Here is a 109848-nt window from a genome sequence, read left to right as displayed (position 1 = left end):
CCCGAGCGGCCCGTGTTCGCCGCGCTCAAGCTGGCGCAGCAGGACAGCGGGCCGGTGCACATCGCGGCCGACATCGGCTGCCACGCCTTCGGCACCTTCGAGCCCTTCTCGATGGGCCACTCGATCCTCGGCTACGGCATGAGCCTCGCGAGCCGTGCGGGCGTGTCGCCGATGATGCAGCGGCGGGCGCTGTCGATCATGGGCGACGGCGGCTTTTGGCACAACGGCCTCCTGACCGGCGTGCAGAGCGCGCTCTTCAATGGCGACGACGCGGTGCTCCTGATCTTCAAGAACGGCTACACCTCGGCCACCGGCACGCAGGACATCATCTCCACGCCCGACGATGAAATGAAAGAGCATGCGGTCGACAAGCAGCAGAGCCTGGTCGACAAGAACCAGACCATCGAGTCGACCTTGAAGGGCCTGGGCGTGCAGTGGCTGCGCACCGTCCACACCTACCGCGTCGACAAGATGCGCAAGACGCTCAACGATGCCTTCACGAGCGACTTCAACGGCCTCAAGGTGATCATCGCCGAGGGCGAATGCCAGCTCGAGCGGCAGCGCCGCATCAAGCCCTGGATCGCCAGCCTGCTCAAGAAAGGCGAGCGCGTGGTGCGCGTGAAGTACGGCGTCGACGAGGACGTGTGCAACGGCGACCATGCCTGCATCCGGCTCTCGGGCTGCCCCACGCTCACCATCAAGGACAACCCCGATCCGCTCAAGGTCGACCCGGTGGCGGTGGTGATCGACGGCTGCGTCGGCTGCGGCCTGTGCGGCGAGAACGCGCATGCCGCCACGCTGTGCCCGAGCTTCTACCGGGCCGAGGTCGTGCAGAACCCGAGGTGGCACGAGCGGCTGCTGCATTCCGTGCGCGGTGCGGTGGTGCGCGCGCTTCAACCCGCTTGACATGACCCACCCCCAGGCTCGCCCACTTCGTGTGGCTCTCGCACCCCCTTGCAGGGGGCAACACCAGCGGCCCGGCGAAGCCGGTTCCGCGGTGTTCCTCGAATGAGCTCTTTCGACCTCTTGTCTTTATTTCGTTCATGAACCGCACCCAACCGATCACCCTGCTCGTCTGCGCCCTCGGCGGGGAAGGCGGCGGCGTGCTGACCGAATGGCTGGTCGACACGGCCCGCCATGCCGGCTATGCCGCGCAGAGCACGTCGATTCCCGGCGTCGCGCAGCGCACCGGCGCCACCACCTACTACATCGAGGTGTTTCCCGTGCCGCTGGCCGAGCTCGGCGGGCGCCGGCCGGTATTCAGCCTGAGCCCGGTGCCGGGGGCGCTCGATGCCATCGTCTCCTCGGAGCTGCTGGAGACCACGCGCCAGATCGGCAACGGCATGAGCGCGCCGCAGCGCACGCTGGTCATCACCTCCTCCGGCCGCACGCTGACCACGGCCGAGCGCATGCAGCCCGGCGACGGGCGCGCCGATGCCCAGCGGTTGCTCGACGTCGTCAAGGCCTTCAGCCGGGAGCACCACGTGTTCGACATGGGCACGGTGGCGCGCGACGCCGGCACGGTGGTCAGCGCGGTAATGCTCGGCGCGATCGCAGGCAGCGGGCTGTTTCCGTTCCCGCGCGAGGCCTATGAGCAGGTGGTGCGCGGCGGCGACACCAGCGCACCCGAGAAGCTCAGCAAGATGGCCGCCGCCAGCCTGCGCGGTTTCGCCAAAGCCTTCGACACCGTGGGCACGCCGCGTGCGCAGGCCGCGCTGGTGACACGGCTGCTGTCGAGCCAGGGCGACGAAGCGCCGGTACAGCCCACGCTGAGCGCAGAGATGGCGCGGGCCTTTCCGCCGCCGACGCACGACATGCTCGCACTCGGCCATGCGCGGCTCGTCGACTACCAGGACGAAACCTATGCGGCGCTCTATCTCGAGCGGCTGCAGCAGGCGCTGGCCGCCGAGCGCGCATCCGACCCGGCCGGCGCCCATGGCTTCGCGGTCACGCGCGAGATGGCGCGCTGGCTTGCGCTGTGGATGGCCTTCGACGACATCGTGCGCGTGGCCGAGCTCAAGAGCCGCGCCAGCCGCGCGCAGCGCGTGCGCAACGAGGTGAAGGCCGCGGACGACGACATCGTCAGGGTGTACGACCACTTCAAGCCCGGCGCGCCCGAGTTCGCGGCGCTGCTGCCGGCTTCGCTGGCGCACCGCGTCACCGCCTGGGACCGGCGCAGGAAGACGCCCTTCGCGCTGCCGCTCAAGGTCGGCAGCCACTCGGTCGCCGGCATGGCCTCTCTGCGCGTGCTGGCCTCGCTGCGCTGGCTGCGCAAGCGCGGCAGCCGCTTCGCCGAGGAGCAGGCGCTGATCGAGCGCTGGCTGGCCGCCGTCGTGCAGGGCACCCGCGCCGACTGGCGCCTGGGCCACGAGCTCGCGCTCTGCGGACGGCTCATCAAGGGCTACGGCAGCACCAACGAGCGCGGCAAGCGCAACCTGCTGCACGTGATCGACCACCTGGCCGTGGCGCCGCTGCCCGACGGCTCGCCGGCCGCGCGCGCGGCAGCGATCGCCGCCGCGCGCGAAGCCGCCTTGGCCGACGAAGCCGGCACCGCGCTCGATGCCACGCTGATGCGCCACGGCGCACCGCCGAGGCCGGTGATCGCGCAGCCGATCCGCTGGATGAAGCGCCCGCCGGCGGCGACCCCCTGATCAACATGAGGAGACAAACGATGACGACATCCAGACCCCGGCGCGCCCTGCTCGCCCTGCTCCTGGCCGCTGCCGCCGCGGCGCCCGCGGCCTACGCACAGGGCAGCGCCTGGCCTTCGAAGCCGATCAAGGTGGTCGTGAACTTCCCGCCAGGCGGCGCGGCCGACCAGATCGCGCGCGCGGTATCGCTGCCGCTGCAAGAGGCGCTCGGGCAGCCGGTGCTGATCGAGAACCGCGGCGGCGCCAACGGCAACATCGGCGGCGAGGTCGCGGCGCGGGCGGCGCCCGACGGCTACACGCTGCTCATGAGCTCGGGCGGCATGGTGTCGGTCAATCCGCACATCTATCCGAAGATGGCCTTCGATCCCGCCAAGGACCTGATGCCGGTGGCCGCGGCCGCGCGCGTGCTGGTGTTCCTGGTGACCAAGCCCTCGCTGCCGCCTGCGAACATCAAGGACTTCATCGCCTACGTGAAGGAGCGCCCCGGCAAGCTCTCCTACGGCTCGCCCGGCACCGGCAGTTCGCCGCACCTGGCCGGCGAGATGTTCAAGAGCCAGGCCGGCCTGTATGCGGTCCATGTACCTTACCGCGGCGCGGCGCCGGCGCTTCAGGATCTGCTGGCCGGCCAGCTCGACTACTACTTCGACCCGGGCATCGGGCTGCCCCAGGTGCGCGCCGGCAAGCTGCGCCTGCTGGCGGTGGGCAGCCCCAAGCGCTCGCCGCTGTTTCCCGATGTGCCGACGCTGGACGAAGCCGGCCTCAAGGGTTTCGATGCCGACACGGTGTTCGGCTTCTACGCGCCGGCCCGAACCCCGCCCGAGATCGTGACCCGGCTCAATCTAGAAATCAACCGCATCCTCGCGATGCCGGCGGTGAAGGAGCGCATCGCCAGCCTGGGCGGCGAAGCCCTGCCCGGCACGCCGGCCGCTTTCCAGGAGCGCATCGCTGCGGACTCGGCGCGTTTCGCCGCCATCATCCGCGAGCGCAAGATCCTCGCGGACTAAGCGTCAGATCACCTATCGTTCACTGCATGAGCAAGCAAGTCATCTACACCGTTCGCGTCGAATTCGGGGATTGCGATCCGGCCGGCATCGTCTGGTTTCCCAACTTCTTCCGCTGGATCGACGCGGCCTCGCGCCACTTCTTTGCCGAGCGCGGCGTGCCGCGCTGGGAAGAGACGGCGCAGACCCTCGGCGTCATCGGCACGCCGCTGGTCGATACCCACACGCGCTTCGTCAAGAGCGCGAGCTATGGCGACACGCTGTCGATCGCGGTGGCCATTCCCGAGTGGCGCGACAAGAGCTTCCTGCAGACCTACCGCATGAAGCGCGGCGAAGACCTGATCCTCGAATGCGAAGAGGTGCGCATCTTCGCCGCCAAGCGCGAAGGCGGTGGCATCCGCGCGGTGCCGATCCCGCCGGAAATCCGGCGGCTCTGCGAGTAGCCTCTTCTCAAGGGAAAAGCACGCGCGAATCGCCGCTCATCCAGACGTTGCGGATGCGCATGTGCGTGATGCGCCAGCCTGCAGCCTCGCGGCGCAGCTTCGTTTCGTAGATGTTCTTCAGCAGCAGGTGGCGGCTGTGGTCGCCCTTGGGAAGATGCTGCGCTTCTACCAGCGCGAAGAGCTCCGCCGTGCCGCTCTCGAGGCGCACGCGCGGGTTGGTGACCGTGTGCGTGGTGTCGAGCCTGGCGACGTTGGGAACGATGGTTTCGACGATCTGGCGCTTGCCCTTGAAGACCGGCACTTCCACGCCGAGCCGCGCGGCGGGCTGCACGAAGTCGAGCTCCGCATCCTCCGCAAACGCCGAGGCAAACAAGGCTTCGTCGGCCAGATCCTGTCCGGCGGCAAAGCGGTACAGGGCATCGATGACGTCCACGCGCTCGGCAAGGTTGGTTTCGGCGCTCATGAATCAATCTCCAGGCTTGAGTAAATTGAGCGCCCAGCTTCCCTGAAACTCGATCGAAACGTCGGCTGGTATCCGAATGGCAACCAACTCTTCTTCCCTCGCCTACCCCGAGCCCTACTGCGCAGGCGAGTCCTGCGAATTCGAAGTGGCGCGCACGGTCGCGCTCATCGCCGGCCGCTGGGCCGTGCCGATCATGGAGTCGCTCTATTTCGCCGGCGAGCCGGTGCGTTTCCGCGCGCTGCAAAGGCGCCTCGGCTCGATCTCGCAGAAGGAGCTGACACGGCAGCTGACGCTGTTCGTCCACCATGCCGTGGTGAGCCGGCGGGAGCACGAGGGCTCGCGCGCCGGCATCGAATACGCGCTCACGGCGCGCGGCCTGGCGCTGCTCAAGCAGATGGATGCGCTCGGCCGCTGGGCCAAGCGCATGGACCCTGCGTAGTGCTTTCGTGCCAATCGGATTCATCGTTTCGGCCATTCGCTGCCGCGGAGTTGCCGCCTAGACTGCATACGAATACCCGACAACGCAGGGCTCGGCGCCGCGGCAGCCAATCGCCCGGGCGAAGCGAGGGAATTCGTCCGTTCATAAGATCGGCATCCGCCCCCCAGATCTGCGCACTTCGCCTAACTTTGATTCCCATGTCCGAGATTGATTTGACTGCGCAAACAGCAGCGGTTCGCAGTGTTCTTGCCACCCATGGAATTCGCCGTGCGCTGGCGCTGCTCAATGACAGGACGCAGTACCGGTACACGGCCATCTACAAGTTGAGCGGCAATGCGTTGCGGGCAGAGCACGTCTTCGATCGCTCCTCCGAATACCGCACCTGGTTGAAGGCAGTTCCCCTGGACAAGAGCTTTTGCCAACACGCGATCGAGCAAGGCGAATTCACGACCACCCACGTCTCCAAGGACAAGTCCTTGATGAGCTACCGCCCCTATGTCGGCCTTGTCGAGTCCTACTACGGGCGGTTGCTGACACGCGGTTCCGGGACGCCCTACGGCACCTTCATCCATTTCGATCTGGAGCCTCGCAGCATCGACGCGCGGGAGGTCTCGTTTCTCAAGCAGGTGACGCCGCTGTTCCTCGATTACCTGGAGTGAGTCAGGCGCGGACGGATCCGCACCGAGCCGGTTGGCGAATCAAAGCGGCCCGCGTGCCCAAGGCCCCCAGATCGCGAACGTGATGCCGGGCGATTGCACGTTCACGAACAGCACCTTGCCCGCCGGATCGAAGCAGGCCCCGCAGAACTCGCTGCTGCGGTAGTCGCCGGGCGCGACCGTCTTGCCGGCCGAAGCGATCTGGTCGGCACCGAGCTTCACGTTGTGGCGCGCGAACACGAAGCTGGCGCCGTCGGAGGTCAGTCCTACCAGGCGCTCGATGCGTCCCTGGCCTTGGTCGTCGACGCCGCCGCCGTCCTCGCAAAGCAGCACGCCGCCGCGCGGGCTGATCGTGATGTTGTCGGGGTTGTTGGCAGCCACCGCGTCGAGCGACACGAAGACTGCCTTGAGCATGCCGGTGGCCAAGTCGTACTCCCACACCGCGCCTTCGCCATTGCCGCCAGCGCCCGCGGCATTCACGCCGGTCGCGGTGTCGACGATGAACAGCTTGCCGTCGTGATGCCAGATGCCTTCGCCGCGCGCCATGCGCAAGCCGCCTTTCGCCCAGCCCTGCGCGAACGGGCCGGCCACCGACGTGCTGCCCACAAAACCGGGCAGCGCAATCGAGGCCGGGTTCGCATCGGGATCGGCGATGTCCACCCATTCGAGGCTGTGCGTGTCACCGGCCGAGGCGACATTGAGGTCGGCGTTGGCCTTGCCGGCCACCTTGGCCATCTGCAGCTTGCCGCCCGCTTCGTAGCTGCCCGGGCGGCCGCTCGCATCGTTGGGCATGAAACGATAGAAGCCCGACTTGTTGCGGCTGTCCTCGGTGAGGTAGGCGAAGCGCGTCTTCGGGTCGACGGCGACGGCCTCGTGGCTGAACCGGCCCATCGCGACAATCGGCTTGCCGGTCGTCTCGGCCGCGTTGGCGCGCACCTCGAACACGTAGCCGTGCTTCTTGCCGCCTTGCGACTCGAGATTGCTGCCGGTTTCTTCGCAGGTGAGCCAGGTGCCCCAGGGCGTGGGGCCGCCGGCGCAGTTGGTGAGGGTGCCGCCCAGGCTGGCCTCCATGCCGAGCCACTGGCGGCCCTTGAAGCGCAGGTTGGTGGTTCCGCCGCCGGCAAAGCGGCCGTTCACGCTGCTCGAGGCGGTGTCGTACATTGCCGGCGCCCGGATCAGGCTCGTCGACTGGCCGCGCTCGTGGTTGCGCACCAGCACCACGTCGACGCTGCTGCCGCGGCCGTACGAGGCGATCACCGCCATACCGTCGTGGTTGCTCGGGCAGGGCTGGCCGTCGTTCATCTGGTCACCGGTCCAGCCGTAGGAACGGTAGGCGAAGCCTTCAGGCAGTTGCAGCAGCGGCAGGCCGGTGGCCTCGTCGAGCGCCGGCGCGACTGGACCGTACGGGCTCGCGACGAGGCCGGTACTGCCAGTGGCGGCGTTGGCGTTTCGAGCCTGCAGCGCCTGCATGGTGCCGATGAAAGAGAGGGCGGCAACCGAGGTCGAGCCGCGCAGAAAGCCGCGGCGGGAATTTAGCGACATGAGAACTCCTGGGGGTGTGGGGTTCCCGCATTGGAGAGTGCCGCGGTGTCAGCGCCGTTACAGCGGCTGTCGCGAGTGCAATCAGGCAACTGAAGCGGCACCGGGCACCTGGCTATGCGGTATGCGGATGGCGCGCAGCGTCCATGTGACGAGCACCTCGGCGTGGCGCAGGATCGAGAATCGTCGGGCGTCGCGGAGCTGCTCATTTCATGTTCCCGCCCGGCGGCGCCGGCATCAGCCCAAGAACATAGCGCAGCTCGCTCACGCGCGCGCCGCCGATCGCGAATTCGCGCATCGATGCCGGCTCCGGTGCGAAGCCCGCGGCGGCATAGAAGCGCCGGGCGCGCTCGTTGCCGGCCAGCACCCACAGGCTGACCGAGTTGCAGGCCTGCGTACGAATGTGCTCCAGCGCAGCGAGCCACAGCGTGCGGCCGATGCCCTGCGACCAGGAGGAAGGCGCCAGGTAGAGCGCCCAGATCTCGGCAGCGCCGGGCGCCGCGTCCTTGTCCCGCGAAGGACCGAAGGCGACGAAGCCCGTCACCCGGCCGTCGGCCATGGCCACGAGCAGTTTCGGCACGCCCTTGACCACGGCCTCGCGCCACCCGGCCTCGCGCCCGTCGATCGAGAGCGCCGACAGGTATTCGGCAGCAAGCAGTCCGGCGTAGGCCTGCCAGGAAAGAACATGGACCTCGGCGATCTCGCGGCAGTGCGCCAGGGCAGCTGGCTCGATGGTCGCAGGGCGGATGGAGTTCATGGGCCCATTGTGCGGGCCCGGATTCCCGTTAGGCGCCGCTCTGCATCGCCTGATTGACGCGCTGGAGTTCCTGCGCGAGCCGCATGGCCTCCGCGCGCGCGGAGCGGACGCCGCGCTGCAGCAGGAAGAACTGCTTGGCATAGGCGTCCGTCAGGCGCGTCCACTGTTCGAAGGTCGCGTCCATGCGGGCCGAAGATTGATTCAAGACGGGCTCCCTTGCCATTGTTGGGTTCTCACCGGGTTGCGGATCTGGCCGTGATTCCAACAGATGAACGTGTAAGGAACATGACGCGCCGGAACACCTAGGGCCTGTTAACGCTATTTGCGGGGTCGCGAAGGCCTGCCAGGGCGGGCCAATCAAGGCGCGCGACGCCGTGCGTGCGTCGGCACGCACAAGGAGCGCAACGCCGAGTGGCGCGCCCTGGCAGGCCTTCCCTGCGGGTTGCCCAGCCAAGGGGCCGTCTGCGGCGTTGCCCGCGCTTGCAAGGCGCAAGCCTTGCTGCGCACGGGCGCCTTGCATCCAGCCCCTTGGCTGGGCAACGCGATCCCCGCAAATAGCGTTAACAGGCCCTAGAGGGTCGATCCGATCGCGAGCGCTGCCCTCACGAAGGTGCCGATGCTCGCCAGCCGGGCGCCGGTCTCGAGCGCTTGCGCCGCGCCGGATTTCGACTTGTCGCCGCTCATCAGGTCCTTGATGCGCTTCTTGCCGAGCGAATCGCCCAGCCTCTGGATCACCGGCTTCACCAAGGGACGCACCTTGTCCATCTCGGTCGTCTTGAAATCGGTCTGGCTCTGTTCGTAGACGTTGTCGAGGACCAGGAGAAAGGACTCCAGGCCGATGACGACGGTCTCGTAGGCCGCCGAGTACGTGGCCGTGCGCTCCACCTGGCGCAGGCGCACCTGGAAGTATCGGAACAACGCGGGGTTGCCGAAATGAAAGCGGATCTGGCCTCGTTCGACGCTCTCGAGCTCGTAGCTGGTGCGGGCCAGAAGCACGAGTATGTCGCTCCATGCTGCGCCCTCGCTGAGGTTCCCGTGCTTGATCAGCCCTGTCTCGTAGAGCGATTTGGCCCTGGACTCCTTGAGCATCATCGCCTGGGCGACCTTGTATGCGTCGAAGACGCCGCCGAGCGCATGCTTGACGTACAGATAGACGATCAATGCATCGAGGTCGGTCTTGGACAGGCCGCCCAATCCGCGCGTGTCGACATAGGCATCGAGAAATGCCGCCAGGAACTCCTCGCGGTGCTGCTTGGGTATGTGTTCGATGATGGTTTCGTCGGGCATGGATAGGTCGGGCTCTCTTTTGCAGGCGCGCCGTATTGTTGACCAGCCAGGCTCGACGAAAGCACCCGAACGAAAAAGCCCCGGCCGTTTCCAGTCGGGGCGAAAAGGTCGGTGGTCGACCTTGGAGAAAGGTATACGGCTTAGGCTTTTCAACCGAGCCCAAGTTCCCGAACTCTCGCGCTCCAAGCCAACGCCGGCGCGCCACTACAACTTCTCCGGCACCGTTTGGTGCGCGCGGCCTACTTTCTATGGCGGACGCGGATGACGATCCTTGCCTCTGTTGCATCGCACATTGCCACTCGAACAACGAGGGACATGCAATGGCAGAGTATCAAGACCAGCTGCGGGCTTCGGGCGCTCCAGCACTCGAGGCGGAAGGCGCAGCCATCCGGGCGGGAAGTGGCGTCTCTTGGGCGGCCATCTTCGCCGGGGCCTTGGGAGCCGCGGCGCTGTCGCTGATTCTCGTGCTGCTCGGAACAGGACTCGGACTCTCGTCCATCTCGCCATGGACGGAGCGCGGTGCCTCTGCGACAAGGATCGGAGTTGCCACCATCTTGTGGATCACCTTCACGCAGGTTGCGGCTTCCGGCGTGGGCGGCTACCTGGCTGGGCGCCTGCGGACCAAATGGGCAGGCGTGCACACGGACGAGGTGTACTTCAGAGACACGGCGCACGGCTTCCTGGCTTGGTCACTGGCCACGCTGGTGACCGCGGCGGCGCTGACGTCGACGCTCGGCGTCATCCTGGGTGTCGGCGCGCAGGCGGGTGCCTCCATGGTGGGTAGCGCCACGACGGCCGCTGGTGCGGCGGGCGTGGCCGGCGCGACAGTCTCGGAGCCAGTTGCGGAAGACGCCTCTCCATCGGGCCCGATGAGCTACTTCGTCGATTCGCTTTTCCGCCGGGACGCCGGCGCGGCGACAAGTCCCGCAACGGCGCCTGCGGCTGCCGCTCCCCAGTCCACGCCGGCACAGGCGGAAGTGACGCGCATCTTCCTGAATGGCATTCGCACCGGCGCTCTTCCGCCCGAAGATGTTCGATACCTGGGCCAGGCTGTCGCACAGCGCACCGGCTTGAGCCAGCAGGATGCCGAGAAGCGAGTCACCGAGACCTACGCACGTGCCAAGGCAACGCTCGACCAGGCTCAGGAGAAGGCCAGGGCCGCGGCAGACGCAGCCCGCAAGGCATCTGCGTACGGCTCGCTGTGGCTCTTCATCTCGCTACTCATCGGCGCGTTCGTTGCCAGCTATTCGGCGACCTATGGCGGGCGCCAGCGCGATCTCTGAAACGACCTTCTCCGGAGGATTCAATGCCCGCGATCCTGCTCTGGCTCCTTGGAGTCCCCATTCCGATCATCATCCTGCTTGCATTGCTGTTCTGAGCAGCTGTAGGTGCGCACTGTCATGCCCCGCAGCCCGCCGCCTTCACTCCGACAGGCGCATGGGCGCTGGAGGCCTTCGAGCGACGGGTACAACTTTAGCCTTCCCATAGACCTGAAGGAGACATGCCATGACTGCTCGAAAGGACACCCGTGTGCCCGGTGACAAGGCAGATTCGGATTCAGCGACCGGCGTTGGCGCCGTCGTCGGTGGCGCTGCCGGTGGTGTGGCCGGCGGCGCGGCCGCAGGCGCGGCAGTTGGAGGGATGACCGGTCCCGTGGGCGCTGCCGTAGGCGCCGCAGTCGGCGCCGCGGCGGGAGCCCTGGCCGGCCGGAGCATCAAGGCCGATCCAGCCGTCGAGGATGCCTACTGGCGAGACAACTACACCGGGCGCTCCTACGTGGCGGCGGGGTCGAGCTACGACGACTATGCCCCGGCCTACCGCTATGGGGTCGACGCCTATTCCCGCTACCCGAATCGCAAGTTCGACGACGTCGAGCCGGAGTTGAGCCGCGATTGGGGCACGGCCCGTGGACGCTCTTCGCTGGAGTGGGATCGCGCCAGGCACGCGACGCGTGATGCCTGGCAACGCCTCAGCGACACGGTGGAACGCGCCGTTCCCGGCGACTCGGACCGCGACGGCCGCTGAGCGTCGAGGCAGGTCTGCCGCCATTCTCCGCGAGGGACGGGCCTCAGCCCAACGGGGCTGGTGGCTCCGAGGGCTGGGGCGGCGGCCCTGGCGGCGGCGCCTCCTCGCGCAGCACCGCGTTGATTTCGGCGCCGAAGATCAGTGTGGTCGCGCTGATGTACAGGAACACCAGCGTCGCGACCACGCCCGCGAAGCTGCCGTACAGCAACGCCAGTTTTCCGGCGGTACGAAGCGCATACGACAAACTGGCAGCAGCCGCTACCCACAGCGCCGCCCCCACCAAAGCGCCCGGCACTACGGTGTACAGCCGCTGGCGAATATCGGGCAGCCAGCCGTACAGCAGCGCGTACAAGGTCGTCAGCGTCACAAAGGCCAAGCCGTAGCGCACGCTGTTGCGCATCCAGAGCGCCTCTCGCCCCACACCTACATTGGTCTCCAGCAGCCGCCACAGGTACGGCATGATGATCACCGAGCTGAATGCAGCCAGGATACCGGCGCCCACGATCGCCGTGAACAGCGTGACCTTGATGCGCGCCTTCCAGAACGGGAGGCCGCGCTCGATGCCGTACGAGCGGTTGAGCGCCGTGCGCACCGCCTGTATGCCGGACGAGGCTGTCCACAGGGTAGTCAGCACGCCGATGGTCAGCAGCGCCTGGCTGCGCTGAGCCAGCACTTGGTCGATGACCGGCTGCATCGCGTCGCGCACCACCTGCGGCGCATAGTCCAATACGCGGCTGGCCAGCGCCGCAGCGTCGCCGGGCTGCCCGACGAAGCCGGCGGCGGCGGACAGCAGGATCAACAGCGGAAACATTGCCAGCACCGACGAGAACGCCATGCTGCCGGCTTGATTGGCGCTCTGGTGCAGCACGTAGTTGCGGATGGCCAGAAGGACGACGCGCAGGCCTGGCGCGGTCATCGCGGCGTGCCGCACGCGGCGCCAGGCGTTGTTCAGGCTGCTCATGGGCGGCGAGATGACGGAAAAGCGCGATCAGTTCACGACGGCGGATGGACCGGCGGAGCCGAACGATCTGCCGTTGACAGCAGCGCGGCGCTGCGCCCCTTGGCCCTGACGATGTCGAGCCAGTCGTCGATCTCGATCCTGCTGACAATGAAGATCAGCACCACGGACGCCGTGTTGAAACTGCCAGTCCCATGTTGCCGTCGCCCATCAGGTAGGAGGCCCGCCGGCGCGGCGCTGATGCAGACCATGGTGGCCGCCGTCATGCCGGTGTAGTGCATTGCGCACACGGCCACGCCCATCACCGCGGCCGCGATGAACTGGTGCGCCAGCTCCGTGAGGTTGAAGGCCAGCCATAGCGCCGTCGCTGCCGCGCCGATGGCGATCGCTACCGAGGCGGCCACGATGACCAGGTCGAAATTCATGCTGGCGCGCATATTCATGGCGAACATGCCGATGTAGTGCATCGCGCACACGCCGACACCTGCCACCAGGCTGCCGGCCAGCCAGCCGCCGCGGGTAAAGCGCTTGCCGCCGGCCAGGTACAGGGCGATGCCGGACATGACGATCGCGGCGACGAGCGACAAGGCAGTCAGCGGCACGTCGTAGGCGATCGATACCGGCAGCCTGTAGGCCGCCATACCGATGAAGTGCATCGACCAGATGCCGATACCACCCATCGACACCGCGCCGCAGGCCAGCATGGACAGGTCGAGCGTGCCGTCCCTGCGCACCATCTTGTGGGCGCACAGCAGGGCCAGCAGCGAGCCGAAGAAGGAGATCACATACGAGAGCGCGATGGTTCCGGAGTCGTAGCGCGGAGACAGCAGTTGGCCGACGATGGGATCCATGGCGTTCCTTTACAGGGGCGGTGACACCGGGTGCCAGTTGGAGCGAACTGGATGTGATCGTACGGTTGAGTGCTTGGATGCGTATGTACTCCGGGGCGAGCTCTCGCTGGAAACGTGCGATTTTGGGCCCATTCCGGGATGCAGACGACCTTCTGCCCGTTCTCAACGAGGCATCCAATGCGCCGTGAACCTGGCGAGGACTGCACCAATTGCCAAGCCGACGCCATCTGCGAAGAGATCGCCGATCTCCGCATAGCGGTTGGGCGTAAACGACTGCAGCACCTCGATCAGCCCCCCATACGCAAGCAACCCGGCGAGGGCTATGGCAGTGCGCCCGGGCCACGACCAGTGCGAGAGGAACGCCAGCGCCATGAAGCCCAGCGCGTGATTGCTCTTGTCCCAGCCTGTGGTGGGCATGCTGGACGACGGCGGCATCAGAGAGAACACCAGGATCGCCAGCATGCACGAGGCAAGCGCCCAACGCCATGGCGCTACGCGCATGCAACCCTCGGGTAGGCAACGTCAGACGCGCTGGGAAACGATTTCAACGATGTCTCCGTTCGTCGGGGTCGCACTCTCATGGTAGATGTCATACAGATACTGCGAGAGCTCTTCATGGCTGATGTCGGACGGAATCGCAAGCTCGGCCTTCCGTCGTTTCCCGTCCGCCCCCAGCAGGTAGCAATTCCATCGGTCGCCGGCTCTTTCAATGGCCATGATTCGGCCGAACACCTTGAAAACGTACCGCATAGTCGTTTCCTCACCGCAACTAGCGTCGGCCTAGGCGCTGGGCCGGCAGGCTGCGCGCACGATGCGCTCGGTGGGATTGGGCTCGACGTCGCGAAACAGCATGGGACGCGGCTGGCCGGCATAGTCCACGGCCTTGTGCGGCGCGCCCTGCCACAGGGGCTGCAGGTAGTAGGTCGCGTACAGGTAGGTGGCCTTGCCGGCACGGCAATCGAAGATGACCCGCGACTCGTAGGAGCGGTAGGGCACGCCGTCCCAGTTGATCCGCGGCTCCGACCGGCTCACGCGCACGTTCATGGTCTTGAAGTTGCCCGCGGCCTTGATCGCCACCGGGTCGACCTGAACCGTGTTGACGGAAGCATCGTCCGGACTCCCGGTCACCGTGAACCAGTCGGTGGCAGCCTGGGCCTGCACGGCGGCAGCAGCCAGGGCGAGCAGCACGAACCACCTTCTCACACCAAAATCCTTTGCTGTCGATGACAGCAACGATTCTAGGGGCGCGGCACGGGCAGCGTGAGATCAGCCATCACTGGTCTCGGGAAGCTTCGCGATCACCTTGATCTCGAACTGGAAGCCATAGAGCCAGGTCACGCCGACGCCAGTCAGCGTCGGGTGCGGCGCGTTGCCCCAATACTCCGGCACCACCTTCCAGATCGTCTCGAACCTCGATTCGGGGTCAACGATGAAGACGGTGACGTCGATCACATCGTCGAACGTGCAGCCCGCAGCCAACAGGATCGCCTTGAGGTTGTCGAAAGCGAGCCGGACCTGCGCCTCCAGGTCGGGCTCGGGCGAGCCGTCCTCGCGGCTGCCAACCTGCCCTGAAACGAACAGGAAGCCATTCGACCGGATCGCCGGCGAATAGCGATTCCTTTCGTAGAGCGCCTGGCGCCCGGGCGGAAAAACGACGTCACGCTGAGTCATGGATTGCCTTATTGAATGGGCCGAAGCCGACCCCGTGATAGCGATGAAGGGACTCTAGGGATCCGTGCCTTCCGGATAAACAGGCAAGGCCAATAATCACAATTTGCCGATTCCAAACAATCTTCGAACCAGCTGGAGCAGCGATGGACCGTTTCGATGCGATGCAGGCTTTTGCTCGCGTAGTGGAAGCACGCAGCTTCACCAAGGCGGCCGAGACGCTTCATATGAACAAGACCAGCGTGACGCAACTGGTGCAGCAGCTGGAAGCGCGCCTGCGCGTCAAGCTGCTGAACCGCACCACGCGCAAGGTCAACGTCACGGCCGACGGCGCGGCCTACTACGATCGCGTGGTGCGCCTGCTGGCCGATATGGACGATGCCGAGACCAGCCTGTCCGGCGCCTCGGCGTCGCCCAGGGGCCGCCTGCGAGTGGATGTGCCCAGCCCGCTGGCCCGCATGATTCTGGTGCCGGCGTTGCCCGCATTCCACGCGCGCTATCCCGACATCCAGCTCGACATGGGCGTGAGCGATCGCATGGTCGACCTGATCGGCGAGAACGTGGACTGCGTCGTGCGCGGCGGCGAACTCACCGACCAGTCGCTGATGGCACGCCGAGTGGGCGACCTGCAGCTCGGGGTCTGCGCGGCGCCGAGCTACCTGGAACGCGCCGGCACGCCCTCGCACCCGCGGGAGCTGGAAGACACGCATCACCGCATCGTGGGCTTCCTGTGGTCACGCAGCGGCAAGCCCTTTCCGTACGCCATGCACCGCGACCGCGAGAGCATCGAAGTACAAGGCCGCTACGTGTTCGCCGTCGACGACGGCAATGCCTATCTCGCGGCCGGCCTGGCCGGCCTGGGCGTGCTTTGGCTGCCGGACTACATGTCGAAGGCGCACCTGGTGCGCGGCGAGCTGGTGCCCCTGTTCGAGGGCTGGCGCTTCGATCCGATGCCGTTGTACGTGGCGTTTCCGCCGAACCGGCATGTCAGCACCAAGCTGCGCGTGTTCATCGATTGGGTCGCCGAGCTGATGGCGCAACACGCGCCTGTACGCAACGGCGCCCGGGTCAGAAGCAATCGCGCATTTACAGCAGAATGCAAGCAACTAAGCGACACGTAGCCTTTCCGCCGGAGCCACCTTGCCATCTAAAGTCTTTCGCTTTGCCCTATCGGCTTCCGCAGCTGCGCTCGGAGGCATCGCAGCCTACTGGGCCCTTCTTGCGACGCGCCAAGGGCACATCCTGTTCGACGCTCGCAAGCACCCCGTCGTTCACCTGTCCGAGGACTTTTCCACCTACTCTCACACCGTGCCGGGAGGGATGGTCCGCGGCTATGTCTACCACCCCCAGGGCGAGGACGCGCTGCACGACCTGTTCATCTATTTCGCGGGCCGAGGGGAGGACGTTCGCGCCACTGCCAAGGTGCTGCACTGGCTTCCGGAAGGCTTCGGATTCGCCGCGGTCAACTATCGGGGTGTCGCCGACTCGCAGGGGCATCCCTCCGAGATCGCCTCCGTCGAGGACGCGAGAGAGTTCGCCAATCACTTGCGCCGGGCCTTCCCGCGCGCGCGTCTGCACGTCGTCGGTCGCAGCCTGGGGACGGGCGTGGCCATACAACTCGTGGCGCGGCAGGATTTCGCAAGCCTGCAGCTGGTCACGCCCTACGACTCGATGCTGGAGGTGGCGAAGAAGCGCTTCCCGCTCGTTCCCCTTTCCCTGTTGCTGCGGCACCAGTTCAACTCGCTGGCGCACTGCAAGGAGGTCGCAGCGAAAACCCAGGTCCTGCTGGCCGAGCGCGACGACATCGTGCTGCCGGCGCGCTCGGAGAAGCTCATCGCGGCCTGGCCGACGCCGATCAGCGTGCAAACCATCGCCGGCTCAGACCATCGCGGCATCATGGCCCTCGAAGCGACCTGGCTCCATCTCATCGACTTCGCGCTGACAGCAGTCCTCCCCGAGCCGAAGGCAGCGTAAGGGAGTTCAGAAGCTGTAGCGCAGCAGCCGCCCGAGCCTGCCCAGCGGCGGAATCCAGGCGAATACCCGCACCGCCATCCGCGCCCGCCACGACATCCGGGCGACCTGCCGCGGGTCGTAGCCGTTCGGGTCATAGGCCGTCAGCTCGGTCAGCAGTTTCATCTTCGGGATGCGGCGTTCGAGCTCGTGCGGATCGTCGATGCTCCAACGCAGGATTGCGCCGGTGGCTCGCACCGACCGGTGGTACCGCACGAGCTGCAGGCCGAGCCGGCTGAAGCTGTCGAAGGCCACATGGCCGCCCGGAAAATGCCGCGTGAGCCGCGCGAGGAGTTGCGGCACCGCATCCTCGGCGAGGTACATGAAAAGCCCCTCGGCGACGATCATCGCCGGACGGTACGAGGGCACCGAGGCGAGCCAGCCGGGCTCGGTCACCGACGCACCGATCATGGCGTAGCCCTCGCGCTCCGGATAGAGGCGCCGGCGCAGCGCGATGACCTCCGGATAGTCGACATCGATCCACCGTACGCTGGGTGGCGGATCGACGCGGAACACGCGGCTGTCCAGGCCGCAGCCCAGATGCAGCACGGTCGCTCTCGGATACTTCGCGATGAATTCGCGGGTCCAGCCGTCCAGAATGTAGGCGCGCATCGCGAGCCCGATCATGTCGTCGCGGCCGACGTGCAGTTTCGAGAAGTCGTAGTCGATGCGGCTCATCGCCTCGGCGGCGAAGTGGTCGTGCAGCAGCGAATCGGGCAGGCGGCTCTCCTCGCCCTTGGCGTAGAGGGTGATGAGGAGGGTTTCCTTCTCCCGGCTCAGTGCGACCTTCTCCGGTTCCGGCTGGGCGCGGGGGACAGCGGCCACGGGTGTCTCCTGAAAGAGTGCAATACCGCGCCTATTTTGCAGCCATCGCCTCGATTTCGAGCTTCCAGCGGGGATCGAGCAGTTGGGAGCAGACCACCGTCAAAGACACCCGATGATCGCCCAGGTATTTGACGCGCAGGCGCACGTTCGCCTCGTCGAATTCGGGCGCGGCCAGGTAGGTGCGCACGGAGACCAGGTCGCGGTAATCCATGCCGGCCGATCGCAGGATGGTCCCCATGTGGGTCCAGATCAGATCGCCCTGCTGCTCGAAGGACTCTGGCATGGTGATGCCGTCGGCGAGGTAGCCGTTGAGCCCGCTGATGACCAGCAGGCGCGAGTCGCCCCTGCTCTCCGTGGCATGGCTGTAGCAGCGATAGGGCGGGAACACGCCCTCCGGGTTGTGCTGGATCACCGTCATCGGGATACGTCCTTTCCATTCAACAGATCGACATAGGCGCCCTCGATCAGCTGCGACGCGTCGACCGAGAGCAGCGCCATGATGCGCCGCGCCTCTTGCGCACCCTCTTCTCCACTTTGACTGTCTTCGAGCACGACCTCGAGCTCCAGAAAATCGCCGAGGCCTTGCACGCGGTCCAGATGGATGCGGGTTTGCCCGGCGAGGAAGAGCGTGCGCTGCTTGACCACCCTGCCAGCCTGGCCGTAGGCCAGGCTCAGGGACTCGCGCAGGATGTCGGGTGCCGCGATCGGCGTGCGCAGGTAGAAGGATTCCTTCGGGCCCGCGAGGTCGGCGCGCCGGTAGTAGATCAGCTCGCCGTTTCCCGCGGCAAAGGTACGCAGCTTGAGCCGGCCCGTGTTGCAGAGGAAGAAGGTGTCGTCCTGCCGGATGGCGACGGGCCCTTCGTCGGCGATGGCCGCGGCCATCGGAACAAGACGCTCGACGCTCGGGATGCGCGCCTTGATTTCGATGTTTCTTGCCATGCGGCGAGCTTAGCGCCGATGGAAAAAACGCTCCCCGCGGCAGTGAAAGATCATTCGCTGAGCATTCGGGTCGCGCCCTTGACCAATGCGTCGTGCAACTCCTGCGTGACGCGTGACGAAGTCAGCACCACCAGCGGCACCATGATCCGTTCTCGCAGCGGTCTGGGCTGCACGCCCGCATAGCGATGCAGCGCAAAAGGCGCGGGTAGGCAGGTGCAGCCGCGGCCGGTGCCGATCTGCGCGAAGACGTGCAGCGGATCGGGTGCCGGCGCCTCCACCTTGGGACGAAAGCCATGCGCTGCGTACTGGCGCGTGAATTCGTCGTACATGCGCGTGTTGACGCTGCGGCTGAAGCGGAAGAACGGCGCCAGGGACTGCAGGTCACGCACCGCGATGCGCCGCTGGCGCGCGAGCGCCGAGGTCGCCGGAACGAAGGCCACGAGCGGCACCTGGTCGACCAGGTCGCCGCGCAGGCGGTACATCGAAGCCGGCCAGAGCACGATGGCGGCATCCAGCTCGTTGCGCCGTAGCGCCGAGGCCGCGGCGATCGTGGTCGTCGTCTGCACGTCGATCCCGCTCGCATGCCCCGCCTCCACCAGGCTGCGCTCCATCGCAGACAGCCGGCGCAAATGGACCCAGTTCAGCACCCCCAGGCGAAGGCGCGGCAGCTTGTTCGCGGCCTGGGCCACGTGCTCGAGCGCGGCGTCGAAGCTGTGCATCAGTTCGGCGAAGCTGCGCATCGCCAGTTCGCCGGCGCTGGTCAGGCGCACGCCGTGCGTGTCGCGCTCGAGCAGCCGCACGCCCAGCTCGGCCTCCAGCTCCGCGACCTGCCGCGACAGCGGCGGCTGCGTGATGGCCAGGCGCTCGGCGGCGCGCCTGAAGTTGCGCTCTTCGGCGACGGCCAGGAAGTAGCGGATCTGGCGGACGGTGACGGGTCTGGTCATCCAAAAAAGGTATCACAAAAAACGCAATTCCAATGCCGGCCAGCGCTCCCTACAGTCGCGGCCGCAACAAGCCGTTGCGCCCGCCGGCCGCCTGCAGATGCGAGCCGGCCGCCTCTTTGCACCTCAACGATGACATCCAAGAAACGCCGTCTTCCCGCGCCTTCCTCCTCCCCTTCCCTGGCCCTTTCCCCCGGTCGCCGCAGCTTCCTCGGCCGCGCATCCACCGCCGCGCTATGGCTCGGCGCGCCCTCGCTTCTCGTCGGTTGCGGTGGCGGCGGTGGAGGCGGAGACGCGTACGGACCGGCCTATGGACAAGACACTGGATCAGGCAGCGAACTCGCGTCCTCAAGCCGCTTTGCCAGTATCCGCGCCGTGGAGGCCGCGTGCGCCGATCTCGAATCGCGCAAGCTCGAGCCGATCGCCTACCTCACCGAGCTGACGGCGATCATGGCGAAGGACCGAAACTACGCGGAGACCGGCATCGACGAAAGCTCGCTGACGGCCTGGGGCACCTTCGTCGATGGCCGCGTGCACATGGTCACGCACAACTTCAAGCCCACCGGCACTTCGGCGCCGACCGCCGAAACCAAGGAGAGCCAGAACCAGAAGACGGCCGGAGTGCTGGCCGCCAAGCCGCCGGAGCTGCCCAGCTCGCGCAAGGCGCGGTTGATGCACTCCTTCTTCACGCCTTTCGACGGCCAACCTGCCATCGCGGAGATGTCCGGCTGGCTCAGGTCCCACGACTACGCGCTGCAGCCGGGCGTCGAAGGCGATGCGCACATCACCACGCTGCGCCAGATCAAAGGGGACGGCTTCTTCTACATCAACACCCATGGCGGCGTGAAGCGCACCCGCTATCAGGACGACAGCACACCGCAGATGTACTCCATCCAGTCGTCCACGCTGATCGACACGGCACTGGAGGCCCAGCCCGAGTTCAAGGCCGACCTCGCCGCCTTCCGCCTGACCTACTTCACGGCGTACAACGGCCTCGCCACGGTGGACAGCAAGGGCGAGGAAGTCGCCTTGAAAGATACGCGCTACGGCATCACCGCCAACTTCGTCGATACCTACTGGGAATTCGCGCAGGACAGCGTCGTCATCATCAATGCCTGCAACAGCGCCAACAGCGCCGACAACAGGTGGGTGATCGACTTCCTACTCGCCTGCCACCGCAAAGGCGCAGGCTTGTACCTGGGCTGGACGGAGATCTGCTCGCCGCCGGCCGCCTTCGACATACCCAAGTACAGCGTCGACCGGATGCTGGGCGCTAACCTCTTCAAGCCGCAGACGCCGAAGCAGCGCGCCTTCACGGGCGAAGAAGTGATCGCCCATATGCAGAGCAAGAACCTCAACCACGACACCGGCACGAAGGTCGGCGCGTACTTCATCGCCAGGCCCAATCCGCGCAGCGCGGTCAGCCACATCCTCTCGCCGTCCATCCACCATGTCGAGGTCGACGAACTGAACGACCAGATCAACCTCATCGGCGCTTTCGGCCGCACGCAGGGCAAGGTCTTCGTCAACGGGTCGGAGCGCCAGGTGACGCGCTGGGAACACGAGCTCATCGTGTGCGACCTGCCGCGCGTGGGCACGGGCTCGCACGGGCCGGTCTGGGTGGAGCTGGGCGCCGACCACAGCAACCGGCGCACCATCAGCCAATGGAACATGCGCATCGACACGCACTGGTTCAGGCAGAACTACCCGGGCCTGGCGGTCGACGGGCCGATACGCACCCGATGGCGCGCCGACGTGGGACCGGTGCGCGACACCTGCGGCGAGGAAGTGAAGCGGCCGGTGCGCTACGCCATCGGCACCTACGAATCCTTCATGGAGCTCGCGGCGGGCGGCTCCTTCCCCGTGCCGCCGGACTGCACCATCACCTGGAGCGGCCAGGCCAGCTTCGCCTCGCAGGTGAAGCTGATGCAGGAGCCCGGCGCCGGCGACCGCGTGATCTTCACGTACCTGCGGATCGACACCGACACGAAGCTCGGCGCCATGGGCCTGGCACTGGGCGCGAATGCCGGCCCGTTCGTAGAGCACGGCTGCAGGTCCACCGAGCCGTTCGCCTCGGGGCTGGGCCTGCTGGACGGCCCGCAGGATTTCGAGGTCATGGGCGCGGCGGCGACGATCCCCCTGCCGGCAAAAAAGATCGCGCTCAGCAGCGATCTCTCCATCCTCGGCGACGGCCACCTGGACGACAGCCTGCGCCTGCAATGGAACACGGCGCCGATCGAGTCGCCCCCTGCCGATGCCGAGCTAATCTGATCTGATCCGGCGCGGCACTGCGCCGGCGTCAGGAGATCAGGCCGTGCTCCTGGAGCACCTTCTTCTCGTCGCCGGTCACGTAGCCGAAGATCTTCGGCTCCTTGTCTTCGACGCGCACGAAGTAGCTGTTGGCGAAATCGATGCGCACCTCCTCGCCGTCCTTCTTCGTGTAGCGCGAATCCCAGCCGACCTTGGCGATGAAATGGAGATCGTCGCCCAGCGGAATGATCTCGACCCCGGTCACCGTCATCGATCGCGTGCCGATCTTCCGGTAGAACTCGAAGCCGTGCGGGATCGCCCATCGGAAGGCCAGGCCGTTCTTGCCGCCGCGCACGCCATCGGGGCCGGCGGCGACGAAGAAGCGGGCAAAGCAGTCGACCAGCCCCTGGATGTCGACCACCGGAGGGTCCTTCAGCGTGTCGTTGAAACGCTGTTCGTAGGCCTTGAAGAAAGACCGGATCCGCTCTTCCTTGTCGCTCATGGCAACTCCTGCTGCTGCACACGCGTGCAAGCTAGCGCAATGCTCGCTGGGCACGATCAGGAATGCACGCGGATCGGCATGGGCTCACTCCTACAGTTCAGTCCGCCTTGATGTCCGCCGCCTTGATCACCTTCGACCACAGGACCAGTTCCTGGTCGACGAACTTGCCGAGCGCCGGCGGGTCCATGTAGACCGCGAAGGCGCCCTGGTCGTCGACCTTCTTGCGGAAGCCCTCGCTCTCCACGATCTTGCGGATCTCGGCGCTGAGCTTGGCGACGATCTCCGGTGGCGTCTTCGCCGGCGCGAAGACCGCGAACCACGACTCCACTTCGTAGCCGGGGAAGCCCGCCTCGGCCGAGGTCGGCACGTTGGGCATCGACGCGTGCCGCTTGCTGCCGGTATAGGCCAGCGCCTTGAGCTTGCCGCTCGCGATGTGGCCGATGACCGAAGGCGGCGTGGTGATGAACATGTCGACGTTGCCCGCGATCAGGTCGTTGATCGCCGGGCCCGAGCCCTTGTAGGGCACGTGGGTCATCGGCTGCCTGGCCTGGCGCGACAGCAGTTCGCCCGCGATGTGCTGGATCGAGCCGTTGCCGGACGACGCGTAGTTGAGCCCGCCGTCGCCCTTCTTCTTTCCGTACTCGACCAGTTCCTTCATCGAGTTCACCGGCAGCTTGCCGCTGACGGCCACCACGTGCGGGGCGCGCATCACCAGCGCGACCGGCACGAAGTCCTTGGTCGGGCTCCACTTGATCTGCTGGAACAGCGCCGGATTGCCGACGTGGTAGCCGGAATACTGCATCAGGAGCGTGTAGCCGTCGGGCGCGGCGCGGGCCACGGCCTCGGTGCCGATGTTGCCGCTGGCGCCCGGCTTGTTGTCGACGACCACCGGCTGGCCGAGCGCGCGCTGCAGCGGGTCCGCGACCATGCGCGCCATGATGTCGGTGGAGCCGGCCGGCGCAGTGGGCACGATGAAGGTGATCGGCTTCGAGGGAAAGGTGTCGGCGTGCGACGCGGCGGCGGCCAGCGCAAGGCAGGCTGCGAGAAGGCAGCGAACGGGTTTCATGTGTGTCTCCTGTCGTGTGTGAAAAGCTGTCGTGGCGCTCGGCCCTTCAGGGCGCGAGCTCCGAGATCTCGATGAGATTCAGGTCGGGGTCGCGCATGTAGACCGAGCGGATGCGCGAGGTGGCGCCGGTGCGCATGACCGGCCCTTCGATGATCGGCACCTGCTTCTGCTTCAGGCGCGCGATGACCTCGTCGAGCGGCACGGCGGCGATGAAGCACAGGTCCAGCGCGCCCGGCATCGGCATCTGCGCCTTGGGCTCGAACTCATGGCCCTTCCGGTGCAGGTTGATCTTCTGGTTGCCGAAGCGAAAGGCCTTGCGGCCGTCGCCGAAGGTCTCGAGCGACATGCCCAGCACCTCGACATAGAAGCGCACGCAGGCTTCCTCGTCTGCGGTGGTGAGCACCAGGTGGTCGAGATGGTCGATCATGCTTGCTCCTTTTCTTTGCGCGCCTTCGCGCGGGCGACGATGTCGTCGAAGTCCGCCGGCGGTGCGTGCCGCGTCAAGCGATGGCCGGCGCGCGATACCTGGCTCGGGAGCTCGTGCTGCACCAGCGCTTCGAGCTGCGCGGCGGCGCCGATCAGGCCTTCGAGATCGATGCCGGCGTCGTAGCCCATGCACTGCAGCATGTGGACCACGTCTTCGGTCGCGACATTGCCGGTCGCGCCCGGCGCATAGGGGCAGCCGCCGATGCCGCCGAGCGACATGTCGAGGCGGCGGATGCCGGCCTCGACCGCGGCGACGGTGTTGACGAGGCCCATGCCGCGCGTGTTGTGGAAGTGGGCGGTGAAGTCCAGCGCCGGATGGCGCTCGAGCGCCGCCGCGCAGACCGCCTGCACCTGGGTGGGATAGGCCATGCCGGTGGTGTCGCACAAGGTGATGCCGCGCACATCGAGGGCCGCGAAGCGTTCGATCCAGGCCAGCACGGCGGCCGGCGGCACCTCGCCTTCCATCGGGCAGCCGAACACGCAGGACAGCGACACATTGACCGGCACCGCGGCCTGCCGCGCCAGCGCAATCACTTCGGACAACTGCGAGAAGGACTGCTCGCACGTCATGCGCAGGTTGGCGAGGTTGTGGCTTTCGCCGGCCGACATGACGACGTTGAATTCATCGACGCGGCTGTCGAGCGCACGCTCTGCGCCGCGCAGGTTGGGCACCAGCGCGGTGTAGACCACGCCGGGCCGGCGCGCGATGCGCATCATCACTTCCTCGCCGTCGCGCAGTGCGGGAATGGCCTTGGGCGAAGTGAAGGAAGTGACCTCGATCTTCGCGTAGCCGAGGCCGCTGAGCCGATCGACCAGCGCGATCTTCTCTTCGGTGGGAATGAAGCGGCCCTCCATCTGGAAGCCGTCGCGCGTGGCGACCTCGTTGACGAGGATGCGCGTGCCGTTGCCGGTGTTCATGTTGTCTCCGCTCCTTCAGCGTGAACGCGCTGGCCAGCCGCCCGAGCGCAGGTCGTCGTCGTGTTCGCCGAGCCGCGGCGCAGGGTGCGCGATGCGGCCCGGCGTGGCGCTGAGCTTGGGCACCACGCCCGGCACCTTGAGCGTGCGGCCGTCGGAGGTGGGGGCCTCGACGATCATCTCGCGCGCCAGGTACTGCGGATCGGTCGCGATGTCGGCCACCGAGTAGATGCGCCCGACCGGCACGCCGGCCGCATCGAGCGCAGCCAGCGCCTCGTCGCGGCTGCGCTGGAGGGTCCAGGCCTCGATCGCGGCATCGAGCGACTCGGCGTGCTGCACGCGGCCGTCGTTGTGGCGCAGCGCCGGGTCTTCCTCGAGGTCCGGGCGGCCGATGGCGCGCATCAGGCGGCGGAAGATGCTGTCGCCGTTGCCGGCTACCAGCACGTAGTGGCCGTCGTTGCAGCGGTAGGCGTTGGTCGGCGCGATGCCGGGCAGCGCGCTGCCGGCGCGTTCGCGCACGGCACCGAAGGCGTCGTACTCGGGCAGCAGGCTTTCCATCACGTTGAACACCGACTCGTAGAGCGCCACGTCGATGAACTGGCCTTCGCCGCCGTGCGCCGTGCGGTGGTGCAGCGCGGTCAGCACGCCGATCACGCCGTGCAGCGCCGCGAGCGTGTCGCCGAGCGAGATGCCCACTCGCACCGGCACGCGCCCCGGCTCTCCGCTCAGGTAGCGCAGCCCGCCCATCGATTCGCCGAGTACGCCGAAGCCGGGCTTGTCGCGGTAGGGGCCGGTCTGGCCGTAGCCAGAGATGCGCAGCATGATGAGGCGGGGGTTGAGCGCATGCAGCTGCTCCCAGCCGAGGCCCCAGGCTTCCAGCGTGCCGGGCTTGAAGTTCTCGATCAGCACGTCGGCTTCGAGCGCGAGCGCGCGGGCCGCTTCCTGCCCTTCAACGCTCCGCAGGTCCAGGCACACCGATCGCTTGTTGCGCGACTGCACCTCCCACCACACCGAGCTGCCGTCGCGCAGCATGCGCCATTTGCGCAGCGGATCGCCGACATCGGCCGGCTCGACCTTGATCACGTCGGCGCCGAACTCGGCCAGGGTCTTGCCGGCGAAGGGGCCGGCGATGAGCTGGCCGAGCTCCAGGACCTTGAGGCCTTCGAGTGCTTGCATGGCTTGCTTGTCTCAATGTGCTGTTCGAAGGCTGCACTGTAGAAAAGCATCGCGATTCGCGGAATTGCCGTGATGGCAGCACCCCTTCGCGAAACGCGAAGCCCCAGGCCTAGAATCGCCGGATGGCGAGCACCATCAATCCGGCCCGCGTCGACTTCGTCACCCTGCGTCTGTTCTGCGCGGTGGCCCAGTCGGGCAGCATCACCAAGGGCGCCGAGGCCTGCCACCTGGCCTTGTCGGCCGCGAGCCGGCGCCTGTCGGATTTCGAGAACGCCACCGGCTCGAAGCTGCTCGACCGCAGCCCGCAGGGCATTGCGCTGACGCCGGCCGGCCACGTCGCCATGCAGCACGCGATGCGGCTGTTCCAGGGCTTCGAGCAGTTCAGCACCGAGCTCAAGGACTATTCGAGCGGCGTGCGCGGCCATGTGCGGCTGTGGGCCAACATGTCGGCGCTCACCGAGTTCCTGCCGGCCGCGCTGGCGAGCTTTCTTGAAGCTCATCCGGACATCCGCGTCGAGGTCGAGGAACAGCTGAGCGGCGACATCGTCCGCGCGCTGGTCGATGGCCTCGCGGACGTCGGCGTGTTCGCCGAGAACACCCCGACCTACGGGCTGGACGTGGCGCCCTTCCAGACCGACGAGCTGGTGGTGCTGTGCGCCAGGCAGCATCCGCTGGCGCGCACCCGGCGCGCCGACTTCAAGACCTGCCTGGCGCACGAGTTCGTCGGCCTGAACCGCAGCAGCTCATTGCTGGAGCTGACCTCGCGCGCCGCCGAGCAGGCCGGCATCCCGATGCGCCTGCGCGTGCAGGTGCGCAGCTTCGATGCCATGTGCCACATGATCGCGGCCAACCTCGGCATCGGCGTGGTGCCGCTGGCGGCCTGCAAGGCGCAGGTGATCGCGCTCGACCTGCGGGTGGTGCGGCTCAAGGATGCGTGGGCGGTGCGCCGGCTGATGATGGCGACCAAGACCGGCGAGCTGCTGTCGCCGGCGGCGGACCTGCTGGTCCGCCACCTGAGGGTCTAGACCGTTCCCACGCCCACCAGCATCTCGCACGGCCCGACGAAGCCGTCGCCGGTTTCGAAGGCGCGCAAGGCTTCCTCGATGGCCTGCCAGGCCTGCGCCCGCTCCGCTTCGCTCAACGCCACCATCATCTGGTGCAGCGCGCCGAAGGACTCGCGCTCGAAGCGCACGCATTCCGCCGCACTCGGCAGCTTGACCGGCGACGGCACCTTGCGCACCTCGATGTTGCGCAAGCCGGCCTTGGCGAAGGCGGCTTCCAGCACGCCTTCGGCGCCGAGCGAGAACGGCCCCGGCTGCCCGGGCAGCGGCGGCGGCAGCTTGGCGCGCTCGCGGATGATCTTCACCGGGATCGAGAAGAAGGCATTGCGCTCGGGCGTCGAGTAGACGATGGCCGCCACCCGCCCGCCCGGCCGCAACGCGCGGCACATGCCCGCGAGCGCGCGCTGCTGGTCGGGAAAGTAGATCAGGCCGACACGGCTGATCGCGGCGTCGAAGGAGCCGGCGGGCAGCGTGTCGAGCGCCTCGCCGTCGAGCTCGCGCGTTTCGAGGTTGGAGAGGCCCGCCGTCCGGGCGTCCGCGGCCGCGCGTTCGAGCAAGGCCGGCGCGATGTCGGTGGCGAGCACATGGCCGCTTTCGCCCACGCGCCGCGCCGCCGAGATCGACTGTTCGCCGGCGCCCGCTGCGATGTCGAGCACCCGCGAGCCCGGGCCGATGCGGGCCAGGTCGAACATGGTCTCGGTCGCCTCGCCGAGCCAGTCGCCGAGGAAGGGGCCCCAGCGGTGCCAGGCCTCGGCGGCGGCCTGCCACTGCGCGCGTGTCGTGGTCTTGAAGGCGGCGGCATCGAATGCCGGCTGCAGAACGGTGCTCATGGTGCGTCTCCAGAAGAAGGAAGGTGCATGAAGCATCGTTGCGCACAGCCCTGCGCGCCAGTCCAGAATTTGAACTGGCCTTGCCGGGCCGACAGGAATAGATTCGCCTCATGATCGATTACGGCCAGTTCTGCACCGTCGCGCGCGGCGCCGAAGTGCTCTGCGAGCGCTGGACGCCCTTGGTCGTGCGCGAACTCATGTGCGGCAGCACCCGCTTCAACGACATCCGTCGCGGCGTCCCGCGCATGTCGGGCTCGCTGCTCGCGCAGCGGCTGCGCAAGCTCGAGGAAGTCGGCGTCGTCAAGCGCGTGCAGGGCACGGGCGTGTCGGCGGAGTACCACCTCACCGGCGCCGGCGAGGAGTTGCGGCCGATCGTGATGGCGCTGGGCCACTGGGGCGCACGCTGGATCGGCAGCCGCCTGAAGCGCGGCCAGCTCGACGCCGGCTTCCTGATGTGGGACATCCGCCGCTTCGTGCGGCTCGACGAATGTCCGCGCGGACGCTGCATCGTCGTCCACTTCCGCTTTACCGATGCGCCCGAGGGCGAGCGCCGCTGGTGGCTGGTGGTGGACAAGGGCAGCGCCGACCTGTGCCGCGACGATCCCGGCGAGGACGCCACGCTGATCGTCGAATCGACGGTGCTGGCGCTGACCGAAGTCTGGACCGGCGACCGCGACGCCGAGGCGCTGATCCGCGAACGCCGGCTGCGCGTGACGGGCACCGCGCGCGATGCGCGCGACCTGTGGCGCTGGCTGGGCCGCAGCGCTTTCGCCGAGACGCGCGAGGCCGCCCTGAGGGCCTAGTGTGCTGTCCCGCCGAGGGCTTTGGTCAGCATCACGAGGTCCAGCGCCAGCCGTCCGCTGTGTTGGCGAGGACGCGTTGGCGAGGGCGCCTGCATGAACCCCGTCATCGCTCGATCGATTCAGGAAAGGCGAAGACTGCGTTTCTCCTACAACGGGCGAACCCGCCTCGTCGAGCCCCAGTGCTATGGGATGGGTACCAAGGGGACCGAGCTGCTTCGCGCGCACCAGCTCGAGGGCGGCTCGGAGCGCGAGCCCTTGTTCGATGTATCGAAGATGACGGACCTCGTCCTGCTCGACGAGGTCTTCACCAGGCCGGGGCCCCACTACAAGAGGGATGACTCGGCCATGAAGATCATCTTCTGCCAGCTGTAGATGTGCCGCCTGCGGGCGAGGACACGCGCGCGACGTGCCCCCTACAACACCAACAACGCCCGAAAGTCGTTCACATTGGTATGCGTAGGCCCCGTCACGCAAAGATCGCCGATGGCGTCGAAGTAGCCGTAGGCGTCGTTGCGGTCCAGGTGGTCGGCGAGCTTGCGGCCCGTGGCCTCGGCGCGCGCGAGCGTATCGGGCGCAACGAAGGCGCCGGCGTTGTCCTCGACGCCGTCGATGCCGTCGGTGTCTGCCGCCAGCGCCCACACATTCCTCTGCCCTGCCAGCGCGCCCGCGAGCCCGAGGCAGAACTCGCCGGCGCGGCCGCCGCGGCCCTTGGCCTGGCCCGGCTGGCGCGGCCGGATCGTGACGGTCGTCTCGCCGCCCGAAAGGATCACGCAGGGCTTCGCGAAGGGCGCGCCGCGCAGTGCGACCGCACGCGCCAGCGCACCCTGCACCTTGCCGACCTCGCGCGACTCGCCTTCCATCTCGTCGCTCAGGATGTGGGCCTCGATGCCGGCCGCGCGCGCCGCGGCGGCGGCGGCTTCGAGCGATTGCTGCGGCGTCGCGATCAAGTGCGTGGCATGGCCCTTGAACACCGCGTCATCCGGCTTGGGTGTTTCGAGCGCGCCGCTTTCGAGCTGCGCGCGCACCGCCGCCGGCACCTCGATGCGGTAGCGGTCGAGGATGGCCAGCGCGTCGGCGCAGGTCGTGGCATCGGGCACCGTGGGCCCGCTCGCGATCACGGCCGGGTCGTCGCCCGGCACGTCGCTGATGGTGAGCGTGACCACCTGCGCCGGTGCGCAGGCCGCGGCGAGCCGGCCCCCCTTGATGCGCGAGAGGTGCTTGCGCACGCAGTTCATCTCGCCGATGTGGGCGCCCGATTCGAGCAGCTGCTTGTTGATGCGTTGCTTGTCGGCCAGCGTGAGTCCTTCGGCCGGCAGCGTGAGCAGGGCCGAGCCGCCGCCCGAGATCAGGCACAGCACCAGGTCGTCGGCCGTGAGGCCCTGGGTCAGCGCGAGCATGCGCTCGGCGGCCTTCAGGCCCGCCTCGTCGGGCACCGGATGCGCGGCCTCGACGATCTCGATGCGCTTCGCCAGCCCTTCGGGCCTGGGCGGAATGTGGTGGTAGCGCGTGACGACCAGGCCTTCGAGCTTGGCATCGGCCGGCCACAGCGCCTCGAGCGCCTGCGCCATCGAGCCGCCGGCCTTGCCGGCGCCGAGCACCAGCGTGCGGCCCTTGGGCGGCTTGGGCAGGTAGGGGCCCATGCTGGCGAGCGGCAGCGCGCGTTCGACCGCGACGCGGTAGAGATGTTCGAGGAATTCACGCGGCGCGGCGCGCGGGTCGGGTACCGGATTCGATAGGTTCATTGACTGGTCTCCAGGCCCGATTGTCCACAGACGCTAGTTCGTCTTGGCGCCGCCCTCGAACCACTTGGCGATCAGCGCGCGTTCCGCGTCCGTCATGCCGGTCGAGTTGTTCATCGGCATGATCTTCGTGACCACCGCCTGCTGATAGACGCCCTGCGCATGCGCGGCAAGCTGGTCGGGCGTGTCGAGCCGCACGTTCTTCATCTGCACCTGCGCGCCGTGGCACATGTAGCAGCGCTGCTCCAGCACCTTCTTGACGTCGCCGAACGCCACCTTCTGCGCCGCCGCGGCGCCCGCCACCGGCGCGGCCGCGGGCTCGGGCCGCATCCAGACGATGGAGAGGCCCAGCACCACCACGCCGACCATCGCATAGGGCAGCGGATTGCCCGCGTTGCCGAGCTTGAAGCGGTGCCGCACCACGAAGAACTGCCGGATCGCCGCGCCGCCCAGCATGATCAGGAGCAGCACGATCCAGTTGTACTTGTGCGTGTAGGTGAAGCTGTAGTGGTTGCTCAGCATCGAGAACAGCACCGGCAGCGTGAAGTAGGTGTTGTGCACGCTGCGCTGCTTGCCGCGCTCGCCGTGGATCGGATCGACCGGCAGTCCGGCCCGCAGCGCCGCTACGTTCTTGCGCTGGCCCGGAATGATCCAGAAGAACACGTTGCCGCTCATGGTCGTGGCCATCATCGCGCCCACCAGCAGGAAGGCCGCGCGGCCCGCGAACCATTGGCAGGCCAGCCAGGTCGCGAAGACGATGAAGAGCGCCACCAGCACGCCCACGATGGTGTCGCCGTTCTTGCGCCGGCCGAAGAGCTGGCAGATGCCGTCGTAGACCATCCAGAAGACGACGAAGAAGGCCAGCGCCACCGCGATCGCGGCGCCGGGCTGCCAGTCCATCTTGGACTTGTCGATCAGGTAGGTGCTCGCGTTCCACAGGTAGGACATGGTGAAGAGCGCGAAGCCGGTGATCCAGGTGGAGTAGCTCTCCCAGTAGGACCAGTGCAGGTGGTCCGGCAGCTTCTTCGGCGCCAGCGCGTACTTCTGCATGTTGTAGAAGCCGCCGCCGTGCACCGCCCACTGCTCGCCGCCGACGCCTTTGTCGATCGACTCGGGGTCCTGCGGCTTCTCGAGGCTGTTGTCCAGCATCACGAAGTAGAAGGACGCGCCGATCCAGGCGATGGCGGTGATGACGTGGACCCAGCGCAGCAGCAGATTGGCCCAGTCGAGGTAGTAGCTTTCCATGTGCTCAACCTTGTATTGGCCTGCTCACCACTGCGGGCGCTGTAAGCAGAGAAAGTGCCGCGAACGTAGACCCTCGTGGGGGCCTCGCTCCGCTGCGGCCTGTGGACTGAAGTGTATACACTTTATGGCTTGAATTCGAGGCTTTTTCTTCGCGAGGCGTGCTGGAAAACCCTGAGCTACGCCAAAGCAGGACCCATTCCAGGAATACCGCGGAACCGGCTTTGCCGGGCCGCTGGTATGGCCCCCGGCGAGGGCTGAAGGCCGCGGCTCCAAGCCTGCCTGCGCAGGCTTGGACGGCCGGAAGGGCCAAGGCCTCCGTGCCGCGGCGCGTTTGGCGGCCACGCGAAGTGGGCAAGCCTGGGGAGAGGCGTCATTGCATCAGCAACTGTGCCGCCACCGCGACCGCGATCACCTCGGGCTCCTTGCCCGTGATACCGGGCACGCCGATCGGGCAGGTGATGCGCGCCAGCTCCTCGGCGGTGAAGCCCCGCGCCTCCAGCCGGTGGCTGAAGGTCGCCCACTTGGTCTTGCTGCCGATCAGCCCGATATAGGGCAGGTCGTTGCGCGAGCGCAGGCGCTTCAGGCAGGCGATCACGATGTCGAGGTCCTCGGCATGGCTGAAGCTCATGATCAGCACCCGCGAACCCGGCGCGAGCTGCGCCACCGCGTCCTGCACCGGTTCCGAATGCTCGGTCTCGATCTGCGCCGGCAGCGCATCGGGGAACACGCCGTCGCGGCTGTCGATCCAGCGCACGGTGAAAGGCAGGGTCGAGAGCAGCCGCGCCAGCGCCGCGCCCACGTGGCCGCCGCCGAAGAGCGCCACCGGTTCCAGGTGCGCCAGCAGTTCGCCCTGCAGCGCCTTCGCGTCCGATGCCGCGATGCGGCGGTACGAGAGGAACACCACGCCGCCGCAGCATTGGCCCAGGCTCGGGCCGAGCGGGTAGCGGCGCACGCCTTCGATGGCCGGGCCGCCGGCCAGCCAGGCGCGCGCTTCTTCGGTGGCCTGGAATTCCAGTTGCCCGCCGCCGATGGTGCCCGTGAGTCCCTCGGCCCAGACCGCCATCCAGGTGCCGGCCTCGCGCGGCGCCGAGCCCTGCGTTTTCTCGACGCGCACCAGCACGCCCTCTTCGCGCGCGAGGCGTGCGAGCAGTTCGTCGACCATGCCGTTCATGTGCGATACCTTCGGTTGCGGCGATGCCGCATGCGCACGGTATAAATCCGTGGATGAACTTGCAGCTCTTCACGCCGCGCCACCGCGCCCTCGCGGCCGCCCTCACGACCGCACTCGGCCTGGCCGGCTGCGGCACGCCCGGCCCGACGGCGCCGATCACCTCGACCGTGCCCGGCCAGTTGAGCCGCGCCGTTCCCGACGGGCAGACGGCCAAGGCGATTCCCCGGCCCTCGAACGCAGCCAATCCCCGCGAATACCGCCAGGACGCCGCACGCCACATCTATGCACGCAACGGCGCACGCATCTACAGCGGCAAGCTGCCGCCGCTGCTCTATGCGGTCGGTACGCTGCAGGTCAGCCTCGACGCCGACGGCAAGGTGGTCTCGATGCACTGGATGCGCGCGCCCAAGCACGCGCCCGAAGTGATCGCCGAGATCGAGCGCACCGTGCTCGAAGCCTCGCCCTACCCGGCTGCGACCCGCATCGGCAAGCTGGTCTGGACCGACACCTGGCTGTGGGACAAGGGTGGGCATTTCCAGCTCGATACGCTCACAGAGGGTCAGTCGCAACACTGAGGCTGCCCGGCTTTTCGCGGGGGCCGCAGCGCACGGGCGGTTGGCGAAGCGACACGAGGTGCGCGCAGCCTGGGGAGCGAGCAACATTCAAGACCCGCGGTAGGTGGAGTAGCTCCACGGGCTCACCAAGAGGGGCACATGGTAGTGCTGGTCGGTGTGGGCCACGCCGAAATCCAGCGACACGCGATTGAGGAAGTTGGGCTCGGGCAGCTTCACCCCCCTGGCCCTGAAGTACCCCGCCACGTCGAACACCAAGCGGTAGGTGCCGACCTTCAGCGTGCTGTTGTCGTAGAGCGGCGCATCGCTGCGGCCGTCGGCATTGAGCGTGAAGCGCTTGACGAGCGTCGCCTGCTCGCCTTCGGTGGTGAACAGCGCGACCTCCATGCCGGCCGCGGGACCGCCATGCATGGTGTCCAGAACGTGGGTGCTCAAGCCCATGGTTGTGCTCCTTCAAGGCATTCGGGAAATTCCGGTCGACAAAAGTGTATACAGTTCTCGGCTTTGGGTCTATCATGAAAAACATGGACTCGACCACCACCCGCGCCATCGTCGACGCGCTCACCAAGGCCATTGTGGAACACCGGCTGCAGCCCGGCAGCAAGCTGGCCGAGCAGAAGCTGGCCGACCACTTCGGCGTTTCGCGCACGCTGGTGCGGCAGGCACTGTTCCAGCTGTCGCAGAACAAGCTCATCCGGCTCGAGCCCGCGCGTGGCGCCTTCGTCGCGGCGCCGGCGGTCGACGAGGCCAAGCAGGTCTTCGCGGTGCGCCGCATGCTCGAAGCCGAGATGACGCGCGAGTTCGTGCGCAGCGTGACGCCGGCCAAGATCAAGGCGCTCAGGGAGCACGTGGCGCTGGAGAAGGCCGCGGTTTCGGGTGAGGACATTTCGGGCCGCACCGAGCTGCTCGGCGACTTCCACGTGCGCATGGCCGAGCTCATGGGCAACGCGGTGCTGGCGCAGATCCTCGGCGAGCTGATCTCGCGCTGCGCCCTCATCACGCTGATGTACCAGAGCGCGAGCGCGGCCGAGCATTCGAACGACGAGCACGCCGACATCGTGAAGGCCCTGGCCGCCAAGGACGAGGAGCGCGCGGTGCGCCTCATGACCGAGCACCTGCTGAACGTCGAGGCCAACCTGGTTTTCGACCGCAAGGTCCCCACCCACGACATCAGCCTCGCACTGGCCTAGAAATGCCCACCCCCGTTGCTTGCTCACTTCGTGTAGCCGCCCTGAAATGAACTTCTACGATTCGACCCTGCCCTACCCGCGCGACCTGGTTGGCTACGGCCGCAATCCGCCCCATGCGCAATGGCCCGGCCGCGCGCGGATCGCGGTGCAGTTCGTCCTCAACTATGAAGAGGGCGGCGAGAACTGCGTGCTGCACGGCGACGCGGGTTCCGAGCAATTCCTCTCCGAGATGTTCAACCCGGCGAGCTTCCCCGACCGGCACATCAGCATGGAGGGCATCTACGAGTACGGCTCGCGCGCGGGCGTCTGGCGCATCCTGCGCGAGTTCGAGAAGCGCGGCCTGCCGCTCACCGTGTTCGGCGTCGGCATGGCGCTCGAGCGCTACCCGGAAGTCGCGGCCGCCTTCAAGGAACTGGGCCACGAGATCGCCTGCCACGGCTGGCGCTGGATCCACTACCAGAACCTCGACGAGGCCACCGAGCGCGAGCACATGCGCCTGGGCATGGCCGCCATCGAGAAGCTCACCGGCGAGCGTGCGCTCGGCTGGTACACCGGCCGCGACAGCCCGCGCACGCGCCGGCTGGTGGCCGACTACGGCGGCTTCGAATACGACAGCGACTACTACGGCGACGACCTGCCCTTCTGGATGAAGGTGCAGAAGACCGACGGCGAAGTGGTGCCGCAGCTCATCGTGCCCTACACGCTGGACTGCAACGACATGCGCTTCGCATTGCCGCAGGGCTACTCGCATGCCGACCCCTTCTTCCAGTACATGAAGGACAGCTTCGACGCGCTCTATGCGGAAGGCGACGAGGCGCCGAAGATGATGAGCATCGGCATGCACTGCCGCCTGCTCGGCCGCCCCGGCCGCATCACCGCGCTGCAGCGCTTCCTCGACCACATCGCCAAGCACGAGCGCGTGTGGGTCTGCCGCCGGCTCGATATCGCGCGCCACTGGAAGGCGCAACACCCGTACACCGACACGCACGGAGCCTGACATGGCACTCACCCTCGAACAACTGAACACCGCCACGCCCGACGCGTTCACCGCCCTGCTCGACGGCACCTACGAGCATTCGCCGTGGATCGCCGGCCGCGCAGCGGCAGCGCGCCCCTTCCGCTCGCTCGCGCATCTCAAGCACGCACTGGTGCAGGTGGTCTCCAAGGCCTCGACCGACGAACAGCTGGACCTGATCCGCGCCCACCCGGAGCTCGCGGGCAAGGCCATGGTGAGCAAGACGCTGACCGCCGAATCCACCCGCGAGCAGGGCAAGGCCGGCCTGACCGACTGCACGCCCGAGGAGTTCGCGAAGATCCAGCAGCTCAACGCCGGCTACAACGCGAAGTTCGGCTTCCCCTTCATCCTCGCGGTGCGCGGGCCGCGCGGCACGGGCCTCGGGAAGCGCGAGATCATCGACACCTTCGAGCGCCGGCTGCACAACCATCCGGGCTTCGAGCGCGGCGAGGCGCTGCGCAACATCCACCGCATCGCCGAGATCCGGCTCGACGACAAGTTCGGTGCGCAGCCCACGCTCGGCAACGAGGTGTGGGACTGGCAGGAACAGCTCTCGGTGCACACCGATCCGGGCTATGCCGAGAAGGGCCAGCTCACGGTGACCTACCTCACCGAGGCGCACCGCGCCTGTGCGCAGCAGATCGCGGCCTGGATGCGCGAGGCCGGCTTCGACAGCGTGGAGATCGATGCCGTCGGCAACGTGGTCGGCCGCTACGAAGCCGCCACGCCGGGCGCCAGGACGCTGCTCACCGGCTCGCACTACGACACCGTGCGCAACGGCGGCAAGTACGACGGCCGGCTCGGCATCTTCGTGCCGATGGCCTGCGTGCGCGAGCTCAAGCGCCAGAACCGCCGCCTGCCCTTCGCTTTCGAAGTCGTAGGCTTCGCGGAAGAGGAAGGCCAGCGCTACAAGGCCACCTTCCTCGGCTCGGGCGCGCTGATCGGCCACTTCGATCCCAAGTGGCTGGACCAGAAGGACGCCGACGGCATCACCATGCGCGAGGCACGGCAGATCGCCGGCCTCAAGGAAGAAGACATCCCCAAGCTGCAGCGCGATCCTTCGAAGTACCTCGGCTTCGTCGAAGTGCACATCGAGCAGGGCCCGGTGCTCAACGAGCTCGACATCCCGCTCGGCATCGTGACATCGATCAACGGCGGCGTGCGCTATGTGGGCGAGGTGATCGGCATGGCCAGCCATGCCGGCACCACGCCGATGGACCGCCGCCGCGATGCCGCCGCCGCGGTGGCCGAGCTGATCCTCTTCGCCGAGCAGCGCGCCGCGAAGGACGGCGACTCGGTCGCGACCGTCGGCATGCTGGAAGTGCCGAGCGGCTCGATCAACGTGGTGCCGGGCCGCTGCAAGTTCAGCCTGGACATGCGTGCGCCCAACAACCCGCAGCGCGACGCGCTGACGGCCGATGTGCTCGCCGAGCTCGAGGCCATCTGCGAGCGCCGCGGCGTGCGCTACACGCTGGAAGAAAGCATGCGCGCCTCCGCCGCGCCGAGCGCGCCCGAATGGCAGCAGCGCTGGGAGAAGGCGGTCGACACGCTCGGCGTGCCCTTGTTCCGCATGCCCAGCGGCGCCGGCCACGACGCGATGAAGCTGCACGAGGTGATGCCGCAGGCCATGCTCTTCGTGCGTGGCATCAACTCCGGCATCAGCCACAACCCGCTCGAATCGAGCACCAACGACGACATGCAGTTGGCGGTCGAAGCCTTCCAGCTCCTGCTAGACAATCTGGCCGCCGAAAAGACCCAATGACCATGACCGACTACAACAAACTCGACGCCTGGATCGACGCCCACTTCGACGAGGAGGTGCAGTTCCTGCAACAACTGGTGCGCGTGCCGACCGATACGCCCCCGGGCAACAATGCCCCGCACGCCGAGCGCACCGCCGAGCTGCTGAGGGACTTCGGCTTCGAGGCCGAGAAACATGCCGTGCCCGAGCAGGAGGTGAAGGCCCTGGGCCTCGAATCGATCACCAACCTGATCGTGCGGCGCAAGTACGGAAGCGACGGCCGCACCGTGGCATTGAACGCCCACGGCGACGTGGTGCCGCCCGGCGAAGGCTGGACGCACGACCCCTACGGCGGCGAGATCGAGGGCGGCAGCCTCTACGGCCGCGCCGCCGCGGTCAGCAAGAGCGACTTCGCGAGCTTCACCTTTGCGCTGCGCGCGCTCGAAGCGGTGGCCAGGCCGGCGCGCGGCAGCGTCGAGCTGCACTTCACCTACGACGAGGAATTCGGCGGCGTCCTGGGCCCGGGCTGGCTGCTCCAGAACGGACTCACCAGGCCCGACCTGTTGATCGCGGCCGGCTTCAGCTACGAGGTGGTGACGGCGCACAACGGCTGCCTGCAGATGGAAGTCACGGTGCACGGCAAGATGGCGCATGCCGCGATACCGACGACCGGCGTCGACGCGCTGCAGGGCGCGGTAAACATCCTGAACGCGCTCTATGCGCAGAACACGCTGTACCAGCAGGTGAGGTCGAAGGTCGAAGGCATCACGCACCCCTACCTCAACGTCGGCCGCATCGAGGGAGGCACCAACACCAATGTCGTGCCCGGCAAGGTGGTCTTCAAGCTCGACCGCCGCATGATCCCGGAAGAGAACCCGGTCGAGGTCGAGGCCACGATCCGCAAGCTGATCGCCGACGCCGCGGAAGCGCTGCCCGGCGTCACGGTCGAGATCAAGCGCCTGCTGCTGGCCAATTCGATGAAGCCGCTGCCGGGCAACAAGCCGCTGGTCGAGGCGATCCAGAGGCACGGCCAGGAGATCTTCGGCGAGCCGATCAAGGCCATGGGCACGCCGCTCTATACCGACGTGCGCCTGTACGGCGAAGCCGGCATCCCGGGGGTGATCTACGGCGCCGGGCCGCGCACGGTGCTCGAGTCGCATGCCAAGCGCAACGACGAGCGCGTGCTGCTCGAAGACCTGCGGCGCGCGACCAAGGTGATCGCGCGCACGCTCAGCGACCTGGTGAACTGAGCCTGCGCAAGCGGGGGGTGTGCCCCGCATGAATCCAGTGCGTGCTCGTCGGTGTATCTCCGGCAGCCGCCGGCGATCCGCGCGGCGCTTCAGAGAAGCTCTTCGTCCACGAACATGGACACCACCGACAAGCGCAGCCGCTGGCCCCAGTTCGAGTTCGGCTCGTCTGCGAACACGAGCTTTTCCTGTCCGTCCTGCGCGACCCACTGGAGTCCCGGCTGGTCGGCGGTGCTGCGAACCTGGTAGCTCCGGGGCAGCCGTTCGCCCTGCAGCAGGCTCGCCACCTGGCCGGCCAGCTCCGGGCTGTCGACGATCAGGCCCATCTCGGTGTTGGAGTGGGCCGAGCGGCGGTCCATGTTCAGCGAACCGATGTAGAGCCAGCGCTGGTCCACCACCGCCACCTTGGCATGCAGGCGGCCGAGCGAGCCGCGCAGTTCGCCGGCGGCGCCGTCCCGCGTCTCGGCGCCGGGCATCAGCTCGAACAGCGAGACGCCCATCTGCAGCAAGGCGCCGCGATAGCGCGCGTAGCCGAAGTGCGCCAGCGGCTCGTCCGTCGTGGCCAGCGAGTTGGTGATGACCGACACGCGCACCCGGTTGTCGGTGGCCTGCTTCAGGATCTCCAGCGTGCGCCGGCCCGGAACGAAGTAGGGCGAGGCAACGAGCACTTCTGAACGCGCCGACTGCATCAGCTCGAGCTTGCCGTTCATGACGGCGCCGTAGGCGAGCGATGCATCGCCCGGCGCAGCCTTGGCCGGTGCATCGGCGATCACGCGGGCGGCGGCGATATGCAGTTCGAGGCGTCCGTTGGCCAGCTGGGAGCCGACGCTGCTCTGGCCGAGCGGGTCGCGCGCCGCCACCGTCAGGTCGGCGGCGCCGGCTGCACGCACGGTGTCGTCGAACCGGCCGCGGGAGGCTTCCGACGAGAACTCCGCTGCCGCGAGGCTCTGGATGGGATAGGCGTGCTCGCTGTTCCAGTAGCCGTCGAACACCATCGACAGCTCGCGCACCACCGATCCGGCCGCGAACATGTCCATGTCGATGAAGTTGGCGGGCTCGCTGCGGCCGAAGTACTCGTTGGCGATATTGCGGCCGCCGGTGATCGCGAACACGTTGTCGGCGACCAGCAGCTTGTTGTGCATGCGCCGGTTGACGCGCGAGAACTCGTGCAGCGAGAACAGCACGCGCGATGCGACACCGCCGTCGCGCACCGCCAAGGGGTTGAACATGCGCAGTTCGAGGTTCGGGCGGGCGGCCAGGCCGGCCAGCAGCGCGTCTTGGCCGGCTGCGTGCAGGTCGTCCACCAGGAGGCGCACGCGCACGCCGCGGGCGGCGGCGTCGGCCAGTCCGCGCAGGAACTGCCGGCCGGACAGGTCGTCCGCGATCTGGTAGTACTGCACGTCGATGCTCTTCTCGGCGGCACGGACCAGCGCGATGCGGGCCTCGAAAGCCTGGTCGCCGGCGGGCAGCAGGCGCATGCCCGACAGCTGGCCATTGCCGGCCGGCAACGATGCGGCGGCCACCGCGGCGAGGCGGGTGTCGGCCACGTCGGTGCGGGCTTGCGAGCTCGGGCGCTGCACGCCGCTCGGCAGGCCGGCACAGGCCGTCAGCATCCCGAACAGCACCACGACGAAGGCCCACACCGCCAGCCGGGGGTCGGCCTTGGCTTGGGCGAGCGCGATCAGGCGCAGGCCGACGCAATGGGCGATCAGCAGGGGGCAGCGAGGGAAAAGGGAGGTCATGGCGGGCTCTCTCTGGTGTGCCTCCAATCTAGGCAGAGCCCCCCTTTCTCACGAGTGCGCAGTGCGCCGCACGGATGTGACATTGGTCACAGGCGGCGGGGCGGCCGATAATCGTTTGCCGCCAGCAGCCGCCTGGCCGCGCCCCTGCGCAGCATCCGGAGTGACCGATGAATTCCGCCGACGCCAATGACTGCCTGCCGCAGCCGCTGCTCGATGCCATCGCGCCGCACGGGTCGACGCGCTCGTTCGCCGCCCAGGCGATCCTGATCAACGAGGGCGACACGACCGACTCGCTCTACATCCTGCTGAGCGGCCGGGTGAAGGTCTACGCCAGTTCGGAGGACGGGCGCGAGGTGGTGCTCGCCGAGTACGGCCCCGGCGAGTATTTCGGCGAACTCTCGATCGATGGCGAGAAGCGCTCGGCATCGATCAAGGCGCTCACGGCGTGCAGCTGCCGCGTGGTCCAGGGTTCGGAGCTGCGCCAGTTCCTCGCGGAGCATCCCGACTTCGCGGTGCACCTGACCCACAAGCTGATCCGCATGGTGCGGCGCCTGACCGAGCAGGTTCGCAGCATTGCGCTGCAGGACGTCTACGGCCGCATGGTCCGCGTGCTGATCGAGCTGTCCGAGCCGGCCGGCGAGGAGCGCGTGCTGCGCCACAGGTTGACGCAGCAGGACATCGCGGGCCGCATCGGCTCCTCGCGAGAGATGGTGAACCGGGTGATGAAGGAACTCACCGCCGGCGGCTATGTCACGCAGCGCGATGGACGCCTGGTGATCCTGCGCAAGCTGCCGGCGGCGTGGTAGTTCTTGAGCTCAGGCGTCCGGCACCACGCGCCACACGGGCACCTGGCGCTGAAAGCCCTTGAGCGACAGCTCGCCGGCCTGCTGGATCGACCACTCGCCTTCGGGCCGCGCCTCCTGCAAGGCGGCCTGGATGCGCTGCGACAGCAGGATCTCGCCAGCCTCCGCTTCTCCGCACAGGCGCGCGGCCAGGTTGGTCACGGTTCCGATGGCCCCGTAGTCGATACGCCCTTCGAAACCGATGCTGCCGATGGTCGCGAAGCCTTGCGCGATGCCGATGCCCATGTGCAAGTCGTAGCCGCGCCGGCGCCACTGGTCGCTGAGCTGGTGCATTTCCTGCTGCATCCGCACCGCCATGCGCACCGCGCGCACCGGTGCGTCGGGCACCGGCAGCGGATCGTTGAAGAAGATCATCATGCCGTCGCCGGAAAAGCGCTCCAGCGTGCCTTCATGGGCCAGCACCAGCCGCCCCATCGCCGCATGGTATTGGCCCAGCACGGCCATCACCTCCTCGGGATCGGCCGTCTCGGTGAAGGAGGTGAAGCCGCGCAGATCGAGAAAGACGACGGTGATCTCGCGCCGATGGCTCTGGAGCGGGTCGTCGGCGCCGCCGGCCAGGATCGCCTGGGCCAGTTGCGGCGAGAAGAAGCGCTTGAGCTGCCCGACGCGCTCGAGTTGCCGGGCCGCATCGGCCACGCGCTGCTCGAGCGTGAGGTTCCAGGCCTGCAGCTCGGCCCTTTGCCGCTGGACCTCGTCGTACAAGGCCTTGACGCGCAGCAGGGAGCGCACGCGCGCCATCAGCTCGGCCTGGTGGATGGGCTTGCTCAGAAAGTCGTCGGCGCCCGCCTCCAGCCCCTTCACGCGCTCGTGCTCCGGGTCCAGCGCGGTCACCAGCACCACCGGCAGCACCGCGCATGCCGGATCGGCACGGATCGCGCGGCACACGTCGTAGCCGTTCATGCCCGGCATCATCACGTCCAGCAAGACCAGGTCGGGCATGTCGGCCGCGATGCGCGCCAGCGCTTCCTCGCCGGATGCCGCGGTGCTCGTTCGATAGCCGCGCGCGCTCAGGACGTCGGCGAGCAGCCTGACGTTCTTTTCGACGTCGTCGACGACCAGGACGTGGGCACTCATCGCGGCCCCTTCTGCTTCAGGAAGCGAGCGACGGTCGCGCGCAGGGTCTTCAGGGCGATGGGCTTGGTCAGGAAAGCGTCGAAGCCCGAATTCACGATGCTGCGATGGTCCTCGGGCATGACCGAGGCCGACACGGCGATGACGGGGATCGCCTGCAGCACCGGATGCGCGCGAATCTCCTGCAAGGCCGCGATGCCGCTCATGCCCGGCAGCTGCACGTCCATCAGGATCAGGTCCGGCGGGTGGTCGATGGCCAGCTGCACGCCCGCCTCCCCGGTCCGCGCCTCCAGCGTGGCGTGGCCCGCGTGCTGCAGCACGTCGCGCATCAGCTTCATGTTCTTGTCGTTGTCCTCGACGATCAGGATGGTGCTCATTCGGTGACCTCGCCCTATGCCCGGCGTCTCATACCACGGCCTCCGGAACCTGCTGCGGCAGCGTGAAGCTGAAGGTCGCGCCTTCGCCGGGCCGGCTCTCGACGCGGATCGTGCCGCCGTGGAGCTCGACGAAGCGCTTGGCCAGCGACAAGCCCAGGCCCGTGCCTTCCGACCTGCGCAGCGCGTCGCTGCCTGCCTGGCGGAACTCGTCGAACACCAGGGCCTGGTCTTCCAGAGCGATGCCGACGCCGGTGTCGGCCACGCTGACCTCGGCGACGCCTCGGCCGGCTGCATCGAGGCGCCGGGCGCGCAGGCGCACGCTGCCGCCGGCCGGGGTGAACTTCACCGCATTCGACAGCAGGTTCACGATCACCTGCTTGACCTTTCGGGCATCGGCCACCCATTCCGTCAGCCCCTCGCCGACCTCGAGGGAGATCCGGATGCCGCCGCGCTGCGCGCGCTCGCGCACCAGGGTCAGGGCGTCGTCGATGAGCAGGCCGAGGTCGATGCAGCTCAGGTCCAGCTCCATCCGCCCCGCTTCGATCTTCGACAGGTCCAGCACGTCGTTGATCAGCGTCAGCAAGTGCTGGCCGGACGAATGGATGTCCTGCAGGTATTCCATCTGCTTGTCGTTGACCTCGCCGAACATCCGCTCGGCCAGCACTTCGGAAAAACCGATGATGGCGTTCAGCGGCGTGCGCAGCTCGTGCGACATGTTGGCCAAAAACTCCGATTTGTGGCGGTTGGCCACCTCGAGCTCGCGGCCCTTGTTCTCGATCTCGCGGAACAGCCGCGCGTTCTGGATCGCGATCACGGCCTGGTCGGCGAAAGTCTCGACCAGGCGCACTTCCGCCTCCGAAAAGGGCTGTACTTCCTTGCGCAGGACGGCGATGACGCCGACCGAGGCGCCGTCGCGCACGATCGGCACCGCCAGCACCGTGCGAACGCCGCCGCGCTGCGGCACCCTGAGCGATTTCGGAGCGACATCTTCCACATGCATGGTGCGGCCTTCGACGAAGGCGCGCCCGACCACCGACCCGGCGCTCGTCGGCAGGATGTCGTCGCGGCTCGACCCGGCGCCGTCCTTGAGCGGATAGCCGGTGACGGCTCGGAAGTGATCGCCCTCCTGCAGCCAGATCTTGCTGGCGTCCGCGCGGCAGCGCAGCACGGAGCGCTCGGCGATCGCCTGCAAGGCCGGCTGCAGATCGGCCGGCATGCGGCTGAGCACCCGCAGGATTTCCGCCGCCGCAGTCTGGAACTCGAGCGAGGCCGTCAGCTCCGCCGTGCGCTGGTCGACCTTGCGCTCCAGCTCTCCGTAGGACTCCCGCAGCTGCGCCGACATGCGGTTGAACTGGCCGGCCAGAGCTTCCAGCTCGTCGCCGGTCCTGATGACGATCTGGGCGTCCAGCTCGCCCTCGCCGATGCGCCGCGCGCCCTCGGCGAGCGTGCGGATCGGCCGCACCATGTTGCGCGCCAGCACCCATGCCGCCACGGCGGAGACCATCAGGCCGGCCAGCAGCAGCAGGCCGGTGCGCAGGATCGATGCGTTCAGCTTGGCATACACCTCGGCCATCGGCCGCTCGACGAACACGTTCCAGCCCAGCGGTTCGATCGGCGCCACCGAGGCCAGCACCTCCGCGCCCTGCAGGTCGCGCGTCACCATGGCCTGCGGGCCCGGCGCCCTCGCCGCCGCCGCGGCCCTGACATGCGGCGCCGAGGCCAGGCTGGTCTTGCGCAGCACCAGGCCGATGTCGGGGTCCGCCACCAGCAGGCCCTTGCTGTCCACCACGTAGGCCTTGCCGGTGTCGTCGGTGCTGATGCGCGAGATCACGTCCCAGATGAACTTGAGATTGAGGTCGGCCACCGTCACGGCGCCCTTGTCGCCCGGGGAGCGGATCGCCACCGTCATGTAAGGCTCGGTGTCCTTGTGGAAGTACACGGGCCCGAACCAGGGCGAGCCGGCCCGGGCGTTCTGGAACGCCGCTTCCGACGAGCGGTCCTTGCCGGACCCGATCGAATCCATGCCCAGGCGCGACACCGCCACCCGTTCGCGGCCGCTGCCGTCGAGCTGGGCCACGTCGGTCACCTCGGGGACCTGGCGCAAGAGCCGCAGGAACTCGATGCGGCGCGCTTCCAGGTCCGCCTCGTCGAACATCGGAAGCGAAGCGAAGCTCAGCTGTTCGGCGAGCTGCTGGATGTACTGCTCGATCCGCGACGCCGCGCCGAGCGCCTTGACCTGCTGCAGGCTGGCCAGCGCCGCCTTGTTTTCCTGATAGGAAAAGTAGAGACTGATCGCGCTCGATGCCAACAGCACAGTCATGACCAAGGAGAGGATCAGCAGCAGGTACTTGCGGAACAGGTGCCCGCGGTGGATGTCGCGCGTGGACTCTGCCGGCAGCGCGGCATCCGGCATGGCACGGCCAGCTTCCTCGGCTGCTTTCATTTCGACTGCTGATGGCGCGTCGCCATGGAAGCCCAGCGAGGTCCGCGCGGCCGGGGCTTTCATGATTCGATCACTTTGTCGTCGATGGGCTGCGCCATCTACAGCGGCGCGGCGCCGATTTTCCGCCTTTGCGGGCTCGGCGAGATCCACCAATCAGCCTATGGAAGATGGAAGCTTCTAATGAGAAACCTGATGAACGGCAACAACCTGCGGCTTCTTCTTTGCGCGCTGATGCTGGCCGCCGCCCCCGTGGCCGAGGCCCAGCAGGCGAGGAAAGTACCGCGCGTGGGCTATCTGGCGGCCGTCTCGGCCAGCGCGGACGCGCCCCGGCTGGAGGCATTCCGGCAGGGCCTGCGCGACCTCGGCTATGTCGAAGGGCAGAACATCCAGATCGACTACCGCCATGAAGGCCTGGATCTGGAGCGGCTCCCGAGCCACGCGGCCGAACTGCTCCGGCTGGAGGTGGACGTGCTCGTCACGGTCACGACCAACGCGGCACTGGCTGCCAAGAAGACGACCGGCACCATTCCCATCGTCTTCATGGGCGTCACCGACCCGATCACCACCGGCCTGGCCGAAACCCTGGCGCGGCCGGGCGGCAACAGCACGGGGATCACCAACGTGGCGGCGGTCCTGGCCGGAAAAAGGCTGGAGCTGCTGAAGGAAACCATGCCCAAGGTCACCCGCGTCGCGGTGCTCTGGGACCGCAAGGCGCCGGGCTCTATTCCGCAGTGGGAAGAGAGCCAGGCGCCCGCGAAGAAGCTGGGCCTGGAGCTCTATTCGATGGAGGCCGGCAGCGTCGACGAATACGTGGCCTCGTTCACGCAAGCCGTCAAGGCGCGCAACGACGCCGTCTGGGTCACGCTCAACCCGGTCGCCAACTCGAACCAGAAACTCATCGCCGAACTGGCGATCGCCAACGGATTGCCATCGATCTGCGCACGGGGCGACTACGCGGAAAACGGTTGTCTCATGGCCTATGGGCCCGGCTACGGCATGGAGGGCAAGGACGGCGCCCGCTATGTCGACCGGATCCTGAAGGGCGCCAAGCCGGCCGATCTGCCCATCGAGCAGCCGACCAAGTTCGAGCTGCTGATCAACCTGAAAACCGCCAAGCGCATCGGCTTCACCATCCCGCGCTCGGTGCTGCATCGGGCGGACAAGGTGATCCAATAAGAACCACTGACCAAGGAACCCCCATGACCCGACCTCTCTTCAGTTCGACCATCGCCGGCAGCCTGCCCAAGCCCGCCTGGCTGGCGGAGCCGCGCAAGCTCTGGCCGGCCTGGAAGCTGGAGGGCGACGAGCTGGCCCAGGCCAAGGCCGATGCCACCTTGCTCTGGATCAAGGCGCAGGAAGACGCCGGCCTGGACGTGATCGGCGACGGCGAACAGTCGCGCCAGCACTTCGTCCACGGCTTCCTCGAGCATGTCGAGGGCATCGACTTCGAGCACAAGGTCAGGATGGGCATCCGCGACAACCGCTACGACGCGATGGTGCCGCAGGTGGTTTCGGAACTCCGGTTGAAAGGCCGCGTGCACGCCGCGGAAGCCCGGCTGCTGCGCGCCCACACGCAGCGCCGCATCAAGTTCACGCTGCCCGGGCCGATGACCATCGTCGACACAGTCGCCGACCGGCACTACGGCGACCGCGTGAAGCTCGCGATGGCTTTCGCCGAGCTGCTGAACCAGGAGGCGCTGGCCCTGGAGGCCGACGGCGTCGACATCGTCCAGTTCGACGAGCCGGCCTTCAACGTCTATATGAAGGATGCCGCCGACTGGGGCGTGCGGGCGCTGGAGCGCGCGGCCCAGGGGCTGCGCTGCACCACGGCCGTCCATATCTGCTACGGCTATGGCATCCAGGCCAATGTCGACTGGAAGGCCACGCTCGGCGAGGAATGGCGCCAGTACGAGCAGGTGTTTCCGGCGCTCGCGAAGAGCAGCATCCAGCAGGTGAGCCTCGAATGCTTCCATTCGCACGTGCCGCCGCAGCTGATGCGCCTGCTCGAGGGCAAGGACGTGATGGTCGGCGTCATCGACGTGGCGAGCGAGGTGGTCGAGACGCCCGAGCAGGTGGCCGACACCATCGGCGAGGCGCTGCAGCATGTGCCGAAGCGGAGGCTCTTGCCCTGCACCAATTGCGGCCTGGCGCCGATGGACCGCGCCGTCGCGCTGCAGAAGCTGCAGGCGCTGGCCGCGGGAGCCGAGCTCGCGCGCCAGCGCTACGGTTGAGCCGGGCGGCTGCGCTCAGCGCGGCGCGTCGCCCTTGCGGTAGTCGGCGGTGAGTTCGTCGAGCCGCTGCTTCAGCCCCGCATCCAGCTTGTAGTCGGCCGCGGTTAGGGTGGCATCGAGCTGCTCCGGCCGGCTGGCACCGAGCAGCGGCGCGGTGACGAGCGGGTTGGCCATCACCCACGCCACGGCCAGGGTCGCGAGCGGCACGCCCGCCTCGTCGGCCAGCGCATGCAGTTGCGCGACGGTGGCAAAGCTGCGCTCGTTCCAGTAGCGGTCCTGGTACATCGTGCCCGCGGTGCCGAGCGTGAAGCGCGTGTTGTCCTCGGGCTTGGCGCTGTACTTGTACTTGCCGGTCAAGAGGCCGCCCGCGAGCGGGTTGTACGGAATCACGCCCAGGCCTTCTTCGCCGGCGAGCGGCAGCAGCTCGCGCTCGATCTCTCGGAACAGCAGGCTGTAACGCGGCTGCACCGAGACGAAGCGCACCAGGTTGCGCACCTCGGAGCGCCCGATCGCACGCGCCAGCCGGTAGGCCAGGAAATTGGAAACGCCGACGTAGCGCGCGCGTCCGGACCTGACGATCACATCGAGCGCCTCCAGGCTCTCGTCGAGCGGCGTCTCGCGGTCGTCGCTGTGGAGCTGGTAGAGGTCGACGTGGTCGGTCTGCAGCCGCTTGAGCGAGGCGTCGATGGCGTCGAGCAGGTGCTTGCGCGATGCGCCCTGGTCCCAGGGGTTCGGGCCGACCTTGCCGACCGCCTTGGTGGCGAGCACGAAGCGGCTGCGCGCGCCCGGCCCCTTCGATTGCAGCCAGCGGCCGATGATCTCTTCGGTGCGGCCGGTGGTCTCGACCGTGCCGCCGAGCGGATAGACGTCGGCGGTGTCGAGGAAGTTGATGCCGGCCTCGGTGGCCTTGTCGAGGATGCGCTTCGAGACGGCTTCGTCGGTCTGCAGCCCGAAGGTCATGGTGCCGAGCGCGAGCCGCGACACGGTCAGGCCGGTGCGGCCCAGGCGGGTGGTGGGAATGCTCATGGTCTTGCTGTGGTGCGGTGGCGGCAGGTCATCATAGTCATCGCGGCGCGCTTAACGGCCGTCCGGCTTCGTCGCGCAAAGAAAGTCGAAGTCGACGCCCTTGTCGGCCTGCATCACCGTCTGCAGAAAAAGCTTTCGATAGCCGCGTTCGGCCGTCGGCTCCACCACCGGCGACTCCTCCGCGCGGCGTGCCAGCTCGTCGTCCGACACCAGAAGCGATATCTCCCGCTTCGCCACGCTCAGCCGGATGCGGTCGCCGTTGCGCACATGCGCGAGCGGCCCGCCGATGGCCGACTCCGGCGTCACGTGCAGCACGATGGTGCCGAAGGCCGTGCCGCTCATGCGGCCGTCGGAGATGCGCACCATGTCCTTCACGCCCGCCCGCGCGAGCTTGCGCGGGATCGGGATGTAGCCGGCTTCCGGCATGCCCGGCGCGCCCTTGGGGCCGATGTTCTTGAGCACCAGCACGTCGTCGCGCGCGACGTCGAGATCGTCGCTGTCGATGCGGAGGGCCAGGTCCTCGATGTTTTCGAACACCACCGCGCGGCCTTCATGCTCCATGAGCCCGGCATCCGCCGCGGACTGCTTGATGATGGCCCCGCCCGGCGCCAGGTTGCCGCGCAGCACCGCGATGCCGCCCTGCGGATAGATCGGGTTGGCGGCCGTGCGCACCACGGACTGCACGAACCCCGGGCCCGCACGCTCGATCTCCTCGCCCAGCGTCCTGCCGGTGACCGTCATGGCCTCGAGCCGCAGCAGGGGCTTGAGTTCGCGCAGCAGCGTCGCCATGCCGCCGGCCTTGTGGAAGTCTTCCATGTAGTGCTGGCCCGAGGGCTTCAGGTCCAGCAGCACGGGCGTCTCGCGTCCCATGCGGTCGAGCAGCTGCAGGTCGATGTCCAGGCCCATGCGGCCTGCGATCGCCGCGAGGTGCACGATGCCGTTGGTCGAGCCGCCGATCGCGAGCAGCACCCGCATCGCGTTCTCGAACGCGGCGGGCGTGAGCACCTTGTCGATGCTCAACCCGTCGCGCGCGATCCGGACCGCCTGCGCGCCGGTCTGCTCCGCGATGCGGATGCGGTCGGCGGTGACGGCCGGCGGCGAGGCACCACCGGGCATCGTCATGCCCAGCGCTTCCGCGATGCAGGCCATGGTGCTGGCCGTGCCCATCACCGAGCAGGTGCCCACGCTGGCCACCAGCTGGTTGTTCACGTCCGCGGTTTCGTCGCCGTCGATCTCGCCCGCGCGGTACTTTCCCCAGTAGCGCCGGCAGTCGGTGCAGGCGCCGACGCGCTCGCCGCGGTGGCTGCCCGTCAGCATCGATCCGGTGATCAGCTGGATCGAGGGAATGCCGGCCGACGCTGCGCCCATGAGCTGTGCCGGCACCGTCTTGTCGCAGCCGCCGATCAGGACCACCGCATCCATCGGCTGCGCGCGGACCATCTCCTCGGTGTCCATCGACATCAGGTTGCGCAGGTACATGCTCGTCGGCGCCGCGAAGCTCTCGTGGACGGAGATCGTCGGAAATTCCATCGGCAATCCGCCGGCGAGCATCACGCCGCGCTTCACCGCTTCGATGAGCTGCGGCGCATTGCCGTGGCAGGGGTTGTAGGCGCTGCCGGTGTTGGCGATGCCGACCACGGGGCGCTCGAGCGCCGCGTCGGTGTAGCCGGCACCCTTGATGAAGGCCTTGCGCAGGAAGAGCGAGAAGTCCTGGTCGCCGTAGCTGGTCAGGCCTTTGCGCATGCCCGAGGGTTCGTCGGTGCCGTCGGGCTTGGAGGAGTCTTTTTTGGACATGTTCAGCGGGCCCTCATTCGTCGGATTTGATACTGGCCGGCTCGTCGCCGATGGTCAATTCTCGAAAGATGAGTCGATGGTAGAGCGGCCAGTCACGGCGCGAGTTCTCGATGGCCAGTTTGGCGAGATCGAGGCTTGCATAAAGCCTGTCGGTCAATGCCCGGTAGTCCTCGTACAGCGCAACGAGACCGTCGATGCCGGCCAGCCTCCGCCGGCGGCTGTACGGCGCTTGCAGCTTCCAGTCGACCTGGTACTTCACCCACGCATCGCCGCGCTCTGCCGAGACGACTCGAATCGCCTGATCTACATCGTCCTGGTGAAAGTAGATCAACAGCGGATTCAGGGGGCGGATCGCCACCGCCACTGCCTGGGCGTAGGCCGCGATGGTCGTGAACTCGGCCTCCATCAGAAAGAGGTTCGTCAGGTCGCCATGAAACAACTGCCCGTCCACCAGCTGCACCGCATCGGATGCCCGCGCGGTGTCTACAAAGGAGCGCCATTTCCTCAGGCTTCGCTCGATAAGCCCTTCAGGCGTCTCATCGAGCCAGGGTTGGAACCAATGCTCGAGCTCATCGGTCGCGCGGATCGGGTGCGGATCCACTCTTTCGTGGATGGGATGCACGCGCCGCTGCGCCGCTTCCATGCGGGCGGCGATCGAGCGCATCGTGGTCGACTTGCCGGAACCCATGATGCCCTCGAGGATCACCAGTCGACGAGACACCTGATCACTCGAATCGATGGTTCGGATCATTCGCTGACGCCTTGTCGCTTCCATTACCGCAGGCCGGCGGCGGCTGCAGTGCACGCCATCCCTCTATCGACAGGCGATACAGCACGTGGCGAACCAGCCGATGGCCCGCCGGGACGAGCGGATGATCGAAGTCTTCGCCGAGCGCTCGGACCATGCCGAGCCTCGCCATGAGCGCCCGCGAACGATGGTTGTCGGGGACGGTGATGGCCACGATCTCGTTGAGGCCGGCCTGTTCGAAGCCGAAGGCGAGCACTGCACGCGCCGCCTCGTGCGCATAGCCGCGACCCCAGTGGGCCCGGGCCAGCCGCCAGCCGATCTCGACGCAGGGCGTGAACGCCGCCGAGTAAGCCGGAACCGACAGGCCGACCGCGCCGATGAACCCGGCCATGCCCGGCGCTTCGACCGCCCACCAGCCGAATCCCGTGTCCCGGAATTGCTCGCGCATCCGATCGGCAAGCGCATCGCTCTCCGGCCGCGTGAGCTGACGAAGCAGGTACTCCATCACCTGCGCATCGGCGTTCAGCTCGGCAAACGGCTCCAGGTCTTCCTCGCGCCACGGCCGCAGCGTGAGTCGGGCGCTCGTCAGCGTCGGCGCGGTCGCGAGCATTCGTGTGCGATCACAAGGTCGGCAGCTGATCGAATCGATCGAGGCGATCGACGGGCGGCGGCAGCTGCGTGAGCTCGAGCGCGTCGACCCGTGCGCCCGGCACACCGTCGCGCAGCCACTTGCACATGGCATCCAGCTCGCGGCGCGACCCTTGGAGCATCGCCTCCACCGACCCGTCGGCACGGTTGCGGACCCAGCCCGCGACGCCCGTGGCCCGCGCATGGCGCACGCAGGCGTCGCGATAGCCGACCCCTTGCACGCGGCCGCGCATCCGCACCAGCCGGCACTCGATCGCCTCGTTCTTGTCGCCAGGGTTCATGGCGCGATTGTTTCCCGAAGCGATCCAAGGGTAAATACCAATCACTCGGCCGCAGTTCGTCCTTGATTGCACCCACTTTTTGTATACAAATATAGGGTGCAATCAACGAGCCGAACACACCGTCCGGACATCCGCCCAACCGCCCACCCGCCACGAGGAGACAACCCGTGAACACAGCCGTCAGCCAAGGAAGCATCGAACTGCCGATCGCCGGCCATGCGCCGCATGAATCCAACGCACTCATCAAGCCGGGCTACGACCCCGCCCTCACCAACGAAGACCTCGCGCCGCTCAAGAAGCAGACCTGGGGCCAGTACAACATCTTCGCCTTCTGGATGTCCGACGTGCACAGCGTCGGCGGCTACATCACGGCGGGCAGCCTGTTCGCGCTCGGCCTGTCGAGCTGGCAGGTGCTGGTGGCGCTCCTGGTGGGCATCTGCATCGTGCAGTTCTTCTGCAACCTGGTGGCGAAGCCGAGCCAGCTGACCGGCACGCCCTACCCCGTGATCTGCCGCGTCTCCTTCGGCGTGCGCGGCGCCAACATTCCGGCCATCATCCGCGGCCTGATCGCAGTGGCCTGGTACGGCATCCAGACCTACCTGGCCTCGGCCGCCTTCATGGTGCTCGCGCTGCACCTGTTCCCGAACCTCGCGCCCTACGCCGACGTCAAGCTGCACGGCTTCGCCGGCCTGTCGACGCTGGGCTGGCTCGCCTTCATGGTGATGTGGGTGCTGCAGGCCTTGGTGTTCTGGCACGGCATGGAAGCGATCCGCAAGTTCATCGACTGGGCGGGCCCGGGCGTCTACGTGGTGATGGCGATCCTTTGCGGCTGGCTGGTGTGGAAGGCCGGCTGGAGCAACATCGACCTCAACCTCGGCGGGATCAAGTTCCAGGGCTGGGACGCGCTGCCGGTGATGCTTTCGGCCATCGCGCTGGTGGTCAGCTACTTCAGCGGCCCGATGCTCAACTTCGGCGACTTCTCGCGCTACGGCAAGAGCTTCGAGGCGGTGAAGAAAGGCAACTTCTGGGGCCTGCCGATCAACTTCATCTTCTTCTCGCTCCTGACCGTGATCACCACCGCGGCGACGCTGCCGGTGTTCGGCGAGCTGATCACCGACCCGGTGCATACCGTCGGCAAGATCGACAGCACCACCGCCGTCGTGCTGGGCGCGCTGACCTTCATGATCGCCACCATCGGCATCAACATCGTCGCCAACTTCGTCTCGCCGGCCTTCGACTTCTCGAACGTCGCGCCGCAGCACATCAGCTGGCGCACCGGCGGCATGATCGCCGCGGTGGGCTCGATCTTCATCACGCCCTGGAACCTCTACAACAACCCCGAGATGATCCACTACACGCTGGACGTCCTGGGCTCCTTCATCGGCCCGCTGTTCGGCATCCTGATCGCCGACTTCTACCTGGTGCGCAAGCAGCAGGTGGTGGTAGACGACCTCTACACCCTGAGCCCGAAGGGCCGCTACTGGTACAGCAAGGGCTACAACCTGAAGGCCGTGTGGACCATGATCCCTTCGGCGCTGATTCCGATCCTGTGCGTGCTGATCCCCGCGTGGCGCGGCGCCGCCAACTACGCCTGGTTCATCGGCATGGGCCTCGGCTTCGTGATCTACGCCCTCCTCAACCGCAAGACCTGAACTTTCATGCGCATCAAGATCATCAACCCCAACACGACCTGGAGCATGACCGAGAAGATCGGTGCCTGCGCGCGCTCCGTCGCGCGGCCCGGCACCGAGATCGTCGCGGTCAGCCCCGCGATGGGCCCGGCCTCGATCGAGAGCCACTACGACGAGGCGCTGGCGGTGCCCGGCCTGCTGCAGGAGATTGCCGCCGGCGAACGCGAAGGCATCGACGGCTACGTGATCGCCTGCTTCGGCGACCCGGGCCTGCAAGCCGCGCGCGAACTGGCGCGCGGGCCGGTGGTGGGCATCGCGCAGGCGGCCATGCACCTGGCCAGCCTGGTCGGCAGCCGCTTCAGCGTGGTGACCACGCTGGGCCGCACCACGGGCCAGGCCTGGCACCTGGCCGAGGCCTACGGCATGAAGCGCTTCTGCGCCAACGTGCGGGCCTGCGAGATCCCGGTGCTCGAGCTGGACGCGCCGGGCTCGAAGGCGCGCGAGCGCATCGTCGACGAATGCCGGCGCGCGCTGGACGAAGACGGCTCCGACACCATCGTGCTCGGCTGCGCCGGCATGGCCGACCTGTGCGCGCACATCGGCCAGGTGCTGGGCGTGCCGGTGATCGACGGCGTGGCGGCCGGCACGCAGCTGATCGAATCGCTGGTGAACCTGCGGCTTGCCACCAGCAAGCGCGGCGAGCTGGCGCAGCCGCTGCCGAAGCCGATCGTGGGCCTGCTGGAAGGCTTCACGCTGGCGGCGCCGGCGCCGGCGCTCAAACGCGCGGCCTGATGCGCTGCGTGCGCGGCACAATCGCGCCATGCCCCGCGCCACCAAAGCAACCGCCACCATGACCCTGCCGGCGGCCGCGCCGGAAGCCGCCGCCGTGCCCGACAAGAGCGCGACCATCGAAGGCATCGCGCAGGACATCGCCACCGCCATCGTCGAGAAGCGCCTGCCGCCCGGCACCTGGCTGCGCGAGGAGGCGCTGGGGCGCGTCTATGCGGTCAGCCGCACCAAGATCCGCGCGGCGCTCTTGACGCTGTCGAAGGACAAGCTGATCGAGATGATTCCCGACAAGGGCGCCTTCGTCAGCAAGCCCAGCGTGCAGGAAGCGCGCGAGGTCTTCGGCGTGCGCCGCATCCTCGAGAGCGAAGTGGTGCGCCTCTTCATCGCCAAGGCCCGCCCCGCCGACTACCGCGCCTTGGAGCAGCACATCCAGTTCGAACGCACCGCGCTGCGCTCCACGACCACCGGCACCGTGCGCGAAAAGCTCTTGGGGGATTTCCACGTCGCGCTGGCCGAGGCCGCGGGCAATCGCACGCTGGCCGAGCTGGTGCGCGAACTGGTCGCGCGCAGCTCGCTGATCGCCATGCTCTATCACTCCTCCAACGACCCGCACTGCTCTTCCGATGAGCACTCGGACTTCCTGCGGGTGTGCAAGAGCGGCGACGTGGAGGCCGCGGTCGCCTGCATGACGGATCACCTGTCGCGCATCGAAGCCAACCTGCAGCTCACGAGCGGGGTGCCGGACCGGCAGCTCGATCTGGTGAAGGCCTTGCTGGCCTAGGGCCTGCTAACTGGCCCTAGCCGTCGACCGGATTCGCCGGCGTTTCGAGCACCAGTTGCCAGAAGTCCACGTCGAGCCAGCGGCCGAACTTGAACCCGGCCTGCCTGATGGTTCCGGCATGCTCGAATCCGAGCCGCTGGTGCAGCGCGATGCTGCCCTTGTTGGCCAGGTCGATGGCGCCGACCATGACGTGATACTGCTGCGCCCTGGCGGCCGCGATCAGCTCCTGCATGAGCAGCAGGCCCAGGCCCTTGCCGCGGTGATCCTTGTGGACATAGACCGAGTGCTCGACCGAGTACTTGTACGCGGGCCAGGCGCGAAAGGTGCCGTAGCTCGCGAAGCCGAGCAGTTCGCCCTGCTCGTCGACCGCGCCGATCACGGGGAAGCCGCTAGCCTCCTTGGTCTTGAACCAGCCGGCCATGCTCTCCGGCGTGCGAGGCTTGTAGTCGTAGAGAGCGGTCGAGTTGATGATGGCGTCGTTGAAGATCTCCAGGATCGCATCGGCATGGGTGTCGTGCTTGCAGGCGATGAACTGCATCGGCTTCTTTTCGCGCATGGTGCTCACAGCTCTTTGGCGTAGACGATAAAGCCCAGGTGCTTCGCGACCTTGTCGTAGAGCAGCCTGCCCGCGGCATTCGATTCATGCGTCTGCCAGTAGACGCGCGAGGCGCCGGCGGATTTCGCCTCTTCGTAGACCGCCTCGATCAGCAGGCGGCCGATGCCGCGGCCGCGCCGCGATTCGAGGGTGAACAGGTCGGAGAGATAGCACACCGGCTCGACGCGGGTCATGCTGCGATGGAACACGCAGTGGGCCAGCCCGACGAGCCGCCCCTCGTCTTCCGCGACGAGGGCGAACATCGGCTCGCCCGGATCGAGGAAGCGCTGCCAGGTCGTCTGCGTGACGTGCTCGGCCAGCGCGGTCGCGCCGTGGCGGCCGTAGAAGGCGTTGTAGCCGTCCCAGAGCGGCCTCCAGGCGGCATGGTCGCTCTGAACGACCGGGCGGACACGAAGGGACTGCGTCATCGAAAGGTGCTCCTCGGATGTGTTGCGCGGACTGTATGCGAGCCTACACGGACTGCTTTCGCGCAGGCGCCCCGCTGCCCCTGCCGCCGCGTGACTTATTTGCAGGGCCCGCATGTGGCCAAGTCGAAGCGCGCGCCCACCTGCGCCTTCGCGGGCAGAGGGAAACTTATCCCCCGGGCAGGTGGATAAGGTTGTGGACAAGCCCGCGAGCAACATTTCATCGCGCGGCCCGGCGCGCGTTCCCACGGAGTGCCTTCCAAACGGGCATTCGATCCGGTCCCGATCGTGCCGGGCCTGCTGCCCAAGATGGCGGCGCTGGTCCCTTAGATCACCGCAAGCGGCGTCTTGCGCCGCGGCGGCGGGTGCAGGCGGTCGATCTCGGCCAGATCGTCCGCGCTCAATCGCAAGTCGGCAGCAGCGAGGTTCTCGCGCAGATGGGCTTCGCGCACCGCCTTCGGAATGGCAAGGACGCCGGGCTGTGCAATGACCCATGCGAGCGCGAGCTGCGCCGCCGTCACGCCGAGCCGCTGCGCCATCTTCTTCAATGCCGAATCGCCCGCCAGCGCACCCTGGTCGATCGGGCTGTAGGCCATCAGCGGCATGCCGCGGGCGCGCTGCCAAGGCAACAGACTGAACTCGGGCCCGCGCTCGCCCACCGAGTAGTAGACCTGGTTGGCCGCGCAGTCCAGCGGCTCGCCGCACACGGCGGCCAGTTCTTCCATGTCGCCGGTGTCGAAGTTGCTGACGCCCCAATGCCGGATGCGGCCATCGGCCGCGAGCTTGCGCATCGCCTCGCAGGTTTCGGCGAGCGGATGCTCGCCGCGCCAGTGCAGCAGGTAGAGATCGATCCGCTCCAGCCCCAGCCGCGCCAGGCTGCGCGCGCAAGCGGCCGGCGTGCCCTTGCGGCTCGCGTTGTGCGGATAGACCTTGCTCACGATGAAGAGCTCCTCGCGCTTCACGTCGCCGGCGCGCAGCGACTCTGCGATCGCCTGCCCGATCACTTCTTCGGCGCCGCCCTCGCCGTACATCTCGGCCGTGTCGATGAGCCGGTAGCCCATCTCGATGGCAGCGCGCACGGCGGCGACCTCGCTGCTGCGCAGCGCGCGGTCTTCGCCCAGGCGCCAGGTGCCCAGGCCGAGCACGGGCAGCGGAGTGCCTGCTGCAAGTTGAAGCGTCTTCATTTTTGCCAGGAACAAAGTCTTGGAAGGATGAAGATTCTCTACGACCGGCGGCAGATCCGCCTGCGACCGCGCGATCGCGCGCGGCGCACCGGCACGCGGGTCACATGGCCCTTGACCGTGGCGTGCCAGCCGACGGCGCCGCGTTGTTCAGCCCCATTCGGCCGAGGATCGTTTCCGCACGGAGGATGAGCTGGCCTGCATCGACGATCTCGTTGACGAGGCCGTTCCGGTGCGCTTCTGTCGCGTCGATCGTGTCCGCCGTGAGAATGAGCTGCAGCGCCCGGCCCTTGCCGACGAGACGCAGGAGGCGCTGCGTCCCGCCGAAGCCGTAGACGAAACCGGCCTTCGCTTCCGGCCGGCCGAACCTCGCATGCGCGGTTGCAAGACGCAAGGTGCAAGCCATCGCCAGTTCGCACCCCACGCCCGACGCGAAGCCGTTCACAGCGGCGATCACCGGCTTGCCGAGGTGCTCGATCAGATCGAACGCAAGCCGCCCGCTGCGCGTGAACGCTTGTGCGTCGATGGCGGAGGTCGATGCGATCTCGGTGATGTCGGCCCCGGTGACGAAGGCCTTGTCGCCCGCGCCGGTCACGATCACGCCCTGGACGACGGGGTCCTCTCGCGCGTCCTCCATCACCGATCTCAGCTCGTCGAGGGCCGTGCGGCTCAGCGCGTTCATCGCCTGCGGGCGGTTGATCGTGACGTAGGCGATCCCCGCCTTCTTCTCATAGAGGAGGTCTTGCAGTGATTTCATGTCTTGGACCGTGCCGACCGTCATCGCCAATTCGGGTGCAACGAGCTGATGAGCTTGTTGCAGTCGCCGCGCGTGAGGAGGGCAAGCACACCCACCTCGCGTGGCGTCAGGTCCTGCAGCGCGGAGGAATCGGCCAGGTTCGCCGCCATTCCCGGCGAAAGGTAGCGTTGCGAGCGGGCGGCCGCGACCAGCGCGGCGCGGATCTCGGCGGGCTCGGCCGTCTTCTCGACGAATCCGCTGGCACCCCAACGGATAGCCTCCCGCACCATGTGCGGCGAATGCATGTCGCTGATGAGCACGACGCGCACCCTGGCAGCCATCATGCGGAGCAATTGCATGAATGCGCGCAGCCCATGCGGACCGAGGGCCGGATCCAGCAGCGCGACGCAGTCCTCGGCTTCCATGCAGCAGGCGAGCAGGCGATCCATCGTGGGCGCCGAACACCCGAAAGCGAGGCCCGCGGTGCCGCTCACCAGCGATTCGAGGCCGCACTGAAGATCGGGCGAGGCTACGCCGATGATGACCTTCACTGCGCCGTCGGCCTGCGCTGCGGCTCCTTCGCCGCCGAGCGACGCGCGGGGTGTCTGATCCTGGAACGGCACCTCGCCGCCCGGGATCTCGGCAGATCGATCGCTCATGGGTTGGTTCCTTCGCTTCAGGGTTGCGCTTGGCACGAGGCCTGCACGCTGGGCCACCCGTAGTCGCGGCCCATCAGTGCGCGCGCAAGAAGGTAGTTGTTCAGCGCGCGCTCGCTCAAGCTGTCCATATGCACAGAGCCGCTGGCATCGCAGGGAAACGACAGGGCGCGGCCCGTGCCGCTGAGCGAGGGAAAGCGCAGTTCGAAGGCGGACTGTGCAGCGGATGAATGGGAGGAGGCGTGCATGGCGGTGTGCTCGTGGTTCATTTCGATGAAGCGGCTCCGGGAAACATGGTCGTGCGCCTCACGCGGGCTGGCGTCCCCGCAGGGCGATGTCGATGCAGGCGAGGAGGTCTTCCGCACTGAAAGGCTTTGTGAGAAAGCAGATCACGCCCGTCTCCAGGGCGCGCACCAGCGCCCGTTCGTCGGGGTAGGCGGTGATGAGGACCGTGGGAATCGGGGTGCCGGCGGCAGCCAGGCGGTCGTGCAGCTCGAGCCCGGTCATCCCAGGCATGCGCATGTCGGCGATGAGGCATCGGATGGCGCACGTGCCCTTCGATTGCAGGAAGCTCTCGGCCGAGTCGAAGGTGGCGGCCGACAAGCCGGCGGAGTCGAGCAGGTCTTTCGTGGTGTCTCGAACCGATTCATCGTCGTCCACGATCGCTACGGTCGGGTTGTTGCGCACTGGGTTCTCCTTGCAGGTCTTCTTGAGCGTTGACGCAAGACTAGGCCGATTGCGCGCGCAAGACCATTGCACGTGCGTCACGCGCACTACGACTTTGGTATAGGGCCGGTCAGCCCTCTGGGCTCTAAGGCCTCGGGTTGGAGAGGCCGAGCCTGTCCGCGATGCGCACCAGCTGCGCCAGGGACTTCGCCTGCATCTTGCGCATGATCTGCCCGCGGTGGACCTTGACGGTGGCCTCGCTGATGCTCAGCTCGGCCGCGATCTGCTTGTTCACGCGCCCGGTGCTCACCAGCGCCATGACTTCGCGCTCGCGCTGGGTGAGCGCGGCGAAGCGTTGCCGGAGCTCCGCGACGAGCGCCGTCTCGAGGCGCTGCGCGCGGTGCCGCTCGATCGCGGCATCGATCGCATCGAGAAGCTCCTGGTCGCGGAAGGGCTTGCTCAGGAACTCGACTGCGCCGGCCTTCATGGCGCGCACCGTCATTGGAATGTCGCCGTGGCCGGTGATGAAGATCACCGGCAGATCGACGCCCGCCCGCGGGAGTTCTTCTTGAAAGCTCAATCCGCTCGCGCCGGGCAGCCGCACGTCGAGCACCAGGCAGCCGGGCGCGTCCGGGCGCTGCGCCTGCATGAAGTCCTGCGTCGAGGCGTAGACGCGCACGTCCATGCCGACGGAGGCGAGGAGATCCTGGAGCGCCTCGCGCATGGCCAGGTCGTCGTCGACCACGAAGACCACGGGCCGCTCGGTTGCCACTATGGCTCCCGTTCCCCGATCGGCAGCGAGAACCGGAACACGGCGCCGTGGGGCAGGTTCGGCGCGCTCCAGAGCTTGCCGCCGTGGGCCTCGATGATCGACCGGCTGATTGAAAGCCCCATGCCGATGCCCTGTGCCTTCGAGGTATGGAAGGGCTCGAAGAGCTTGTCCGCGATCTCCGGCACGATGCCGGGGCCCGAGTCGCGCACCTCGATGCACACGCCGCCCTCCGTCTCGCTCGCGCCGATGACCAGCTGTCGCGGGCGATCGCCGGGCGCGCTCATGGCCTCGACGGCGTTGACGATCAGGTTGATCACCACCTGCTGGAGCTGCACCCTGTCGCCCCACACGGGCGGCAGGCCGTCGGCGAGCGTCTTCTCGAGCGCTATGTCGTTGCGGCGCATCTGGTCGCGCGTGAGCGCAATCACGTCGAGGATGGTCTGGTTGACGTCGACGCGGTCCCGGCGCGGCGGCTGGCGCATCACCAGGGCGCGGATGCGGTCGATGACTTCGCTCGCGCGCTTGCCGTCCCTGGCCATGCGTTCGAGCGAGCGCTGTGCCTTTTCGAGCTCGGGTGGCCGGGCCGCGAGCCAGCGCGCGCAGGACCCAGCGCTCGCGACAATGGCCCCGAGCGGCTGGTTGACCTCGTGCGCGATCGAGGCCGCGAGCACGCCGAGCGTGGTCACGCGGTTCACTCGCGCAAGCGCCGCCTGGGCCTCGCGCAGGGCTTCCGACGCGAGCACGTGGTCGGTGAGATCGCGCGTGATCACAAGCGCTGCCTCCAGGCGCTCCGAGTCGAGCCGCAGCGGCGAATAGGACACCGACAGGTAGAAGCGGCCCAGTTCGGTCGTGAACCATTCTGCGACGGTGAACTGCTCTCCGGCGAGACAGCGGTCGAGACTCGGCTTCATGGTGCGCTCGAAGACGTCGGTCCCGAGGAGATCGGCGACGTGCATGCCGACGATCTTTTCGGCCGGCATCCTCCAGTTGCGCTCGTAGACCGCATTGACCCTTTGATAGCGGTAATCCCGGCCGATCACGGCCACGCCATCGGAGGCACTCTCGAACATCTGCCGCGTCAAATACTCGGCCCGCTTGCGCTCGGTGATGTCCATGATGCTCACGAGCGTGCTGCCGAACTTGGCCGGCTGAGGCGGAAACGCGATCGTGAGGAGGACGGACAGCTTGTCCCCCTTCAGCGTTGCGCGCACCGTCTCGGCCGTAAAGGAAGTGCGGCCCTCTGCCAGCGCGCACAGCTCTTGCGCGAACAGCTGCTCGGTTTCCGGCAGGACGAGCCTGGGGAGCGACACCATGAGCTCCTCCTTGCTTTGCGCTCCGAACAGCTTGATGGTCGCGTCATTGACGTCGATCACCTTCACCATGGCGAGCGCCTGCCGCACGAATTCGGGATGCGTGGCCAGGTACCGGCGCAAGTCGCGCACGCCCTGCGCCTTGAGGTCGTCGATGGCGGCCTCGACCGCGGACAGGTCCTCTTCCCAGATCGAAACGCTCGCGCCCTGGAAGATGTGGCGGTATCGGCTTTCGCTTTCGCGCAGCTCCTCTTCCGCATGCCTGAGCTCCGTCATGTCCTGCACGATGCCGAAGAAGCGCCGCGGCCGGCCGGAGGGATCGCGCGCCACGTCGGCGCTGTTGTGGACCACGCGCACCTTCCCGTCAGGACGCACCACGCGGTACTCCATGTCGAAGCGCGGGCCGCCCTGCACGCCGGCGTCGTTGGCCTGCTCCACCCTTTCCCGGTCGTCCGGATGGACGAGGTCCAGCAACCGGCCTTCCAGCTGACCGGACTCGGGCCGCTTGAGGCCATGGATGCGGAAGGCTTCTTCCGAGGCGGTCACGCGACCGCTGTCCAGGTCGGCTTCCCAATGACCGAGATGCGCCATGCGTTGCGCCTCTTCGAGCTTGCGCTCGCTTTCGCGCAGGCTGCGGAAGATGAGAAGACTGGTGAGCGCGTCGGCAAGCCGATGCCCGATCTCCTCGAACAGCCGCTCCTCCTGCGCCGTCCACGCGCGCGGGCGCGAGCACTGGTGCAGCCCGAAGAGGTAAGGTTGATCGCCCTTGGGGTACAGCGCCATGGCGAGCACGGACCGGATGCTGAAACTCTCGGTGAGCTGCGCCGGCAGCTGGAGCTCGCAGCCAGGGCCGAACGACACTGCTCCGCTGGCAGCGCGCGCTGCCCGGAACACCGTGGCGATATCCGTATCGAGCGGCAGCTCGGCGCCCAGGCTGAACGCGCCGGGAAACTCGGGCCGCGTCTGTTCCATGACCGCGCGCCAGCGGGCAGCCTCCGGATCGCACGGATAGGTGAGCCACGCCCGGTCGCAGGCAAAGATCTCGAGGACCGCCTCGAGCACATCGCTCATCATCTTCTCGAGGTCATTGGTTCCCTGCATGGCGCGGTTGACGCGATTCATGCTTTCCAGGAACCACATGTGCGCGCGGCGTTCTTCTTCCGCGCGCCTGCGATCTTCGATGTCGGTCAGGACTCCATACCACTTCAGGATGCTTCCATCGTCGCTGCGCACCGGCACGGCGCGGCTCAGGAACCAGCGGTATTCGCCGTCCGCGCGGCGAAAGCGGGCTTCCTGCTCGAAAGGCTCGCCGGTCGCCATGCGTTGGGCCCTGGCTTCCAGATAGCTGGGCAGGTCTTCGGGATGAACGGCGGCTTGCCAGTTCCATCCAGAAGGCGAGAAGCCGGTGTAGTCGCTCCCGCGCCGGTTGACGAGCACACCGGAGCCATCGGCGTTGGTGACGAAAGCGATCGCCGGCATCGTCTCGAGCACCTCCCGAAGCTCCTTCTCGCTGCGTCGCAGCGCTTCTTCGGCGCGCTTTCGCTCGGTGATGTCCCGCCCGACGCCGCGGTAGCCGATGAAGCGCCCCGCGTCGTCGAACATCGGCAGGCCGGATACCGACACATGGCGCTTGCCGCCTTCGGGCGTCGACCGGGCGAGCTCGAAGTCGCGGAACGGGACATGGGCATCGAGCGTGGCGCGGTGCTGGCGCCACGCCTCTTCGTCAGGCTCGAGGTAGGGCACTTCCCAGCGCGTCTTGCCGATCTCCGAGCCGGGCGCCGGCGCGCGTCCAAACTGTGCGGAGTACTCCTGCCGGGTGAAGCGATGCCGGGCGTCGCTCTCCCAGTACACGTCGAAGGAGAACTGCACCAACGTGCGAAAGCGCTCCTCGCTCTCGCGAAGCGCATCCTCGGCGTGCTTGCGCTCGGTGATGTCCTCGCAGGCCACGAGCAGCACCGGCCCGCTCCGCAGCACGACTGCGTTCGCCGACTCCCGGACCCACAGCATCGAGCCGTCCTTGCGGACCTTGCGCGCCTTCCAGCGCATCACGCGCCCTGGCTGCCGGAAAGCCTGCTCGGCGTTTCCCTGGACGAACGCCCGATCGGCTTCGTGGAACACGTTCAGCACCGGCTGGCTGATCAGTTCGGCCACGTCCCAACCCAGCTGCTCTGCTCCGACGGGGTTCACCGACAGGATCACGCCGGCCGCATTGATGATGAAATACATCGTGGGATTCGCCTCGAAGGCGGCTCTCCATTGCTCCTCGAGATCCTGCCGAGCCTGCTCGATCCGCTTGCGCTCCGTGATGTCGGTAGTGGTCGCCAGGATCGCCACCGGCTCGCCCTGCTCGTCTCGCTGCAATGCCAGGCGGCTCGCCACGACCACCGGTGTGCCGTTTCGCCTGTGATGCACCAGCTCGCCTTCCCAGCGTCCGGTGCGGAGCACCTGCGATTCGATCTGCTCCAGAGGCACGGAGGAGATGGTCTTCAGCAGCTCGACCGCGGACTTGCCGAGCGCCTCTTCAGCCGTCCATCCATACATCTCCTCGGCGCCGCGGTTCCAGTACTTGATCGCTGCTTCCATGTCGCGCACGAACATGGCGTCGTGCGTGAGATTCAGCAGCTCGGCGTGCTCGCGCGGCGACGCTTCGGCCTGCGGCTCGAAAGACCGATACGCAGGGCGCAACAGCGATTCGTCGTTCTTACGTTTCGTCACGAGCGACTCCGATAGGCGTCGCGGCATGTGAACCGCAGCATGTCGCGCAGCGCCGGTGGTAAGCCGGCTCCTCCAAGGGTGGTGGCGAACACTATTCTGAACGCCCTCGTGACCGCTGTCACCGCGCCACGCGGATGAATACAGGCGAATTGGGTTATTCGTCGCAAAATCGGCCGATGCGCCTTTCCACCTTCATATCCACGAACCTGGATCCGATTCTGATTGACTGGGTGGCGTTTGCCAGGGCCCAGTGGCCTCCTGGAGCGCGGATGGATGAGGCTGCGCTGCTCGATCACGGAAAGCTGATCCTCCAGGAAATCGCCGCGGACATGCACAGGCCGCAGGACGACGCCGAGCAACGGGCAAAGTCCGAGGGCAACAGCGCGACGGCCTCTACCTCCAAGAACGTGCCATCGCGCAGCCATGCCCGTCAGCGCGAGCGCCAAGGCTTTGAGATAGAGCAGATGGCAGCCGAGTACAGGGCGCTTCGCGCAACGGTACTGCGGCGGTGGAGCGCATCTTCGAACGAGCTGCATGTTCAGGATCTGGAAGACGTCACACGCTTCAACGAAGCGGTCGACCAGGCGATGGCGGAATCGTTGCGCGTTTTCGTGACCGAGGTAGATAGAACGCGAGATCTGTTCCTTGGCATGCTGGGCCACGACCTGCGCGGGCCGCTGAGCACGATTGCAACCTGTGCCACCTTGACTCTGCGCGAGCACCCCGAAGCCCCCGGGCGGTCCGACCTGGTTCTGCGCAGCGTCGCGCAGATGAGGGCGCTCTTGGACGATCTGGTCGAATACACCCGACATCGACTAGGAGCCGGACTGACCATCGAACCGGCGCATCTCCTGCTCGATCAGTTTGCGCGCAATACATTGGACGAGATTGCCGCAATAAGCGCGGAGCACGAGCTGATTCTGGAATCGGCAGGGAACATGGAAGGTGAATGGGATGCTCGGCGCTTGCATCAGGCGCTGTCGAATCTGGTCTTCAACGCCTTGAAGTATGGCTTCAAAGGCTCAGCCATTCGCGTCGTTTTGGACGGCACTCGCGATGAGGAAGTGACCCTTCAAGTACGCAATAGCGGGAAGCCAATTCCCGCCAGCCTGCTCCCGAAGCTCTTCGATCCGCTCGTGCGTGCCGGAGACGACGAAGCGGATGTGGATTCTCAGGTCGCCGGCGCCAACCTGGGCCTTGGCTTGTATGTCGTGCGCGAGATTGCCAACGCGCACGGCGGCACCGTCGAGGTAAGTTCGGACAAGACCGCCACATGCTTCGAGCTGCAGTTGCCGCGGATCTGTGCAAGGCGCATTTTCAGCGACGCTTGAGACTTGCTCGCAATCGAGCTAGGGCCTGTTAACGCTATTTGCGGGGTCGCGAAGGCCTGCCAGGGCGGGCCAATCAAGGCGCGCGACGCCGTGCGTGCGTCGGCACGCACAAGGAGCGCAACGCCGAGTGGCGCGCCCTGGCAGGCCTTCCCTGCGGGTTGCCCAGCCAAGGGGCCGTCTGCGGCGTTGCCCGCGCTTGCAAGGCGCAAGCCTTGCTGCGCACGGGCGCCTTGCATCCAGCCCCTTGGCTGGGCAACGCGATCCCCGCAAATAGCGTTAACAGGCCCTAGTCCTGCGGCATGAACGGCTTGTCCTTCGGCACGCCCACCTGCAGCGCGCGCGCAGACACCTTGCGTGCGATCTCGTATCCGGCGTTCAAGTCCATCGGATGGTGAATGCCGGCGTACACGCGCGAGTCGCCGGCCTGGCGGCCCATCTTCTCGTACATGCCATCGGTGTTCCGCAGCAGCGCGTCCAGGCCGGCGGCGGCGCACGAAAATCGGCGCCGGTGGTCAGGAAGAAGGTCCGAACGTTGCCGAGGTGCACCCCTCCCGGCGGCTGTGGCGGCTGCGCGCGGCTGGACCACTTCTCCTCACCGGTCGCCAGGGTGCCGCCCCAGGTGGAGGACGAAGAGTCTCATAGCGATCCCCCGACATGTGCCGATGCAGCCCGCAGTGCGCAGCCGATCTCAACGCCACGCCGGGGGAACACGCCATCACTTCGCGAGCAGTGGATGCCCAAGGGAACATCCAGCCATCGATGGAAGATCCCCGCATAGCCAAGAAGCGCACCTACTGGGAAAGCAATGGGCAAGTCACACGCCAAGTGCGCCTTATGTAGCCTCGCTTGCTGTTCCTGCGGCGCCGACGCGGGCGGATCGCCGTTCTCGTACCGAACGAAGTGCGGAGCCGATGCGATCCTCGGCATCGAAGGCGATCGCCGCAGCCGGCGCAGAGGCAGCGATGTGGGCCGCTGGGTCGAGCAGGTCTTCTGCCCGACATGTGGAACGCTGGTGTACATGGAAGGCGAAGGCCTGCCGGATGCGAAGAACACTGCGACCGCGCAGCGGCGCTTCAAGGCGGCCAATGATGACGGGCTGCCGTTGAGCGTCCGCTGCGAAGCGGCCGCAACGGCGACGTAGGCCCCGCTCGCTGAATACTGCACCGACGCAATCCCCTTGGGGCGTATAAACCGTCTCGGGGGTAATTGGCTTTGAAGATCATCATTCTCGGCGCAGGCCGAATCGGCGAGAGCGTGGCCGGCACGCTCGTCTCGGAGCGCAACGACATCACCGTCATCGACATCGACGCGGTGCGCCTGCGCGAACTCGAAGAACGCATCGAACTCCGCGGCGTGGTGGGCAGCGGCATCGAGCCGGACGTGCTGGCCGAAGCCGGTGCGCGCGATGCCGACATGCTGATCGCCTGCGCCGCTCAGGATGAGACCAACCTGGTCTGCTGCAAGGTGGCCCACCAGGTATTCGGCATTCCCACACGCATCGCGCGCGTGCGCTCCAATGCATTCAAGGACAACAGCCCGCTCCTCGGCAAGGAAGGCTTTGCCGTCGACCGCGTGCTCTGCCCGGAGGAATCGCTGACGCGCTATATCGGCAAGCTGGTCGAGTACCCCGAGGCGCTGCAGGTGCGCGAGTTCGCCAACGGGCTGGCCTGCCTGGTGGCAGTGCGTGCGGTGGCTGGAGCGCCGCTGGTGCGGCACAGCATTGCCGAGCTGCGCGAATGCGTGCCCGGCGCCGACATGCGCATCGTCGCGATCTACCGCCGGCTCGAGAACGAGCCAGACCGCTTCATCGGCTGCGAGGGCCAGACGCTCATCGAGCCCGGCGACGAGGTGTTCGTGCTGTCGGCTCGCGAGCACCTGCAGGCGGTGCTGTCGGCGCTGCACTTCGACGACCACGCCGGTCGTCGCGATGTCGAGCGCATCATGATCGCAGGCGGCGGCCGCGTGGGGCTGCGGCTCGCAAGACAGCTCATCGAGACCGGCCGGAACTACCAGATCAAGGTGCTGGAACGCGACCACGCACGTTGCGTTCAGCTCGCCTCCGAACTGCCGCACGGTGCGCTGGTGCTGCATGGTGACGGTACCGACGAAGACCTGCTGGAAGACGAGGGCATCGAGCACATCGACCTGTTCCTCTCGCTCACCAGCGACGACGAGGACAACATCATGGCCAGCCTCCTGGCCAAGCGCCTGGGCGCGAGGCGCGTGCTGGCGCTGATCAACCGGCGCAGCTATGCCGATCTGATGCACGGTACGCAGATCGACATTGCGCTGTCGCCCGCGCAGACCATGCTCGGCGAGCTGCTGGCCTACGTGCGGCGCGGCGACGTGCAGGCGGTGCACAGCCTGCGGCGCGGCGTGGCCGAGGCGCTGGAGATCGTGGCGCGGGGCGACCGCAAGACTTCGCGCGTCGTGGGCCGCAGGATCTCGGAGCTCCAGTTGCCCAAGGGCGCGCAGGTCGGGCTGATCATGCGCGGGCTGCCCGAGCTCGGCGAAGGCGCACCCCCGTCCCGCGAGGCGCCGACGACGCCGGCGAAGGTGATCATCGCGCGCAGCGACACCGTGATCGAGAGCAACGACCACATCGTGGTCTTCGTGCCGCGCAAGCGCCAGTTGCGCGACGTGGAAAAGCTGTTCCGCGTCAGTGCCACCTTCTTCTGACGCCGGCTTCGCCCCATGAGCGACTTCCTTCCGGTGTTGCGTGTGCTCGGCGCGCTCTTGACCTTCTTCTCGTTCGGCATGTTCGTACCCTGGTTGATGTCATGGATGCATGCCGACGGCCTGCGCCACGTGTGGGCCGGCTCCGCGGCGATCTCATTCGCGTGCGGAGCGGCGTTGTGGGGCGGCCTGCGGCGCCACAAGCGCGAGCTTCAACCGCGCCACGGCATCTTCCTGGTTTCGTGCACCTGGGTGCTGCTGCCGCTGTTCGCCTCGCTGCCGCTGATGTGGGCGCTCGACAGCATCGGGCGGCCGCTCAACTTCACGCATGCCTACTTCGAGGCCGTGTCGGGCCTCACGACCACCGGCGCGACGGTGCTCGTCAAGCTGGACCAACTGCCGGTGTCGATCAACGTGTGGCGCACCTTCCTGCAATGGCTCGGCGGCATGGGCATCCTGGTGCTGGCCGTGGCCATCCTGCCGCTGCTGGGTGTGGGCGGCAGCCAGCTCTTCAAGGCCGAGGTAGCCGGCCCCATCAAAGACAGCAAGCTCACGCCGCGAGTGAAGGAAACCGCCAAGGGGCTGTGGGGCATCTACGCGACCTTCTCGGCTGCCTGCTTCCTCGCGTACTGGGCTGGCGGCATGACGGCCATCGACGCGCTGATGCACATGTTCACCACCGTGAGCCTGGGCGGGCTCTCGCCGCACGACGCAAGCTTTGCGCACTTCGCGTCGCCGCTGCTCGAAGGCGTGGCAGTGCTTTTCATGCTCGCGGCCAGCTGCAACTTCGCGCTGTACTTCGTCGCGCTGCGAAAGGGTCATTGGCGCGGCCCCTGGCGCGACCCGGAGCTGCGCGCCACGCTCACCGCGCTGATCGGCAGCGGTTTGCTGGTGGCGGTGGTGCTCTGGGTGAAAGGCGTCTACGGACCGGTGGATGCGCTGCGCCACGGCCTGTTCAACGCCATTTCGATCGCCAGCACGACCGGATATTCGACTATCGACTACCTCGCCTGGCCGGTGTTCGCGCCGATCTTCATGCTGCTGCTCTCGGGCGTGGCGACCAGCGCAGGCTCTACCGGTTGCGGCATCAAGATGGTGCGGGTGCTCATCCTCGTGAAGCAGGCGCGGCGCGAGATGACACGCCTCGTGCATCCTCGCGCGGTTCAGCCGGTGACGCTCGGCAGCATGGTGGTCGACCACCGCGTAATCTTCTCGGTGCTGGCCTTCATGCTGGTCTACGGCGTGACGACGATCTCGCTGAGCATGTTGCTGGTGCTGACCGACCTCGATCCGATCACGGCCTTCAGCGCGGTGCTGGCCAGCGTCAACTGCACCGGGCCGGGGCTCGGCACCGTCGGGCCCGCCGGCAATTTCGGCGGCCTGACAAATTTCCAGCTGTGGGTCTGCGCCTTCGCGATGGTGCTGGGGCGGCTCGAAATGCTGAGTTTTATCGCGCTGCTGACGCCGTCGTTCTGGCGCAAGTGAGTTTCGGGCTGTCGGGCAGGTGCGCGGCGAGAGCGGACGTTGCCTGCAAGATGGTGGACTTCGGCAGCCGGCCAAGACTAGACCTTCGGTGTCCGAGCCGATCTCCGTTGCCCCATTGAGCCAAACACGATGCTTTTTTCCCTCATATTGAACGGCTCCCTGGTGACGACGGACCGGTCGGATGTGCTGGTTCCTTGGTGGAGCTTTTCGAAGACAGTGCTTTCGGCCGCGTCCCTGTCCCTCGTGCGTGACGGGCTGGTTGAACTCGACGACCCCGTCCTTGAAGGTCGGTTCACGCTGCGTCAGTTGCTCCGACATGAAGCGGGGCTGGCCGACTATGGCGAGCTTGCCGAGTACCACGCCGCCGTCGCTCGCAGCATGAACCCTTGGTCAGAGAATGAAATGATGAAGCGCCTCGATGCCGAGAGGTTGCGCTACGCGCCCGGAGCCGGCTGGCGCTACTCGAACGTCGGCTACATGTACGTAGCGAGGCTCATCGAACGTGTGACAGGCCTCGAACTTCACGAAGCGCTGCGCCAACGGGCGTTTGCTCCACTTGGCTTGCCGCAAGCGCGCATTGCTAGGACACCAGCTGATTTGGATGGCGTGCACATGGGAACCGTAACGCACTACCACCCAGGCTGGGTCTATCACGGTTTACTTGTGGGTCCGCTTGCAGAGGCGGCGCTTTTTCTGGACCGCCTGCTAGCCGGCCACATGCTTCCAGAGGCGCTGCTGCAGGAGATGCAAACGGCGCGCATGCTCGGCGAACCAACACCCGGGCGCCCTTGGACCTCTCCAGGTTACGGCCTCGGTCTCATGCAAGGCGAGGTGGACGGAGGCCTCACCATGTGCGGACACACGGGAGGTGGGCCGGGGAGCGTGGTGGCCATCTACCGCCGCACTGACGGTGACGACTCATCGACTTGCGCCGTCTTCTGTGACGGCTTAGACGCAGGCGCTGCGGAAGAAGAAGTTGTGAGCCGCCTCTCGGGCGGGCGAAACTAACGGCAGAGATCGGCCCACGAGCGGTCGTCCAAGCAGAGGAGCCACAGGTAAATGAAGACTGAATCACCGCCTACTCTCGCGCGCAGGAAGCCCGATGCTTTCGAAATGAAGGTGCGATTGGGATGCGGGGCACTGCTGGGCCTGGTGATCGGCATGGGCATGTGTGTCAGCCTGTGGCCGCTGAGTACCTGGGGCGCATGCATGCTTGTCGGCTTCGCCATTGCCGCCTGCGCCGCCTGCGCAGCTCGGTTCGGTGACGCTTTCTGGTCGAATCTTCGCTGGCTGCAGTAGCGGTCCGTACCGTGGCGGCCACATCAAAGCGCACGCGTCCATCCATCAGTTGAACGCAGCCGAGCAAAATCAAAGCCAGGAACGAATGCGCTGAGCCATTGTGCCGGTCGAGATGCCGTAGCGGTCATGCAAGGTCGGGAGTGCGCCGGCATCCAGAAATTCGTCGGGAAGCGCGACCTGCCGAAACCTCGGCGCGGCGCCAGAGCGAAGCAGCAAGCTTGCCGTTGCCTCACCCAGTCCGCCGATGACCGAATGGTTCTCCGCCACCACCACCACGCGGTCCAGGCGCTTGACCTCCGCCAGGATGGTTGCTTCGTCGAGCGGCTTGATCGTCGGCACGTGAAGCACCGCGACATCCACGTTGTCGGCGCGCAGCTGATCGGCGACTTCCAGGGCCCGCATGGTCATGAAGCCGCTGGCGATCACCAGCACGTCCTTGCCATCGCGCAGGAGCTTGGCCTTGCCGAGCTCGAACTTGTAGCCGTACTCGTCGAGCACCAGCGGCACGTTGCCGCGCAGCAGGCGCATGTACACCGGCCCCGGGTGGGCGGCGATCTGCGGCACGGCCTGCTCGATGTCCAGCGCATCGCAAGGGTCGACGATCGTGAGGCCCGGAATGCCGCGCATCATCGCCAGGTCCTCCGTTGCCTGGTGACTGGGGCCGTAGCCCGTCGTCAGGCCGGGCAGCGCAAAGCACATCTTGACGTTCAGGTTCTCCTCGGCGATCACCTGGTGGATGAAGTCATAGGCGCGTCGCGTGCCGAACACGGCATAGGTCGTCGTGAAGGGCACCAAGCCTTCCTTGGCCATGCCGCCGGCTGCGGCCAGCAGCAGTTGCTCGGCCATCCCCATCTGGTGAAAGCGCTCCGGATAGGCCTGCGCGAAAAGATGCAGGTCGGTGTACTTGGCGAGGTCGGCGGTCATGCCGACGATCTCTGGCCGGTCGGCGGCGTATTCGACGAGCGCCTTGCCGAAAGGCGCGGCCTTCGCGCGCTGCCCTTCGGCCGCGATGGAAGCAATCATCGCCGAGGTGGTCAGTCGAGGCTTCGTGGCTGCAACGGTGTTCATGCGAGGGCTCCTTCGGGTTGCGACTGGTCCAGGATTTCAATGGCTTGCTGCCACTCGGGCGGGTCGACGCGGATGAAATGGTTCTTCTCGCGCTGCTCGAGGAAGGGCACGCCCTTGCCCATGAGCGTGTCGAAGAGGATCACGCGAGGCTTCGGATCGGAGAGCTGGCGCGCGCGGTCGAAGGCATCCAGCACGGCAGCCAGGTCGTTGCCGTCGACACGCTGCACGTGCCAACCGAAGGCCGCCCACTTGTCGGCCAGCGGCTCGAAGCCCAGAACCTTTCCGGACGGGCCATCGGCCTGCTGGTTGTTGATGTCGACCAGGCAGATCAGGTTCGAGAGGCCATGGTGCGCCGCACCCATCGCGCCCTCCCAGGTCGATCCCTCGTCCAGTTCGCCGTCGGACATCGAGTTGTAGACGAAGGCCGGGTTCTTCTTCTGGCGCAGGGCGAGTGCCATGCCGACCGCGATCGGCAGGCCCTGGCCGAGCGAGCCGCCGGAAATCTCCATGCCGGGCGTGTAGGTCGCCATGCCGGACATCGGCAACCGGCTGTCGTCGCTGCCGTAGGTTTCGAGTTCGGACTCGGGAAGGACGCCGGCCTCGATCAAGGCGGCGTAGGAAGCGATCGCATAGTGGCCGTGCGACAGCAGAAAGCGGTCGCGCCCCTCCCATTCGGGTTCGTCGGGCCGCAGCTTCAGCGCATGGCCGTAGGCCACCGCCAGCACGTCGGCCCAGCCGAGCGCCTGGCCGATGTAGCCCTGGCCTTGCACTTCGCCCATTCGCAGCGCGAAGCGGCGGATGCGGTAGGCGCACCGCGCCAGTTCGGACAGCGCGGTCGTGGTTTCGTTCATGAGAGATTCCTTTCGATCGAAGAGAAGGTCCGTTCAGCGCAGGATGCTGAGCGGGACATAGGACACGAGGGCGAGCACGCCGAATGCGACCAGATAGAAGGGCCCCAGCTCGCGCACCGTCTGGCCGACCTTGACCTTGGCGACCGCGCTAGTGATGAACAGCGTGGTGCCCACCGGCGGTGTGTACAGGCCGATGGCCAGGTTGACGACCATCATGATTCCGAGCTGCGTCGGCTCCATGCCGATGCTTTGGGCCAGCGGAAGGAACACCGGCGTCAGCAGCAGGATGGCGGCCGGCAGGTCGATGAACATGCCCACGAACAGCATCAGCAGGTTCATCAGCACGATGACCATCCAGCCGGCGTGCACGTTGGACTGCACCCACTGCGTAATGCCCTGCGGCATCTGGTCGTAGGTCAACAACCAGCCGATCGCGGCCGAGGCCATGATGACGAGCAACACCACGCCGGTCGCCAGGCCGGCCTCGACGACGGCTGCATTGAGCCGCTTCACGCCCAGGTCGCGATAGATCAGTGCCGAACAAAGTCCCGCGTACAGGGTCGACAGCACCGCCACCTCGGTCGGCGTGGCGATGCCGAAGCGCAGAAAGATCACGATGAGCACTGGCAGCAGCACCGCGGGCGCTGCGTAGAGAAGGTGCCTGCGGAACACCACGTAGTCGATCGGCGCTGTTTCGCGCGGGAAGTTGCGGCGCTTCCCGACCCACCAGCAGACCGCCATGAACCCGGCGCACATCAGCAGCCCCGGCAGGATGCCCGCCACGAACAGCGCGGCAATCGAGGCATTGGCCGTCAGCGCAAAAAGGATCATCGGAATCGACGGCGGGATCATGATGTCGATCGTCGCTGCGGCTGCCAGCGTGGCCGCCGAGAAGGCGGGCGGGTAGCCCAGCTTCTTCTGCCACGGGATCAGCAGCGAGCCGATCGCCGAAGCGTCGGCCACCGCCGAGCCCGATACGCCGCCGAACAGCGTCGAGGACAGCACGCCCACCTGGCCAGGCCCGCCGTGGAAGCGGCCGATCAGCGTGGACAGCACGCCGACCAGCGCCTCGCCCAGCCTGCCGCCCATCATCAAGGTGCCGGTCAGCATGAAGAACGGTATCGCGATCAGCGGGAAGCTCTGCACCTGCGCGACCATCTGCTGCACCAGCAGGTCCAGCGGAACGCGGTCGGAGCTGGCGGCCGCCGCCAAGGCGGCCATGAGCAGCGCATGCGCGATCGGTACGGCGGCGACTGCCGCGGAAAGAAAGACGACGAGAATCAGTGCGCTCATGGCTGTCTCCTGCAGGCGTGGGAAAGCGAACTCACCAGTGCGCAGCCGGCACCTTGGGCACGGCGTCGGCATCGGCGTCAGGTGCCGGTTGGGGCACGGCGCGCCAGGCGTTGCGTGCCGACAGCAGCGCAATCACGGCGAGCAGCAGCATTCCGCCCATGACGCAGCCGTAGGTCAGTGATCCCGGCACCTGCAGGATCGGCGACTTCTCGTCGTGCACGATGTCCAGCATGCGGAAGGTCGCCCAGGCCACCGTGAAGTACATCCCGGCGACGGCAAGCCACCCGAGCACGACGACGATGCGTCGCGCGGCCGCGGGCACGGCGTCCATCAGGAAACTGGTGGTGATATGCGCGCCCTGCGCCGCAGCGAGCACCACGCCGGCCATTACCAGCCAGGGGAAGAGCAGTTCGGGCACTTCGTTGGCCCATTGCAGGCTCGAGCCGGTGGCATAGCGCAGCACCGTGTTGGCCACCAGGATCGCGAAGATCGCGATGGTGCTGATCCACAGCACGGCACGGCACAGCCCGACCACTGCACGTTCGATGACGTTCATGGCTTGTCTCCTAGTCTTGGGTGGACGGGCCGACTGCCGCGTCCGAGCGAAGCTGATCCGGCTCAGCTGCCGTTGGCCGCAGCGACGACCTTCTTCACGTAGCTGCCGACCGGACCGGCGACCCACTTGTCGACGACCGGTGCCGTGGCTTTCTGGAATGCGGCCTTGTCGACCGTGTCCACCTTCATGCCCTTGGCCTTCAGTTCGGCGAGCAGCTTGTCGTCGGCCTCCTGCGACAGCTTGCGCTGCAGCGCCGTCGCCTCTGCGGCCGCTTCGGTGACGGCCTTGCGGTCGGCCGCCGACAGTCCGTCCCACGTGCGCTTGCTCATCAGGAAAGGCGTCATCTGGAACATGTGGCTGGTGAGGGACAGGTGCTTCTGCACCTCGTAGAGCTTGCTCGCCTGGATGTTCATCAACGGGTTCTCCTGCCCGTCGACGACGCCCTGCTGCAGCGCCACGTACAGCTCGGCGAACTTGACCTGCTGCGCCTCGGCGCCGAGCGCCTGCATGATGTCGACCAGCACCGCGTCGGGCGGCGTGCGCATCTTCAGCCCCTTCATGTCCTCGACCTTGGCGATCGATCGCTTGCTGTTGGTCATGTGCCGGATGCCGTTGTCCCAGTAGCCCAGCACGATGAGCCCCTTCGCGGCCGACTTGTCGGCCAGTTCCTTGCCGAGCCCGCCGTCGAGCAGCTTGAAGGCCTGCGCCGGATCGGAGAACAGGAAGGGCATGCCGTAGGCGGCGTACTCGGGTACCGCGACGGCCACGGCGCCCTGCGAGTTGGCCGACATGTCCAACGCGCCGGTGCGCAGCGCGGTGACCATCGCGGCATCGTCGCCGAGTTGCCCCGAAGGGGCGACCTGCACCTCGACGCGCCCGCCGGACTTGGCCTTCAGGACCTCGGCGAACTTCAGCGCCGCCTCGTGGCGCGGATTGCCTGCGGCAGCGCCATGGCCGAGGGTGAGCTTGACGGCTTGCGCCTGCGCGGCCAGCGGAGTGAACAGGATGCCGGCGGCGAGAGTCAGCGCGGCGCGAATGAAAAGCTTGCGTTGCATGGTGTTGTCTCCGTTGTGGATGGATCGAAAGAAGCGCGAGTCAATGGATCAACATGCCGCCGTTCACGTCGAGCGTGATGCCGGTGCAATAGCTGGACAGGTCGCTGGCAAGGAACAGGCAGGCGCCTGCGATGTCGTTGGGCAGGCCGATGCGGCCGAGCGGGATCTCGCTGGCGATCTGCGCCTTGCGCTCCTCGGTCAGCTTGCCTTTGCTGATGTCGGTGCCGATCAGACCGGGCGTGATGGAGTTCACCCGGATGCCGTCGGTGCCCAATTCGCGTGCCATGGCACGCGCCAGGCCGAGCACGCCGGCCTTGGCCGCGGAATAGTGCGGGCCGCCCAGAATGCCGCCGCCGCGCTGCGCCGAGACCGACGAGATGCAGATGATCGAGCCGCTGCGTTGCCGCTGCATGGCCGGGATGACCGCCTGCGAAGCCAGCAAGGTGCCGCGCAGGCTGACATCGAGCACCGCGTCGTAGTCGCCGGCGCTGATCTCGACCGTCTTGCGCGGCTGGGTGATGCCGGCGTTGTTGACGAGGATGTCGATTTGCCCGAACTGCTCGAGGATGCGGGCGACAACGGCGTCGACTTCGGATTTGACCGTGACGTTGGCGACGAGGCCCAGGTGCACCTTGCCTAGGCTTTCGGCCGCCTGCGCTGGCGCCGCTCCTTCGAGGTCGGTGATGACGACGCGGGCGCCGTGCGACGCCAGCAGGCGCGCGGTGGCGAAGCCCAGGCCGTTGAGTCCGGCGCCGCCGGTGATGAGGGCAACGCGGTCGGCGAGCAGCATGGAATGTCTCCTTGAGGTGGTGTGCGAGTGGGGTAACTATGGACACCGCGAGGCATGAAGACAAACGACACTTCTTCAGCGATGAGTGAATCGCCTTCATAAAGGGTTTACCCCATGAGATCGTCATTCCCTCCTCTGAGCTGCCTGCTCGCCTTCGAGGCCGCGGCACGTCGAAACAGCTTCAGCGCCGCGGCCGGCGAACTGCACCTGACGCCGTCCGCGGTGAGCCACCAGATCGCCAAGCTCGAGCAGCTTCTGGAGGTGCGCCTGTTCGAGCGTTCGGTGCGCGGCATTGCGCTGACCGACACGGGCAAGGAGTACATGAGCCGCGTATCCCTTGCGCTGGACGCGATCAGCGCCGCCACCGACAACGTGCGCAAGGGGGTGCGCAATGCGCTCTACGTTCACGCGGCGCCGAGCTTCGCGAGCCTGTGGCTGATGCCCCGTCTCGCGGACTTCGCGCAGGCCCATCCGGGCATCGGGCTGTCGCTGTCTTCTTCCACCGTGCACTCGGACTTTTCCAGCGGCCAGGTCGACATCGAGATTCGCTATGGCGTACCCAACTGGCCGCACCTGCACGTGCAGCCGGTCTTCGAGGAGCGCATCCAGCCGCTGGCCAGCCCGGCCTACATCGAGCAGCAGGGCATCGAGACGCCCGCGGACCTGCTTCGTGTGCCGCTGATCCAGTCGGTGGTCAACGTCGTGCAATGGGCGGACTGGTTCCGCAGCCGAAAGCTCGACTTCTCGCCAGGCCAGTTCGCCTATCGCTTCGACAGGACTTCCATGGCGCTGGACGCCGCCGTCCAAGGGCTTGGCGTCGCCCTGGACAGCTCATCCGTTGCCGCGGGCCACCTGCACCACGGCCGGTTGAAGAAGGTGTTCGACGACCGGTGGTGCATCAAGGTCCAGGCCCATTTCCTGGTATGTCCGAAGCGTCACTTGCAACGCAGTGAAGTCGCGAACTTCATCGAATGGATCCATGAGCATGCACGCGATCCCGAGAGCGCCGCGATTGCCGACTCGTCGCGCTGATCGGAGCCTACCCCTTGCCGAGAGGGGGCCGTCCAAACAGGTTGGAGGCGTTGCTGATCGGGCCCAGTTCAGCTGCGGCCTGGAGCAAGCCGGGCGCGAGCTCGTGCATGCGCGCGGCGGTCAGGCGCGCGCGCGGACCGGCGATGCTGATGACGCCGATCGCTTCCTTTCGCCTGAGGACCGGCGCGGCCATCGCGGTCATGCCGGGCGCAAAGACCTCGTCGATCATCGCGTAGCCGCGCACCCGCGCAGCGTGCAGGAACCCGAGCAGCGCCTTGATCGTCGCCGGCGCCTTCGGGCCGTAGTCGTCGGGCAGGCCGAAACCCTGCCGCGAAACGAGCTCGAGTGCGCGCTCGTCGCTCAGCGTCATCAGCCAGGCATGGCCGGAGGCGGTGCAGGACAGCCGCGCATCCATTCCCATGTCCGGGTCGTAGCGCTGCCCGCCTTGGCGCATTCCCTGCGCCTTTGCCACCCAGGTGAGGCGGTCGTCGTCGACGATGGACAGTCGCACCAACTCGCCCGAAGACTGCGCCAGCCGCTCGAGCAAGGGCCCGGCGATGTCGACGATGCCGGCGCTGCTGAGAAATCCCAGGCCCAGCGAGACGATCTTGGTCGTCAGCACGTAGTCGCCCTGCGCACGGGCTTGCCGAACGTAGCCGTGCCGTTGCAAGTCGGCCAGCAGCCGGTGGCAGGCGCTGAGGGGGATGTCCAGCTCAGAGGACAGGGACGAAAGCGGAACGCCTTCGGGGTAGCGCGCGAGGTGCTCCAGCACGCCAAGACAACGATCGATTGCAGTGCTCATCTCGCCATACAGAATGCGTTTCCGGTTTGGAAAGTCTTTCCCGACCCGGACGAAAGAATCGGCGCCAAGCGGAATCGTGCCGTCCGCAGACCCGCCAGGAGACCACTGTATGCGCAAGACCCGGCGAAAGGCCGAAACACCATGAACGGCACGATATACGTTCTGAACGGCCCCAACCTCAATCTGCTGGGCGTGCGGGAGCCGCATCTCTACGGCGCAACCACGCTGGCACAGGTCGAGCAGCTGTGCCGCCGCGTCGCGCAGGAACTCGGGTTCGAGTGCGAGTTCCGCCAGACCAACCATGAAGGTGTGCTGGTCGACTGGGTGCAGGAGGCGCGCGAGCGCGCCACCGGCATCGTCATCAATCCGGCCGGGCTGTCGTTCCGCTCCATCCCGTTGCTGGATGCGCTCAAGACGCTCGAGCAGCCGATTGCCGAAGTGCACGTGACCAACATTCATCGGCGCGATCCGATCTACCAGCACTCGCTGGTCTCGCTCGCCGCCACCGGCGTGATCTGCGGGTTCGGCGCCGCCGGGTACGAGCTGGCCATCCGGGCGCTGGCGAGCCGGCTCGCTCCGGAAGCGGGCTGACATTTCGGGCTGTTCCGATCACAAACGACAGGAGACCACCATGACACGTTCGATCCACCGCCGCACGCTGCTGGGCACAGGCGCCACGCTGGCTGCCGCAGCCGTCCTGCCGGCCTGGGGCCAGGCCGCCCCGAAGACCCTGCGCTTCGCCGCCGTGTTCTCGGACAAGGACATCCGCGCCGACATGATGAAGATGCTGGCCAAGGACGTCGAACCCGATTTCAAGCTCGAGCTGCACCTGAACTCGACGCTGTTCCGGCAGGGCACGGAACTCGTCGCCCTGCAGCGCGACAACCTCGAAATGGGCAATATCGCGCCGCAGGACATCGCCAAGCAGGTGCCCGCCTGGTCCCTGCTGACTTCGGCCTACCTGTTCCGGGACCCCGCCCACCTGAGCAGCTTCTTCGCCAGCGACCCGGGGGCCCAGATGAAGAAGCTGGTGGAAGACCAGGTGAAGGTGAAGATCCTCGGCCCGACCTTCTTCGGTACCCGCCACGTGGGGCTGAAGCCCAAAAAGAAGATCAACACGCCCGCCGATCTCGCAGGCGTGAAGCTGCGCATGCCCCCTGGCGATGCGTGGCAGCTGCTGGGCCGCTCGCTCGGCGCCAACCCGACGCCCATGGCCTACGCCGAGACCTACACGGGCCTTCAGACCGGCGCGGTCGACGGACAGGACAACCCGCTGCCCAACGTGCAGAACATGAAGTTCAACGAGGTGATGTCCCAGATCGTGCTGACGTCCCATCTCGTGGGCTTCGATCTCCTGACCTTGAACATGAAGGTCTGGCAGGGCATGGCGCCGGCGAAGCAGCGTGCCTTCCAGGAAGCGGCCGACAAGGCGATCGCCTGGAGCACTGCCGAGCACCAGAAGCGCGAGGCCGAACTGGCCGAGGGCTTCCGCAAGCAGGGCCTCGACGTCTACGTGCCGAACATCAATGCCTTTCGCGAACATGCCCAGAAGGTGTACCTCGCGTCGGACGAGGCGAAGCAATGGCCGGCGGGCATGCTCGACAAGATCAACGCCATGAAGTGAGCCGGCGCGTGTTCCCTCGCCTGCTGAAGCGACTGCACCGCTGCGCGGAAGCGGTGGCAGCCCTCATCCTGGCGATGATCTTCATCGCCTTCATCCTGCAGATCGTCCTGCGGTATGTCTTCAACTGGCCGGTCGGCTGGACGACGGAGTTGTCGCTGGCCGGCTGGCTGTGGCTGGTGCTCTGGGGTGCCGCCTTCGTGCTGAAGGACGACGAGGAGATCCGCATCGACTTCCTCGCGGGCCGCGCGGGCCCGCTGGGACGCCGCGTCATGGGCATCGCCGGGGCGGCGGGCATCATCGCGCTGTTCGGCATGTCGCTGCCCGCGTCCTGGTCGTACGTGACTTTCATGAAGGTCGAGAACAGCTCCTATCTCGGCGTCCGGATGGACTTCATGTATTCCATCTACATCGTCTTTGCGGTCGCCGTCATCCTGCGCAATGCCCGCCACCTCGTGCGGTTGCTGCGCGGCAAGGATGCGCCACCGCCCGACCCCACCGTTTCGGCTTCTGCCCTGTGAACTTCACCAGTCCGTTCTCGCTGGCGCTCGCCACCATCGTGGGACTCAGCCTCCTGGGCGTGCCGGTCGGCCACGCCATGATCGGCGGCTCCGTCCTGTACCTCTACCTCAAGGGTATGGACATGGGGGCGGCCGCAGAGCAGCTCCTCAACGGCACGTATTCGAGCTTCCTGCTGCTGGCCATCCCGCTGTTCATCCTGGCGGCGACGATCATGAGTTCCGGCAGCATCCTCGACCGGCTGCTGCGCTTCTGCAACGCCATCGTGGGGCGCTTTCCCGGCGGGCTGGCGCAGGTGAACGTCTTGCAAAGCATCGTGTTCGCCAGCATGTCGGGCTCCGCTCTGGCGGACGCCGCAGGCTCGGGCAAGCTGATGCAGGCCATGATGACCAAGGACGGCAGGTACAGCCCGGCCTTCGCCGCGGCACTGAGCGCCGTGTCTTCCGTCATCGGGCCGATCCTGCCGCCCTCGATTCCGCTGGTGCTGTACGCGCTCGTCTCCGGCACGTCCATCGGCTACCTCTTCATCGCGGGCGTGCTTCCGGGCCTCCTGCTCGGGGGCGTGCAGATGGCGCTCATCTACGTGCTTGCGCGACGCCGCCGCTTTCCTGTCGAACCCAGGGTGCCCCTGCGCGAAATGCCGCGCATCACGCGCGAGGCATTCCCGGCGCTGATGCTGCCGGTGATCCTGCTGGGTTGCCTGTACAGCGGCATCACCACGCCCACCGAGGCCGCGGGGGTGGCCGCCGCGTACGCCCTGCTCGTTTCGGCGGCGCTGTACCGCAGCATGCGCTGGTCCGACCTGTACGGATCGCTGCTGTCCAGCGCACGCATGAGCATCTCCATCGGCATGCTCATCGCGGGCGCCCTGGTGTTCAACTACGTCATCACGTCGGAGAACATCCCGGCCAGCCTCAGTGCCTCGCTCAAGGGCCTGGACCTGTCGCCCATCGGCTACCTGTTGCTGGTCAACCTGATCCTGCTGGTGCTGGGCGCCTTCCTCGAAGGTTCGACCATCATCCTCGTCATACTCCCCGTGCTGCTGCCGACCGCCACCGCGCTGGGCATCGATCCCGTGCACTTCGGCGTGATGGCGGTGCTGAACATCATGATCGGCCTGGCCACGCCCCCCTACGGGCTGCTGCTATTCATGATGACCCGGATCGCCAACGTGCCGATGCAGGAACTGCTGCGCGAAGCCTTCCCGTTCCTCCTGGTGATGCTGGGCGCGCTCGCCGTCGTGACGCTGTGGCCCGGGTTGGTGCTCTTCCTGCCGCGGCTGGCTGGTTATACGGGCTGACGAACCGAAGCAGACACCGGGATCCGGGATGCCGGTTTCGCTTTCGCAGGCGGTCGTCGAGAGATCGCGAGATCGCGAGATCGCGAGATCGCGAGATCGTTAGTCAAGTTCGAAACATCCCCGGCATTCCGAGTCGAATCGCCGTGTCGCCTGGCACGGCGCCCAGAAGTAACCACGTAGAGGATGGGAGACCGTTGGCTGCACCGCGAGCGGCAGTAGTGAGTTGCCCGATCGTCGGTCCGCAGCACGACGGCAGAATTCGGTGATCGGGCGGGCCGATCGACCCGCAGACGTTTGCGAGTCACCTCGGGCGTCCAGTTCCTAACACTCGTTCCAACAACACGACATGAACTCAACTTCCGTCCGTCAAGCTGTTCTGGCCGATCTGAAGGAACTCGCTACGCTCTTTGACCAGTACCGGCAGTTCCAGGGGCAGGCAAGCGATGTGGCCGCCGCATGCTCGTTTCTGCGCGAAAGATTCGATCACGGGGAGTCGGTTCTTTTTATCTGCCATGAAGGCGCAACGGCCGTGGGATTTGCTCAGCTCTACCCCAGTTTTTCATCCGTCTCGCTCTCTCGGGTCTTTGTCGTGAATGACCTCTTCGTCCATGAGTCGGGGCGCCGCAAAGGCCTGGCGTCCAAGCTGCTCTCGGCCATCGAGTCATACGCCTGGTCACTTGGGTCTGCCCGCGCGACGCTGAATGTCGCGCGCGGCAACACTTCAGCCCAGAAGCTCTATGAGGAGAGCGGCTGGAAGCAAGACGATCAGTTCTACATGTATCACCGCTTCCCGGAAAACCATTCATGAGGGGAAAGCGCCGCTCCCGGGCATCTCACCCGGCCATGCTCGCGCCGTCTGCGACCAGGAGGTAGAAGGTAGGAACGAGACGTCTTCATTCCGCTGCCCCGAACGGCGCACGCCAAGCCGGCAGTTCATTCAGGCGTTCATGCCATCTGACGACGGCCGGAAAATCGGCCAGCGGAATGTACGCTCCCTTGGCATACGGAAGCGCCGCGCCCACGGCGAAGTCCGCCACGGTCAAGGCATCGCCTAGCAGGAACTTGCGCGAGGCCAGATGCGCATCCAGCACGGCGGCCGACGCGGCAAACATCCGTGTCGCACCCTCCACCGCCGCGGCATCGGGCGCACCCATGCCGATCGCGGGCTTGATCAGATTCTCGAAATACAGGGTGCCGCCGTGGGCCGTGAAGTGGCTCGCGTCCCAGCTCAACCAGCGCTGCACCTCGACCTGTGCTCGTGGGTCCTTCGGCCAGAGGTCGGCGCCCGCCACGTTGGACAAGTGGCACATGATGGCGTTGGCTTCCCACAGCACCAGGTCGCCATCGTGCAGCACCGGAACCTTGCCGTTCGGGTTGATCGCCAGGAACGCCGGCGCATGTTGTTCTCCCTGGGCTAGGTCCACCCGCACGAATTCCACTGGCACGTTCAGGTGCCGGGCCACCGCGCAAGCCTTGCGCGGGTTGATGGTCTCTGAGAAATACAGCTTCATGCCGCCGGCCCTTCGAGGTGCGCCGCGAGCTTGTCGAAGCTGCTGGACCAGCCACCCTCGTGCCCATCGCGCGATGCCTTCGAGGTGAAGCCGGTTTGCCGGAAGTGCATCCGCGTGCGGCCCGGGCCTTCCTCAGCGAAAGTGACGGTGACCAAGGTCTCGGGACCCGGCCGCCCGCGGACGCTCTCCCATGCATGCGTCATCACCAGGCGCACGGGCGGCTGAATCTCCCGGTACACACCGCCCACCCAGTGGTCCTCGCCCTCGGGCGAGCGCAGGCACGCGCGATAGCGGCCGCCGGGACGCAGGTCCATCTCGTAATGCGGCGTCGTGAAGCCTTCGGGTCCGGACCAGTGCGCCAGGTGTTCCGGCTCGGTCCAGGCCGCGAACACCAGCGCGGGCGGAGCGATGAAAACCCGGGTGATGACGAGTTCATCTGCGGCGGAGATGTCATTTGCGCTTGGCACGAGTGGCCTCCTTTTTCTGGACGTGTTGAAGATGGGCATCGAGGCGGTCGAAACTGGCTCCCCAGAATTGCCGATAGGCGCCGGCCCAGTCGACCACCTCCTTGAGGGGGGCGGCCTGGATGCTGCACGGGCGGTTTTGCGCCTCGCGCGAGCGGGCAATCAGGCCGGCACGCTCGAGGACCTTGAGGTGCTTGGAGATGGCAGGTTGGCTGATGGTGAACGGCAGCGCCAGCTCCGTCACATTCGCCGGCCCGATGGCCAGGCGCGAGAGGATGGCGCGGCGCGTGGGATCGGCCAGCGCGGAGAAGGTAAGGCTCAATGTGTCCATGCCGTCTTGCCAAATCAATGAGTTATATAACCCATAGGTTACGCATGGTCGATCGCGATGTCAAGCGGGCGCTCAGCCATAGAGAGCAGGCGGCGTCGGACGGCAGCTGCCGGACTGGTCGGACAAGCTCTGGCGGGAAACGCGACCACAATGGGATGCGAACCTCAGCAGGAACCTCGGCGCCGCCGGCGGGCTATGGGCGCACAGCCTCAAGACTCGTGATCCTGCGCATCCGCATGCACCCAGAGCCTGTTGCTTCAGGGGATCCGCGAACCTCAATTACCGAGGAGGTGCTGGCTCGTTTGGCGCGGCGGATCCTGCGTGGCCAAATCGTCATCCGTTGATCACACTTGTCGAACAGGTGCAGCGAGCGCGCGGCCACGGGTGAAGATCGGGCATCGACGTCTCACCTACTCGCAGGTCAAGCTCAATGCCCTGGCGCGGACGTTGAACGAGCGACCCAGAAGGCCCGGCTTGGTTTGAGCGGTCGCATGCGATCCCGGGGAGGCGCTGAATCCGGTCAATTACGTCATGCGCGGCGGACCGCAAACCCACGTCGTGGTCACGTTGCTGTCGGTTCGACCAAGCGGGCTGCCGCATGGTCGAGGTTGCTCGTCGGAAAACTGACATTCGAAAGCGTGGGGGCATGAAGTCATGCGTCGGCTGCGTAGCCGCGAACTGCCGACCATTCGCCAGTGCGACCGACCGGTCTTCTAGCCGTTCAGTACGAGAGACCCCTGCGGATATTGCTCGCACATGAATTCGACAAACGCCCGAACCTTCGGCGCAGGAAGTCGTCGCGATGTATGCAGGACCCAGAGCGCGACCTCCACGCCCGAAACCATGCCCCACTGAACCAGTTCTCCGCGCGTCAGTTGGCTCCACGCGATGGACTGCGGTATCAGGGCGGCTCCGGCGCCAGCGACTGCAGCGTCGCGAATCATCAGGAACGAGGAAAGTCTGAGCTTCGGGATCGGCTCCAGGACAAGGCGTCCGTCGTCGAGCGTCCAACTTCCGGATTGAAAGGTTGTTGAAACGACGCCGGGAACAGGGCTGACCTTGCCCTTGCGCGGCTTTGGCATGGGCACGGAGGGCGCAGCCACGACCACCAGCCGGTCCTTGGCGAAGCACCGGCCGACGAGGCTGCTGTCGGGGCTTGGATTGATCCGGATCGCGGCGTCGAACTGCTCCTCGACGAGGTCGACCAGGCGATCGTCCGCCACCACCTCGCACGTGACCTCGGGGTAGGCCACGCAGAACTCGGCGCAGATGCGGCCCATCGCCAGCTGGGAGAACAGCACCGGCGAGGCGATGCGCAAGCGTCCGCGCGGTACCGACAAGCCCTCGCGCGCGGAAGTCATGGCCTCGGCCACCTCGTGCATCGGCCCTTCGGTGCGATCCATCAGCATCTGGCCGGCTTCCGTGAGCTTGAGCCCGCGGGCGCTGCGCTCGATGAGCCGCACGCCGAGTTGCTCTTCCAGGTCCGCGATGCGCCGGGACAGGGTCGCCTTCGATCTCCCGCTCGCGCGGCTTGCCTTTCCCAGTCCCCCATTCGCTGCGACGAGCGCGAAGTCGGTCAATGCATTCAGGTCCATGTGTTCCGAATTTGAGACGAGGTGTCTTCATTCTCGCGTCTTCGTTTTATCAATGCAACAACCTATCTTCTCCTCATCGCAACTTCGAGATGAGGAAATTGGAATGACCACCACTCAACGCGCTGTGCTGATCCGAGCCTATGGCGGTGTTGCCGAGGTCGCCGAGATCGCGAGGCCCGCAGCCGGACAGGGCCAGGTTCTGGTCCCGCGTTCGGGCCGCCGGCGTGAACGGCATCGATTGGAAAGTTCGTGAAGGCTTCGTTCAGAAAGCTTTCCCGCTTCAACTGCCCGCTGTGCTGGGTATCGAACTCGCGGGTGTCGTCGAGGCGGTCGGCCCGGAGGCTTCGCGCTTTCGCGTGGGCGATCGCGTCATGGGGCCACTGGGCAGGCTGGGTGCCTATGCCGATTTGGTGACAGTCGACGAGGCGAACCTGGTGCGCACGCCGCAAGGCCTGGACGACGTCCATGCAGCCGGCATCCCTGTCGCGGCCGTGGCAGCCTGGCAAAGCTTGCACCATGCGGGACCGATCGCCGCAGGTCAGCGAATCCTCATTCACGGTGCAGCGGGGGGACTGGGCGGTTATGCCGTGCAGTACGCCAAGCGGGCAGGCGCCGAAGTCTTCGCCACGGCATCGACCGCGCACGTCGACTACGTTCGCAGCCTGGGCGCGGACCACGTCATCGACTACCGGACCCAACGCTTCGAGTCGGTCGCGCGGGACATCGATCTGGTGCTCGACTACGTCGGCGGCGAAGTGCTCGATCGCTCGTGGCAGGTGCTGACGAAGGACGGCGCGATCGTCGGCACGGCCTCGGCCGACATCCTTGCACGCACGGCCCCCGGCCGTCGCGGACTGTGGTTCATGACCAAGCCGGACGCTGCCCTCTTGGAACGGCTGACGGCGGAGATCGCCCAAGGCACCCTGATCTCGAAGCTCGGCGAAGTCGTGGGCTTCGACGACATCCCCGCGGCCATCGAACGCAATCGCACCGACCCTCGCATCGGCAAGGTCGTCGCTGACCTCTCGCGCTGATCGACCCCTTTACCCCTTCTACCCCCTGGAGACTTCCATGAGCATTCTCGTCACAGGTGCCACCGGCACCATCGGTTCCCTCATCGTCCAAGGCCTGGCCGCTGCCGGCGCCCACGTCAGCGCGTTCGTTCGCACGCCCGGAAAGCAACGCTTTACGGCGGGCGTCAAGGAGGTCGTCGGCGACCTGACCGACGTGCCCTCAGTGCGCGCGGCACTGTCGTCGGTGCGCACGCTGTTTTTGCTGAACGCCGTCACGCCCGACGAAGTGACGCAAGCCCTCGTCGCGCTGAACCTGGCGCGCGAGGCCGGCATCGAGCGCGTCGTCTACCTGTCGGTCATCCATGCGGACAAGTTCACCAACGCGCCGCACTTCACCGGCAAGCACACGGTCGAGCGGATGATCGAGAGCCTCGACATTCCGGCAACCATCCTTCGGCCGGCCTACTTCATGCAGAACGATCGCATGGTCCAGCAGGTGATCCAGGGCTACGGCGTCTACCCGATGCCGATCGGCTCGGCGGGCGTCGCGATGATCGATGCGCGGGACATCGCGGACGCCGCCGTCGCCGAACTGCTGCGCCGCGATCGCGCGCCCGCGCCGTCACCGTGCGCGACACTGGAGCTGGTCGGGCCCGAGCTGTTGACCGGAGCGTCGGTGGCCAAGATCTGGAGTGCCGCGCTCGGTCGCGGAGTGACTTACGGCGGAGACGACGTGGCGGCCTTCGAAGGACAGATGGCCGCGCTGGGGCCAGCCTGGCTTGCCTACGACATGCGACTGATGATGGCCGGGATTCAGAAGTTCGGCATGCGCGGTGCGGATGGCGCAGCTGATCGCCTGCAGGCCATCCTCGGGCGTCCTCTGCGCAAGTACGGCGACTTCGTCAGGGAGGCCACCATCACCACGTCGTAGGCGGCGCGCTTCGCGTACGTCACCTGCGGCCGCAGATCCCCAGCGATGCCGGTTCGCGCAAGCGGACAGGCAATCCAGGGCGCTCGCTCACAAGATGCGCTCTCCGAACCTGTTGTCCGTTCCGCAATGCAGCGATAACCGATACCTGCCAGGTTTTGCGACCTCGCTGTCAACTGCTTGGGAACAGCTGAAAGGCGGACGTCGGCGGACTACAGCTTCTGGCCGGATGAGCTTGACGCGCAGCGGCGAACGGCGGCATCGCACTCCATACCTGCAGTAGGTCGATCGGTGGCGACGGACGGCATCGGTCTAGGGTTGTCCGACACCTGTCGTGCACGACGACAGCGCCGAGCCCGCCAACGGCTTGAGGGCAGGTGTTGGACAAGCCTAGACCGAAGCGGAAGTTATGGCTCGCCGAAAGCAGTCTCCGGATTCAACTCTAGCCCACGCTACGCCCGCGTTGCGTCCAGCGCAGTGACACCCAGGTACCTTCGCCGCGGCGGCTGTCGATGCGCAGCCGGGCGCCGATCGCGTCGGCCTGCTCCCGCAACCCCACAAGTCCGTAGTGCCCCGCTGCGCCTGCACTCGGCTCGAAGCCGATGCCGTCGTCTCCGATCTCCAATTCGACGTCGTCGTTCGCAACGCGCTGCAGGCGGATCAGAAGTCGCCGCGCGCCCGCGTGGTGTTCGACGTTGCGCAGCACTTCCTCGCACATGTGGAACACGGTTTCCGCCGGCTCGGCCGCCAGGGCAGACAATGCGGGTTCGATCCGGCAGTCGAGCTCGATGCCGGAGCGTTCGCTCAGGCTCTTGGCCAACTCGGCCAGCGCCGCACCCAGCCCGATGTCGCGCACCGGGTTGCTGCGCAACTGCTCGATCGCGCGGCGTGCCTCGTCCAGCCCGTCGCGCGCCGCCCGCTCGGCCCGAACCAGCTCGTCGGGCAGCGCATCGGGCCGGCTGGATGCCAGGCGCTTGAGCACACGGATCTCGGTGAGCATCGCCATCATGGAATGCGCCAGCGTGTCGTGCAGCCCGCGCGCCAGGCGCAGGCGCTCGCGCACCACCGCGGCATCGCGCGATTCCTGCGCCAGCCGGTTGATCTCCTCGGTGCGCTGCCGCACGCGTTCGTCCAGCTCGGCATTGAGCTGGCGCAACTCGTCGCGTTCGCGCTGCAGCGTGTCCAGCAATCGGTCGAGCGCGCTGCCCAGCCGCGCGGCTTCGTCGACACCCCGCGGCACCTCGATGCGCGTCGCGCTCCCGGCCAGCACCGCGTCGGCCGAATGGGCGATCACGCTCACGCGGCGCGTGAGGCGGTGCGCCACGATGATGCCGGTGACGGCGGCGCCCAGGCCCAGCAGGCTCAGCACGATCGAGATGCGCCATTCAATGGCCGTCGCGAACTCCGCGACCGATTCGACCGGCTGAATCACCACGCCCTGCCAGCCGAGCCGGCGCAGCGTGCCATCACGGGCGTTGGGCGGAGTCGCGATCAGGTAGGGCCGGTTGTCCAGGAGCCGCCTTGTCCGGATGCGCGTGGGCAGATCGGATCCGTCGTTCCCCAGGCCGGCGACGACGGGATCGAAGGGCCTCACCGGATCGCCGACATCGCGCCAGCGCTGCCCCAGAAGGGCACTCGGCCCGTGACGCACGATGCCGTCGCGATCGATCAGCAGCCATTCGCCCGGCGAGGCGCGGATCTCGGCCACCATCTTCTGCACCCAGCTCCAGCTCAGGTTCGCGGCGACGACGCCGATGATCGCCCCGTCGGCGTTGCTCACCGGCGCGGTGAGCTTCAGGAAGCGTTCGCGCGGCGAGCGGCCTTCCTCGATCCACGCGGCGTCCAGGCCTTGCGAGATCCACGCATGCTGATTGACGTTCTGGCCGACCACCTGCTCGTCGGTCGCAGCGACGATGAAGCCGTCGGCATCGGTCACCGCCAACCAGATCAGGTCCGGCACGCCGCGGCGTACCGCCTCGAGCGATCGCTTCAGGCGTTCGCCTTCGCTGCGCTGCACGTCCTCGGACAGCATGGCCGCCACCACGCTGACCGCCTGCAGGCGCAGCAGCAGCGCGGTGTCGAGTTCGGCGTTGACGTGCTCGGCCGCGGTTTCCAGGCGCTGACCGTGCTGCTCGAGCAGCGTCGCACGCACGAAGCTGCGCAGCCACAGGTTTGCCGCGAGTGCCAGGCACAAGGTGAGCGCGATCAGCAGCCAGCCAATCGCGGCCGCCATGGAGCGCCGTGGATCGATGCGACGTGCGAGGTTCATTGGCAGCGCATTCTCGCAAACGGCAACCATGACTTTCGGCATGGGGACTTCCCCTGAGCCCTTGGGGTTTTTCTCGATGCACCGCGTGACTTCCGGCAGGCGCGCCGGCGGCCGTTCGCGGGAACAGTTGCGTCCATCGCGATCCGTGCCCGCAGCGCGATTGATACCCAACCCTGAACGTGCCGAGAGCGCTCGGCGCGACATTGAATGGAGACGAAGCGAATGAACACCACCTCACCGACACAGACCGCATCCGGCGCGCCGCCGCGCTTGCTCGACAACCGCTGGCTGCAACTGGTTGTCGGCATCGTCTGCATGATCGCCACCGCCAACATCCAGTACGCATGGACCTTGTTCGTACCGGAAATCCAGGGCAAGTTCGGCTGGGAGCGCGCGTCGATCCAGATCGCCTTCACCATCTTCGTGCTTGTGCAGACCTGGCTGGCGCCGATCGAAGGCTATTTCATCGACAAGTTCGGACCGCGCCTGATCGTGGCCTTCGGCGCGCTGTTCATCGGCGCGGCCTGGGTCATCAACTCGCAGGCGACGACGCTGATGGGCTTCTACATCGGCGCGGCCGTCGGCGGCATCGGCGTGGGCTCGATCTACGCCACCTGCATCAACAACGCGCTCAAGTGGTTCCCCGATCGGCGCGGCCTGGCGGTGGGCCTGACGGCAGGCGGCTATGGCGCCGGCTCGGCAGCCACCATCCTGCCGATCGCCGCGATGATCGACTCCTCGGGCTTCCAGCATGCCTTCCTGTTCTTCGGCCTGCTGCAGGGAACGCTGGCCTTCCTCGCGGCCTGGTTCCTGCGCGCGCCCAAGGGAAACGAGGTGCGTGCCTCGACCAAGGTCATGCAGAGCCGGCGCGACTACACGCTGGGCGAAGCGCTTCGCACGCCGCTGTTCTGGCTGATGATCCTGATGTTCTCCTGCGTCGTCACCGGCGGCATGATGGCCGTGGCCCAGCTGGGCGTGATCGCCCAGGACCTGGGCGTGAAGAACTTCCAGGTAGACCTGTACTTCATCACCATGGCCGCACTGCCGCTGGCGCTGATGCTCGACCGCGTTATGAATGGCATCTCGCGCCCGCTGTTCGGCTGGATCTCCGACCACATCGGCCGTGAGAAGACGATGGTGATCGCCTTCACGCTGGAGGGCCTGGGCATCATCGCGCTGGGCTACTTCGGCCACAACCCCTGGGCCTTCCTGATCCTGTCGGGCGTGGTCTTCCTGGCCTGGGGCGAGGTGTACTCGCTGTTCTCCGCGCTGGCGGGCGACGCCTTCGGTACCAAGCACATCGGCAAGATCTATGGCGTGCTGTACTGTGCCAAGGGCATCGGCGCGTTGTTCGTGCCGCTCGGCAACCTGATGATGGAGGCCACCGGCACCTGGTCGACCGTGCTCTACACCGTGGCGGCCCTGGACCTGTTCGCCGCCTTCCTGGCGATCGTCGCGCTGCGGCCGATGCTGGCCAGGCATGCGGCCGGTACGGCTGCCATGTCGCCTTCGCCGGCAACAGAGCTCGCGATGCCCGGGCTGTCGCCTGCCGGCCGCTAGGCCTGACCGGCGGCCTGTGCCGCCGCACAGGCCTGAATGGTTTGTCTCAGGGCTTGCCCTTGCGCGCGAGCACCAGCACCGCCAATTCGGTGCGGGTGTTCGCGTGAAGCTTTTGCATGATCCGGCTGACGTGGTTCTTTGCCGTCCCTTCGGCCAGGTTGAGCGTCATGGCGATCTGGCGATTGCCGTAGCCCTTGGCGATCAGTTCGAGCACGGCGGTCTCGCGTTCGGTCAGCGGTTTGGTTGCATCGGCGTCGGGCGCGGCGGCCTGCGTCGCGGCGCGAGCATCCGGCGCCGGCGGCGGTGGCAGCGGCTCCTGCGCCACGCGATCGGCCAGCAGCCGGAACTGGTCCATCACCTTGCGCGCGATCTGCGGCGTTAGCCGTGACTCGCCGCGATGCACCGCCCGGACAGTGTCCAGCACCTCTTCTTCCGAGGCATCCTTGAGCAGGTAGGCCTGCGCGCCGGCACGCACCGCGTCGAAGACCAGATCGTCGCGGTCGAAGGTGGTCAGCACCATCACGCGCGTGTGCGGCAAGGCGGCCGAGATCTCGCGCGTCGCGAGCACTCCGCCCTTTCGCGGCATGTGCAGATCCATCAACACCACGTCGGGCAGCAGGCGGCGGGCCAGCTCCACGGCTTCCATGCCGTCGGCCGCCTGGCCGACGACCTTGATATCCGGCGCGGCGTCCAGCAGCATGGCCATGCCGCGGCGGATCAATGCCTGGTCGTCGGCGATCAGCACGCGGATTGGCGGCGCGGCAGGCGGGGCGGGGAACGACGGTTCGGCAATGGCGCTCATGGCAGGGAGATTGTGCCCCGGGGCCCCGGGTTTTGCGGGATCAGGCCTTCACATCGCACCTCGATTCAACCAATCGTGTCAAACTGGCGCCCGCTCGCCGATGGCAGCCCGGTCCATGTCGAGATCTCGACCCCAGCGCGCAACCTGTCAGCCTGTTTCGATCTTCGGGGCACATCAACGGTCAGCTGCTTCAGATCGATGGCGGGTGACACTTTACTTGGGGGAAATCGGCCATGTCGCAATTCGTCGTCATCGTGCGCAATCGCGTGAAGCCCGGCCATGAGCAAGAGTACGTCGACCTGGTAACGCCGGTGCTCGATGCAATGCGCCACGAGAAGACCTTCATCAACACCATGCTGCATCAGGATCCGGCAGACCCTTGCCAGTTCATGCTGTACGAGACCTGGATCGACAAGGAAGACTTCCTTCGGATCCAGATGGGTCGGGCATACCGCAAAGCGTACGAGTCGCGCCTTCCGGAGATACTCGAGCGTCCGCGAGAGATGCATTACTGGAATCCCATTCGCTGCGACTATGTTTTCGCAACGCCCGGATTGGCTGTGTTGTCGCAGCCCTGAGAGTGAAGCAAGACCACACTCCAAGAACCATGAAGACGCAAGAACTGCTTCAAACACTGGAAGCTCGCTTCGAGAAGAACAGGCATCGCCACAAAGGCGTCGCATGGGTCGAAGTTCAGGCTAGGCTCGAAAGCAGTCCCAATGTTTTGAAGTCGCTTCGTGCGATGGAGGAATCCGGCGGCGAGCCGGACGTGATTGGTCAGGACAAGGAATCCGGGCACTTCACGTTCTGCGATTGCTCCCCAGAGAGCCCGACAGGTCGCAGAAGCGTCTGCTACGACCATGAAGCGCTGGACTCGCGGAAGGAGCACAAGCCGCAGAACAGTGCTGTCGAGATGGCTGCCGCAATGGGCATCGAGCTGTTGACGGAAGAACAGTATCGAGCGCTGCAGAGCCTCGGCAAGTTCGATGCGAAGACTTCCAGCTGGATCAAAACACCGCCTGACGTGCGCTCACTCGGCGGAGCTCTCTTCGGCGACTACCGCTATGGCAAGGTGTTCGTGTATCACAACGGTGCTCAGTCGTACTACGCGGCAAGAGGCTTCCGTGGATCGCTTCGCCTGTGAGCACGGAGTCGGGTGCTGAGGGGTTTGGGCCCTTTTCTTCTCGCGAACCAACAGCGGAACTTGGTCAGGCTCATCTTCTCCGCGCCGGCCAGCGTCTGCCGTCCGTCCGTGAACGCACTCAGCGCATTCCGCGATGAGGATTCTTTTTCGCCTCTTTGACCCTGCTCATACCGGACGACGCAAACAAGATCGCATCGCGCGGCCATCGTCGCGGCGTCATTGGGAAGTTCAAGTCATTTCTGCGGGTGGAACTGCCTCTATTTCGGGCATACGTAGAAGAAAGCACGTCTTGTAATCTTCAGTTGGAAGTAGGAGGATTCCTACCAACCGATCGCTACATCGGGTGTGGAGAATCCAATTCTTACTGCTCACTCCCCAGGATCACCAGCGCACGCAACGGAGGCCGTTGTGATTGCCTCCCCCGCATGCACAGGCTATGAATTGCTCTTCCGCTCTCCCATTTCCGCCCGTTGTGCCTACGTCTTTCCGTGCGACGCGGCTGGTCATGTGGACATGGACTCACTCTCCGAGCGCGCACGCAACAACTACCTGTATGCGCGAGCGGTCATGGGAATGGAAGTTGACTGGCCCGACGTCCGGCCAGCGACGTCGCACTGACATTCGCATGGAAGCAGTCGGCCGCCGCCGACATCGAAACTCACATCAGGATTCCAATGCGAAACGCACCCTATACGCGCACTCCGGCTCATCAGAAGAAGAAACCCGAACGGGACTCGCCATGATCCACAAGACTTCAGCCCACGTCTCTCATCCGGTCCCGGCCGACAGCCAGGCAGACCCGGATGTCACTGCGTTCAGGGATTGGAACCGCCTGCTGACAGCAGTGATCGCAAAGCTGCGGTCGAGCGTCGGGGAACCATCTGATGAAAGCTTCACTGTCCGGACCAAGGCGGCGCGTCAGGTCCAGGGGGTCGTTCTGGGCTGCGCGTTGGACCTCGATCTGCTGCATACCGCGCTGAGTGCGGAGAGCGCGAGGCGGCGTAGGTTCGAAGCCGGATTCGCTGGGGCGAACACAGCGCTGATCACCTGGTAGCCGGCGAAGAAGCGCCTCCCCGCCACATCTCGGGCTTGATCGCCACCTGCTGCGACGGTCTGGAAGACCGAAACCCGATCGTTCGTACGGCAGCGCACAGAACGCGCCTCGTTGTCCGAGCACACTTCTGCTCCCGCTCGCTCGAAAAAACCGCTCATGATCCCCGACCCTCATTTGCCAGTGGATTCCGAGCTCGGGGAGGACGATGTCCTCCCTCCCACCCACCCTCCCTCCCTCCCTCCCTCTCGCTCGCTTGAGCCGAAGTGACGGCCGAAAAGGAAGAATGTGCCCCAGAACATAGGTTTCCTCGTCGAGATCAGGCTGCGCCGCTCGATAGACATGATCGAGCAAGACGCTGTAGCCGTGGTCCATGAGCTGTGGCGACCCGAGACACCGCACAACGAGGAGAAGTTGGCCTTCGTCGCACAGCAGGGAAATCGCCTTTTCGGCCCTGACACCCACTGGATCGAAAAACGCCAGGCATGAGGGCGCGTCGGGACCAAGCTGGGGTGCTCCGCGCGATAGACGATTGATTCAGGAGCCCACAGAGGCCATGGCGCGCCAACGCCCCTTTCCGCTTGCGGGACCGTATCGAGCACGCCGACGAACTTGCCGCTGAAATCTGCATTCGCCACCAGGCTTGCCGTTGTCATATTGAACGGCAACAGGTTCATCGAACTTCGCTGCAGCCTTACGCATGCTTCACATTTCGCCCTCAGTATCGGAGCTCCTGAATACAACTCCTCGAAGGAGCTGCCATGAAGAAGATGTTTTCCGCATTCGGCGCTGCAGCCGTAGTCGCACTGGCCGCATTGAGCGCTCCTGCGCAGGCGCAGCCGCATCACGGAGACCGAGGCTATCGCCCTCACGTCGTCGTTGTTCCGCCGCCGCCTCCGCGCCACGTCTCTCGGCATGGCTACGATCGCCATCACGACCACCGCGCCGACGGTCGTCGCGACCGCCGCGCCCACTACCGCCACGCGCGCAGGGACAGCGACCGTGATGGGGTGCCTGACCGCTACGACCGCCGCCCGCACAATCCGTATCGGCGCTGAGCGCATCAGCGGCCACTGACACCCGCTTCGAAGCCGCACATCTCGTCAAGGAGAATCAAATGTCCATTCGAGCCACTGTCGCGTTCTTGGTGCTTTCCGCCCTTGCCGCCCCTTCTCTCGCCGATGACGATGACTCGAAGAAGCGCTGGCGACGCGATGACTGGCGCAGCGACTGGCGCGAGGACCGCTGGGCCAAGCCTTGCGAAGTCAAGCAGGAGTCAAAGCGAGGGGAGTTCAAGCGAGAGGTCAAGTGCAAGGATGGCATCGGAGCAACGTGGCGCGGGGAATGGAAGGATGAGTTCCGGGATGGGCCGTGCAAGGTCAAGCTCGAGGCCAGTCGCGAGGTGTTCAAGGAAGAGGTCAAGTGCGAGGGTCGCTGACGGCGGAAGACTTTCGCGGTAGCGCCTCCGAAGAGGCAATTCGCTCGTAAGGTCGATACAGCTGACGGCCAACACCGGGCCCTTCGCTGGGCCAGTCGGGCGGCAGAATGCGGCAAGAACCTCAGATTCTTGTATGCCTGACGAATCCACCCCCATCCCCCGTGTCCGAGCCGTTTCGCTCAGCCCTTCTCATCACTTCTCGAAGATTCCCGTGAGCAGCATTCGCTTGCTGGAGGGCCTGGGCGTGGAAGGCGATGCGCATTGCGGCGAGACGGTCAAGCACCGGTCGCGTGTCGCGCGGAATCCACTGCAGCCCAACCTCCGCCAGGTGCACCTGGTGCAGATGGAGCTGTTCGATGAGCTGGCCGCTGCCGGCTTTGCTCTGAGGCCTGGCGACATTGGCGAGAACATCACGATGGGCGGGCTCGACCTCTTGGCCTTGCCCGTTGGCACCGAGCTGAAGATCGGGTCAGGGGCACTCATACGCCTGACAGGCCTGCGCAATCCGTGCAAGCAGCTCGATGCCTTTCAACAGGGCCTCACACAGGCTGTGTCGGGTCGCGCAGCGGACGGGTCTCTCGTTCGAAAGGCCGGCGTGATGGGCGTTGTGGTGCTCGGAGGAGAAGTGGCTCCGGGGGATGCGGTTTCTGTCCACCTTCCCACAGGCCCGCATCGCCCAATGGAACCCGTCTAGGGTGCCAGCCACATCTCGTATCTGCCGCTCTTAGAAGCGCTCCGCCAGGCGCCGATGAATGCGGTCTGTCGCATCCATCGTGCTCTGCAGCCAGCCTGCCTCGTTGAGCACGCGGCCGTTCGGTTTTGCAAGTCGCGTCCCCGCCCACAGCAAGCGCACCGTGTTCTCCGCCGCCCTCGCCAGCCATTCGCTCGCGTTTTCCATCGACTCGTCCAGCGTGCATGGCCGTTGCTGAATGCTGGCGAACGCATCGATGCCGTGCGCCAGGTTCAGGCGCGCATCCGTGCCCAGGGCGCCAGCCAGGGCTACGACGGGCAAGCCGCGCAGTTTGGCGCGACGCGCCACCTCGGCAGGCACCTTGCCGAAGGGCGTCTGGCTGTCGAGGCAGCCTTCGGCGGTGATGACGAGGTCGGCGCGCCGCAACAATGCGTCGAAGTCGAGATAGCGCATCACCAGGTCGAAGCGCGGATGCAGTGCGCCGCCGAGCAGCCCAGCAAAGGCGGCGCCCAATCCGCCCGATGCGCCGCCGCCAGGCACATGGCCGACCTCGGCGCCGGTGCAATCGCGAATACATGCCGCCCAGTGGTCGAACGCGGCGCCGAGCTGCACCACCTGCTGCGGCGTGGCGCCTTTCTGCGGCCCGAAAACGCGCGCCACGCCGCGCTCGCCGAGCAGCACGTTGTGCCAGTTGACTGCCGCATCGAGCTGGACGTGGGCCAGTCGCGCATCGAGCCTTGACAGATCGATACGCGCCAGCCGGTGCAGCGCGCCGCCGCCGGCGCCGAGTTCGCTGCCGTCGGCGTCGAGCAGGCGCGCGCCCAGGGCCTGCACCATGCCGGCGCCGCCATCGTTGATTCCAGAGTCGCCGCAGCCGAGCAGGATGCGCTCGGCGCCGGCATCGAGCGCGGCGCGGATCAGCTCGCCCACACCACGGCTGGTGGTCGCCATCGGGTCGCGCGCATCGCGCGGCACCAGCCGCAGGCCGGCTGCGGCCGCCACTTCGACCACGGCGGTGCGTGGGCCATCGCCGCCGAGCAGGCCGAAGCCGGCGGCAACGGGTACACCGAGCGGACCTGTCACGGTGTGGGCTTGCCAGCGACCCTGCGTGGCGCGAACCATGGCCGCGCTGAAGCCTTCCCCACCATCGATCATCGGCACGCACAGCACCCGGGCGTCGGGCATGGCGCAGCGCACGCCGGCCACGATGCCGTCGGCCACCTGCGTGGCATCGAGGCCCTCCTTGAAGCCCGAGGGCGCCACCAGCACGGTGAAGGACGGTGCGGCGTGGCGTTGTGTAGCGCGCGTGGGTCGACGGGTCCGGCGGTGATCGATGCGGGTGCGCATGATGGGGCTCCTTGACATTGCGCCGGCGAAGGCCTGCGCTTGATGGGAAGACGCAGGCCGAGCCGCGCTATTCCGTCGCTGCGCGAGTTTTTTAATGCCCAAGCCCTTGGAGCGGCCAGACGACGAACGCGAACAGCGCGAGCAGGCACGTTGTCGCCAGCGCCAGCGGCACTGCCAGGCGCAGCAGGTCGCCGGAACCAAAGGCGCCCTGCCCGCCCGGGCCCATCGCGCGCGCAAAGATCGCGACCGGCTTGGCGCTCAGCGCGAAGCTCTGGCAGAAGCCGCTGCCCTGCACGCAGACAAGAACCAGCAGCGCCGCATCGGCCCCGGTGGCCGATAGCGGCAGCGCCACCGCGGGCATCAGCACCATCGCGCGGGCCGTGCGCGAGACGATGACCAGGTGCGACAGCACAGCCACCACAGCGGCGATCAGCAGCGCCGTGCGCGGGCCGATATCCGCCGTCTGCAGCGCCCCGGCGGCGCCCGCGAGCCACGCCTGCACCGCCCCGCTGGCCAGCAGCGCCTGTGCCATCAGCATGATCGCCGCCAGCAGCCCGAGCAGGCGCCAGTCGACCTGCCGAAGGGCCTGCGGCAGGCTGGTGCCGGTCAGACCCCGTCGGGTCGCGACGAGCGCACCGCCGATCGCGACGGCCACCAGCGGCAAGCCGAGCGCGGGCGCGACCAGCCAGCCCGCCACGGTGAGCCCCGTCACGGCGCCGACGGCGCGCTGCGCCCGCGTGAGCGGCGGGCTCGATGGCGCGCGCCAAGCGGGCCGCGCGCGGCGCTCGTGCGCTTGCAGAAACATGTGCAGGATGAGCCAGGTCGCCACGGCGCAGGCTGCCAGCGCGAAGGGCGCCGAAAGTACAGCCCAACGCCCGAAGCCGATCGGCGCGCCGCCGAGGCGCACGATGACGTCAGCGGCAATGAGATGCGCGCCCGCGCCGGTGAGCGATGCGCCCGCCGACAGCAGGATGACGGTGGGGAACAGCAGCGCCAGCGCGCGCACCGGCCCCGGCGCCGCGAGCACGCGCGCGAGCGCGGCGAACACCGGCATCAGCAACGCGGCGCGGGCCGAGGTGGAAGGGATGACGAAGGCTGTGGCCGCAATGAAAAACGTGAGCCGCCAGCACAGTGCGGCCATGCTGCCTGCGCCCGCGATCACGCGCAGCGCGAGCCGCTCGGCCAGGCCGCTGCCCTGCACGACGGCCGCGAGCACGAAGGTCGCGAGCAGCAGCCACAGCAGCCCGGACCCCAGCAGCGCAGGCACCGCCGCAACCGGCAACGCGCCGAGCGCTATCAGTGCGACGCACAAGAGCGCCGGTGCCCAGGGCCGAAGCTGCGACAGCACACGCGCGGCCGAGGGCAGGCGCCGCAACGCCAAGGACGGGGCGGACACAGGCAAGCGAAGGGGCTGGATCATGGCGCGGTCTCCGGACGGTGTGCACCGAAGACGGCCGGCGGCGCGCTTTATTCCCCTGGGATCGCGATCAGCGCTGCGCGCGCTCCCCGCACAACCGGGCCAGCTGCAGCAGGCCCAGGCCGTAGACCGGATCACGCCCCAGCGCGCCCAGATCCAGCGCCGCGTCACCGAGCGCGCGCCGCACGGTTGCGGGATTGCTGCCGGGCCGCCCGATCAGCGCCGCCGCCGCCGCCGTGACGAAGGGCGCGGCGAACGAGGTGCCACTGCGCGCCACTGTCGCCCTGCCGGCATCGGTCGTCGGCACGGCGACGCCGGGCGCAGCCAGCTCCACGTGGGTGCCTCGGCCCGCGCGGTGATAGACGCGTCGATCGTCAGCGACGGCGGTGACTGCGATCACCTGCGGGTAGGCAGCGGGGTACTGCGGCGCCGCGCGCGGGCCGGCGTTGCCAACCGCCGCGACCATGACGATGCCCCGCCGATCGAGCTGTGCCAGCGCATCGCCGAGCAAGGCGTTGGCGCTGCCGGCAAAGCTCATGTTCACGACCTGCGCGCCGGCACTGGTCACGGCATCGAGCGCCGCCACCAGATCCCAGGCCTCCATGCGGTCGCCGGCAGCACCGGCGCGGTAGAAAGCGTTCACCGCCAGCAGGCGCGCGCGCGGCAGCAGGGAGACGACGCCCTCGCCGCGTCCAACCAAGAGCGCCGCCACGGCCGTGCCGTGCGCCGTGTCCGCACGGCGGCGCTGGCCGTGTCCCGGCAACGTCAGCCGTTCGATCGCGGCGCCTTTCAGCGCCGGGTGGCTGTGCTCGACGCCGGTGTCGATCAGGCCGATGGTCGGCTGGGCGGCGTTGCAGCGCGTACCCGCGGCCGGCCATTGGATCTGCGCCAGCGGCCAGCCCGGCGTACAGGGGAGACCGTTGCAGACCGACTGTTGATTGAGCCGGTAGCTGTGATTGTGGTCGGCCCGCACTGCGCCCCCGAGGGCGCGCACCTCGGCCAGCGGATCGCGCCGCCGGCCCGTCGGCGCACGTAGCAAGGTCACATTGCCCAGCAGCGCATTGGGCCGCTGCGCGACCACTGCGTAGCCGCGCTGGCGCAGGGTAGCGAGCTGGGCCGGCGTGAGCCCGGTTGCGATCACCTCGCGTGGCGGCGTGCGCCGCATGGGGCGCTCGCGGTCATCATCGTCGTCGTCATCGTCGTCATCTGCGTGGGCGACCGACCCGCCGCCCAGAGGCGCGCCATCGAACGCAGGCAGCAGCGGCAGCCAGCTGACACCCAGCCCCAGCAGACAACGCAGCAGGAAGGGCAAGGCAGCAACGGGTGAGCGAAGGCGAAGGGTCATCGGGGGCTCCGGCAGATCGACGATCGATAGACTAGGACAAGACGCGGCCAGCGCACGGTTATTCCATCCTCGATGCAAAACGGATGGAATAAAGTGGCCGGCCGCACGTGTTCCATCCCATGAGGACCAAGGATGCCTGAGGACCGGGGCCGGGCGCTCGTCGAGGCGCTGCCGCGTTTGCGTCGCTACGCGATCGCCATCTGCCGCGACGGCGACATCGCCGACGAACTGGTGCAGGGCGCGTGCGAGCGCGCTCTGGCCGCGCCGCCGCGCGACGACAACGCCCCCTTCCTGGCGTGGGTGTTCACCATCCTGCGCAACCTCTGGTTCGACCGGCTGCGCCGCAAACAGACCGAAGGAGTCACGATGGACATCGACGACATGAGCGAGTTGCCTGCCGACGCAGACGAGGACGAGCGCATGGACGCGCGCCGCACGCTGGAGCGCGTGCAACTCGCGATCGACCGTCTGCCCGCCGCCCAGCGCGAGCTGATGCTGCTGGTGTGCGTGGAGGAGCTTTCGTACAAGGAGGCCTCGGCCGTCACCGGCGTGCCGATCGGCACCGTGATGAGCCGCCTGGCCCGCGCGCGGCTGCGTGTAGCGCAACTGGCCGGGCTGGACGCCGGTGCGGCGCCGAGGGAGGTGCACACATGAACGCGTCGACTGATCGTCTCGTCACGGACGACGTGCAGCTCATGGCCTACGTCGACGGCGGCCTGACGGAAGCGGAGGCGGCAGTCATAGCGGCGGCGATCGAACGCGATGCCGCGCTGGCCGAACGCGTCGCGATGTTCCATCGCACTCGGCATCTCGCGCGCGAAGCGCTCGATCGGCAGCTCGGCACGCCCGTGCCGCCGGCGTTGCGCGCAGCAGTCGAGGCGATGGCAGCGGCGCAGAGCGCGCCGGCCACGGCGACGGTGGAGCGCCCTGCCGCGCAGACCACGCGATCGTCTTGGCTGCAGTGGCTGCGCGACGGCTGGGCCAACATGGCGCTGCCGACGGCGGTGGCGGCCTCGGTGCTGGCCGGCGTGGTCAGCTACGGCATCGTCAGCGCGCTCCAAGACGGCCCACCCGTGCTCGCCGTCGGTGACCGCGCGAGCCCGGCGCTGGCCGGCTTGCTCGACAAATTGCCCAGCGGCGGGCAGGCCGTGGCCGACCGCACGCCGATGGCGGTGATCGCGAGCTTTCGCGACGCGGGCGGGGCGCTGTGCCGGGACTTCTCGCTCGAGCCTGACCAAGCCCCGCGGGTCGAGGCAGTGGCCTGCCGCAACAGCATGGGCCAATGGGATCTGCGCTTCGCCTCTGTCGCGGGCAATGATGCAGGCGGCTTTGCACCGGCGGGCGCCGGCTCCGCACTCGACACCTATCTGGCCAGCATCGGCGCCAGCCAGCCGCTTGATGCAGCGGCCGAAGCGGCGGCGCTGGCGGGCCGCTGAAGGCCCGATGGCCGCTCAGGGCGTGAGGTAGCTGTCAAAGTCGGCCAAATTTGCTGCGGCAGTCTGGTCACATAATGATCGACGCCGGGCCGCCACCTGGAACGGGTGAGCCGCGAACAAGAACCATCCCCGTGAGCCCTTGCATGCACGACCCGCACCCCATCGATAGGCGCCGAATGACGGCCATCGCCTCCAAGCTGCTGGCAGCAGGGACCAGAGAAGCCGTCTCGTTGATGCTTCGCGGCGGCCTGGTGCTGCTGCTTATGGCCGACCTCTTGTTCTGCATCCTCCACGTTGCCCGCTGGCTCGAGGTTTTGAATGAAGACCGGTTGCTGCTTCAAGCCGATCGAGGGGCTGCGGAGTGGTGGCAATACCTCAAGGCTGGAGTGGTTGCGGTTGCGCTGGCGATCATGGCCGCGCGTTGCCGCCAGCTCGTCTACGCCGCCTGGGGGCTGGTATTCGCGTACGCGCTACTCGACGACTACTTGATGATTCATGAACGCGGCGGCACCATGCTTGCCCATCTCCTCGGCTTCGCGAACGCCTTCGGATTGCGCACACAAGACCTCGGTGAACTGCTGGTTTCAGCACTCTTTGGCGTGCCCCTGATGCTGCTGTGCTGGTGGGCGCACCGCCACAGCGAACCGCCTGCGCAAGCGCGTTCCCTTCAGTTGCTGGTGATGTTCGCCGTGCTGCTGTTCTTCGGTATCTTTGTCGACATGGCGCATATCGCGGCAGATTCCGCGGGCATCGGATTTCGTGGTTTGACCATGGTCGAAGACGGAGGAGAACTGTTTGCGATGAGCCTCGCCACCGCGTACAGCGTCGGGGGGGTGCTTTCGACCCTTGAACGACCAGCCAAGGCTCATCGCCACGGATAGCAGGATTGCGCCTGCTCCAAAGAATTGCAGGAGATGCAATCGTGAGCCTGGGTATGCCTTCGCGCCTGGGACTTCTATGGCCCATGATCGGAGTCAAGCCGGTTCCGGCATCACGGCATCAGCAGCAGCTTGCCGGTGGTCGCGCGGCTTGCCATGTCGGCGTGGGCCTTGGCGGCATCGGCCAGGCGTAGACCCAGCCATACGTTGGCCGATGTCGGAGCCGTCGACGCCCTCGCCCACGGCCAGCACGCGGCCTGCGCCCTCGACGCCCAAGATCTTCAAGTTGGGCATCTCGTTCCACGCCATGCCCTAGCGCATGCCGATGTCCATGAAGTTGACGCCGGCGATGGCGATCTGCACCAGCACCATCCCGCGGCCGGGCACAGGGTCCGGCCACTTCGAATACGCCAAGGCCTCGACATCGCCGGTTCGGTTCATCACAACTGCTTTCATCGCTGTTCCTTTTGCCGCTGGCTCACCCACGCGCCACGTCGATCACTGCCTTCGCGAAGGCCTCGGGCGCTTCCTGCGGCAGGTTGTGGCCGATGCCGCCGCTGACCAAGCGATGCTCGTAGCGCCCCGAGAACTTCTTCGCATAGGCGCTGGGTTCCGGGTGCGGCGCGCCGTTGGCATCGCCTTCGAGCGTGATCGTCGGCACGCCGATCACCGGCGCCTTGGCGAGCCTGTTCTCGAGCGCCTGGTACTTCGCCTCGCCCTCGGCCAGGCCGAGGCGCCAGCGGTAGTTGTGGACCGTGATGGCAACGTGATCGGGGTTCTCGAATGCCACGGCGCTGCGCTCGAACGTGGCCGCATCGAAGTTCCACTTCGGCGATGCGAGCTGCCAGATGAGCTTGGCGAAGTCGTGGCGGTTCTTCTCGTAGCCCGCGCGGCCGCGCTCGGTCGCGAAGTAGTACTGGTACCACCACTGCAACTCGGCCTGTGGCGGCAGGGGCATCTTGCCGGCCTCCTGGCTGCCGATCAGGTAGCCGCTAACCGACACCAGCGCCTTCACGCGCTCCGGCCACAGCGCGGCCATGATGCACGCCGTGCGCGCGCCCCAGTCGCAGCCGGCAACGGTGGCGACCCGGATCTTCAGCGCATCCATCAGCGCGATGATGTCGGCGGCAACCACCGACTGCTGCCCGTTGCGCGGCGTGTCGGCCGACAGGAAGCGGGTGGTGCCATATCCGCGCAGATACGGCACGATGACGCGGAAGCCCGCAGCGGCAAGCAGCGGTGCGACGTCGACGAACATGTGGATGTCGTAGGGCCAGCCGTGAAGAAGAATCACAGGGGCACCGTCGGCCGGCCCTGCCTCGAAATATCCGATGCTGAGGCTGCCGGCCTCGATGCTCTTGAGCGGCTCGAGGCGCTTGACGCTGCCGGTGCCGGTGCCGGCGGATTGAGCGAAAGCGGGCACGATCGAAGCGAGCTGGGCGGCGGCCATGCCGAGCGCCGCCTTGCCGAGGAACGAGCGGCGGGGCAACTGTTGGGAAGCGGTCATTGAAATCTCCTGGAATCCGAAGTGATTGAATCGCACCAGTGGCCGCTTACAGCGTTCCCTCGGTCACACCGTGCGCCGCCGTTGCGCGCGCCTGCGCACGCACCGCCGTGCGATCGAGCGTGCTTGCGAATGCATGCGGCACGCCGGCGTCGGCGCCGTCCGAATAAAGGTTGCCGATACGGGCCGCGGCCACGCCTTCGGCGCGTGCGTCCGCGCGCACAACCACGGCATGCAACGCCGGAGCGGCGCCTGCCGATGCGCCCTCGCGGTACGGGTCGGGGTTGTGCGATGCAACGACCGCCTCTGTCTTGACGCTGGCGCGGCTTGCGCTGGCATGGAACTGCAGCACGCCCTGGTATTGCTCGGCGCTCGCGCTCAAGGCGAACAGCGACGAGAGGGCGGCGGTGGCGAGAAGGACGGAAGCTTTCATGATGATTCCTTTCGGGTGGGTGATGGCAATCTGGAAGAGAGGTTGTCAGCCGGATCGCATGCGCTTTCCGAACCGATGAGCGATTGTTCGGCGGCGAGGCTGCCTGTCGATCGGCTTGCGTATGCCTCTGTATCTGGGCCTGCTTCGTCAACAATAAATTTCAATCGCAGGTTGGCGCCGATGCAACCGCGAGGAATGGCGCTCGTCTCGCAGGCCTCGTCGGCGCTCTGATGATCGGACTCGCGCGCTGAACGCGCACCGCCTGCCGCACATAAGTTTTTCCGCATACCTCGAGCATCCAAACGGTATTTCTCCTGCTGGATCGCGCGCTCAATACTTGGTCCCCACCAAACCATCGCCAGGAGACAACATGCCTCTCAGCCGCCGCCAGTTCACGGCATGCCTCGGTGCATCCGCCCTTGCCGGCTTGCCCGGCATTTCAATCGCGCAGGACAAGACGCTGCGCGTGCTCGTGGGTTATGCGGCCGGCGGTGCCGCGGATACGGTGGCGCGCGCCGTAGGCGAGGGTCTGCGCGAGAGCGGCCATACCGTGATCGTCGACAACAAGGCCGGCGCGGGCGGCCGGCTCGCGACGGAAGCCCTGTTGACGCTCCCGGCCGACGGCAACACGCTGCTGATGACGCCATTGGGCAACCTGACGCTCTACCCGCATGTGTTCAAGTCGCTGCGCTACGACCCGCTGAAGGATTTCGCCGCGGTGGGAAGCGCCAGCAGCATGAGCTTTGCGATCGCTGTCGGCGCTGACAGCCCGGCCAAGACGCTGCAGGAGTTCCTGGCGCTGGCAGGCAAGGATCCGAAGTTCGCGGCCTATGGCACGCCCGGCGCGGGCACGGCCATGCACTTCGTCGGCGCGATGCTGGGCAAGGAGTCGAAAGTGAATCTCACGCAGGTCGCCTACAAGGGCGGCGCGGCCGCGCTCACCGACGTGGTCGGCGGCAACCTGCCTTGCGTGATCACGACGACGCCCAACCTCTTGCAGATGCATCGCGCCGGCAAGATACGGATTCTCGCGATCTCGGAGGCAACTTCGAACGCGGCGCTGCCCGGCGTGCCGACCTTCAAGTCCGCGGGCTTCCCGGACCTGGTCATCACGGAGTCGTTTGCCTTCTTCGCGCGTAGCGGCACGCCACCCGCGATGATCGCGCAGCTGGGCCAGTCCGTCGCGTCGGCGGTCAAGGCGCCTGCGGTCAGTGCGTTGCTCAAGAAAGCCGAGTACGAGCCGCTCGTGATGTCCCCGGAGGCGCTCGACAAGCAGGTGCGCGCCGAACACGCGAAATGGAGCCGCATCGTCAAGGCGGTCGGCTACACGCCGGAAGACTGAGCCGCCGTTCCGAATTCCCGGACCCACTCATCGACACCCCAGGAGTCGCCGTGCCACGTCGCAATGTTGTCGTCATCATGTCGGACGAACATGACCCTCGCATCATGGGATGCGCCGGACATCCGGTCGCGAAAACGCCCCACCTCGATGCCCTCGCGGCTCGCGGCGTGCGCTTCACCAACGCCTACACGCCCAGCCCCATCTGCGTACCGGCGCGCGCCGCCTTCGCCACCGGGATGCGGGTGCATCAGACGCGGCACTGGGACAACGCCATGCCCTATACCGGTGACCCGCGCGGCTGGGGCCATGTCCTGCAGCGGCAGCGCATCCGGGTGGAGAGCATCGGCAAGCTGCACTACCGTGCGGAAGAAGATCCCGCCGGCTTCGACAAGGAGCACATCCCCATGCACGTGGTGGGTGGGCACGGAATGGTGTGGGCATCGATTCGCGATCCGTACGTCTCCACGCCTTCGGCCAAGCGCATGCTGGGCGATCGTGTCGGCGCGGGCGAATCGGCCTACACCTCGTATGACCGTTGCGTCACCTCGCGCGCCGTGGAATGGCTGCAGGACGCGGCGCAGCGCCGCCATGATCCCTTCGTGCTCTACGTGGGGCTGGTTGCGCCGCACTTTCCGCTGATCGCACCGGAGGAGTTCTTCTCGCTCTATCCGCTGGAAGGCCTGCCTGCGCCGAAGCTTCACCCGTCCGAGGGCTACCAGCGGCATCCATGGGTGCAGGCGTACGCGGACTTCATGAAGAACGAAGAACAGTTCAAGTCACCGCAGGAGCGGCTCGAAGCCTTCGCCGCGTATTACGGCCTGTGCAGCTTTCTCGACCACAACGTAGGCGCCATCGTCGATGCGATCGCGCAGGCCGGATTGCAGGACGACACCACGGTGGTCTATACGTCCGACCATGGCGACAACCTCGGCGCGCGCGGGCTCTGGGGCAAGTCGACGCTGTACCAGGAGAGTGTCGGCATTCCGATGATCGTGGCCGGACCCGGCGTGAAGCCGGCCGTCTGCGAAACACCCGTCGACCTGCTGGACCTGTTCCCGACGATCCTGGAGGGAGCCGGCATCGACCCCGCCCCGAAGATGGACGCCCGTCCCGGGCAATCCCTCTATGCGCTCGCCGCGGCATCTGAGGATCCCGAACGCGTTGTGTTCAGCGAATACCACGCGGCGGGCAGCAACACGGCCGGTTTCATGGTGCGCAAGGGGAAATGGAAGTTCCACTACTACGTACGCTACCGGCCTGAACTGTTCGACCTGGAAGCAGACCCGGAAGAGCTCGACGATCTCGCCGGCGATCCCGCCTTCGCACACCTCGTGCAGCACATGGAGGCCGAGTTGCGACGCATCTGCAACCCCGAAGCGATCGATGCACTCGCGAAGTCGGACCAGCACGCCATGATCGAGAGGCTGGGCGGCGTCGACGTCGCATCGAAGATGGGCGCGGGCGGCGCCACCCCGGTGCCGAAGAGTGCGTTGGCGGAAGCGGGCACGGCCCCCGCGTGAGCGCGAGCAGCGCCAGGTCCATGCATTAGAGTGGGCGCCGTGACGCCACGGCAACTCAAGTACTTCGTGGAGATTGCCCGCACCGGCAGCATCACCACGGCAGCCAGCACCCTGCACATCGCGCAGCCGGCGCTGAGCCATCACATCTCGGCCATGGAAGAGGAACTGGGCGTCGCGCTGCTCGAGCGCCATGCGCGCGGCATCAAGCTCACCACCGAGGGACAGCGCCTGCTGGACCGTGCCGTCTCGATCCTGCGGCAACTGGACCGTCTCAACGACGACGTGCGCGATGCGTCGACCCAAGCCCGCGGCGCGGTGAGCCTGTGCCTGGTGGGCTCCGTGGCGCAGGTGCTGACGGTGCCGCTGTTCCGGCTGCTGGCCGAACGCGCGCCCGAAGTTCGCCTGCAGATCAGCACCGGCATGTCGCGCGAGGCCCGCGCGCTGGTCGAAGCGCGCCGCGTGGATCTGGCACTGCTGCCGGTCGCCTACGAACTCCCTCGCCTTGAATCCATTCCCGCCTTCGAGGAGCGCTTCTGCCTGTTCGGCCTCGACTTCCCGTTCGAGGGAGAAGGCGGCCCCATCCGGTTCGCGGAGATCGGCGACCGCCCGCTGGTCGCGCCCGACCGCGACCATGACCTGCGCAAGCTCATCGAGCGCACGGCGATGGCGCACAACTGCGCGCTCAACGTGCAGTACGAGCTCAACAATCCGGAGCTCTACCGCCGAGTGGTGCAGGAAGGACTGGCTTTCGCGATCATGCCGCGCAACGCCTTCTCCGATGCCGAGGCCTTGGGGGTGGTGGCGCGCGACATCGTCGAGCCGAGCATCGAGCGCACCCAATCGGTCGCGTGGATGGTCGACCATCCGCTGACGCCGGCCGGAGAGGCGGTGCGCACCGCACTGCTGGACGTGATCGCGATGCTGATGGCTGACGGCACCCTGAAGGCCCGCCCGCTGCCATAAGCTTTCCCTCATGCGTGCAGCGCAATCGGTATTTCACGCCGCGCGTCCCAACACCTAGAGTGGCGAGAGCAACAGGAGACAAATCCATGGCAGAGATCGAAGCCCCCGCTGGCGTTGCCGATGAGCTGCGCGACGCGCTCGTGTCCGTGCTGGGCGAAGCCAACGTCGCCTCGGATCCGGCCTTGCTCTCCGCCCAGTCGGGCGACTGGAGCGAGGCAAGGAAGATGGCACCCGCACTCGTGCTGTTTCCGCGCACGCCCCAGCAGGCGGCCGATGCGCTTGCGCTGTGCGCGCGGCACCGCCAGAAGATCGTCGTGCAGGGGGGGGCCTCACCGGCCTGGCCGGTGGAGCGACACCGGGGTCGGCGGAGATCGCCTTGTCGCTGGCCAGGCTCGACCTTTCCGCCTTCGAGGCAATGTGGTCCGACTTCATGGAGGCCGCGCAGGAGATCGATCTCGGCGGAGCACGGCATCGGCGTGATCAAGAAGGAGTTCCTGCGCTTGGCGCGCAGCGATGCCGAACTCGAACTGATGCGCAGCCTCAAGGCCGTGCTTGATCCTGTCGGAATCCTCAATGCCGGAAGAGTTTTCGCCTAAACCGTGCCTGGACGCATTGCGCGGGCCACCGATTCTGAGGCGTCGCCAACCTGCAGTGCGCGGGAAAAATCACAGCTGTCTTGAGCAAGCATGGCTATTGAGCTGATCAGAGAGCTGCGCTGCTCGGACCGATACATCGCCACGTAAGGAATATCAGGTGCTGCGGGCGTCACCACGTTACCCCATGCGAAGCTGCGATCGCTGTTGCGATGGATCTGCAAGACTCACGCAATTTCCCGTGAGACCTAGGCGCATGCGACGCGTACTGCCGTCATGGTTCTGGCCGTCGTCCAATCCGAGGTTCCAGGCTGTGCGGTTGCGGCAAGTCAATAGAGCCGGAGGGTCGCGGAGCTCGGCAAATGCTTGGCCGAACGGAGCGTGGCGCGGTGCCGCGCAAGAAGAATGTCTTGAAAGCAGCGAGTGCTCATATCGCGCTCAGGCTGGGGATCACTTGGTCAAAGCTGCGCGAGAGACGCGTGAATTCCCCGCGGGAGTCAATCTGTTCAGTGAAGGATGAGAGGCGTTGGAGATCCGCCTCACTTGGGGCCAATGTTCGGTAACGCACCGACCCGTCGCCGCCGCGCGTGCACTCTGCCTACTTTGTCCAAGGGCAGGAGCAACGCAATGACAGCGAACGCCCAGCACGCGC

At 66.8% G+C, this 109848-nt stretch carries 117 protein-coding genes and 1 pseudogene (1 of these 118 only partly in view); 54 read left to right on the top strand and 64 right to left on the bottom strand.

The genetic code is table 11. The features are described from left to right. From EJI01_RS06225 to EJI01_RS06210, 4 genes are all read left to right on the top strand, one after another. A protein-coding gene (locus EJI01_RS06225; protein ID WP_126836261.1) for an indolepyruvate ferredoxin oxidoreductase subunit alpha crosses the window boundary here: on the top strand, positions 1 to 906 show its 3' end. 1248 nt of this gene lie to the left of the window's left edge; the window shows 906 of its 2154 coding nt (coding positions 1249–2154); its start codon lies beyond the left edge, outside the window; its stop codon occupies positions 904 to 906. Between the two features lie 137 nt (positions 907 to 1043). Continuing rightward, the gene (locus EJI01_RS06220; RefSeq protein WP_126836260.1) at positions 1044 to 2651 is read left to right on the top strand and encodes an indolepyruvate oxidoreductase subunit beta family protein; all 1608 of its coding nucleotides are present in this window, start codon (positions 1044 to 1046) and stop codon (positions 2649 to 2651) included. 20 nt (positions 2652 to 2671) lie between these two features. Then, positions 2672 to 3655, top strand: a complete 984-nt coding sequence (locus tag EJI01_RS06215) for a Bug family tripartite tricarboxylate transporter substrate binding protein (RefSeq protein ID WP_126836259.1) — start codon at positions 2672 to 2674, stop codon at positions 3653 to 3655. Positions 3656 to 3681: 26 nt separating this feature from the next. Continuing rightward, the gene (locus EJI01_RS06210) at positions 3682 to 4095 is read left to right on the top strand and encodes an acyl-CoA thioesterase (RefSeq protein WP_126836258.1); all 414 of its coding nucleotides are present in this window, start codon (positions 3682 to 3684) and stop codon (positions 4093 to 4095) included. 7 nt (positions 4096 to 4102) lie between these two features. Here the strand turns inward: EJI01_RS06210 and EJI01_RS06205 are convergent, their stop codons facing one another. Then, on the bottom strand, positions 4103 to 4558 hold the full coding sequence (locus EJI01_RS06205) for a nuclear transport factor 2 family protein (RefSeq protein ID WP_126836257.1): 456 nt from the start codon (positions 4556 to 4558) through the stop codon (positions 4103 to 4105). Between the two features lie 76 nt (positions 4559 to 4634). On the opposite strand from EJI01_RS06205, the gene EJI01_RS06200 reads away from it, so the two are divergent. Continuing rightward, positions 4635 to 4997: a winged helix-turn-helix transcriptional regulator gene (locus EJI01_RS06200; protein WP_126836256.1), complete on the top strand. Its 363-nt coding sequence runs from the start codon at positions 4635 to 4637 to the stop codon at positions 4995 to 4997. Between the two features lie 197 nt (positions 4998 to 5194). Beyond that, positions 5195 to 5656, top strand: coding sequence for a hypothetical protein (locus tag EJI01_RS06195; protein ID WP_126836255.1), 462 nt, complete (start codon positions 5195 to 5197; stop codon positions 5654 to 5656). Positions 5657 to 5695: 39 nt separating this feature from the next. On the opposite strand, the gene EJI01_RS06190 is transcribed toward EJI01_RS06195, so the two are convergent. The 4 genes from EJI01_RS06190 to EJI01_RS06180 all read right to left on the bottom strand — a co-directional run bounded on the left by EJI01_RS06190 (position 5696) and on the right by EJI01_RS06180 (position 9236). After that, the gene (locus EJI01_RS06190; protein ID WP_126836254.1) at positions 5696 to 7195 is read right to left on the bottom strand and encodes a PhoX family protein; all 1500 of its coding nucleotides are present in this window, start codon (positions 7193 to 7195) and stop codon (positions 5696 to 5698) included. Positions 7196 to 7397: 202 nt separating this feature from the next. Further along, positions 7398 to 7949, bottom strand: coding sequence for a GNAT family N-acetyltransferase (locus tag EJI01_RS06185; protein ID WP_126836253.1), 552 nt, complete (start codon positions 7947 to 7949; stop codon positions 7398 to 7400). 28 nt (positions 7950 to 7977) lie between these two features. Beyond that, positions 7978 to 8154 carry a hypothetical protein gene (locus EJI01_RS28690; RefSeq protein WP_185878840.1) on the bottom strand — a complete coding sequence of 59 codons (177 nt, stop codon included), beginning with the start codon at positions 8152 to 8154 and terminating at the stop codon, positions 7978 to 7980. A gap of 365 nt (positions 8155 to 8519) precedes the next feature. After that, positions 8520 to 9236 carry a hypothetical protein gene (locus EJI01_RS06180; RefSeq protein ID WP_126836252.1) on the bottom strand — a complete coding sequence of 239 codons (717 nt, stop codon included), beginning with the start codon at positions 9234 to 9236 and terminating at the stop codon, positions 8520 to 8522. A 320-nt stretch (positions 9237 to 9556) separates the two neighbouring features. Here EJI01_RS06180 and EJI01_RS06175 point away from each other — a divergent pair, with 320 nt between their 5' ends. After that, positions 9557 to 10519 (top strand): hypothetical protein, encoded by a 963-nt coding sequence (locus tag EJI01_RS06175; protein WP_126836251.1) that lies wholly within the window; start codon positions 9557 to 9559, stop codon positions 10517 to 10519. A gap of 223 nt (positions 10520 to 10742) precedes the next feature. Next, positions 10743 to 11261, top strand: coding sequence for a glycine zipper domain-containing protein (locus EJI01_RS06170; protein ID WP_126836250.1), 519 nt, complete (start codon positions 10743 to 10745; stop codon positions 11259 to 11261). 43 nt (positions 11262 to 11304) lie between these two features. On the opposite strand, the gene EJI01_RS06165 is transcribed toward EJI01_RS06170, so the two are convergent. The 6 genes from EJI01_RS06165 to EJI01_RS06140 form a co-directional block, all read right to left on the bottom strand. Then, positions 11305 to 12222, bottom strand: coding sequence for a YihY/virulence factor BrkB family protein (locus EJI01_RS06165; protein ID WP_126836249.1), 918 nt, complete (start codon positions 12220 to 12222; stop codon positions 11305 to 11307). Between the two features lie 32 nt (positions 12223 to 12254). Beyond that, the gene (locus EJI01_RS06160) at positions 12255 to 13070 is read right to left on the bottom strand and encodes an MHYT domain-containing protein (protein WP_126836248.1); all 816 of its coding nucleotides are present in this window, start codon (positions 13068 to 13070) and stop codon (positions 12255 to 12257) included. A gap of 162 nt (positions 13071 to 13232) precedes the next feature. Then, on the bottom strand, positions 13233 to 13532 hold the full coding sequence (locus tag EJI01_RS06155; RefSeq protein WP_126836247.1) for a VanZ family protein: 300 nt from the start codon (positions 13530 to 13532) through the stop codon (positions 13233 to 13235). Between the two features lie 60 nt (positions 13533 to 13592). Then, positions 13593 to 13820, bottom strand: coding sequence for a hypothetical protein (locus EJI01_RS06150; RefSeq protein ID WP_126836246.1), 228 nt, complete (start codon positions 13818 to 13820; stop codon positions 13593 to 13595). A gap of 30 nt (positions 13821 to 13850) precedes the next feature. Beyond that, entirely contained in the window at positions 13851 to 14273 is a 423-nt protein-coding gene (locus EJI01_RS06145) for a surface-adhesin E family protein (RefSeq protein ID WP_126836245.1), read from the bottom strand. A gap of 63 nt (positions 14274 to 14336) precedes the next feature. Next, complete coding sequence (locus EJI01_RS06140) at positions 14337 to 14741, bottom strand: RidA family protein (protein WP_126836244.1); 405 nt, start codon at positions 14739 to 14741, stop codon at positions 14337 to 14339. Between the two features lie 143 nt (positions 14742 to 14884). Between EJI01_RS06140 and EJI01_RS06135 the strand changes: the two genes are divergently transcribed. Further along, positions 14885 to 15859 (top strand): LysR family transcriptional regulator, encoded by a 975-nt coding sequence (locus EJI01_RS06135; RefSeq protein ID WP_126836243.1) that lies wholly within the window; start codon positions 14885 to 14887, stop codon positions 15857 to 15859. Between the two features lie 19 nt (positions 15860 to 15878). Beyond that, positions 15879 to 16712, top strand: coding sequence for an alpha/beta hydrolase (locus tag EJI01_RS06130; protein ID WP_126836242.1), 834 nt, complete (start codon positions 15879 to 15881; stop codon positions 16710 to 16712). Positions 16713 to 16718: 6 nt separating this feature from the next. Here EJI01_RS06130 and EJI01_RS06125 read toward each other — a convergent pair whose 3' ends face one another. Genes EJI01_RS06125 through EJI01_RS06110 form a run of 4 tightly spaced genes read right to left on the bottom strand, consistent with a single transcriptional unit; the run spans position 16719 to position 19456 of the window. Beyond that, positions 16719 to 17573 (bottom strand): class I SAM-dependent methyltransferase, encoded by an 855-nt coding sequence (locus EJI01_RS06125; RefSeq protein WP_126836241.1) that lies wholly within the window; start codon positions 17571 to 17573, stop codon positions 16719 to 16721. Positions 17574 to 17604: 31 nt separating this feature from the next. Further along, entirely contained in the window at positions 17605 to 17991 is a 387-nt protein-coding gene (locus EJI01_RS06120) for a RidA family protein (protein WP_126836240.1), read from the bottom strand. After that, the gene (locus tag EJI01_RS06115) at positions 17988 to 18512 is read right to left on the bottom strand and encodes a class IV adenylate cyclase (protein ID WP_126836239.1); all 525 of its coding nucleotides are present in this window, start codon (positions 18510 to 18512) and stop codon (positions 17988 to 17990) included. The genes EJI01_RS06120 and EJI01_RS06115 overlap by 4 nt, the downstream gene beginning before the upstream one ends. A 50-nt stretch (positions 18513 to 18562) precedes the next feature. Then, positions 18563 to 19456 carry a LysR family transcriptional regulator gene (locus tag EJI01_RS06110; RefSeq protein WP_126836238.1) on the bottom strand — a complete coding sequence of 298 codons (894 nt, stop codon included), beginning with the start codon at positions 19454 to 19456 and terminating at the stop codon, positions 18563 to 18565. Positions 19457 to 19828: 372 nt separating this feature from the next. On the opposite strand from EJI01_RS06110, the gene EJI01_RS06105 reads away from it, so the two are divergent. Beyond that, positions 19829 to 21724, top strand: a complete 1896-nt coding sequence (locus tag EJI01_RS06105) for a hypothetical protein (protein ID WP_126836237.1) — start codon at positions 19829 to 19831, stop codon at positions 21722 to 21724. Positions 21725 to 21752: 28 nt separating this feature from the next. Here the strand turns inward: EJI01_RS06105 and EJI01_RS06100 are convergent, their stop codons facing one another. The 5 genes from EJI01_RS06100 to EJI01_RS06080 form a co-directional block, all read right to left on the bottom strand. Then, complete coding sequence (locus tag EJI01_RS06100; protein ID WP_126836236.1) at positions 21753 to 22205, bottom strand: hypothetical protein; 453 nt, start codon at positions 22203 to 22205, stop codon at positions 21753 to 21755. 97 nt (positions 22206 to 22302) lie between these two features. Further along, positions 22303 to 23271 (bottom strand): Bug family tripartite tricarboxylate transporter substrate binding protein, encoded by a 969-nt coding sequence (locus EJI01_RS06095; protein WP_126836235.1) that lies wholly within the window; start codon positions 23269 to 23271, stop codon positions 22303 to 22305. 46 nt (positions 23272 to 23317) lie between these two features. Continuing rightward, positions 23318 to 23698: a VOC family protein gene (locus EJI01_RS06090; RefSeq protein WP_126836234.1), complete on the bottom strand. Its 381-nt coding sequence runs from the start codon at positions 23696 to 23698 to the stop codon at positions 23318 to 23320. After that, positions 23695 to 24675, bottom strand: a complete 981-nt coding sequence (locus tag EJI01_RS06085) for a hydroxymethylglutaryl-CoA lyase (RefSeq protein WP_126836233.1) — start codon at positions 24673 to 24675, stop codon at positions 23695 to 23697. The genes EJI01_RS06090 and EJI01_RS06085 overlap by 4 nt, the downstream gene beginning before the upstream one ends. Positions 24676 to 24690: 15 nt before the next feature. After that, on the bottom strand, positions 24691 to 25848 hold the full coding sequence (locus EJI01_RS06080) for a CaiB/BaiF CoA transferase family protein (RefSeq protein WP_126836232.1): 1158 nt from the start codon (positions 25846 to 25848) through the stop codon (positions 24691 to 24693). Positions 25849 to 25970: 122 nt separating this feature from the next. Here EJI01_RS06080 and EJI01_RS06075 point away from each other — a divergent pair, with 122 nt between their 5' ends. After that, entirely contained in the window at positions 25971 to 26873 is a 903-nt protein-coding gene (locus EJI01_RS06075) for a LysR substrate-binding domain-containing protein (protein ID WP_126836231.1), read from the top strand. On the opposite strand, the gene EJI01_RS06070 is transcribed toward EJI01_RS06075, so the two are convergent. After that, positions 26870 to 27739: a class I SAM-dependent methyltransferase gene (locus tag EJI01_RS06070; RefSeq protein WP_126836230.1), complete on the bottom strand. Its 870-nt coding sequence runs from the start codon at positions 27737 to 27739 to the stop codon at positions 26870 to 26872. The two genes, EJI01_RS06075 and EJI01_RS06070, sit on opposite strands and share 4 nt — an antisense overlap. Positions 27740 to 27849: 110 nt before the next feature. Here EJI01_RS06070 and EJI01_RS06065 point away from each other — a divergent pair, with 110 nt between their 5' ends. Further along, positions 27850 to 28542, top strand: a complete 693-nt coding sequence (locus EJI01_RS06065; RefSeq protein WP_126836229.1) for a winged helix-turn-helix transcriptional regulator — start codon at positions 27850 to 27852, stop codon at positions 28540 to 28542. A gap of 189 nt (positions 28543 to 28731) precedes the next feature. Beyond that, positions 28732 to 28914 carry a hypothetical protein gene (locus EJI01_RS06060; RefSeq protein ID WP_126836228.1) on the top strand — a complete coding sequence of 61 codons (183 nt, stop codon included), beginning with the start codon at positions 28732 to 28734 and terminating at the stop codon, positions 28912 to 28914. A gap of 41 nt (positions 28915 to 28955) precedes the next feature. Here the strand turns inward: EJI01_RS06060 and EJI01_RS06055 are convergent, their stop codons facing one another. The 3 genes from EJI01_RS06055 to xdhC form a co-directional block, all read right to left on the bottom strand. Further along, positions 28956 to 30284, bottom strand: a complete 1329-nt coding sequence (locus EJI01_RS06055) for a glycerate kinase (protein ID WP_126836227.1) — start codon at positions 30282 to 30284, stop codon at positions 28956 to 28958. Positions 30285 to 30317: 33 nt separating this feature from the next. Further along, the gene (locus tag EJI01_RS06050) at positions 30318 to 31526 is read right to left on the bottom strand and encodes a urate hydroxylase PuuD (RefSeq protein ID WP_126836226.1); all 1209 of its coding nucleotides are present in this window, start codon (positions 31524 to 31526) and stop codon (positions 30318 to 30320) included. 370 nt (positions 31527 to 31896) lie between these two features. Next, on the bottom strand, positions 31897 to 32697 hold the full coding sequence (gene xdhC, locus EJI01_RS06045) for a xanthine dehydrogenase accessory protein XdhC (RefSeq protein ID WP_126836225.1): 801 nt from the start codon (positions 32695 to 32697) through the stop codon (positions 31897 to 31899). A gap of 53 nt (positions 32698 to 32750) precedes the next feature. Here xdhC and EJI01_RS06040 point away from each other — a divergent pair, with 53 nt between their 5' ends. After that, the gene (locus EJI01_RS06040; protein ID WP_185878839.1) at positions 32751 to 33272 is read left to right on the top strand and encodes a hypothetical protein; all 522 of its coding nucleotides are present in this window, start codon (positions 32751 to 32753) and stop codon (positions 33270 to 33272) included. Between the two features lie 87 nt (positions 33273 to 33359). Here EJI01_RS06040 and uraH read toward each other — a convergent pair whose 3' ends face one another. Then, the gene (gene uraH, locus EJI01_RS06035; RefSeq protein ID WP_126836223.1) at positions 33360 to 33710 is read right to left on the bottom strand and encodes a hydroxyisourate hydrolase; all 351 of its coding nucleotides are present in this window, start codon (positions 33708 to 33710) and stop codon (positions 33360 to 33362) included. A gap of 74 nt (positions 33711 to 33784) precedes the next feature. Between uraH and EJI01_RS06030 the strand changes: the two genes are divergently transcribed. Genes EJI01_RS06030 through EJI01_RS06015 form a run of 4 tightly spaced genes read left to right on the top strand, consistent with a single transcriptional unit; the run spans position 33785 to position 38465 of the window. Next, positions 33785 to 34459, top strand: a complete 675-nt coding sequence (locus EJI01_RS06030) for a GntR family transcriptional regulator (protein WP_126836222.1) — start codon at positions 33785 to 33787, stop codon at positions 34457 to 34459. Between the two features lie 46 nt (positions 34460 to 34505). Further along, positions 34506 to 35456 carry an allantoinase PuuE gene (gene puuE, locus EJI01_RS06025; RefSeq protein WP_126836221.1) on the top strand — a complete coding sequence of 317 codons (951 nt, stop codon included), beginning with the start codon at positions 34506 to 34508 and terminating at the stop codon, positions 35454 to 35456. A 1-nt stretch (position 35457) separates the two neighbouring features. Then, positions 35458 to 37236, top strand: a complete 1779-nt coding sequence (gene uraD / locus EJI01_RS06020; protein ID WP_126836220.1) for a 2-oxo-4-hydroxy-4-carboxy-5-ureidoimidazoline decarboxylase — start codon at positions 35458 to 35460, stop codon at positions 37234 to 37236. A gap of 2 nt (positions 37237 to 37238) precedes the next feature. Continuing rightward, positions 37239 to 38465, top strand: coding sequence for a M20 family metallopeptidase (locus tag EJI01_RS06015; protein ID WP_126836219.1), 1227 nt, complete (start codon positions 37239 to 37241; stop codon positions 38463 to 38465). An 89-nt stretch (positions 38466 to 38554) separates the two neighbouring features. Here EJI01_RS06015 and EJI01_RS06010 read toward each other — a convergent pair whose 3' ends face one another. Continuing rightward, positions 38555 to 40204 carry a phospholipase D-like domain-containing protein gene (locus EJI01_RS06010; RefSeq protein WP_126836218.1) on the bottom strand — a complete coding sequence of 550 codons (1650 nt, stop codon included), beginning with the start codon at positions 40202 to 40204 and terminating at the stop codon, positions 38555 to 38557. Between the two features lie 167 nt (positions 40205 to 40371). Between EJI01_RS06010 and EJI01_RS06005 the strand changes: the two genes are divergently transcribed. Next, positions 40372 to 41010: a Crp/Fnr family transcriptional regulator gene (locus tag EJI01_RS06005; RefSeq protein WP_126836217.1), complete on the top strand. Its 639-nt coding sequence runs from the start codon at positions 40372 to 40374 to the stop codon at positions 41008 to 41010. Positions 41011 to 41019: 9 nt separating this feature from the next. Here the strand turns inward: EJI01_RS06005 and EJI01_RS06000 are convergent, their stop codons facing one another. Genes EJI01_RS06000 through EJI01_RS05990 form a run of 3 tightly spaced genes read right to left on the bottom strand, consistent with a single transcriptional unit; the run spans position 41020 to position 44958 of the window. Next, on the bottom strand, positions 41020 to 42141 hold the full coding sequence (locus EJI01_RS06000; RefSeq protein WP_126836216.1) for an adenylate/guanylate cyclase domain-containing response regulator: 1122 nt from the start codon (positions 42139 to 42141) through the stop codon (positions 41020 to 41022). Further along, positions 42138 to 42515 carry a response regulator gene (locus EJI01_RS05995; RefSeq protein ID WP_126836215.1) on the bottom strand — a complete coding sequence of 126 codons (378 nt, stop codon included), beginning with the start codon at positions 42513 to 42515 and terminating at the stop codon, positions 42138 to 42140. The genes EJI01_RS06000 and EJI01_RS05995 overlap by 4 nt, the downstream gene beginning before the upstream one ends. 28 nt (positions 42516 to 42543) lie before the next feature. Continuing rightward, complete coding sequence (locus EJI01_RS05990) at positions 42544 to 44958, bottom strand: ATP-binding protein (RefSeq protein ID WP_185878838.1); 2415 nt, start codon at positions 44956 to 44958, stop codon at positions 42544 to 42546. A 180-nt stretch (positions 44959 to 45138) separates the two neighbouring features. Here EJI01_RS05990 and EJI01_RS05985 point away from each other — a divergent pair, with 180 nt between their 5' ends. Both EJI01_RS05985 and EJI01_RS05980 read left to right on the top strand, forming a co-directional pair. After that, entirely contained in the window at positions 45139 to 46134 is a 996-nt protein-coding gene (locus tag EJI01_RS05985) for an ABC transporter substrate-binding protein (RefSeq protein ID WP_185878837.1), read from the top strand. Positions 46135 to 46157: 23 nt separating this feature from the next. Then, positions 46158 to 47189 (top strand): methionine synthase, encoded by a 1032-nt coding sequence (locus EJI01_RS05980; RefSeq protein ID WP_126836212.1) that lies wholly within the window; start codon positions 46158 to 46160, stop codon positions 47187 to 47189. 15 nt (positions 47190 to 47204) lie between these two features. Here EJI01_RS05980 and EJI01_RS05975 read toward each other — a convergent pair whose 3' ends face one another. From EJI01_RS05975 to EJI01_RS05955, 5 genes are read right to left on the bottom strand one after another with little or no spacing between them, the layout of a single operon-like run. Beyond that, complete coding sequence (locus tag EJI01_RS05975) at positions 47205 to 48215, bottom strand: aldo/keto reductase (protein ID WP_126836211.1); 1011 nt, start codon at positions 48213 to 48215, stop codon at positions 47205 to 47207. A 51-nt stretch (positions 48216 to 48266) separates the two neighbouring features. Next, a complete protein-coding gene (locus tag EJI01_RS05970) occupies positions 48267 to 50009 on the bottom strand; it encodes an IlvD/Edd family dehydratase (RefSeq protein ID WP_126836210.1) in 1743 nt (580 codons plus the stop codon). A gap of 13 nt (positions 50010 to 50022) precedes the next feature. Then, positions 50023 to 50760, bottom strand: coding sequence for a hypothetical protein (locus EJI01_RS05965; protein ID WP_185878836.1), 738 nt, complete (start codon positions 50758 to 50760; stop codon positions 50023 to 50025). Then, positions 50735 to 51367 carry a GNAT family N-acetyltransferase gene (locus tag EJI01_RS05960; protein ID WP_126836209.1) on the bottom strand — a complete coding sequence of 211 codons (633 nt, stop codon included), beginning with the start codon at positions 51365 to 51367 and terminating at the stop codon, positions 50735 to 50737. The genes EJI01_RS05965 and EJI01_RS05960 overlap by 26 nt, the downstream gene beginning before the upstream one ends. A gap of 10 nt (positions 51368 to 51377) precedes the next feature. Then, a complete protein-coding gene (locus EJI01_RS05955) occupies positions 51378 to 51686 on the bottom strand; it encodes an acylphosphatase (protein ID WP_126836208.1) in 309 nt (102 codons plus the stop codon). 167 nt (positions 51687 to 51853) lie between these two features. Here EJI01_RS05955 and EJI01_RS05950 point away from each other — a divergent pair, with 167 nt between their 5' ends. From EJI01_RS05950 to EJI01_RS05940, 3 genes are read left to right on the top strand one after another with little or no spacing between them, the layout of a single operon-like run. Continuing rightward, positions 51854 to 53338 carry an NCS1 family nucleobase:cation symporter-1 gene (locus tag EJI01_RS05950; RefSeq protein ID WP_126836207.1) on the top strand — a complete coding sequence of 495 codons (1485 nt, stop codon included), beginning with the start codon at positions 51854 to 51856 and terminating at the stop codon, positions 53336 to 53338. A gap of 6 nt (positions 53339 to 53344) precedes the next feature. Then, complete coding sequence (locus EJI01_RS05945) at positions 53345 to 54109, top strand: aspartate/glutamate racemase family protein (RefSeq protein ID WP_126836206.1); 765 nt, start codon at positions 53345 to 53347, stop codon at positions 54107 to 54109. A gap of 28 nt (positions 54110 to 54137) precedes the next feature. Continuing rightward, positions 54138 to 54887, top strand: a complete 750-nt coding sequence (locus tag EJI01_RS05940; protein WP_126836205.1) for a GntR family transcriptional regulator — start codon at positions 54138 to 54140, stop codon at positions 54885 to 54887. A gap of 16 nt (positions 54888 to 54903) precedes the next feature. On the opposite strand, the gene EJI01_RS05935 is transcribed toward EJI01_RS05940, so the two are convergent. The 9 genes from EJI01_RS05935 to EJI01_RS05895 all read right to left on the bottom strand — a co-directional run bounded on the left by EJI01_RS05935 (position 54904) and on the right by EJI01_RS05895 (position 63943). Then, positions 54904 to 55443 (bottom strand): N-acetyltransferase family protein, encoded by a 540-nt coding sequence (locus tag EJI01_RS05935; RefSeq protein WP_409513932.1) that lies wholly within the window; start codon positions 55441 to 55443, stop codon positions 54904 to 54906. 5 nt (positions 55444 to 55448) lie between these two features. Next, the gene (locus tag EJI01_RS05930) at positions 55449 to 55910 is read right to left on the bottom strand and encodes a GNAT family N-acetyltransferase (RefSeq protein WP_126836204.1); all 462 of its coding nucleotides are present in this window, start codon (positions 55908 to 55910) and stop codon (positions 55449 to 55451) included. A 323-nt stretch (positions 55911 to 56233) separates the two neighbouring features. Next, positions 56234 to 57091: an aldo/keto reductase gene (locus EJI01_RS05925; RefSeq protein ID WP_126836203.1), complete on the bottom strand. Its 858-nt coding sequence runs from the start codon at positions 57089 to 57091 to the stop codon at positions 56234 to 56236. Positions 57092 to 57191: 100 nt separating this feature from the next. After that, entirely contained in the window at positions 57192 to 57869 is a 678-nt protein-coding gene (locus tag EJI01_RS05920; RefSeq protein WP_260602351.1) for an enoyl-CoA hydratase-related protein, read from the bottom strand. Then, positions 57866 to 58483 (bottom strand): response regulator transcription factor, encoded by a 618-nt coding sequence (locus EJI01_RS05915; protein ID WP_126836201.1) that lies wholly within the window; start codon positions 58481 to 58483, stop codon positions 57866 to 57868. Before EJI01_RS05915 ends, EJI01_RS05920 begins: the two co-directional genes overlap by 4 nt. Positions 58484 to 58500: 17 nt before the next feature. Then, positions 58501 to 58728, bottom strand: a complete 228-nt coding sequence (locus EJI01_RS05910; protein ID WP_126836565.1) for a hypothetical protein — start codon at positions 58726 to 58728, stop codon at positions 58501 to 58503. A 58-nt stretch (positions 58729 to 58786) separates the two neighbouring features. Further along, the gene (locus tag EJI01_RS05905) at positions 58787 to 59167 is read right to left on the bottom strand and encodes a response regulator transcription factor (RefSeq protein ID WP_126836200.1); all 381 of its coding nucleotides are present in this window, start codon (positions 59165 to 59167) and stop codon (positions 58787 to 58789) included. Between the two features lie 124 nt (positions 59168 to 59291). Continuing rightward, positions 59292 to 59918: a response regulator transcription factor gene (locus EJI01_RS05900; protein ID WP_126836199.1), complete on the bottom strand. Its 627-nt coding sequence runs from the start codon at positions 59916 to 59918 to the stop codon at positions 59292 to 59294. Beyond that, complete coding sequence (locus tag EJI01_RS05895) at positions 59918 to 63943, bottom strand: PAS domain S-box protein (RefSeq protein ID WP_185878835.1); 4026 nt, start codon at positions 63941 to 63943, stop codon at positions 59918 to 59920. Before EJI01_RS05895 ends, EJI01_RS05900 begins: the two co-directional genes overlap by 1 nt. A gap of 176 nt (positions 63944 to 64119) precedes the next feature. Between EJI01_RS05895 and EJI01_RS05890 the strand changes: the two genes are divergently transcribed. Then, positions 64120 to 65274, top strand: a complete 1155-nt coding sequence (locus EJI01_RS05890) for a sensor histidine kinase (protein ID WP_185878834.1) — start codon at positions 64120 to 64122, stop codon at positions 65272 to 65274. Between the two features lie 286 nt (positions 65275 to 65560). On the opposite strand, the gene EJI01_RS28685 is transcribed toward EJI01_RS05890, so the two are convergent. Then, positions 65561 to 65722, bottom strand: coding sequence for a hypothetical protein (locus EJI01_RS28685; RefSeq protein WP_185878833.1), 162 nt, complete (start codon positions 65720 to 65722; stop codon positions 65561 to 65563). A 357-nt stretch (positions 65723 to 66079) separates the two neighbouring features. Here EJI01_RS28685 and EJI01_RS05880 point away from each other — a divergent pair, with 357 nt between their 5' ends. The 5 genes from EJI01_RS05880 to EJI01_RS05860 all read left to right on the top strand — a co-directional run bounded on the left by EJI01_RS05880 (position 66080) and on the right by EJI01_RS05860 (position 70734). Next, positions 66080 to 66415, top strand: coding sequence for a hypothetical protein (locus EJI01_RS05880; RefSeq protein ID WP_126836196.1), 336 nt, complete (start codon positions 66080 to 66082; stop codon positions 66413 to 66415). 71 nt (positions 66416 to 66486) lie between these two features. Beyond that, on the top strand, positions 66487 to 67953 hold the full coding sequence (gene trkA / locus EJI01_RS05875) for a Trk system potassium transporter TrkA (RefSeq protein WP_126836195.1): 1467 nt from the start codon (positions 66487 to 66489) through the stop codon (positions 67951 to 67953). A 15-nt stretch (positions 67954 to 67968) separates the two neighbouring features. After that, positions 67969 to 69435 carry a TrkH family potassium uptake protein gene (locus EJI01_RS05870; RefSeq protein ID WP_126836194.1) on the top strand — a complete coding sequence of 489 codons (1467 nt, stop codon included), beginning with the start codon at positions 67969 to 67971 and terminating at the stop codon, positions 69433 to 69435. 129 nt (positions 69436 to 69564) lie between these two features. Next, complete coding sequence (locus EJI01_RS05865) at positions 69565 to 70443, top strand: serine hydrolase domain-containing protein (RefSeq protein WP_126836193.1); 879 nt, start codon at positions 69565 to 69567, stop codon at positions 70441 to 70443. A 105-nt stretch (positions 70444 to 70548) separates the two neighbouring features. Next, positions 70549 to 70734 carry a hypothetical protein gene (locus EJI01_RS05860; RefSeq protein WP_126836192.1) on the top strand — a complete coding sequence of 62 codons (186 nt, stop codon included), beginning with the start codon at positions 70549 to 70551 and terminating at the stop codon, positions 70732 to 70734. A gap of 69 nt (positions 70735 to 70803) precedes the next feature. Here EJI01_RS05860 and EJI01_RS05855 read toward each other — a convergent pair whose 3' ends face one another. The 6 genes from EJI01_RS05855 to EJI01_RS05830 form a co-directional block, all read right to left on the bottom strand. After that, positions 70804 to 71802: a transketolase family protein gene (locus EJI01_RS05855; RefSeq protein WP_126836191.1), complete on the bottom strand. Its 999-nt coding sequence runs from the start codon at positions 71800 to 71802 to the stop codon at positions 70804 to 70806. Then, a complete protein-coding gene (locus EJI01_RS05850) occupies positions 71799 to 72653 on the bottom strand; it encodes a transketolase (protein ID WP_126836190.1) in 855 nt (284 codons plus the stop codon). Before EJI01_RS05850 ends, EJI01_RS05855 begins: the two co-directional genes overlap by 4 nt. Before the next feature lie 33 nt (positions 72654 to 72686). Beyond that, on the bottom strand, positions 72687 to 73946 hold the full coding sequence (locus EJI01_RS05845; RefSeq protein ID WP_126836189.1) for a TRAP transporter large permease: 1260 nt from the start codon (positions 73944 to 73946) through the stop codon (positions 72687 to 72689). A 31-nt stretch (positions 73947 to 73977) separates the two neighbouring features. Beyond that, entirely contained in the window at positions 73978 to 74502 is a 525-nt protein-coding gene (locus EJI01_RS05840) for a TRAP transporter small permease (protein ID WP_126836188.1), read from the bottom strand. A 62-nt stretch (positions 74503 to 74564) separates the two neighbouring features. After that, positions 74565 to 75557, bottom strand: coding sequence for a TRAP transporter substrate-binding protein (locus tag EJI01_RS05835; protein ID WP_126836187.1), 993 nt, complete (start codon positions 75555 to 75557; stop codon positions 74565 to 74567). A 40-nt stretch (positions 75558 to 75597) separates the two neighbouring features. Next, positions 75598 to 76347: an SDR family NAD(P)-dependent oxidoreductase gene (locus EJI01_RS05830; protein WP_126836186.1), complete on the bottom strand. Its 750-nt coding sequence runs from the start codon at positions 76345 to 76347 to the stop codon at positions 75598 to 75600. 114 nt (positions 76348 to 76461) lie between these two features. Between EJI01_RS05830 and EJI01_RS05825 the strand changes: the two genes are divergently transcribed. After that, entirely contained in the window at positions 76462 to 77379 is a 918-nt protein-coding gene (locus EJI01_RS05825; RefSeq protein ID WP_126836185.1) for a LysR substrate-binding domain-containing protein, read from the top strand. Between the two features lie 7 nt (positions 77380 to 77386). Here the strand turns inward: EJI01_RS05825 and EJI01_RS05820 are convergent, their stop codons facing one another. Next, entirely contained in the window at positions 77387 to 78181 is a 795-nt protein-coding gene (locus tag EJI01_RS05820) for an IclR family transcriptional regulator (RefSeq protein ID WP_126836184.1), read from the bottom strand. Between the two features lie 141 nt (positions 78182 to 78322). On the opposite strand from EJI01_RS05820, the gene EJI01_RS05815 reads away from it, so the two are divergent. From EJI01_RS05815 to EJI01_RS05795, 5 genes are all read left to right on the top strand, one after another. After that, positions 78323 to 78772 carry a type II 3-dehydroquinate dehydratase gene (locus EJI01_RS05815; RefSeq protein WP_126836183.1) on the top strand — a complete coding sequence of 150 codons (450 nt, stop codon included), beginning with the start codon at positions 78323 to 78325 and terminating at the stop codon, positions 78770 to 78772. A 40-nt stretch (positions 78773 to 78812) separates the two neighbouring features. After that, a complete protein-coding gene (gene dctP / locus EJI01_RS05810; protein WP_126836182.1) occupies positions 78813 to 79805 on the top strand; it encodes a TRAP transporter substrate-binding protein DctP in 993 nt (330 codons plus the stop codon). Further along, a complete protein-coding gene (locus EJI01_RS05805; protein ID WP_260602348.1) occupies positions 79802 to 80323 on the top strand; it encodes a TRAP transporter small permease in 522 nt (173 codons plus the stop codon). Before dctP ends, EJI01_RS05805 begins: the two co-directional genes overlap by 4 nt. Beyond that, the gene (locus EJI01_RS05800; RefSeq protein WP_126836180.1) at positions 80320 to 81621 is read left to right on the top strand and encodes a TRAP transporter large permease; all 1302 of its coding nucleotides are present in this window, start codon (positions 80320 to 80322) and stop codon (positions 81619 to 81621) included. The genes EJI01_RS05805 and EJI01_RS05800 overlap by 4 nt, the downstream gene beginning before the upstream one ends. A gap of 346 nt (positions 81622 to 81967) precedes the next feature. After that, entirely contained in the window at positions 81968 to 82429 is a 462-nt protein-coding gene (locus EJI01_RS05795) for a GNAT family N-acetyltransferase (RefSeq protein WP_126836179.1), read from the top strand. 85 nt (positions 82430 to 82514) lie between these two features. On the opposite strand, the gene EJI01_RS05790 is transcribed toward EJI01_RS05795, so the two are convergent. The 4 genes from EJI01_RS05790 to EJI01_RS05775 all read right to left on the bottom strand — a co-directional run bounded on the left by EJI01_RS05790 (position 82515) and on the right by EJI01_RS05775 (position 85522). Continuing rightward, on the bottom strand, positions 82515 to 83132 hold the full coding sequence (locus EJI01_RS05790) for a glutathione S-transferase family protein (protein ID WP_126836178.1): 618 nt from the start codon (positions 83130 to 83132) through the stop codon (positions 82515 to 82517). Further along, entirely contained in the window at positions 83129 to 83599 is a 471-nt protein-coding gene (locus EJI01_RS05785; protein ID WP_260602347.1) for an SRPBCC domain-containing protein, read from the bottom strand. Before EJI01_RS05785 ends, EJI01_RS05790 begins: the two co-directional genes overlap by 4 nt. Continuing rightward, complete coding sequence (locus EJI01_RS05780; RefSeq protein WP_126836176.1) at positions 83583 to 83927, bottom strand: ArsR/SmtB family transcription factor; 345 nt, start codon at positions 83925 to 83927, stop codon at positions 83583 to 83585. The genes EJI01_RS05785 and EJI01_RS05780 overlap by 17 nt, the downstream gene beginning before the upstream one ends. 713 nt (positions 83928 to 84640) lie before the next feature. Continuing rightward, a complete protein-coding gene (locus EJI01_RS05775; protein ID WP_126836175.1) occupies positions 84641 to 85522 on the bottom strand; it encodes a LysR family transcriptional regulator in 882 nt (293 codons plus the stop codon). A gap of 103 nt (positions 85523 to 85625) precedes the next feature. Between EJI01_RS05775 and EJI01_RS05770 the strand changes: the two are divergent. Together EJI01_RS05770 and EJI01_RS05765 are read left to right on the top strand one after the other, a co-directional pair. Next, positions 85626 to 86556: pseudogene (locus EJI01_RS05770) on the top strand (NADP-dependent oxidoreductase). Between the two features lie 37 nt (positions 86557 to 86593). Beyond that, a complete protein-coding gene (locus tag EJI01_RS05765; protein ID WP_126836174.1) occupies positions 86594 to 87466 on the top strand; it encodes an NmrA/HSCARG family protein in 873 nt (290 codons plus the stop codon). A gap of 439 nt (positions 87467 to 87905) precedes the next feature. On the opposite strand, the gene EJI01_RS05760 is transcribed toward EJI01_RS05765, so the two are convergent. Beyond that, complete coding sequence (locus tag EJI01_RS05760) at positions 87906 to 89732, bottom strand: histidine kinase (RefSeq protein ID WP_260602346.1); 1827 nt, start codon at positions 89730 to 89732, stop codon at positions 87906 to 87908. Between the two features lie 222 nt (positions 89733 to 89954). Here EJI01_RS05760 and oxlT point away from each other — a divergent pair, with 222 nt between their 5' ends. Beyond that, entirely contained in the window at positions 89955 to 91292 is a 1338-nt protein-coding gene (gene oxlT, locus EJI01_RS05755) for an oxalate/formate MFS antiporter (RefSeq protein WP_126836173.1), read from the top strand. A 46-nt stretch (positions 91293 to 91338) separates the two neighbouring features. Here the strand turns inward: oxlT and EJI01_RS05750 are convergent, their stop codons facing one another. Further along, positions 91339 to 92094 carry a response regulator transcription factor gene (locus tag EJI01_RS05750; RefSeq protein ID WP_126836172.1) on the bottom strand — a complete coding sequence of 252 codons (756 nt, stop codon included), beginning with the start codon at positions 92092 to 92094 and terminating at the stop codon, positions 91339 to 91341. A 233-nt stretch (positions 92095 to 92327) separates the two neighbouring features. Here EJI01_RS05750 and EJI01_RS05745 point away from each other — a divergent pair, with 233 nt between their 5' ends. From EJI01_RS05745 to EJI01_RS05710, 7 genes are all read left to right on the top strand, one after another. Then, positions 92328 to 92672 carry a putative quinol monooxygenase gene (locus tag EJI01_RS05745; protein ID WP_126836171.1) on the top strand — a complete coding sequence of 115 codons (345 nt, stop codon included), beginning with the start codon at positions 92328 to 92330 and terminating at the stop codon, positions 92670 to 92672. A 29-nt stretch (positions 92673 to 92701) separates the two neighbouring features. After that, positions 92702 to 93238: a DUF4256 domain-containing protein gene (locus tag EJI01_RS05740; RefSeq protein WP_126836170.1), complete on the top strand. Its 537-nt coding sequence runs from the start codon at positions 92702 to 92704 to the stop codon at positions 93236 to 93238. 739 nt (positions 93239 to 93977) lie between these two features. Beyond that, positions 93978 to 94292, top strand: coding sequence for a hypothetical protein (locus tag EJI01_RS05730; protein WP_126836168.1), 315 nt, complete (start codon positions 93978 to 93980; stop codon positions 94290 to 94292). A 285-nt stretch (positions 94293 to 94577) separates the two neighbouring features. Then, positions 94578 to 94778 (top strand): hypothetical protein, encoded by a 201-nt coding sequence (locus EJI01_RS05725; RefSeq protein ID WP_126836167.1) that lies wholly within the window; start codon positions 94578 to 94580, stop codon positions 94776 to 94778. Between the two features lie 272 nt (positions 94779 to 95050). Beyond that, on the top strand, positions 95051 to 95347 hold the full coding sequence (locus tag EJI01_RS05720; RefSeq protein WP_126836166.1) for a hypothetical protein: 297 nt from the start codon (positions 95051 to 95053) through the stop codon (positions 95345 to 95347). A gap of 59 nt (positions 95348 to 95406) precedes the next feature. Then, the gene (locus EJI01_RS05715; protein ID WP_126836165.1) at positions 95407 to 95727 is read left to right on the top strand and encodes a hypothetical protein; all 321 of its coding nucleotides are present in this window, start codon (positions 95407 to 95409) and stop codon (positions 95725 to 95727) included. Between the two features lie 133 nt (positions 95728 to 95860). Continuing rightward, the gene (locus EJI01_RS05710; RefSeq protein ID WP_126836164.1) at positions 95861 to 96421 is read left to right on the top strand and encodes an MOSC domain-containing protein; all 561 of its coding nucleotides are present in this window, start codon (positions 95861 to 95863) and stop codon (positions 96419 to 96421) included. 30 nt (positions 96422 to 96451) lie between these two features. On the opposite strand, the gene EJI01_RS05705 is transcribed toward EJI01_RS05710, so the two are convergent. The 3 genes from EJI01_RS05705 to EJI01_RS05695 all read right to left on the bottom strand — a co-directional run bounded on the left by EJI01_RS05705 (position 96452) and on the right by EJI01_RS05695 (position 100527). Next, positions 96452 to 97765: a glycerate kinase gene (locus EJI01_RS05705; protein ID WP_126836163.1), complete on the bottom strand. Its 1314-nt coding sequence runs from the start codon at positions 97763 to 97765 to the stop codon at positions 96452 to 96454. Between the two features lie 91 nt (positions 97766 to 97856). Next, positions 97857 to 99185 (bottom strand): SLC13 family permease, encoded by a 1329-nt coding sequence (locus EJI01_RS05700; protein ID WP_126836162.1) that lies wholly within the window; start codon positions 99183 to 99185, stop codon positions 97857 to 97859. A gap of 67 nt (positions 99186 to 99252) precedes the next feature. Beyond that, a complete protein-coding gene (locus tag EJI01_RS05695) occupies positions 99253 to 100527 on the bottom strand; it encodes a S8 family serine peptidase (protein ID WP_126836161.1) in 1275 nt (424 codons plus the stop codon). 132 nt (positions 100528 to 100659) lie between these two features. Between EJI01_RS05695 and EJI01_RS05690 the strand changes: the two genes are divergently transcribed. The 3 genes from EJI01_RS05690 to EJI01_RS05680 all read left to right on the top strand — a co-directional run bounded on the left by EJI01_RS05690 (position 100660) and on the right by EJI01_RS05680 (position 102844). Then, positions 100660 to 101181 (top strand): RNA polymerase sigma factor, encoded by a 522-nt coding sequence (locus tag EJI01_RS05690; protein WP_126836160.1) that lies wholly within the window; start codon positions 100660 to 100662, stop codon positions 101179 to 101181. Further along, positions 101178 to 101963 carry a hypothetical protein gene (locus EJI01_RS05685; RefSeq protein ID WP_126836159.1) on the top strand — a complete coding sequence of 262 codons (786 nt, stop codon included), beginning with the start codon at positions 101178 to 101180 and terminating at the stop codon, positions 101961 to 101963. The genes EJI01_RS05690 and EJI01_RS05685 overlap by 4 nt, the downstream gene beginning before the upstream one ends. A gap of 176 nt (positions 101964 to 102139) precedes the next feature. Next, complete coding sequence (locus EJI01_RS05680) at positions 102140 to 102844, top strand: hypothetical protein (protein WP_126836158.1); 705 nt, start codon at positions 102140 to 102142, stop codon at positions 102842 to 102844. 93 nt (positions 102845 to 102937) lie between these two features. Here the strand turns inward: EJI01_RS05680 and EJI01_RS29645 are convergent, their stop codons facing one another. From EJI01_RS29645 to EJI01_RS05670, 4 genes are read right to left on the bottom strand one after another with little or no spacing between them, the layout of a single operon-like run. Then, the gene (locus EJI01_RS29645; protein WP_409513937.1) at positions 102938 to 103135 is read right to left on the bottom strand and encodes an alcohol dehydrogenase catalytic domain-containing protein; all 198 of its coding nucleotides are present in this window, start codon (positions 103133 to 103135) and stop codon (positions 102938 to 102940) included. 18 nt (positions 103136 to 103153) lie between these two features. Beyond that, positions 103154 to 103297 (bottom strand): hypothetical protein, encoded by a 144-nt coding sequence (locus EJI01_RS28680; protein WP_185878832.1) that lies wholly within the window; start codon positions 103295 to 103297, stop codon positions 103154 to 103156. Positions 103298 to 103319: 22 nt separating this feature from the next. Continuing rightward, positions 103320 to 104348: an alpha/beta fold hydrolase gene (locus EJI01_RS05675; protein ID WP_126836157.1), complete on the bottom strand. Its 1029-nt coding sequence runs from the start codon at positions 104346 to 104348 to the stop codon at positions 103320 to 103322. A 46-nt stretch (positions 104349 to 104394) separates the two neighbouring features. Beyond that, the gene (locus EJI01_RS05670) at positions 104395 to 104778 is read right to left on the bottom strand and encodes a helicase SNF2 (RefSeq protein ID WP_126836156.1); all 384 of its coding nucleotides are present in this window, start codon (positions 104776 to 104778) and stop codon (positions 104395 to 104397) included. Between the two features lie 370 nt (positions 104779 to 105148). On the opposite strand from EJI01_RS05670, the gene EJI01_RS05665 reads away from it, so the two are divergent. The 4 genes from EJI01_RS05665 (at position 105149) to EJI01_RS29235 (ending at position 109199) form a co-directional block, all read left to right on the top strand. Next, positions 105149 to 106120, top strand: coding sequence for a Bug family tripartite tricarboxylate transporter substrate binding protein (locus EJI01_RS05665; protein ID WP_126836155.1), 972 nt, complete (start codon positions 105149 to 105151; stop codon positions 106118 to 106120). After that, positions 106075 to 107640 carry a sulfatase-like hydrolase/transferase gene (locus EJI01_RS05660; RefSeq protein ID WP_126836154.1) on the top strand — a complete coding sequence of 522 codons (1566 nt, stop codon included), beginning with the start codon at positions 106075 to 106077 and terminating at the stop codon, positions 107638 to 107640. The genes EJI01_RS05665 and EJI01_RS05660 overlap by 46 nt, the downstream gene beginning before the upstream one ends. A gap of 39 nt (positions 107641 to 107679) precedes the next feature. Next, entirely contained in the window at positions 107680 to 108603 is a 924-nt protein-coding gene (locus EJI01_RS05655) for a LysR family transcriptional regulator (RefSeq protein WP_126836153.1), read from the top strand. An 86-nt stretch (positions 108604 to 108689) separates the two neighbouring features. Then, positions 108690 to 109199 carry an FAD-linked oxidase C-terminal domain-containing protein gene (locus EJI01_RS29235; protein WP_260602343.1) on the top strand — a complete coding sequence of 170 codons (510 nt, stop codon included), beginning with the start codon at positions 108690 to 108692 and terminating at the stop codon, positions 109197 to 109199. The last annotated feature ends 649 nt before the right edge of the window (positions 109200 to 109848 follow it).

Origin of the sequence: Variovorax sp. MHTC-1 (assembly GCF_003984645.1) — a bacterium.
Classification (GTDB): Bacteria; Pseudomonadota; Gammaproteobacteria; order Burkholderiales; family Burkholderiaceae_C; genus Variovorax.
This window is presented reverse-complemented; position numbering and strand designations above follow the sequence as displayed.

Coding starts and splice junctions, on each gene's coding strand:
- EJI01_RS06220 (WP_126836260.1), top strand. CDS start 1,044: ATGAACCGCACCCAACCGATCACCCTGCTCGTCTGCGCCCTCGGCGGG.
- EJI01_RS06215 (WP_126836259.1), top strand. CDS start 2,672: ATGACGACATCCAGACCCCGGCGCGCCCTGCTCGCCCTGCTCCTGGCC.
- EJI01_RS06210 (WP_126836258.1), top strand. CDS start 3,682: ATGAGCAAGCAAGTCATCTACACCGTTCGCGTCGAATTCGGGGATTGC.
- EJI01_RS06205 (WP_126836257.1), bottom strand. CDS start 4,558: ATGAGCGCCGAAACCAACCTTGCCGAGCGCGTGGACGTCATCGATGCC.
- EJI01_RS06200 (WP_126836256.1), top strand. CDS start 4,635: ATGGCAACCAACTCTTCTTCCCTCGCCTACCCCGAGCCCTACTGCGCA.
- EJI01_RS06195 (WP_126836255.1), top strand. CDS start 5,195: ATGTCCGAGATTGATTTGACTGCGCAAACAGCAGCGGTTCGCAGTGTT.
- EJI01_RS06190 (WP_126836254.1), bottom strand. CDS start 7,195: ATGTCGCTAAATTCCCGCCGCGGCTTTCTGCGCGGCTCGACCTCGGTT.
- EJI01_RS06185 (WP_126836253.1), bottom strand. CDS start 7,949: ATGAACTCCATCCGCCCTGCGACCATCGAGCCAGCTGCCCTGGCGCAC.
- EJI01_RS06180 (WP_126836252.1), bottom strand. CDS start 9,236: ATGCCCGACGAAACCATCATCGAACACATACCCAAGCAGCACCGCGAG.
- EJI01_RS06175 (WP_126836251.1), top strand. CDS start 9,557: ATGGCAGAGTATCAAGACCAGCTGCGGGCTTCGGGCGCTCCAGCACTC.
- EJI01_RS06170 (WP_126836250.1), top strand. CDS start 10,743: ATGACTGCTCGAAAGGACACCCGTGTGCCCGGTGACAAGGCAGATTCG.
- EJI01_RS06165 (WP_126836249.1), bottom strand. CDS start 12,222: ATGAGCAGCCTGAACAACGCCTGGCGCCGCGTGCGGCACGCCGCGATG.
- EJI01_RS06160 (WP_126836248.1), bottom strand. CDS start 13,070: ATGGATCCCATCGTCGGCCAACTGCTGTCTCCGCGCTACGACTCCGGA.
- EJI01_RS06155 (WP_126836247.1), bottom strand. CDS start 13,532: ATGCTGGCGATCCTGGTGTTCTCTCTGATGCCGCCGTCGTCCAGCATG.
- EJI01_RS06150 (WP_126836246.1), bottom strand. CDS start 13,820: ATGCGGTACGTTTTCAAGGTGTTCGGCCGAATCATGGCCATTGAAAGA.
- EJI01_RS06140 (WP_126836244.1), bottom strand. CDS start 14,741: ATGACTCAGCGTGACGTCGTTTTTCCGCCCGGGCGCCAGGCGCTCTAC.
- EJI01_RS06135 (WP_126836243.1), top strand. CDS start 14,885: ATGGACCGTTTCGATGCGATGCAGGCTTTTGCTCGCGTAGTGGAAGCA.
- EJI01_RS06120 (WP_126836240.1), bottom strand. CDS start 17,991: ATGACGGTGATCCAGCACAACCCGGAGGGCGTGTTCCCGCCCTATCGC.
- EJI01_RS06115 (WP_126836239.1), bottom strand. CDS start 18,512: ATGGCAAGAAACATCGAAATCAAGGCGCGCATCCCGAGCGTCGAGCGT.
- EJI01_RS06110 (WP_126836238.1), bottom strand. CDS start 19,456: ATGACCAGACCCGTCACCGTCCGCCAGATCCGCTACTTCCTGGCCGTC.
- EJI01_RS06100 (WP_126836236.1), bottom strand. CDS start 22,205: ATGAGCGACAAGGAAGAGCGGATCCGGTCTTTCTTCAAGGCCTACGAA.
- EJI01_RS06095 (WP_126836235.1), bottom strand. CDS start 23,271: ATGAAACCCGTTCGCTGCCTTCTCGCAGCCTGCCTTGCGCTGGCCGCC.
- EJI01_RS06090 (WP_126836234.1), bottom strand. CDS start 23,698: ATGATCGACCATCTCGACCACCTGGTGCTCACCACCGCAGACGAGGAA.
- EJI01_RS06085 (WP_126836233.1), bottom strand. CDS start 24,675: ATGAACACCGGCAACGGCACGCGCATCCTCGTCAACGAGGTCGCCACG.
- EJI01_RS06080 (WP_126836232.1), bottom strand. CDS start 25,848: ATGCAAGCACTCGAAGGCCTCAAGGTCCTGGAGCTCGGCCAGCTCATC.
- EJI01_RS06075 (WP_126836231.1), top strand. CDS start 25,971: ATGGCGAGCACCATCAATCCGGCCCGCGTCGACTTCGTCACCCTGCGT.
- EJI01_RS06070 (WP_126836230.1), bottom strand. CDS start 27,739: ATGAGCACCGTTCTGCAGCCGGCATTCGATGCCGCCGCCTTCAAGACC.
- EJI01_RS06065 (WP_126836229.1), top strand. CDS start 27,850: ATGATCGATTACGGCCAGTTCTGCACCGTCGCGCGCGGCGCCGAAGTG.
- EJI01_RS06060 (WP_126836228.1), top strand. CDS start 28,732: ATGGGTACCAAGGGGACCGAGCTGCTTCGCGCGCACCAGCTCGAGGGC.
- EJI01_RS06055 (WP_126836227.1), bottom strand. CDS start 30,284: ATGAACCTATCGAATCCGGTACCCGACCCGCGCGCCGCGCCGCGTGAA.
- EJI01_RS06050 (WP_126836226.1), bottom strand. CDS start 31,526: ATGGAAAGCTACTACCTCGACTGGGCCAATCTGCTGCTGCGCTGGGTC.
- xdhC (WP_126836225.1), bottom strand. CDS start 32,697: ATGAACGGCATGGTCGACGAACTGCTCGCACGCCTCGCGCGCGAAGAG.
- EJI01_RS06040 (WP_185878839.1), top strand. CDS start 32,751: ATGAACTTGCAGCTCTTCACGCCGCGCCACCGCGCCCTCGCGGCCGCC.
- uraH (WP_126836223.1), bottom strand. CDS start 33,710: ATGGGCTTGAGCACCCACGTTCTGGACACCATGCATGGCGGTCCCGCG.
- EJI01_RS06030 (WP_126836222.1), top strand. CDS start 33,785: ATGAAAAACATGGACTCGACCACCACCCGCGCCATCGTCGACGCGCTC.
- puuE (WP_126836221.1), top strand. CDS start 34,506: ATGAACTTCTACGATTCGACCCTGCCCTACCCGCGCGACCTGGTTGGC.
- uraD (WP_126836220.1), top strand. CDS start 35,458: ATGGCACTCACCCTCGAACAACTGAACACCGCCACGCCCGACGCGTTC.
- EJI01_RS06015 (WP_126836219.1), top strand. CDS start 37,239: ATGACCGACTACAACAAACTCGACGCCTGGATCGACGCCCACTTCGAC.
- EJI01_RS06010 (WP_126836218.1), bottom strand. CDS start 40,204: ATGACCTCCCTTTTCCCTCGCTGCCCCCTGCTGATCGCCCATTGCGTC.
- EJI01_RS06005 (WP_126836217.1), top strand. CDS start 40,372: ATGAATTCCGCCGACGCCAATGACTGCCTGCCGCAGCCGCTGCTCGAT.
- EJI01_RS06000 (WP_126836216.1), bottom strand. CDS start 42,141: ATGAGTGCCCACGTCCTGGTCGTCGACGACGTCGAAAAGAACGTCAGG.
- EJI01_RS05995 (WP_126836215.1), bottom strand. CDS start 42,515: ATGAGCACCATCCTGATCGTCGAGGACAACGACAAGAACATGAAGCTG.
- EJI01_RS05990 (WP_185878838.1), bottom strand. CDS start 44,958: ATGAAAGCAGCCGAGGAAGCTGGCCGTGCCATGCCGGATGCCGCGCTG.
- EJI01_RS05985 (WP_185878837.1), top strand. CDS start 45,139: ATGAGAAACCTGATGAACGGCAACAACCTGCGGCTTCTTCTTTGCGCG.
- EJI01_RS05980 (WP_126836212.1), top strand. CDS start 46,158: ATGACCCGACCTCTCTTCAGTTCGACCATCGCCGGCAGCCTGCCCAAG.
- EJI01_RS05975 (WP_126836211.1), bottom strand. CDS start 48,215: ATGAGCATTCCCACCACCCGCCTGGGCCGCACCGGCCTGACCGTGTCG.
- EJI01_RS05970 (WP_126836210.1), bottom strand. CDS start 50,009: ATGTCCAAAAAAGACTCCTCCAAGCCCGACGGCACCGACGAACCCTCG.
- EJI01_RS05965 (WP_185878836.1), bottom strand. CDS start 50,760: ATGATCCGAACCATCGATTCGAGTGATCAGGTGTCTCGTCGACTGGTG.
- EJI01_RS05960 (WP_126836209.1), bottom strand. CDS start 51,367: ATGCTCGCGACCGCGCCGACGCTGACGAGCGCCCGACTCACGCTGCGG.
- EJI01_RS05955 (WP_126836208.1), bottom strand. CDS start 51,686: ATGAACCCTGGCGACAAGAACGAGGCGATCGAGTGCCGGCTGGTGCGG.
- EJI01_RS05945 (WP_126836206.1), top strand. CDS start 53,345: ATGCGCATCAAGATCATCAACCCCAACACGACCTGGAGCATGACCGAG.
- EJI01_RS05940 (WP_126836205.1), top strand. CDS start 54,138: ATGCCCCGCGCCACCAAAGCAACCGCCACCATGACCCTGCCGGCGGCC.
- EJI01_RS05935 (WP_409513932.1), bottom strand. CDS start 55,443: ATGCGCGAAAAGAAGCCGATGCAGTTCATCGCCTGCAAGCACGACACC.
- EJI01_RS05930 (WP_126836204.1), bottom strand. CDS start 55,910: ATGACGCAGTCCCTTCGTGTCCGCCCGGTCGTTCAGAGCGACCATGCC.
- EJI01_RS05925 (WP_126836203.1), bottom strand. CDS start 57,091: ATGAAGACGCTTCAACTTGCAGCAGGCACTCCGCTGCCCGTGCTCGGC.
- EJI01_RS05920 (WP_260602351.1), bottom strand. CDS start 57,869: ATGACGGTCGGCACGGTCCAAGACATGAAATCACTGCAAGACCTCCTC.
- EJI01_RS05915 (WP_126836201.1), bottom strand. CDS start 58,483: ATGAGCGATCGATCTGCCGAGATCCCGGGCGGCGAGGTGCCGTTCCAG.
- EJI01_RS05910 (WP_126836565.1), bottom strand. CDS start 58,728: ATGCACGCCTCCTCCCATTCATCCGCTGCACAGTCCGCCTTCGAACTG.
- EJI01_RS05890 (WP_185878834.1), top strand. CDS start 64,120: ATGCGCCTTTCCACCTTCATATCCACGAACCTGGATCCGATTCTGATT.
- EJI01_RS28685 (WP_185878833.1), bottom strand. CDS start 65,722: ATGTACGAGAAGATGGGCCGCCAGGCCGGCGACTCGCGCGTGTACGCC.
- EJI01_RS05880 (WP_126836196.1), top strand. CDS start 66,080: ATGGGCAAGTCACACGCCAAGTGCGCCTTATGTAGCCTCGCTTGCTGT.
- EJI01_RS05870 (WP_126836194.1), top strand. CDS start 67,969: ATGAGCGACTTCCTTCCGGTGTTGCGTGTGCTCGGCGCGCTCTTGACC.
- EJI01_RS05865 (WP_126836193.1), top strand. CDS start 69,565: ATGCTTTTTTCCCTCATATTGAACGGCTCCCTGGTGACGACGGACCGG.
- EJI01_RS05860 (WP_126836192.1), top strand. CDS start 70,549: ATGAAGGTGCGATTGGGATGCGGGGCACTGCTGGGCCTGGTGATCGGC.
- EJI01_RS05855 (WP_126836191.1), bottom strand. CDS start 71,802: ATGAACACCGTTGCAGCCACGAAGCCTCGACTGACCACCTCGGCGATG.
- EJI01_RS05850 (WP_126836190.1), bottom strand. CDS start 72,653: ATGAACGAAACCACGACCGCGCTGTCCGAACTGGCGCGGTGCGCCTAC.
- EJI01_RS05845 (WP_126836189.1), bottom strand. CDS start 73,946: ATGAGCGCACTGATTCTCGTCGTCTTTCTTTCCGCGGCAGTCGCCGCC.
- EJI01_RS05840 (WP_126836188.1), bottom strand. CDS start 74,502: ATGAACGTCATCGAACGTGCAGTGGTCGGGCTGTGCCGTGCCGTGCTG.
- EJI01_RS05835 (WP_126836187.1), bottom strand. CDS start 75,557: ATGCAACGCAAGCTTTTCATTCGCGCCGCGCTGACTCTCGCCGCCGGC.
- EJI01_RS05830 (WP_126836186.1), bottom strand. CDS start 76,347: ATGCTGCTCGCCGACCGCGTTGCCCTCATCACCGGCGGCGCCGGACTC.
- EJI01_RS05825 (WP_126836185.1), top strand. CDS start 76,462: ATGAGATCGTCATTCCCTCCTCTGAGCTGCCTGCTCGCCTTCGAGGCC.
- EJI01_RS05820 (WP_126836184.1), bottom strand. CDS start 78,181: ATGAGCACTGCAATCGATCGTTGTCTTGGCGTGCTGGAGCACCTCGCG.
- EJI01_RS05815 (WP_126836183.1), top strand. CDS start 78,323: ATGAACGGCACGATATACGTTCTGAACGGCCCCAACCTCAATCTGCTG.
- dctP (WP_126836182.1), top strand. CDS start 78,813: ATGACACGTTCGATCCACCGCCGCACGCTGCTGGGCACAGGCGCCACG.
- EJI01_RS05795 (WP_126836179.1), top strand. CDS start 81,968: ATGAACTCAACTTCCGTCCGTCAAGCTGTTCTGGCCGATCTGAAGGAA.
- EJI01_RS05790 (WP_126836178.1), bottom strand. CDS start 83,132: ATGAAGCTGTATTTCTCAGAGACCATCAACCCGCGCAAGGCTTGCGCG.
- EJI01_RS05780 (WP_126836176.1), bottom strand. CDS start 83,927: ATGGACACATTGAGCCTTACCTTCTCCGCGCTGGCCGATCCCACGCGC.
- EJI01_RS05775 (WP_126836175.1), bottom strand. CDS start 85,522: ATGGACCTGAATGCATTGACCGACTTCGCGCTCGTCGCAGCGAATGGG.
- EJI01_RS05765 (WP_126836174.1), top strand. CDS start 86,594: ATGAGCATTCTCGTCACAGGTGCCACCGGCACCATCGGTTCCCTCATC.
- EJI01_RS05760 (WP_260602346.1), bottom strand. CDS start 89,732: ATGAACCTCGCACGTCGCATCGATCCACGGCGCTCCATGGCGGCCGCG.
- oxlT (WP_126836173.1), top strand. CDS start 89,955: ATGAACACCACCTCACCGACACAGACCGCATCCGGCGCGCCGCCGCGC.
- EJI01_RS05750 (WP_126836172.1), bottom strand. CDS start 92,094: ATGAGCGCCATTGCCGAACCGTCGTTCCCCGCCCCGCCTGCCGCGCCG.
- EJI01_RS05745 (WP_126836171.1), top strand. CDS start 92,328: ATGTCGCAATTCGTCGTCATCGTGCGCAATCGCGTGAAGCCCGGCCAT.
- EJI01_RS05740 (WP_126836170.1), top strand. CDS start 92,702: ATGAAGACGCAAGAACTGCTTCAAACACTGGAAGCTCGCTTCGAGAAG.
- EJI01_RS05730 (WP_126836168.1), top strand. CDS start 93,978: ATGATCCACAAGACTTCAGCCCACGTCTCTCATCCGGTCCCGGCCGAC.
- EJI01_RS05720 (WP_126836166.1), top strand. CDS start 95,051: ATGAAGAAGATGTTTTCCGCATTCGGCGCTGCAGCCGTAGTCGCACTG.
- EJI01_RS05715 (WP_126836165.1), top strand. CDS start 95,407: ATGTCCATTCGAGCCACTGTCGCGTTCTTGGTGCTTTCCGCCCTTGCC.
- EJI01_RS05710 (WP_126836164.1), top strand. CDS start 95,861: ATGCCTGACGAATCCACCCCCATCCCCCGTGTCCGAGCCGTTTCGCTC.
- EJI01_RS05705 (WP_126836163.1), bottom strand. CDS start 97,765: ATGCGCACCCGCATCGATCACCGCCGGACCCGTCGACCCACGCGCGCT.
- EJI01_RS05700 (WP_126836162.1), bottom strand. CDS start 99,185: ATGATCCAGCCCCTTCGCTTGCCTGTGTCCGCCCCGTCCTTGGCGTTG.
- EJI01_RS05695 (WP_126836161.1), bottom strand. CDS start 100,527: ATGACCCTTCGCCTTCGCTCACCCGTTGCTGCCTTGCCCTTCCTGCTG.
- EJI01_RS05690 (WP_126836160.1), top strand. CDS start 100,660: ATGCCTGAGGACCGGGGCCGGGCGCTCGTCGAGGCGCTGCCGCGTTTG.
- EJI01_RS05685 (WP_126836159.1), top strand. CDS start 101,178: ATGAACGCGTCGACTGATCGTCTCGTCACGGACGACGTGCAGCTCATG.
- EJI01_RS05680 (WP_126836158.1), top strand. CDS start 102,140: ATGACGGCCATCGCCTCCAAGCTGCTGGCAGCAGGGACCAGAGAAGCC.
- EJI01_RS29645 (WP_409513937.1), bottom strand. CDS start 103,135: ATGCCCAACTTGAAGATCTTGGGCGTCGAGGGCGCAGGCCGCGTGCTG.
- EJI01_RS28680 (WP_185878832.1), bottom strand. CDS start 103,297: ATGAAAGCAGTTGTGATGAACCGAACCGGCGATGTCGAGGCCTTGGCG.
- EJI01_RS05675 (WP_126836157.1), bottom strand. CDS start 104,348: ATGACCGCTTCCCAACAGTTGCCCCGCCGCTCGTTCCTCGGCAAGGCG.
- EJI01_RS05670 (WP_126836156.1), bottom strand. CDS start 104,778: ATGAAAGCTTCCGTCCTTCTCGCCACCGCCGCCCTCTCGTCGCTGTTC.
- EJI01_RS05665 (WP_126836155.1), top strand. CDS start 105,149: ATGCCTCTCAGCCGCCGCCAGTTCACGGCATGCCTCGGTGCATCCGCC.
- EJI01_RS05660 (WP_126836154.1), top strand. CDS start 106,075: ATGGAGCCGCATCGTCAAGGCGGTCGGCTACACGCCGGAAGACTGAGC.
- EJI01_RS29235 (WP_260602343.1), top strand. CDS start 108,690: ATGGCAGAGATCGAAGCCCCCGCTGGCGTTGCCGATGAGCTGCGCGAC.